Origin of the sequence: Marinomonas pontica (assembly GCF_036322735.1) — a bacterium.
GTDB classification, from domain to species: Bacteria; Pseudomonadota; Gammaproteobacteria; order Pseudomonadales; family Marinomonadaceae; genus Marinomonas; species Marinomonas pontica.
In genome coordinates, this window is sequence record NZ_AP027271.1 from 115344 (window position 1) to 230686 (window position 115343).

The window sequence follows — 115343 nt, forward strand, 5'->3', positions numbered from 1 at the left end:
GCGTTTAAATGGAGCTGAAAAATATTCCGAGACTCCTACTCACTATTGTTTGCCTCTTCTTGTAGAGGTTCAAGCGTAGTGGCACATATTGATGACTTTGATTGACTGCTAAACCTCTTGATGTGGGCCGAAGAGTTCGTAATGAATGCGGTCGGCTTCTACACCAAGGCTGAGTAGTTGCTGTTTCACAAACATCATGAAGCCCACTGGGCCACATAAGTAAAACTCACCATCCGTCAGCGGTAGGCTGTCTTTTACTGCGTCAATTTGCATCTTACCGTTCAATACGCCTTGCGCTTCATTGTCTGCTTGTTCGTACCAAGTGTAAACAGACAGGTTGAGCTGCTCTTTTAGGCTGTTTACGTGGGTGTCAAATGAATGCTGACCTTGATGCGCACAGGCGTGTAAGTAGCTGATGGGTTGGGCGTATTGTTGTTTTGCTAATGTGTCTAACATGGCTTGCATCGGGGTTAAGCCAACACCACCAGAAATCAGCACCACCGGTCTTTGTTTGTCTTGGAAAAAGAAGTCGCCTGCGGGTGGCATGGCTTCTATTTCATCGCCTACGGTGATGTGATCATGCAGGTAATTCGACATGACGCCGGCGATCTCTCCTGTGCCTTCGCGTTTCACGCTGATGCGATAGCTGCTGCCATTTGGCGCTGTAGACAGTGAATATTGACGAATTTCGTCGAACTCGTTGCCTTCTGGGTGCAATTTGATGCCAAGATATTGACCTGGTTGATAGTCGATCACCGCGCCGCCATCAACAGGTTCGAACACAAAGCTGGTAACCAGATCCGACTCAGGTGTTTTTGACGCCACTCGAAAACGACGGAAGTCTTTCCAGCCGCCTTGTTGCGCCGCGCGCTCCGCATATAGGTCGCCTTCTACCTTAATAAAAATACCCGCAAGTTGTGTGTAAGCCGCAACCCACGCCTCTTCTACTTCTTTGGTGAAGGCGTCTGGCGCCAGTTCACGTAGGGTTTCAATCAAGTGATGACCCACAATATCGTATTGGTTTGGTTGGATATTGAAACTGGTGTGCTTATGGGCGATACGCATCACGGCGCTGGTCAGTACTTCCAGGTTATCAATGTGCGTTGCGTAGGCTGCGATCGCATTAAACAGTGCAGCAGGTTGGCCACCCGTTCTTTGGTGTGTCATGTTAAACACATCTTTTAACTCTGGGTTGTGTGAAAACATACGCTTGTAAAAATGCTCAGTAATGGCCGTACCTGCAGACGCAAGAAGTGGGATGGTCGCTTTCACTGTATCTATGTGTTGTTGAGATAACATATTGTGTCCTTTGCTTTAGTAAGTCATAAAACGGGAATGAAATTGTTGAATTGTCTTTACTATTGCGAAGGACGTGCCAAATAAAAAATTACAATAAAATCAACATTTTGGGTTTTCATGTCGTGATTTAGAGTCATAATGACACAAAAATAGTAAGGTCTTTATGATCTGATTGAGTCATAATGACCTAACAATAATGAATTGCGAGCGTCCATGAATCAGGTATCCAATAATGCTCTACTGAGCTTTGCACTGGATTTGGCCAGTGCTGTGAATCAACCCAACCGATTTGAACAATTGGTTTATGCCGTGCGAGCCACCATAAACTGCGATGCCGTTGTCCTATTGGCGCATCATCATGGCGTGCTGATCCCCCTTGCACAGCGCGGTTTGTCGGACGATGTGATGGGACGACGTTTCGTGATTGAAGAACACCCACGACTACGCGAAATCTGCGCGGGGCATTATCCAGTTCGTTTTCCTGCACATTCGACCTTGCCAGATCCCTATGACGGCATGGTACTAGGCCACGACGAACAGTTGCCCGTGCATTCTTGCATGGGGGTTCCGCTTTACTTAGAAGGAAAATTGATTGGCGTGGTGACGCTGGACAGTATTTTGCCTGGTGTATTTGATGACATTGATGCGCGCGCTTTAGAAATTATTGGCGCCATGGCGGCCATGACATTGAACACGGCGATGTTAATGGAACAACTGGAAAATCAATCTCAACATGCTCAAAACGTATTGAAAGTAATGGGCGAACAAAGCCGTGAGATGATAGGTCAAAGCAAGGCGATGCAAGACCTCAAGCAGTCAATTAATTTGGTTGCCTCATCGGATTTTTCTATCTTAATCGAAGGCGAAACGGGCGTCGGCAAAGAGCTTGTTGCACGTGCGCTTCATGAGCGCTCTAACCGATCTGACGCGCCCATGGTGTATGTGAACTGCGCCGCCATTCCGCATCATCTTATTGAAAGTGAGCTGTTTGGCCATGTAAAAGGCGCGTTTACTGGTGCGGATCGAGACCGAGACGGTAAGTTCTTGTTAGCTGACGGTGGCACCTTATTATTGGATGAGATTGGCGAACTGCCGTTAGAAGTACAAGGTACCTTGCTCAGAGCGATTCAAAATCAAGAAATCCAAGCCGTCGGTAAAGATCAGATTCGCAAGGTAAACGTGCGCATCATTGCCGCAACCAACCGACACTTGGAAACCGAAGTGGTCGAGCATCGTTTTCGTGCCGATTTATTCCATCGCCTTAGCGTCTTTCCTATTCAAGTTCCTGCCTTGCGCGATAGACAAGGCGACATTGCTTTATTGGCTGGCTTCTTCGCCGAACGCTTTCGCCGAAAACTGGGATTGCAACAACTGACGCTATCGCCCGCCGCGATTCAGTTATTAGAAGCGTATCACTGGCCAGGTAATGTTCGAGAACTAGAGCACGTCATCTCTCGTGCCGCACTTTTTTCCAAAGCAGATCACCCAACCGGCATCACGGTTATTTCACCTGCGCACTTAACTGGGTTACAAATCGATAATAGTTCCCAAGAAAAGATACAGAAAAATGAACTGGAGCCACCGCGCTTAGAAAAACACAAACCAATCGATTTGCGTTTAGAAACAGAAACTTATCAACGAAATCTAATCCGTAAAGCGCTAGAAGAAAATCAAGGAAATTGGACCAAAGCCGCTCAGCAGCTATCTATGGACCGCGCCAACCTAGCGCGCTTGGCGAAACGCTTAGGGATCGTCGTTGCAAAGGAAGTGCGTATTTAGACCCCCTCCTAGCCTCCCCCTTCAAGACACAAGGGGGAGGAGCAGTACCGCTTTGTTCCCTCCCCTTATCTTCAAGGGGAGGGTTAGGGAGGGGTTGCAAGTTCTTAGTTATGCCTCGCCGCACTCACTTGACGAATGCGTTCCGCAGGAAAAGCGAGCTGAGGCAGCAAATACGCCTTCAAATCTTCTGGATAACCCAATTCATCGAGCGCAGCGGCCATGCAGTTTAACCACATGGCTTTTTCTTTTTCGGTGACAATTAAATGTGCGTGCGCTTGCGGTAAGCTGATCGGACCGTATTTTTTCGAGAATAACTTTTCGCCGCCCATCCAACCGGACAAAAAAGACACCAGCTTGTCGATGGTCAGTTCGATATTGCTAGGATGCATATCAAACAGTGGCCGAAACTCAGGTGTGTTTTCCATAATGCGATAGAAGGTTTCAACCAAGGTTTGTAGCCCCGTCAGCCCTCCAACGGCTTGTAACGTGGCGTCGCCTTCTCCGTAAACGGGTGTACTGGAAGGCGTCATCTTATTCGCTGTCTTTGGGTTGGTTTTGTTCTTTCTTGGCGGTTTTTTCTTTGTCCATCTTGATCGAGTTACGATAGCCGCCTAACGCGGCCAATGCGCCAATAATGAAGCTCATATACAGAGGAATTTGGAATAACATTGTGATGCTGATGAAAACGCACCCGACGGCTAAGCCTTCAATAAAGGGCTTTAATTGTTTTGGCATAAGGTTGCTCCAGCGGCAAAAAATAAACGCGAGTTTAGCAAATTTCTGCGATGATGTGAGCCAGATTGTGGAAAAAAGCACCACTTATCCAACATTAGCCGTGTTGAATATTTCCAACGATTATGGGCGATCGCTTTGTGGGTAAGTTGATCAACAGTGCAAAAAACAGTCAAAAGTTGACTTTTATCGGTGGAAAACCCTGAAATCTTGGAAAAAATGCCGCTCAATGTGAATAACTGCTATGATTTTCCACAAAAATTTTGTGTCGATAATTTGTGTTTGATTGAACTTTACCCACAGAAAATAAAGTATCCACAAAATAGAGCCAATAACTAAAAAGCATAACGACAAGCGAGACATGAATGTCGAAATTATCCTTACAGGCCATTTCCGGCTCATATCGTGCGAATATCGTACTGAATCGTAAAATTTGGCGCATGGCGTGGCCTCCTATGGTGTCGAATATCACAACGCCGCTCTTGGGCTTAGTCGATACGGCGGTGGTTGGTCACTTGGGTACGGCAACGCATCTTGCGGCGGTGGCGATTGGCGCGAGCATTTTTAGTTTCTTGTTTTGGGCGTTTGGCTTTTTGCGCATGGGCTCGACGGGATTGACTGCACAAGCTCTCGGTCAGGGCGATGAACGACGCGTGCGAGAGCTGCTTCTGCAATCGATTTTGATGGGCGTTTTTATCGGGCTCATGCTGATTTTATTCCGAGCGCCCTTGATTGATTTGGCGATTACCTTGATGGAGCCCAGCGAGGAAGTCGAACCTTGGGCACGTTTGTATTGCGAAGCGCGGATTTTCAGTGCGCCGGCTGTGTTAGCGGGTTATGCCTTAATGGGGTGGTTCTTTGGCGTGCAATATTCCAAAGGGCCGCTGTGGATGCTGCTGGTGATCAATGTCGCTAACATGATTCTCGATTACGTCGCCGTTTATGGATTGGGCATGGCGAGTGACGGCGTGGCGTGGGCAACGGTGTTTGCGCATTATATTGGCGTCACGGTCGCCGGTGTTTTGGCTTGGCATAAGTTAAAAGGCTTTTCCGGTCATGTACCGTTAAGCGTCTTGGCGAAATGGCGTGAATACATGGCGTTAGTCAAAGTGAATCGCTATTTGTTTGTACGCACGATTCTCTTGTTATTAGTGATGTTATTTTTTACCGCACAAGGTGCTCGACAAGGGGATTCTATTCTTGCCGCCAACGCGGTTTTACTGACATTCTTGATGATTATTTCTAACGCCTTGGATGGCTTTGCTTTCTCGGTGGAAGCTTTGTGTGGTGAATATTATGGTCGCAAAGACAAAGCCAATTTTAAGAAGGTTATTCAGCTTTCTACCTATTGGGCGCTGTTTGCCGCAGTTATTTTAATGCTGATATTTTGGCTTTTTGGTAATCAAATCATTGCCTTACTAACCAATGTACAAACCGTGCGAGACGATGCGGCTCTGTACCTACCTTGGTTGATCTTCTTTCCTCTGTTGGGTATTTGGTCCTTTATGTTGGATGGCATTTTCATTGGCACAACCAGCGTAAAGCAAATGCAAAACACCATGATCATTTGTGTCTTCGGCGTGTTTTTCCCTGTGTGGTTTATTAGCCAAGATCTTGGTAATCATGGCTTATGGCTCAGCCAAGCCATGTTGTTTATCGCCAGAGCCATCACCTTGTATTGGTGTTATCTGCAGAATATGAAGAAAAACGTTTGGTTCGCGGATGCTTAAAGTTTCTTACTGGCTATAAAAGGCGCTGTTAACAATTGAAATTTTTCTGGCGACTGGGTTTGCTACCATGCGGTGAAGTGTTCTTTTTACAGCCACCAAACATGGAGAAAATTCGGTATGTCGAAGCATTTCTTAAGCAAGTTAACGGGGTCTTTTGCCACGCCAGCCTTAGAAAACCCCACGGGCGTGATGATGGAAGCCGCGTATCGAGATTTGGGTTTGGATTGGCGTTATATTAATTGTGACATTCAGCCTGAGGACCTTAAAAACGCCGTATTAGGTGCGAAAGCCATGAATTGGCGCGGTTTTAATTGTTCAATTCCTCATAAAGTGTCGGTTATTGATCACCTTGATGAGTTAGGCGAGTCAGCTCGTATCATTGGTGCGGTGAATACTGTGGTGAACCGTGATGGCAAGCTAGTTGGTGAAAATACGGACGGTCGTGGTTTTGTTGAATCCGTTAAATCCAGTTTAGAGCTTACTAATAAGCGTGTTGTTTTGTTCGGCGCTGGTGGTGCGGCACGAGCGGTTGCGGTTGAATTAGCTTTGGCTGGAGTGGCGCACATAACCATTGTGAATCGTAATCAAGAGCGTGGCGAAGAGCTTTCCAAACTGGTTGCCGATAACACGTCGGCTGGCGCGGAATACCATGCTTGGACAAAGCAATATCAGATTCCTGCCGAGACGGATTTAGTGATCAATGTGACCTCTATTGGTTTGTTTCCTAACGTAGATGCAGAGCTAGATATAGACACAGAATCAATTAAATCAAGCATGGTAGTTGCAGATGGGATTTTTAATCCACCTGAAACGCGATTGATTCAAACCGCGAAAACTAAAGGCTGCACGACGGTAAATGGCTTGGGCATGCTTGTCCAACAAGGCGCAATTGCCTTCGAATATTGGACGGGAAAAACACCTTCTATCGAGGTGATGAAAGCCGCATTGAGTGATGCTTTGTGCGTCACTGATCTGGAAAGGACAGAAACATAATAGTCACTGGAATCCCCAAAGATTGTTTACAACGGGTTCTGGTGCTCGTTTCTGCGTAACGAGCGCTGGATCCGCGTTTCTTCTTGGCGCATTTTCAGTAAGTTATCTTCCACGAAAACCAAATGCGTATGCGCCGCCGTGCGAGCGGCTTCGGCGTCGCCATCCATGATGGCTTGATAAAGGTTGGTGTGTTGTTCCATTACGCGCTGTCGAGCGGCTTGCTTCTCAAATAGATTCCTTAAGTTACTCGAAATGCTTTTCGCCAACATGGCGTGCAAGCTGCGAAGTGTGTGAAGCAACACCACATTGTGCGCCGCTTCCGCAATGATCATGTGAAATTCCACGTCTAACTTGGCTTCCAAAGCGAAGGCTTTGTTTTGGTTGGCTTCTATCAGCTGATTAAAACAATGTGTCAGCTTGGTTTTATCGGCGTCGGTACTTCGCAAAGCGGCGTAATAAGCGGCGAGACTTTCTAGCGCATCGCGAAACTCCAATTGGTCGTATAAAAACTCATCGTGGGAACTGATCAAATCTTGCAGCGGATCGGCAAAGGAAGTGCCTAGTTGTTCGGAAACGTAGGTTCCGCCGCCATGACGACTGAATAATACACCGCGAGCGATCAGCTTTTGAATGGCCTCCCGCAACGAGGGTCGAGACACTTCAAAGCGTGCGGCTAATTCCCTCTCTGGTGGCAGTTTTTGTCCTGCCGTAAAGCTGCCTTCTAAAATCATGCTTTCGAGTTCTTTAATGATGATGTCGGAAATTTTAGGCTGCTTAACGCGACCAAAGTGATTGGATTCCATGACTTTTCCTAAAAATGTCTTCTTTAACGGTGGTTTTCTTAATTGCTGTGCATAAGTTAAAAAGTGGTAAAACCAATTAATCTTGCTGCTAAAATTCACGAAATATCGACTAAACTATCAGTTGACAAAGTTTATCTGACTTCTTACTGTGCCTTATATTTAAAAGGTAAATTGGTATTACCAATTTGTCTAGCGTTAATTTTTAGTATGAATAATAAAAAACAGGCGACTCGCCGTGGGACTTCTGATGAACACAGCCACCACTGATAAAGACTCAATTGCTCATAAAACGGCTCAATATCGCGATGTGTATTTTGCTTTGAAAGACGCAAAAAGCGGCGCGATTGAGGAATCTCGATTGATTCGTGATCCACTGCGTACCTTGGCGTATGGCACGGATGCGAGTTTTTATCGGTTGATTCCGCAGCTGGTAGTGCGAGTCGATAACGAAGCGGAAGTGCAGTTGGTGCTGAAAGAAGCCAGAAAGCGCAATTTGCCAGTGACATTTCGAGCGGCAGGAACGAGTTTGTCTGGGCAGGCAGTAACCGATTCCATCTTGATGCAATTGTCCGATAACTGGAAAGGTCATCGAGTTCACGAACATGGCCATCATATTTCACTTCAGCCAGGTATTATCGGTGCGCGAGCGAACCAACTGCTCGCGCCTTTCCAACGTAAAATAGGCCCAGATCCTGCGTCTATAAACGCTTGTATGATTGGTGGTATCGCTGCCAACAACGCCAGCGGCATGTGTTGTGGCACGGCGCAAAACAGCTATCACACTATCCAAAGTGCCCGTCTGATTTTTGCCGATGGCTCTTTGTTAGATACCGCTGATGGGGCCAGCCGATTAGCCTTTGGCAATCGCAACGCTGACTTGCTCGATACGCTGAGCCGTTTGTCTAAAAGCGTGCAGGCTAATAGTGAATTAGCTGAAAGAATTAGACACAAATACCGTTTAAAAAACACCACAGGATACAGTTTAAACAGCTTAACCGATTACCAAGATCCGTTTGATATCTTGCTGCATTTGATGATCGGCTCCGAAGGCACCTTGGGTTTTATCAGTGAAGTGACCTATGAAACCGTGGTTGATCATCCGATAAAAGCCGCAGCGATGATCTTTTTTGACGATATGGAAACGACCTGCCGAGCGGTGACTGCGCTAAAAAGTTCGCCTGTGTCTGCGGTGGAATTGATAGATCGAGCTGGCTTGCGTGCGGTGGAAGGCAAACCGGGCATGCCGGAAACCTTGTCGTCCCTTGGTTCGCAAGCAGCGGGTTTATTGGTCGACGTACGCGCCGCCGATGCCGAAGAATTAGACGCCAATTTGGCCTTGGTGAAACAAGCATTAAGCGGCCAAGAAACACTGAATCCCATTGAATTTACTCAAGACAAAGTCACTTACGATTCCTATTGGAAGATCCGCAAAGGCTTGTTCCCTGCCGTTGGTGCGGTGCGTCCAGTTGGCACGACAGTCATTATTGAAGACGTCGCCTTCCCTGTCGAAAAACTTGCCGAAGGCGTTTTGGAGCTACAAGGCGTGTTTCAAAAACACGGTTATCGTGAAGCGATTTTGTTTGGTCATGCGTTAGAAGGCAATTTGCACTTTGTCTTTACCCAAGGTTTTGATGATCCGAAGGAAGTGACGCGCTACGAGCAGTTAATGGACGAAGTCGCGCAATTGGTCGCGGTGAAATACCAAGGTTCGTTGAAAGCGGAACACGGTACTGGCCGTAACATGGCGCCTTATGTGGAATTGGAATGGGGTAAAGAAGCCTACGACATCATGTGGGAAATCAAGCGTGCGTTTGATCCGCAAGGCTTGCTGAACCCAGATGTGATTTTATCCCACAATGCCAATTTGCATGTGCAGAACCTCAAGCCTTTGCCAAAGGCCAACGACAAAGTCGATACCTGCATCGAATGTGGTTTCTGCGAATCCTCTTGTCCGTCAAAATCCATTACCTTAACGCCTCGTCAACGCATCGTGATTTGGCGTGAGATTCAGCGACTAACCGCAATGGGTACAGATCCTAAGCGTTTAGAAGAACTGAAAAAAGACTACGATTATCAAGGCGTTGATACCTGCGCTGGCTGTGGCTTATGCTCGATGCAGTGTCCCGTTGGCATCAATACCGGCGATTTAACCCGCGAATTACGCCATGATCGTCACCCAAACAGCAAAGTCGGTTACTGGATTGCCGATCATTTTGAAGGCGTCACCAAAACAGCAAAAGTTGGCCTCAACCTTGCCAGCGGCGCGCGTCGCATTATTGGCGATTCAGGCATGACAACCATTAGTTCAGCGATGAATAAAATCTCCAATGGTGCTGTGCCGAAGTGGCATAAACAGATGCCCAACGCCGCGTCGTCTTTGAAGTCTATTCCTGTCATTCAATGTAATGAGATGCAAAGCAATGACCTACAAAAAGAAGTCATTTACTTCCCTAGCTGTGCGACTCGTGTCATGGGCGCGGGGCCGAATGCCGACGATAAACGTTCCGTCATGGAGGTGATGTTCTCTGTATTGCAAAAAGCAGGCTATAAAGTCACTGTACCCAAAGACATCGATAGCCAATGCTGCGGTATGGCGTTTCAGTCCAAAGGACAATTCGACGCAGCGAACAAAAAAACCAACGATCTCAATAATTTACTACTCGAAGCCAGCGATAACGGACGAATTCCTATCGTCTGCGATGTCAGCCCTTGCTTGCTACGAATGCAAGAAAGCCTTGATCCTTGTTTAGAACTGCATGAACAAGTTGGCTTTGTCTCGACTCATGTGATGCCAAATCTAACGGTGAAAGATAAGCTCGGCAAAATAGCCCTGCATGTCACTTGCAGCACCACCCGCATGGGTCTCGCCGATAGCTTCGTACAGCTTGCCCACCAACTCGCCGATGACGTGGTGATTCCGCCAGACATTACCTGCTGTGGCTTTGCTGGCGACAAAGGTTTCTCGACACCCGAACTCAACGCCAGCGCCTTGAAAACCCTCGCCAAAGCCGTAGACGGCTGCGAAGCGGGTTATTCAAACAGCCGCACCTGCGAGATTGGCTTATCGGAACACAGCGGCATCGAGTATCAATCTATTGTCTATCTGGTAGATCAACTGACTGAATCCTCACCCGCCTAGTTAGCCGATCAGCCGCACTTATCAAGAGGACGTTTTGCTTGCGTCACTGACGTCGTCAGCGCAAAACGTCCTCTTGAACCGCTCCTAAATTGGGATATTCGCAACATCGAACGAATAAGCTCTGATATCTCGGCATAAGAGTTACGCCAGCAGAGTATTTCTCATCAGTTTTTTTGAACAACTGACTTTGATATCGCTGTTTCCAGATCAACATCTCGCGGATGTTTGCGCTTTAGCGCCGGAGCGAGAGTTGATCTGGAAACAGCGTTACTGCGGACTAAAGCATAAACGTCGAGTACAAGCCAAATCCGCAGACGATGAGCAGCGCCCAGCCGACGAATTGGAAGAAGACGGGCGTTTCGGCTTTTTGGATGCGTTCATGTAGTTTTTGCCCAAAGACGTGACCAAGTAAGGCACAAGGCAGTAACCAAAGTTGATGGATTAGTTGTAAGTCGATATCGGCGATCAGGAAAGAGGCCATCTTGATCATCACCAAAATGAACCAGAGTACAAACAAGGTATCGCGCAGTTGGTGGCGTGGGACTTTGGTGGCGAAGACGGAGACGATGAGCGGTGCGCCGATTAAGGAGGTGCCGCTGACGTAACCGCCAAGCATAAGGAAAATGGTGTCGAGGAATTTGTTGTTGGTATAAAACGGTTTATTCAATATGTAAGACACAGCAAAAACGGCGACGATAACGAAAATCACGCCTGTCACTATGTTGCCGGGTAAGGTTAATAAGCCAAATACGCCGATCAGTTTCGGCACTATCATAATACCGAGGGCTTTCTTTAAATAACCCCAAGCGATGTTGCCTTGCGCTTCTTGCGGTGCTTCGCCCCGCTCTGCGGTGAGTTGAGCTTGTTGTTTGGTGGCTCTCGATCCTTGCCAAGCAATCCAGCTGGAAAACACCAGAAGGTGGATGGAAATAATCGGTAAAAATAACAAAGGATCGTTTTTGACTAACAATAGGAAAGGCAAAGCGAGTACGGCGCCGCCAAATCCTAAGCCACTGCGGACAAAGCCGCTCCATATAAAAATGGCGCCGATTAAGGCGTATTGCCACCAGAGTAAGTGTTCCATGAGCACCCTTTGTCGTTAGAAGAATAAATGATGAGGGTTAGTGTAACCAAAGTTGCTGTTGAAGAAATTGCTGTGTGAGGTTTCGTGCGAAGTTTATTTTGAGAAATTAGTATATTTACGCATATTGTTGTTTTCTAATATTGAGATGACCTTGAGTCGGTTAACTGTTTTTTGTCGGGGCACTTTATTGATCGGTACGAACGATAGAGAGATGAAAAGCGCATTAGGAGAGAAAAATGAAGCACAGAATTATATTTGCGATGTTAATGTCGTTTACGTTATCGCTGGTGATGTCGGCATGGATTACCTATGTGAACATTGGAGTAAGATCCGACTTTGTGTCTATTTGGATGCATGCATGGGTCTTGGCGTGGCCGGCAGCGGGGATAATTTCGTTTATTGCGGGGCCGTTTCTGCACGGTTTGGCGCATAAAATAGCAGCCAAGCTGTAAGCACAAAAAAACGCGACGAGCTTTGGGTTGCCTGTCGCGTTTTTTGCATCAGAAACAAATGAGTATCTAACCGCCTTATTTGCTTGGTTTTTCGTCCCAAACACTTAGGTCAATATCGTCACGAATTTCTGGGTAATCGTCTGAATTAAACACCGGTGTATGAGTCTTTAATTGAGCGAAATAGTCTTTGGTCAGTTTTACGACCAAGCCAGATAGCATCATGATGGCGATTAAGTTGATCGTTGCCATTAGACCCATTGCCGCATCCGCGGCGTTAAATACCATTGCCACGCTTTCATAAGCGCCCCATGGGATCATGGCAAGCGCCAATACACGCAAAACAAAGATACCTGGTTTATTGGCCCATTTTAGGTAAGTCAGTGCATTTTCTGCGTAGCTGTAGTTACCAATGATGGACGTGAAGGCAAAGAAGAAGATCGCGATCGCTACGAAGTAATGACCTGCGCTGCCGATGTGAGTTGTCAATGCCGTTTGCGTTAAGGCAATGCCCGTTTGACCATTACCCAAAGCGCCAGACAGAAGAATCATCAAAGCCGTTGCGGTACAAATCAGCAAGGTATCAATGAACACACCAAGAGACTGAACCATGCCCTGAGAGGCAGGGTGATGCGGGTTCGGAGTTGCCACCGCGGCAATGTTTGGCGCAGAACCCATGCCCGCTTCGTTCGAGAATAAACCGCGTTTAACACCGTTTAGCATGGCGCCTAAAACGCCACCTGCGGCTTGTTCGATACCGAAAGCGCTTTTAAAGATTAACGCGAACGCCGCTGGCACGTCAGAGATATTAGTAAAGATGACATACAGAGCGAGCAGCAAATACAACACCGCCATGAATGGCACAACGATTTCAGCAAAACGCGCGATTTTCTTGATACCACCAAAGATAACAACCGCCGCCAACAGCATGATCACAATGCCAGTGACATTGGTGTCGATGCCAAATGCGCCTTCCATTGCGCCTGCAATAGAGTTGGCTTGTACGGCATTGAAAACCAGACCAAACGCTAAGATAAGCGCAAGTGAAAACACCGCACCCGCCCAAGGGGCTTTTAAACCTTTGCTGATGTAAAACGCTGGACCGCCGCGCAATTGACCATTTTGATCACGCATTTTGTAGAGCTGAGCCAAGGTGCTTTCCGCATAGGCGGTTGCCATACCGATAATGGCTACCACCCACATCCAAAAAATGGCCCCTGGGCCACCTAAATAGAGAGCAACCGCGACCCCGGTCATGTTGCCAGTGCCAACGCGAGACGCGAGGCTAGTGCATAAGGCTTGGAAAGGCGAGATACCGCCACGATCCGATTGTGGGGCTTTCATTACGGTGCGAATGAATTCTGGAAAACGTCGAATCTGAATGAATCCTAAGCGTAAGGTGAAATACACACCGACCGCCAACAGTCCGTAAATTAGGATATAGCCCCAGAAAATAGTGTTCAGAAAGTCTATGATTGCTGCCATGTAGGGCACTCCCGTTACTCGATAATATCGATGGTTTTATTGTTCGTGGGTTGAATTTAGCGTGCCTTTTTGGATAAAAAAGACACACTAAGAAACGCGCAGACGCTTAAAAAGGGTGCAAGAGTAGCGATTTAATGGGAAACCGCAAGAGGAAAAACTTTTTTGCGCACCTAAAAAGTGCATAAAAAGTGAGTTGTGTGTCATGAAAGGGTCTTTTGGCGAACTTTTGCGATGGCGTTTTGTCGCCATCGCAAAAGCTTTCCGTTTAATTTAAGACGCGTTTGGATTAGTGGGTAAATCAAACTGGCTTGTTTGTATTGGATCCTGTTCTGCTTCTCCCCATGATTTTTCTAATGGGATAACGCCCGCCCAAACTGGCCAGTCTTTGTCTTCTGGGTCATCGATCGGTGGCTCTGCTCGGAATTTGACTGAGGCCTCTTCTATTTTTATTCGGACTAAGCCTGTAGCTTTGATTTCGGTGTCATTGACCGGTCTTAATTGCGTCCATCGACCCGGGCTGACTTTTTCTAGGAAAATCTCAAATTGGCGACGTTTCTCTTCATGGTCTTCAATCCATTCTGGTACGCCAAACAAGGTTACTGAACGATAGTTGACGGAGTGATGGAAAGCAGAACGCGCCATGACTAAACCATCGAGTTGTGAAATGTTAATGCAGACCTTTTCTGGTGCATCAATAGGCCCTTTTACATTTCGAGCTTTGGAATGGCCATGCCAATACAAGTAGTCACCATCACGCCAATGGCAAGTGGGTGTCACAAAAACTTGCCCTTCTCTGGTTTGCCCGACATGGCACATAAGCGAAGAGTCGATAATATTCAGCGCCGTTTGTTTGTCGTAGGTTGCGCGGTTGGGTCCGCGCTTTATCTGACTTAAATCGGTTTTGTTTAACCTTGTTCCATCTAATGTGGATTGTGTTGCTTCGCTCATGGTGGCTTTCCTTGTGTCTTTGTCTATGACGGTTTATAAGAAGAATGTAGATCAGTCTGGCTTTTATAAAAAGAGCCAGAATAGAGATAAAATAAAAGGCCAGATATGAACTATGCCGTTGCCAGTTTGCGCTTGTCTTTGGACGAGCAGGGCGCACCGTATTATCAGCAGCTCACAGAGCAAATCCAGCACGGCATTCGGTCGGGCGCGTTGTTGATTGGCGATAAGCTGCCTTCGTCGCGTTTTTTAGCCAGCGCATTAGGGGTTTCTCGTACGACGACATCGCGGGCTTATGATCAGTTAATCGCGGAAGGCATTTTAACCAGCGAAGAAAAGCGTGGTGTGTTTGTGGCCGCTTTGCCTATGCTTGGTGATCGGGCGGCGGCGCTTAAACCAACGATGCCGTCCAGTGATCAGAAAGCAATGTCAACAAGGTGGGCGTTTGATGCGGGCGTGGATGTGTCGGCTTTTCCCACTAAAGAGTGGGCAACGAGTATGCGCCGTAGTTGGTTGTCGCCGGATCTGACGGTGTTAGAAGGCGGTTATCCTACGGGTTACCCTGACTTAAAAAACGCGATTGTCGATTATTTATATCGCGTGCGTGGTTTGGAGTGCTCTGCGGAACAAATCATTGTGACGGCAGGCAGTCGCGATTCGTTGTTACTTTTGCAGCGTGCGTTTGCCATGTTGGCTGGCGAGTCTTTGGCGTGGTGGATTGAGAATCCCACCTACCCTCCTATTCGTGAAGCGCTTCATAAAGGCATCGTGGGGACGCTGAACATAGATGAAGAAGGCCCTTGTCTGGCGGATAGTGAGTTGGCATCGAATGTGGCGGTTGTCACGCCCAACCGACAATACCCACTGGGTGTAAGCATCAGTGCTGCGCGTCGTCAGCAATGGTTGCAAAGGTTACAGAATGCGTCGCCAAGCTGGTGGATTATAGAAGACGATTACGACAATGAGTTTGTGTATCAAGGGCGCAGCAATGTGCCTTTTATGCAGACGGCGAGCGTGCATGATGCCGCGCGGGAACGCGTTTTTTTCGTGGGAAGTTTTTCGAAGGTATTGTTCCGCGGTTTGCGACTTGGTTTTATTGTCGCACCGAACAAGCATGTTGCGGTAGTAGAGAAAAGCCAGCGCGTGTTAGGGGCGTCGGCGTCTTTGCCAATACAACCTGCGGTCGCGGATTTCATGCTTCAAGGACATTTTGATCGTCATGTGAATCGAATGCGTCGTCATTATCGACTGAAACGAGATGCGTTGCTTGTTTTACTCGACCGGCATTTATCTCCTTGGTTTGAATGGAAAAAGCCTCGCGGTGGCATGCATATTTTGTTGATGATAAAAGCCGATGTGTTGTCCGCCATATCGACGGAGCAAGCCATTGATCAATACATCGCGGAGGATTTGGTAAATCGACAAATAGTGCTGTCGCCCTTATCGCTGCATTTTTCGGCCCTGTCGCAAGACGAGCGCGGTTTTGGTTTTTTGTTGGGGTTCAGTGGGCCAACTGAAACGACAATGGCGCAAATTGTTGTCGCATTAGAGCAGTGGTGTAAGGAAAACATGAGTTACAATAAGACGTACAAATTGTAAGGAATTTGTATTGTAAGAGTGCTAGTCTTGTGGTCTCCGGCACAAATTAGTCAAATTTCCATAAGACAAGAATGTGAATTTTTCTAAAAAGACGGTGAAGCAAATAGGAACAAAGGCTAAACTACGCTTTGTATGGCTGTATAAATTTTGCTATATTTCGCACACGTAAATTCGTGTGAAGCGAGTAACAGCGGCAACTTCACTTTGGTTTTTTGTAACTTGGATGGATAAATTGAACGCATTTCAACGTATTCTACTTGTATCATTGCATGATATATCCAACGTTTTGGCGGCTTCTTTACGCCCATTGTCTGTTGTTTTTGCTGTGTTTCTGTTTGCCCTTACGGCGTTCTCTCTTTTAGTTATGGGTGGCTTCGAAGCCATCGTAACCGACCCTATTTTTAATGCGGGGCTTGTTGCTAGCCTTGTATTTATGCCCCTGTTATTGGTTAGTTATTGGTCCGTTATGGCCAATAACAACCCTGCTCGCCAGATATTGGCCTTCTCTTTAATTCGTGTGATTGCGCCTAACGAGCAATCACGTTGTGCTGAGGCACGACGCACGATGAGATGTGGAGCTCCCTTTTTCAGATTTAGGTGATCCAAGAAAATTATTACTGCGTTAATACTCTTAACTCGGTAATGGTTTTTGTGCTGTTTACAGTGTGGTGATCTTTACTGAAATACCCGGCATTGGCCGGATTTTCGTTCTGTTGCTTGATTTTCAGGTGGCAGTTTTGTGAACCTCGGGGTTAGAGGATGATTCTCTTGTTAACTCGTATCCTTAGTAAAGTCGCTTTGGCGCTAATGGTGGGCTTGCTCGCCGGTTGTCAGGGTGGTGTGCTCGATCCTAAAGGGCAAGTTGGTATTGAAGAGAAGCAACTAATTATTGTTGCGACTTTGTTGATGCTTCTTGTGGTAATTCCTGTCATCTTCATGACACTGTATTTCGCTTGGAAATACCGTGAAGGTCGTGACGAGATTTACGAACCAAAATGGTCCCACTCCACAAAAATTGAAACTATTGTTTGGGCAATCCCTGTTGTCATCGTCATCGTTCTTGGCGTGATCACTTGGAAGTCGACTCATGCACTGGATCCATATAAGCCGTTAGAGTCGGATAAAGAACATATCAATGTTCAGGTCATTTCGATGAACTGGAAGTGGTTGTTTGTCTATCCTGATCTAGGTATTGCTACGGTGAACGAGCTGAGATTCCCTGCAAACGTTCCTGTTGCTTTCCAAATTTCATCTGAAGGCACGATGAACTCGTTCTTCATTCCTCAATTGGGTAGCCAGATTTACTCAATGGCAGGCATGGTGACTAAGCTTCATTTGATTGCAAATGAGCCTGGCTCATTTGACGGTATGTCCGCAAACTACAGCGGCGCCGGCTTCTCTGGGATGAAGTTCAAAGCTATCGCAACACCGACAGAAGCAGACTTTGATGCTTGGGTTGAAGGTGTTAAGGCTGGAACTCATAACGTCATCAACAATGGCGTATTGGATCAAGCATCCTATGAGAAACTTGCTGAGCATGATATAGACGCGCATCACGTTGAGCCAACACCAGTTCAATATTACAACTCAATTGCATCAAGTATTTTTATGGACAACGTTATGAAGTTCATGAAAGACCACGGCAAAGTTGAGTTGCTAAAAGGCACAGCATTTGATTCTCAAATGATTCACAATAATTCAGCTCATGGCGAAATGAATCATGGTGAAATGAATCATGGTGAAATGAATCATGGTGAAATGAATCATGGCGAGTCTCAACACTCATCGCATGATATGCATACGGAGGCTGAAAAATAATGTCTGCACTCTTAGGCAAACTATCGTGGGACGCTCTTCCGTACGACCCAATCGTTATCGGCACATTATGTGTCGTTGCGGTTGGTGCGTTGGTGCTTGCTTTCCTACTTATTAAGCACAAATTGCTTGGCGTACTCTGGAATGATTGGTTAACGTCTGTTGACCATAAAAAACTGGGTATTATGTATATCGTTCTAGCATTGGTAATGCTTATCCGTGGTTTCGCGGATGCCATTATGATGCGTTTGCAGCTCGCGCTTGCTACGAACGGTGATCCAGGCTATTTACCTCCAAGTCACTATGACCAAATCTTTACGGCTCACGGTGTGATCATGATCATCTTTATGGCGATGCCATTTATGATTGGTCTAATGAACATTGTTGTGCCGTTACAGATTGGTGCGCGTGACGTTGCGTTCCCATTCTTAAACAACCTAAGTTTCTGGCTGGCGGCTTCTGGTGCCATCCTAGTAAACATCTCACTTGGTCTTGGTGAATTCGCTAAAACGGGGTGGGTTGCATATCCGCCTTTGGCTGGTTTGGAATACAGTCCAGGTGTGGGGGTTGATTACTACATATGGGCATTGCAGATATCCGGTATAGGAACAACCTTAACCGCAGTTAACTTCTTGGTAACCGTCTTCAAGATGCGTACACCTGGAATGAAGTTGATGGATATGCCGATCTTTACTTGGACCTGTACTTGGGCCAACATTTTGATTGCAGCATCCTTCCCAATTTTGACTGCTGTATTGGCTATGTTGACGCTTGACCGTTACCTAGACTTCCACTTCTTCACGAATGATGGCGGTGGTAACTCGATGATGTATATCAACTTGTTCTGGGCATGGGGTCATCCTGAGGTGTATATCCTAGTGCTACCAGCATTTGGTATCTTCTCTGAGATCGTTTCTACCTTTACGGGTAAGCGCTTGTTTGGCTACAAGTCAATGGTTTGGGCGACAGCATCGATTTCCATTCTTGGTTTTATCGTATGGCTTCACCATTTCTTTACCATGGGTTCCAGTGCCAACGTTAATGCCTTCTTCGGTATCATGACGATGATCATCGCGGTACCAACCGGTGTGAAACTGTTTAACTGGTTGTTCACTATGTACCGTGGTCGCCTTCGTGTGACTGTGCCAGTACTATGGACACTTGGTTTCATGGTGACGTTTACTGTTGGTGGTATGACAGGTGTACTACTTGCTGTACCTGGTGCTGATTATGTATTGCATAATAGCTTGTTCTTGATCGCTCACTTCCATAACACCATTATTGGTGGTGCGGTATTTGGTTATCTAGCAGGTTTTGCTTTCTGGTTCCCTAAAGCAATGGGCTTCCACCTAAATGTTAAATTGGGTAAAGCGGCTTTCTGGTGCTGGTTGGTCGGCTTCTTCTTAGCCTTTATGCCATTGTACGTTTTGGGCTTCCTAGGTATGACTCGTCGTCTTAACCACACGGATAATCCAGATTGGAACATTTGGCTGTATATCGCTCTTGTTGGTGCCCTTGTTATCTTTGCAGGTATTATCTGTCAGTTCCTACAATTGTTCGTCAGCTTCCGTGACCGTAACAAAAACTTGGACACAACAGGTGATCCATGGAATGGTCATACGCTTGAATGGTCTACGGCTTCTCCGCCGCAGTTCTACAATTTTGCTGAATTACCAGTTGTTTCTGATATCGATGCTTTCACTGATATGAAAGAAAAAGGCACAGCTTACGTTCGTAAAGAAAGCTATGCACCTATCCACATGCCTAAGAATACCAAGGCTGGGGTTATCATCGGTGCCCTTATTACGGTATTTGGTTTTGCAATGATCTGGCATATTTGGTGGTTGGCAATTGTTGGTTTGGTGGGTTCAATCGTGACTTTTATTGCTCGCGCCTACACCAAAGATGTCGATTACTATGTTCAGCCTGATGAAGTCGCTCGCATAGAGAATGAGCATCTAGATAACGTGGCTAAGGGGTAATCATGAGCACTACACATATGAATACGCACGACGCTCACGAAGCTGGTGCACACCACGACGAGCACCATGATACGGGTGGAAACACCGTATTTGGGTTCTGGTTATATTTAATGACAGACTGTTTGCTATTTGCATCAGTCTTCGCTACCTACGCTGTGCTCTTTATGAACACAGCTGGTGGTGTATCTGGTAAAGAGATTTTTGATCTTGAGTTAATCCTTGCGGGAACGGCGGCGCTACTTGTTTCAAGTATCACATTCGGTTTTGCAATGATTTGTGCTCATAACAAAAACCGTTCAGGCACGTTAATGTGGTTGCTGGCGACTTTTATATTTGGTGGTGTGTTTATAGCCCTAGAAATATATGAGTTTCAGCATCTGATCCATAATGGTAACGGCCCTCAAGCTAGCGCTTTCTTGTCAGCGTTTTTTAGTCTTGTTGGTTTGCATGGATTACACGTTACAGCCGGTTTGATTTGGATGGTTATTTTAGCTGTTGAAATCATAATGACGGGGCTGACAGGCCGATCATTGACTCGTTTGGCTTGCCTAAGCTTGTTCTGGCACTTTTTGGATATAATCTGGATCTGTGTTTTCACCGTTGTTTATCTGATGGGGGCGATCTAATGAGCGATCATTCTTCTGAAGCGCACTCACACGGTAGTGTTAAGTCTTATATCGTTGGGTTTATCTGGTCTGTTATTTTGACCGGTATACCATTCTGGATGGTAATGACTGAGGCGTTCGATAAAGGTCCAACTTACATCACAATCGTTGTATTGGCTGTTATTCAGATCTTTGTTCACTTGAAGTACTTCCTTCATTTGGACTTCTCTGAACAAGGTAAGTTGGACACATATTCATTCATCTTTTCTGCTGTGATTATTGTGATGGTTGTCGCGTTGTCCGTATGGATTATCTACGCTTCCAACGCAATGATGATGTAAGCAGAGTTATTTGATGATTATGCGGACTTCTTTCATTATAAATAATGAGTGTCCGATGGGAGCCTATAGCGATGTTTAAGCGTTATCTTCAGGTAACAAAGCCTGGCATCATTATGGGCAACCTCATCTCTGTTGCGGGGGGCTTCTTTTTAGCCTCCCGTGGCGAGATTGACTGGATTCTTATGCTGGCGACAGTCGTTGGCTTGTCGTTGGTGGTTGCTTCTGGCTGTGCCATTAACAACTATGTTGATAGAGATATTGATGCAAAAATGCAGCGCACACGTAACCGCGTGACGGTTAATGGAGAAATGTCCGGCAAAGCCGCTTTCTTTCATGGTGTTGTATTAGGCGTAATTGGTTTTGCTCTACTGTCGTATTTCACGAACTGGGTTGCTGTGGCTTTTGCCGCCTTCGGTTATGTGGTCTACGTTGGTTTGTATACATTACACTTCAAGCGCAAATCGGTTTACGGCACGTTTGTAGGCAGCTTGTCGGGTGCGGTTCCTCCTGTTGTGGGGTATTGTGCCGCTGCAGGCCAGTTTGATGCTGGTGCTGCAATCTTGCTAACAATGTTTTGTATTTGGCAAATGCCACATTCGTACGCGATTGCCATCTTTCGCTACAAAGATTACGAAGCGGCAGGGATTCCTGTCTTGCCTGTGTCACAAGGTATCGCGAAAGCAAAACGCCATATTATTCTTCACATCGCCGCTTTTGCAGTGGTGGCAGCGCTTTTACCGCTGACCGGATATGTGGGAATTGGTTTTATGGTGGTTGCATTAGCTACCAGCCTTTGGTGGTTAGCAATGGCATTGCGCGGTTACCGTCCGGGTATTGATCTGAATGGATGGGCACGACAAGTGTTCTTCTTTTCTATTATCACTGTTACGGCATTAAGTGTGACCATGGCATTGGATTTTAATGATGTCTCACCCAATTTAGTGGTGTTTAGCGCTCATTAATTCATGCTTTACAAAACGGGCTTTTAGCCCGTTTTTTATTTCCTTCCTCTGTAACTTTCTATTATCCTCATTATTGGTTATTTTGAAGCCTACTCATTGAGACTGATTTTTAAAAATATTCCCTGCATTGTGAGGAATACGTTTTGGGTCTGCTTCTACAATCAAAAAGGACGATGTGAATGAAAGCGCTTTTCACCTACATAGCACCCACGTTGGCACTGTTATTATTAGGCAGCAACTCGGTTTATGCTGTTAATTGCCAAACGTTAGTCACAAAAGCGCCTCAGAACGTAGAAATTAAAACCACCATGATGGGCAGAGACAAGGATGTAAGAAGTCCATATTGTTTGGTGTCGGGCGTTATGTCACAGCGAATGGGGGTGGGGAGCAAGTTCTATTCGATCCAGTTTGAACTGCGTCTGCCCAACTTTTGGCAAGGCCGTTTTGCTTATCAATTTAATGGCGGCAACGATGGCGAAGTCAAACCCGCATTGGGCGCGGTAACTGGGCTAACGGGTCCTCAATATGCCATTAACCAAGGTTTTGCCGTGGTGTCTAGCAATGGCGGTCATGATGCGTTAGCTAACCCAGAAGCAGGGCTTGCGAGTCCTGTGATGTTTGGCCATGATCCAGAAGCCCGCCGTGATTATGGCTACAGTGCTGTGGAAAAGTTAAATCCGGTCGCTCGTACGTTGGTTGAAAGCTACTACGAATCCCCAATCAAACATTCCTACGGTCTTGGTCAGTCGAATGGTGGCCGCATGGCCATGGTTGCCGCGACTCGTTTCCCTACCATGTTTGACGGTTTGCTGGTTGGTTACCCAGGCTTCAATTTACCGAAAGCCGCGTTGCAACATGCGTGGGACGTTCAAGCCTTACATCGCGTCAATGACGACATTAGCCAAGCGTTGAGTCAACGAGACTTAGACTTTTTTTCGAATAAAATGCTTGAGCAATGCGACACCTTAGATGGTATCAGTGATGACATGATCTTTGCGGCCGATGCGTGCCAAAAGGTATTCGAGCCTAAGGCATTGGTGTGCAAAAGTAACTTCGACCGCGACTGTTTACCGCTGAATAAAATTGGGGCGCTCATGCGAATGCACATGGGACCTCATAACTCGAAGAACCAAGCCTTGTACACCAGTTGGCCTTATGACGCTGGCATTCGATCTCAGAACTGGCGCATGTGGAAAATAGAAAGCCCTATTTCAGCATGGAGCAATAAGCCGGTCAGCGTGGTGATGGGCGGCGCTTCGCTGGCGCACATTTTTACCACACCCTATACCAATGTGTCTGGTGATGTTTACGCATTAGAGAATTACTTACTCAAGTTTGACTTCAATAAAGACGCCCCGAAAATTTACGCCACGAATAGCCAATTCAAAGAGTCTGCCATGTCGATAATGACGCCGCCAGACGCCGCTAAGCCGAGGTTAACTCAGTTCAAACAACATGGCGGGAAAATGATCATTTTTCACGGTAACAGCGATCCCGTGTTCTCAGTGCAAGACACCATGCGCTGGTATGATTTTTTAGACTTTATGCTGGAAGGGCGTGCGCCTGAATTTGTGAGATTGTATCGTGTGCCAGGTATGCCGCATGGTCAAGGAGGTCCCTCTGCGGATCAGTTTGACACCTTGCAGCCATTAATAGCATGGGTAGAGCATCGCACTGCTCCTCAGAGTATTGTGGCGGCGACACGCACAGAGAATCCAGACATAACGGCACGAATGGCCGGTTTAACTCGTCCGCTTTGCCCTTATCCGTCCTATGCGAAATATCGTCAGGGGAGTTTGCAAAAGGCGAGTTCATTTCAATGCGTGGTCAGCAAATAATTGGACTAGGTCTCAGCGCCCGCCGTCCACGTCGATAAAGCCACCCGTGGTGTAGCTGGATTTATCGATCAATTCCTTCATTCGCTAGTACTGTCTAGAGCCACACGTTATCATGCGTGACATCCTTATCGATTTCTTTGTTTTCGGTGTTATGGGTTTTCTTTGGAGGCGGCATGAGTGTATTAGATCGACATTTCATATTAGGTTATGGCAGCTTAATCAACGGCGAAAGCCGCGCGAAAACGGGTGAAACAGGCCATGTTTGGCCAGTTAAATTACACGGTTTTGAACGTCATTGGTCAGTGATGTCAGTGGATTATGGAATGAGTTCTGTGGCCGTGGTTCATGCTCCAGATAAAGCCTGCAATGGCGTGTTAGTCGAAGTTCCTTTTGATCAGTTTGCGTTGTTTGATGAGCGAGAAAAAGGTTATCAGCGTGCCAAAATCAACGCTGAACAGCTGACCGCTTACCAAGATGACCCCTTACCGACAGGCACGTATTGGGTGTACCACACGGACGATGTGGTTGAACCGCATCACGATTGCCCGATTGCACTGAGTTACTTGGATGTTATCTTGTCTGGTTGCTTGGAGCATGGCGATGCGTTTGCACAAGACTTTCTGGTCTTGACCAAGGGGTGGTCATCGCCTTTACTCAATGATCGACAAGCACCACGCTACCCAAGGGTTCAACCCGATCTTTCGACAGCGCGTTTGAATACATTACTCGCGCCTGTCACCACACTTTCTATTAAAGAGCTATCTGTAACTTATGAATCTTAACTCGACGAGCCAACTACTGGCACGCAACGAAGAGGAACTGGTTGGCAATATCTTATTTGCGAACCCTGAAGACACCTACCCACTTGACCTCAGCAGAAAAGCGACAGTGTCGGCATGGTGCCAATCTAAAACGAATTATGACGCCTTGTTGCGAGTCGGTTTTGCCGATGACAAACTTTTCTTGTCTGAACAATGGTCGTTGGAGAATGGGCAAGAGTTTGATCATGTGGTGATTTATCAGCCCAAAGCCAAAGAGCTGTTGGATTACCTGCTTGCTGCCGTTTTGCCTGTGCTTAAAGATGGTGGTCAAGTCTGGCTGGTGGGCGACAACAAAAGCGGCGTGAAATCGTCGATGAAACGCCTAGAATCTGGATTAGACGAAGTGGGTAAGGTCGATGGTGCTAAACACTGCTTGCTTTACACTGGCTACAAGCGCCGCCCAGCCAAGCCGTTTGTGTTTGAAGACTGGATCGTCACATGGAAACAAGACGTGGCAGGACAAAGCCTGACATTGTGTAGTCTTCCTGGTGTATTTGGTCACGGTAAACTCGACAAAGGCACTGATATTCTGCTCAATCAATTGAATCAACACCGTTTTATGAGCGATGTTGCCAGCGCCCGACTGCTCGACTTTGGGTGTGGTGACGGCATTATCGCCCTTTGGTTGCACAATAAAACCGGTGCCAAGATCACCGCATTGGACGACAGCGTGTTAGCGCTGAAAGCCACAGAACTGACCTTCGCGGCGAACCAAGTGAGCGACGCCGTTACGGTGTTAGCGTCCAACGGTTTGTCCGAAGTAAAAGGTCGCTTTAACTATGTTGTTACCAACCCGCCGTTTCATACCGGTGTGAACACGGACTACAGCATAGCGGAAAGCTTCTTTATGACCGTGAAGCAGCACCTTACCTTGAACGGTGAATTGTTTGTGGTGGCCAACGATTTTTTGCGTTATCCACCGATACTAGACGCGGCATTGGGCACACACACCCGTTTGTACCGTGACAAAGGCTTTGCGATTTATCACGGCCGTCAACCAAAGAAAAAATAACCGCGTCACTCTCCAATACTAGGAATTTACTTTGAACAACAACGATATTTTACGCCGACTTCGATACACGTTTGATCTAAAGGAGTTAGAGATAGTCGATATCTTTGCTGCGGCGGAGGGCGTTGCGTCACAAGAACAAATCACTGCGTGGCTAAAGAAAGAAGACGATGCTGGTTATGTTGAGATGATTGACGTGGAAATGGCGACATTTTTAAACGGTTTCATCAATACCAAGCGCGGCAAACGCGAAGGCCCGCAGCCTGTGCCGGAAAAGCGTTTAACCAACAACGCTGTTTTTATGAAGTTGCGCATTGCCTTAAATCTGCAAGCGGAAGAAATCCTCGACATCATGTCGCTAGCGGAATTCAATCTTAGCAAGCACGAACTTAGTTCTTTCTTTCGCAAACCAGACAACCGTCATTACTGCGAATGCAAAGACCAAATATTGCGCAACTTCTTGATGGGGTTGCAAAAACAGTTCAGAGTGTAAGCAACGGCTTTTCTCTTTCTCTGTTTTTTCTTAAAACCGCGGCCAATTTTGTCCGCGGTTTTTTTGTTTTTATTGGTTCTTGCCGTCATTGATTTCTGTCATTTTGTCTTGGTATTTCCCTCTCCACTCAGTGTACAAAGATTGCACTATATGGCTATTTCACCCTGCTGCACTTTGCGATATTAGCTGCTCATAATAAATATAAATGACAAACACAGAGTGGTATCCAACATGCTAATGAAAAATAAAGTCGCACAAGCGGTGATTATTGCAGGCCTATCTTCTCAAGGTTTTGCACTGGAATTAGGTGAATTTAATGGCACTCAATTCAGCGTAGGTGGCTATATTAAGGCAGAAGGCGTTTTTAATAATCCCGATGAAAGCGACAACTCGTTTGAAGGCAGCGCTAGCCAGTCTCGTTTGAATGTTACGACCAGCCGCAAAGAAGGCGACCACAGTTTGAAAGGCTTTATTGAAGGAGACTTCCGTGGCTCCTCTTCCGTGTTTCGCTTACGTCATGCGACTTTGACGGTGGATAATTTAACCGTGGGTCAAACTTGGACGGGACAGTTTTTTGCCAATGCGCCTTTTGACACCGAAATGATTAACTTCTACGGAACGGGCATCGGTACCGTATCGGGCAATGGCGCGGTTGTGCGACCAGACCTTGTTGCGCATTATGTAAAAGACGGCATGCGTTTTACCGCACAAGACCCACTTTACAGCAACGCCAGTCTTCCTGATTTGATTGCCGGATACACAGTACGCTCGGCAGAAGGTCATGCGTTTAACGTGACAGTGACAGGTCGTGATGTCGACACAACACCTTCCGTGACGACGGACAGTGAGTCGAAATTTGGTACCGCTTTGTCGTTAGCGGCCAAACTAAAATTTGGTGATACCAGTGTGTCATTGAGTGGTTTCTCGGGAACGGGCGCCGCCATTTATGCGGGCTGGGGATACAACGGTGCAGCGGGAACAGCGGCGTCAGCTGAAATAGACAGTGATGGCGATCTATTGACGGTCAGTGGTTTCTCGGCAGGTATTGGCCACAAAGTAAATGATAAGTTACGTGTGAACCTACGTTACGGGCAAGTCAGCGCAGACGATTCTAGCTTGGACGATGATACGCTGACCATTACGACGGCAAACCTGATTTATGCTTATCTTCCAGGTTTGGAAGTGGGTGTTGAGTTGCGTGATCAAAGCGCAGCGAGCAATGGCGCAGCAAGCGGTAGCATCGCAACCCGCCCTGCTGGACAGCAGGTGGAAGTGATGGCCATGTACAAGTTTTAAGAAAAGAGCACGAGCAAGAACAAACTGGGCTTTACCCTTTTGCCCAGTTTGTTTTTTTTTATGGTGTTAATGCGCAAAGTCTCGCAATGTTTGTGAAGGCAACTCCCCAATTTGTTCACGGTATTGAGCCGAGAATCTTCCTAAGTTTGTAAACCCATATTTCAATGCGACTTGCGTCACGTTTCGAACGCGTTCGTTATTTTTTAGTTCAGCATAAGCGCTTTCTAGTTTGAGTCGGCGAACATACGCTGATGGTGTTAGACCGGCTTCTCTTTCAAAAAGGTTATACAGAGATTTGCGGCTTATTTTGCAAACATCGGCTAATTCATCGATCGTGATATCGGCGGTAATATGATCCAGCACATAATTGCGCACGCGCTCCACATGGCGATGCAAGGATAAGGAGGTGAGCGGAGATTGGTTAAAGTTGCTGTTGAACATAGTCAAAATTGCGCTATTAAATAATCTGCAGTAATAGATCAAGGCGCGATCATACAGAGTGCTTTTGTCTTGTTGTAACATGTCATTAAGCAAATTGAACAATGGTCCCGTCATGGGAAAAACGTTTGCTTTATGCTCGAATTGAATGGGGTCTTTTGTCGACATATAGCCGAATTTTCGTGCCGTCTGGTGCAAAAAATCCGTTGGTATTTTGACGATGAGTTTCCGGCAATCTTTGGTGTTATGGGATTCAAATCGAGTGCCGGGCATGACCAAAATGGAGTCGCCTGTGTTTAAGGTACGCTCTTGGTTATTGGATTTACCGATGCTTTGACCGGCAAGAATGATGTGCAAAAAGTAGGCGCTCGTGTCTTTAGACGCACGAATAGTGGTGATTTCGCCTGCTTCGTATTCCAAAATAGACAGCGGCCCAAACTCTTTGAACCTTAACTTTGCGTACTTCTTCAGAGGCGTACTCTGAATAAAACGATACTCTCCAAATCCTTTGTCCAATAACACTTTCGTGAGCGTTTGCGAAGACGCGTCTGCGACCTCAAGGTCGTAGATAGAAAAATCAAACGTCATACTGACACCAATGCATTCATTATTTTTATAAGTTAGCAATCTGAGTAAGGCTTTGAATGGCTTTCCTCAGTGTCTAAAGTGTAATGCTTGAGGTGTGGACTTGGTCATCCAATTTAGTGCTGTGTATATAAATTATTGGTATAGTAAACAATATGATTTTATGTCTGCTAGACTGTTTCGATAAGGGATACAAAAGATCTGGTCATAAAAAAACGCCCTTCCGGGCGCTTTAGAAACAGACAAATATCGAATGGATTCGTTTACGCTGCGCCCACTGCGATGGCGTCAATGCGGTTTTCTTCCACAGCATGACACGCAATCAAATGGCCTTGCTCTTCGCTTTCTTCGCTGTCTAATCTCAATATTGGCGTTTCGGTTTTACAGCGGTCGTTGGCGTAGCTACAACGTCCGTGAAAAGCACAGCCAGAAGGCGGATTAAGCGGAGATGGCAGTTCACCTTGCAGCTTAATACGAACACGACGTTTATCCGGTGAAAGCTGCGGCGTACTAGACAGCAATGCTAATGTGTAAGGGTGTTTTGGGTTCTCGAACAGTTGTTCGCGAGAGCCTTGTTCCACCACTTTGCCTAAATACATCACCATCACGTCATCGGCGATGTGTTCGACCACAGACAAATCGTGGGAGATAAACACATAGCTCAAGCCAAACTCTTTCTGCAAATCCATCATCAAGTTCAATACTTGTGCCTGAACGGACACATCCAGTGCCGACACGGGTTCGTCCGCGACAATGACATTTGGGTCGAGCATCAAACCACGAGCGATGGCGATACGCTGACGTTGACCGCCAGAAAACATGTGCGGGTAACGGTCGTAATGTTCGGTTTTGAGGCCGACTTTTGCCATGATGGAAAGCGCTTTTGCTTTGCGTTCGGCTTTGGACAGTTTAGTGTTAATCACCAAAGGTTCTTCCAAAATAGCGCCGATTTTCTTACGAGGATTCAGTGAGCCATACGGGTTTTGAAAGATAATTTGAATCTTCTGGCGTAGCTTGGCTTGAGCGTCCGCGCTTAACGCCAGCAAGTCTTCGCCAAGATGCGCCAACTTACCGTTTGTTGGTGTTTCGATCATCGTCAGCATGCGGCCAAGAGTGGATTTACCACAACCAGATTCGCCGACTACTGCAAGGGTTTTGCCTTTTTCAAGATTGAAACTAATACCATCGACGGCTTTCACTACGGCATCAGGTTTAAACAAACCTTGTTTGACGTGATAATGCTGCTTTAAATCTTCGGCTTTCAAAATTAAGCGGCTATCGTATGAGTGGTCAGACTGATTCATGCGGCTGGTCTCCCTTCGCGGTCCAATGGCGTATGGCATTTTACTTGGCGATCAAGGTCGCCTTGGTTCGCAGGTTCAACCTTGCGACAATGATCGGTCGCATAAGGACAGCGTGGGCTGAGCAAACAACCCAAAGGACGATCGTATTGGCCTGGAACCACGCCAGGCAAGGCTTCTAGACGAGCTTTACCCGCAGCGGACTCAGGCAAAGAAGCCAACAGAGCTTGCGTGTAAGGATGTCTTGGTGTGCTGAAGACTTCTGACGCTGGGCCGGATTCAACAATTTGACCCGCGTACATAACGATCACGCGATGCGCGACTTCGGCCACCAAAGCCAAATCGTGCGTGATCAACACCAAGCCCATTTGCTTCTTGCGTTGTAGCTCGATCAATAGATCAATGATCTGTGCTTGAATGGTCACATCAAGAGCGGTAGTTGGCTCGTCGGCGATCAATAAGCGTGGATCGCAGGCAATCGACATGGCGATCATCACTCGCTGGCTCATACCGCCAGAAAGCTGATGCGGATAATTGTCCAAACGCGATTCCGGTGCTGGTATGCCCACTTGCGTTAACAACTCAATAGCGCGCGCTTTCAGCTCTTTCTTGCTACCGCCTTGGTGCGTTTTTAACGCTTCGATGATCTGATAGCCCACGGTGAAACATGGGTTTAAGCTGGTCATTGGATCTTGGAAGATCATCGCAATGTCAGACCCCGTAAGCTTACGGCGTTGCTTTTCTGGCATCGCCAACAGATCTTGGTTATCAAATGTCAGCTGATCTGCGCTGACTTTTCCTGGGAAATCGATCAAGCCCATGATGGACAATGAACTGACACTCTTGCCTGAGCCAGACTCCCCAACGATGCCGAGAACTTCCCCTTCTTCGACCTTGTAACTGATGTTATCCACGGCGCGAAAATTGCCGAAGGTAACGCTTAAATTTTCCAACTGTAACAGTGACATAACAACCTCTCTTACTGTTTCAACTTGGGATCAAGGGCATCACGCAAGCCATCACCCATGAGGTTAAACGCCAGTACTGTGATCAAAATCATCAAACCGGGGAAGGTCACTACCCACCACGCGCGCTGAACAAACTGCAACGCATCGGCCAACATAGAGCCCCACTCAGGAGTGGGTGGCTGCGCGCCTAGGCCTAAAAAGCCCAACGCCGCCATATCCAAAATCGCGCTGGAGAAACCTAACGTTGCTTGCACGATCAATGGCGCTAAGCAGTTTGGCAAGATACAAATAAACATCAAACGCAGCGGGCTCGCGCCAATGACGCGAGAAGATGTCACATAATCTCGTGACATTTCGGCCATGGTCGCCGCACGAGTCAAACGGACATAATGCGGTAATGAGACAATGGAAATCGCCAAGGCCGCATTGACAATGCTTGGCCCTAAGATCGCCACGATCGCAATCGCCAACAACAAGCTTGGCATCGCCAGCATGATGTCGACAATACGCATGATGGCAGTGTCGATCACGCCGCGGAAATAACCTGCGACAAGACCCAATAAAATCCCCATGATCAAAGAAGCCGTAACCGCGACGATGCCCACGGCAATCGAAAGGCGTGAACCGTAAATCAAACGAGATAAAATATCGCGACCAACGTCGTCTGTACCTAAAACGTAAGACCAATTACCGCCTTCTAACCATGCTGGTGGCAGCAGTAAAGCATCACGGTATTGGTCAGAAGGTGAGTGTGGTGCAACAATATTGGCAAAAACCGCCATGAAGCAAATCAGCACAATAAAGGCCAAGCCCGCCACCGCGCCTTTGTTGCTGCTGAAGTAGTGCCAGAACTCTTGTAATGGCGTCATTGGTACTGGCGCAGTCAATGGAATGTCTGTCGTGGACGTTTTTGTAGAAGTTGTCATAACGTCTCCTTATCGGCTGTGTCGAATGCGTGGGTTAACAATGCCGTATGTGATATCCACCAAAAGATTCACGACAATGATGATACATGCGACGATCAAGATGCCGCCTTGTACAACAGGGTAGTCACGGCGTCCAATGGACTCGATCAGCCATTTACCAATGCCCGGCCAAGCGAACACGGTTTCGGTAAGAATCGCACCGGATAACAAAATACCCACTTGCAAACCAATTACGGTAATCACTGGGATCAAGGCGTTACGTAACGCATGAATCACGATCACTCGCCAAGGGGCAATGCCTTTCGCGCGGGCGGTGCGAATATAATCTTCGCTTAATACTTCCAACATAGAAGAGCGCGTCATACGGGCGATAACTGCCATCGGAATGGTGCCGAGCACGATACTTGGTAAAATCAGATGAGACACCGCGGACGAAAACGCGCCTTCTTCACCAGACAATAAAGAGTCAATTAACATGAAGCCGGTAACATCGTCTATCCAATAGACCACGTCGATCCGCCCCGAAACGGGCGTCCAGCCTAAAGTGACGGAAAACACCAACATCAACAGCAATGCCCACCAAAAAATAGGCATCGAATAACCGGTAAGAGAAAACGTCATCACCGAGTGATCAATCACGGTTCCGCGTTTTACTGCGGCAAAAATACCCGCGGGCAAACCAATCAAAATCGCGAAAATCGCGGCACAGAAGGCTAATTCTATGGTCGCAGGAAATAGGGTGAGGAATTCTTTCATCACGGGTTCACGAGTGATCAAAGAGTTGCCCAAGTCGCCTTGCAATACGCCAGACACATAGCGGAAGTACTGGACGTACAACGGCTGGTCAAAACCAAGTTGTGCACTTAGCTCGGCATGGCGTTCATCGCTCACACCACGTTCGCCGGCCATCACCTCGATAGGATCTCCGGGAATTAAGCGAATTAGGGTAAAGGTCAGCAAGGTAATCCCGATAAAGGTCGGAATGACGAGGCTTAGACGACGGAAAATAAATTGGAACATAAAGGACTGGCTCTCTTGAGATTATGTGATCGAGCAAACCGCTCGGTCAGCAAAACACTTACTCGCGTCCCAGCGAGTAAGTGTTTTGGTTCGTCCGAAGACTTTTTATCAAAAGTACGACTTCAACATCGATTATTTGCTGACGTTGTAGAAGTAGTGACCACCAAGTGGGTCGATTTTGTAACCTTTCACTTCTTTACGAATTGGCTCGTACACAACAGAGTGAGCAACAGTGATCCAAGGGGCTTCACGTTTGAAGACAACTTGAGACTCTTCGTACAACTTAGTACGCTCCGCTTTGTCAGACGTTTGCTTCGCTTTTAGCAACAGGTCGTTGAACTCTTCGTTACACCACTGGGCACGGTTAGAGCCGCCAACGCCGTCACAACCTAGCAAAACGTAGAGGAAGTTATCTGGGTCACCATTATCACCAGTCCAACCTAGCAACACGGTATCGTGCTCGCCTTTCTTAGAACGGTTTAGGTATTCACCCCATTCGTAAGACACGATCTCTGCTTTTACACCGATTTTAGACCAGTCTTCTTGCATGATTTCAGCCATACGACGCGCATTTGGGTTGTATGGACGTTGTACTGGCATCGCCCAGATGTTGGTTGAGAAGCCATCTGGATAACCCGCTTCAGCAAGCAATTTCTTCGCTTTTACTGGATCGTATGGGTAATCCACAACATTTTTGTTGTAAGACCACATAGTCGGTGGAATTGGGTTTTTCGCGACTTTACCTGCACCTTGGAACACCGCATCGATGATCGCGCTCTTGTCTGTTGCTAAGCTCAGGGCTTGGCGAACACGAGGATCAGTGAAGGGTTTTTTCTGAGTGTTAAAGGCCAAGTAACCCACGTTCAAGCCTTCTTGGCTCATTAGGTTGATGTTTGGATCTTTTTCCATCTGCTTAAGGTCAGCAGGATTTGGGTAAGGCATCACATCACATTCGCCGGCTTTCAATTTTGCGTAACGAACAGACGCGTCTGGTGTGATAGAGAAGACAAGACGGTCGATTTTTGCTTTGCCTTTCCAGTAGTCTTTAAACGCGGTGTAACGGATTAAAGAGTCCTTTTGGTACTGAACTTTTTGGAAAGGACCTGTGCCCACTGGATCGATGTCCAATTTCTCAGGTGTGCCTTTCTTCATGTAAAAATCCGCTTGCTCTTTAGAGAAGATAGACGCGAAGTCCATAGCAAGGTTGGCAATAAAAGGCGCTTCTGGTTGGTTTAGAACAAATTTGACGGTGTAATCGTCAACTTTGACCATTTCTTTGATCAAAGAATCCATACCCATGCCCGTGAAGTACTCGTAAGAGCCGCCAGACACAGTGTGGTATGGGTTGTTTTTGTTGCCTTGACGGTCGAATGTGAAAATCACATCGTCGGCGTTAAAGTCACGTGTTGGTTTGAAGTCTTTAGAAGAATGGAACTTCACGCCTTTACGCAAATGGAAAGTGTATTCAAGGCCATCGCTAGACACATCGTAGCTGGTTGCTAAGCCTGGTTCTGTTTCAGTCGTACCCAATTTGAATTCGACTAAACGGTTGAACATATTTTTAGACGTGGCATCAAACGTGGTACCCGCAGTATAGAACGCTGGGTTGAAGCCTTCAGGGCTTCCTTCTGAACAATAAACCAAAGTGGAGGCAGCGTGAGCGGATGTGCCGATTGCTCCAGCAGCCATAAGTGCAAGCGTCAGTTTTGCTAACCCTTTTTTCATTGTAACTCTCCATTAGCATAATTATATTCGTGTCGAACACGTGGGAAGTCGAATCAAGGTATTCGTTACTTTTGTGATTGTCTCGGGTAGGTAAAGAGTCTTCTTTGCAGTGCGTTTCTTTACAGTTTAAAAAAACAAACCCCATTCAAACTCCTAGTTCGAATGGGGTTGTCCTGCCTCGTCCTTGAGCCCCCTTTAGCTATAAACGATGGAACTGAATGAACAGAACCATCAAAAACAGCGTCTCTGAAGAGTACTGAAGCCAATTTAAATAACCAATCGAAATAACGATATGGCCTATGCGTGTAACGAATACAGAATTTGCATAACAGCGGGGAAGCCTTGAAAACAATGGTTTTGCAGGAAAATTGACGCGTAAGGAATAGGGAAGAAAAAGGATTATTTATTTTAGAAAACAGAAAAAAGTGGAAAAACGAGAGATTGAAAGAAGGTTTTTAGCGAGTTTTTGTATGGCTAAAAAGAGAACAACCCCTCCTTAATCCTCACCTTGAAGATAAGGTGAGGAAACAAGCAACACCAGCTCCATCTCTTGAAAATAAGAGGTCGTGTGGAGGGGACAACACCAACTTCTCCCCCAGCTAAGGGGGAGTGTTGGGAGGAGGTTACTTTTTATCGAGTGCCTTTATTAGGACAGACGTGTCTTGGCGACCTCGGCCTTCTGCGATCAATGCCTGATAATCTTGATCAACGGCTTGTGTTAATGGAATCTTGAGTCCCATTTTCTCTGCTTGCGCAAGACACAGACCTAAATCCTTATGCATCCATTCGATGGCGAAGCCAAAATCAAACTCTTCTTTTGCCATGGTTTCGCCACGGTTTTCTAATTGCCAAGAGCCTGCGGCCCCGTATTTTAGCGTATCGACTAAGGTCGCAATGTCCAAGCCTGCTTTCTGAGCAAAGCGAATCCCTTCGGACAAACCGGATAAGACGCCGCCAATTAAAATCTGATTGACCATTTTGGCGATCTGACCGTTTCCTACCGGCCCCATTAATCGAGTGGCTTTGGCGTAACAATCAAGCACGGGCTGTGCTCGTTCAAGGTCGCTGTCTGTGCCACCAATCATCACCGTTAACACGCCGTTGACGGCGCCCGCTTGGCCGCCTGAAACCGGCGCGTCCATGAAGAAGAAACCGCGCTCTTGAGCGGCTTGATGCAACTCTTTTGCTACTTCAGCAGACGCGGTGGTGTGGTCTATAAACAGCGTGCCTGCTTTTGCTTGCTGGAAGGCGCCATCAGCGCCCAAATAGACGGCACGCAGATCATCGTCGTTACCTACGCAGGTTAATACAATGTCGGCGTCTTTTGCCGCCAGAGCGGGCGTAGTGGCAAAGGTTCCTGTGTATTCCTCACGCCAGTTTTGTGCCTTTTGAGTCGAGCGGTTAAACACCACAACATCATGGCCTGCATTGCTGACGTGTCCAGCCATTGGGTAACCCATGGTGCCAAGTCCGATGAAGCTCACTTTCATTGCTTTTCTCCTTACTGCATTGATTCAAGTTGTAGTAAATCATACGGATTTATAGGTTGATTACGAGGTACAAAAAATGCTGAAACACAGCATACAGACGCAAAAAAGAGCGTTTTTTGGGCAAATGAAGCGAGGGACAGAAAAGTAGAGCTTGCGCACTCACCCTGTGGATAACTTTGTGCAAGAAAAAAATGGCGAGCGATTATTTCGTAAAAATGCCGGAGTTTGTAAATAATCGTGCATATTTTGTACGATTTGTGTGCGTTCCTTCTGCTCAGTTTGACATTGAGCAGATTGTCAATAGGGAATCTCAACAAAAAATCAGATTTTGATCCCGTCAATTTTTTGTGTTGAGATCGGTTCTCTTTTAAAACGCCGGCATTTCATTTTTAAAATTCAAATAAAAACGATAAAAAACAGTGAGTTGAGATCAAACTTTAGTCTTTATTAAATCGTGCAACGCGTGTGCTAAGGCCTCATTGGCCTGAGCGTCCAAGTGCACACCATCTACCTCGCTGGGCTGTAAAATGCCCGCTGCATTGAGGAAAATACATTTGTTGTGAACCGCCATATCTTGATAGTGCTGGTGAAAATGTTGTGATTTTTCAATGGCGCCCGCGAAACTTTCGGCCATAGCCCCTGTTGGGGATAAAATATTTGGCGGCGCGATGACCACTAAGGTCGGGTTAGGGAAATCGTGCGAATTCGGCATTCTTGACTTTTCAATCAGCTTTTCTACGCCTTTTGCCGCTTCATAGGCGCCCACATTGAAATGTCGCTTAAGATCGTTGGTGCCCAACATCAAGATTACAATATCGACTGGTCCAAAGGTTTCCAAAGCGGCTTGTAAATACGACAGACCGTTTCGGCCTTCTAAAAAGGGGTCATTCCAGATGGTGGTTCGACCCGGCAAACCAAAGTTAATAACCTGATGATGTTTGCCCAACAGCTCATTTAAAATAGTGGGCCAACGTAGATGTTTGGGATACCGTCCGCCATTCGGAATGCTGCCCCAAGTAAGGGAATCGCCGTAACACAGAATCGTTGCCATGATCCTCTCCTTGCTTTTTTTATTTGTCATTCGTTAGTGTAGTTAAAACAGAGCGTCTTCGAGCGAATATCACGCGCATTTTTCGTTCGTGTTTATGGACAATAACAATGAGAGCCAACGAGGCCCCAATGACAACGACTGATCCCCAATATTCGTCGCATGACGCGATCCATTCTGTGTTTGCGCGATTAAAACGCACGGCGCAGCAAACACCCTATCCTTTAGCGGAGAATCGTCTGCATTGTCTGCAGCAGCTGCAAGAGGCAATACAAGACCATGAAATAGCCTTGTTGGATGCGTTGCGAGCAGATTTTGGTCATCGTGCTCACGAAGAATCTCGATTGTTGGAGTTGGTGCCGTTATTGGGAGAAATCAAACACGCCAAACGGCATCTCAAAGCGTGGATGAAACCGTCAAAGCGTCGTGTCCATATAAGCGCCCGGCCTGCCAACGCTCAGGTGTTTTACCAGCCGAAAGGCGTGGTGGGTGTGATCTCGCCTTGGAATTATCCAGTATTGCTGTCTCTGGGGCCTTTGGTGGGCGCATTAGCCGCGGGCAATCGAGTGATGCTGAAACTGTCGGAGTTTTGCCCTGCGACCAATCGAGTAATACGCGATATCGTGATGTGTGCCTTAGGGGAAGACTGGGTTGACGTAATAGAAGGCGAAGCTGACATCGCAAATGCGTTTAGCTTGTTGCCGTTTGATCATCTTTTGTTTACGGGTTCGACATCGGTTGGCCACATTATTATGCGCAATGCAGCGGAGCGTTTAACGCCGGTGACATTGGAACTGGGTGGCAAGTCGCCTGTGCTGGTAGCGCCATCGGCGGATTTGAGAGACACCGCTAAAAAATTGGTGTTTGGAAAGCTTCTTAACGCAGGACAAACCTGTGTCGCTCCAGACTATGTGTTGTGCCATCGCGATCAAAAGTCGTCATTGATTGACTATATAGAAGAGGAACTCGCGGCGTATTACCCAAAAGGTGTGCTGAGCCCTGATTACACCAGCGTGATCAATGAACGTCAGTTAGGGCGTTTACAGGGCTATTTAAACGAAGCCAGAGCCGCTGGCGTGAAGTGCGATAATCTTATGCCAAAAGGGCCAGAGACCCGTGACGGTAAGTTGGCGTTTCATGTTCTGCACGAACCAGATGACGCGTTAAAAATAATGCAAAACGAGATCTTCGGGCCGCTGTTGCCAGTGCTTATCTACGACGACATGGCCGATGCACTGGCGTACATTCAGCAACGGCCTAGGCCGTTGGCTTTGTATCTTTTTACTCAGCAAGCGGCAGATCGCACTCAGTGTGAAGCGCACACAATCAGCGGCAGCTTGGTCATCAATCATACCCTAATCCAAGTGGCGCAAGCCGACCTGCCTTTTGGCGGCATTGGTGCGTCTGGCATGGGGGCGTATCACGCAGAAGAGGGTTTTCGCACCTTTTCCCACAACAAGTCGGTATTGCGCAAGCGTGGTATTAACCTGCTGGCGTTGTTTCGCCCACCTTATGGGCGTGTTATTCATCGCTTGGTGGCGAGGTTTTGGCCGCTTCTTTGAGTGTACAAAGTGAGCGGTCTGCCGTGTTCCACCCATAAAAAATCCCACAATGAAGCCTCATCGTGGGATTTTTTGTTCTGTTGCTGGATTATTTCAACGCATTGAGTCGGTTAGCAATGGCGTCGATCTCTTGGCTCATGCGACTAAGATGGCTGGAGTCGCTGGCGTTGCTGCCAGTCAATTCCTGCAATCGGGACACAAACATGCTCAAATCTTGCGACACTTTTTGCTGTTCGCCAGCGGCCACAGAAATTTGCGTTGCTTGGTCGGTTATCTGAGAGAACGCGTTCACGACTTGCTGTAAATGCGCAGCGGTCGATTCGGCCGTGGCCACGGCACGCTCGGTTTCACTTTGCCCCAGTTCCATTGAGCTGACCGATTCTTTCGATGCGATCTGTAAGCGCCCAAGGACTTGCTCAATTTCCACCGCGGAGCTTTCACTCTTCGCCGCAAGGTTACGGACTTCGTCAGCAACTACGGCAAAGCCGCGACCTGTTTCACCCGCACGAGCGGCTTCTATCGCGGCGTTCAGTGCCAATAAGTTGGTTTGCTCTGCGATGTCACGAATCACGCTCAACATACCATTGGCGCGGCGGCTGTCTTCGTCGAGCTTCAGTATGTTGGTTTGTGCTTGTGTCATGGCACTGGTGAGCGAGCGCATGGTTTCGATCACGGAGCTCATTTCTTTGCCGCTGTTGCGCACATCGGTATGAATGCGTTCCACAGTGTCTTTGGTTTCGTTGGCGTACATGGCCACATCGTGCGATGTGGCACCCAGTTCTTCGGTCGCCGCTGCCAATGTGGTGTTTTCATCGCTCAAGCTGTTAGCTTTGCTTAAGAAGTCATTGCTGAATGTGCTCAAGCGTCCTGCGTCTTTCACCAAATTGGCGGATTCGATGTGGATTTGCTCCAGCAATTTTTTCAATTTATCGCCGTAGGCGTTGACGGCTTGGCGCAAATCGCCCAATTCGTTCAAAGTGCCTACTTCCAGCTCTTGTGTGCTGCCACCGTCGGCCAGCTCTTGTATTTGCTGAGTGGTTTGGTTGATTTTACTCAGCAAACTGCGGAAGTAAGAAATCGCAATGATGCTCACAATAATCAACAAAGCACCAATCACCAGCATGAGGAATAATCCCATGCTTTGGGCAATTTCTGTCATGCGGGCCTTTGGAACCACCAAACCAACTGTCCAGCCGGTTTCGGGGTGGCGAACTAGGTCGACATAGGCCGCTCCGCCGAGTATGTCGTCGTGACTTAAGGAGATGACGGTTTCTTTGTCTGTTGCGTTAATTAATGCGGGTTTGAGCCAAGGGGATTGGTTGCCAAGCTCTGTGGCAGTAAGCATGCTGCCATCGCTTTTAACTAGATTGGCTTTGCCTTTTGGAAAGCTAAGGACTTGGCCAGTTTGGTCAATGGCAAACACATAGCCTTGGTTTTCAGCGCCGTATTGTTCTAGTGTGTCGGTAATGCCATCCAGCATCATGTCGACAGTGGCGACACCGGTGAACTTATTGCCTTCTTTCATTGGAATGGTACAAGTCACCATAGGGATGTTAGTAACCGGATCAATGTAGGCTTCTGACCAAGCGCAGCGATTGACTGGGGAGGTTCTCCCAACGCTGTACCAGCCTTCATTATGGTAGCCCGATCCGGCAGGGTCGTTGTAATCATCTAGGTAGCTCATTTTGCTGCCATCGCGCCCCCAGAAAAAACTGCGGCGCTCAGTACCTTGAGTAAAGGCCGAAGGCTCTGGCCAGATGCCGCCACCCGCGATGCTTTTGTCATCGTGATTATTGATGATGTTAGGGAAAACTTTTTTGAACAAGGCTTCGTCTTTTGGGAGCTGAGTGCTGGCCAAAGCGAGTGTGCTGGTTAAAAGTTGGATTTTTTCGAGTTTGGCGCTGAGAAGTTCGCTCAGGCCTTTTTGGTTGACGGAGATTTGCTGTTGGCGTTCGGCCGTTAGGTCGGGTTTTACTTTCGTTTCAATAACAAGATAAATACTGGCAAGCGCGAGCAAAAGAATGATCACTAAGCCAATGTTTATTTGTTGTCGGATTCTGATCGGTGATTTCATAGCAACCTCAATCTTCGCAACATGGGGGATAACTAAAACAATAGTCTGATACAAATACCAAGGGCAAGCGCATTTTTTACACAAATTGTAATAATAATAAAAAAGAAGACGTCCGAATGGTCGGGGTCTCATCGTTTACATCGGCGTATTCGCATTAATATAGGAGTATTGGATGAAGTCATTTTTTCTGTTCTTTACGTTCACACTAATCCTCGGCTGCAGCAATAAAGATGTGTACAGCAATTTGCAGCGCAGTCATGCGTTTTCGTGCCAGTCGTTAAAGGCGACACAACACGAGGAATGCATGAGTCAATACAGCGATTCATACGAAGATTACACCGCAAAACGCAATGGGACGTTGCGCCCATAAATTATTCTTTATTGCGGCTGGTTTTGTGCGGGTGCTCGCGCTAGCATGAGGGAATTTTCTGCGGAGCCTTGTCCATGTTTCAACTTGTTCTTCTTAGTAATCAACAACATATTGATGTGGGCAATGTATCGCTGTCTGCTGAATTAATGGGTTTGCCGAAAGACATCCCGATCAGCGTACAGCAGACGTGTTTAATGGGCGGTAAACAAGCGGGCTCCTGCTTGATCACATTAACCGTCGGCGATTCTGTGGTGCGCGTGGTGCCGACTCGCGGCATGGCGGTGTTGGATGTGCTCAGAAAGGATAAAACCGGAAAAGACGTGCGCTTTGGTTGGGATTCACCAGTCAAAGAAGTCGTTCACCCAAGCTTTATTAATCAAGAAGCGTCTGGCGGCATTGGCTGGTTGGATGGTTTTAATGAGATGGTCGTGCGTTGTGGGTATCAATGGGCAGGTCACCCAGGTCAAGATGGCGATGAGTTTTTGACCTTGCATGGTCGTATTCAAAACACGCCTGCCGACGAGGTGGTTCTAGAGGTAGAACAAGTGCCGCCGTATCGAGTGAGTTTGCGTGGGCGCGTCGATGAAAAGCGTTTTAAGTTTACGAATTTCGAGCTACACACTGTCTTGTCACTGGCGCCGGACGAGCCATATTTGCTGGTTGAAGACACCTTGGTCAACAAAGGCAGCTATCCCCGAGAGTACCAAGCCATTTACCACAATAATTTTGCTCAGCCTATTCTGGAAAAAGGGGCGCAACTGCATGTTCCCGTGGCGGAATTATCGCCGTTTAATGACTACGCTGCGGGTGGTTTGAATGATTGGAATCAGATGCCTGCGCCAACCCAAGACTTTGATGAAATGGTGTTTAATATTCGTCCGTTGAGTGACGAGAAAGGCTTTTCTCATGCCTTGTTACACAACGCTAACGCGAGCCATGGTATTGAGGTGAGTTATCAGACCGACACCTTGCCAGTGCTGACCGTGTGGAAAAATACGGACACACTGGAGCAAGGTTATGTGGTGGGCATCGAACCGGGCACCAGCTTCGCGTATAACCGTTCTTATCAGCGCGGATTGGGCTTGGTGCCAACGATTGCGGCTGGTGAGTCAAAACACTTTGTGGTGCGTTTTGGTTTGTTAACCAATGAAGATCAAGTCCAAGCAAGTATGGCGAATATCGCGCAATTACAAGGTACGCAAACGGCTCAAATATTGCCTACGCCGATTGTGCGCGTTGGTGAGTCATAGCGGTTCGAAAATAGCGCTCCCAATCGCCTGCTTCCATGTACGGTGCGTGGTCTAGGGATTGGTTGTAAACATAAATCCAGCCTCGACCGTAAGGGGAGAAAACGCGCTTTCTAATGTACAAAGAGCTATCAGGCGTGTTTGGGTCATAGCCTTCAAGCTGGTCCAAAGACGCCAGTATTTCGTCTGATACGTCGTACCATTCCACACGGATGCGTCCGCTTTCATCGTGAGTCGATACGATACCGGGAAAGTCGCCAAGGTTGTGCATACGAAACCCAGTCAACCAGCCTAATCCGATGCGTTTGCATTCTGACAATACGGTGTGATTATTCAGCCCCTCGCGAAGCGTTCCATATACGGCAACAATGTTTGTAGGCATGTTGAATTCCATCTAATACGAGTCAAAGTGTACACCATGAACGTGCCGAGGCGTCATTTCAAGAGCGACTGACCGAAATTACATTGTGATGACATAACCTTGATGTATTCATGAAGTTCGCCGCATTTTCCTGTCTTTTCTTATACGTTTTACGCCTTAGGTGCATGGCTTTTTTCATGATCGAGCAACCAACGTTTGCGCTCTAGACCGCCAGCGTAACCCGTCAAACTGCCGTCTTTACCGATGACACGATGACAGGGGATGACAATGGCGACGCGGTTCATGCCGTTGGCGCGGGCGACCGCTCGCACGGCTTTGGGGTTATTTAATCGAGTGGCTTGCTCTTGGTAACTGGCGGTCTCGCCATAGGGAATGGTGCCGAGCATTTGCCAAACGCCATTTTGGAAGTCGGTTCCTGGTGTGTGCAGCGGCACGCTGAACTCGGTTCTGCTGCCCAAAAAATACTCTTCTAACTCTTGCTTTAGTTGCGTGATGTGCGCATTTTCGCCTGCCATGATGGGGGCTTTCAAGCGACGTTGTAGGTCTTCAAATTCGGTTTCTAGCATGCGTCGGTCGACGAATTCTAGTAAGCAAATGCCTTCGTCTGTGGCGCAAACGAACATGGGACCAATTGGGGTGGTTAATCTGTCGATTAATATCACAGCGTTCTCCAAATGCAGAGTCGGCGAATGGCCGAGTAATTTTTTAAAAGTGTAACCGAAACCGCTTAATGAATCGTAACCCGAATCCAGTGCCGTATGCGTGGCGGTTTTGCCCGTTTTTAACTCCTGAAACGCGTGGTTTATTCGAAACATACGTTGGAAAGTTTGAAACGTCATACCGTAATGTTGGTTGAACCAGCGGCGTACGAAAATAGGGCGAATGCCCGCTTCTCTTAATTGTTGATCGGTGATTTTAGTCTTGGTGCTGTCTCGCACTAGGTGCATGGCGGCTTGCACTTCAGGGGGAGCTTCGAACGCATTTTCAGTGGGGCGACAAACTTTGCAAGGCCGAAATCCTGCGTCCATGGCGTCTTTGAACTGGGTGTAAAACTCGACGTTTTCGCGTTTCGGTTTGCGTGCTCGACAGGTCGCAATACAAAAAATAGAGGTGGTTTTGACCCCCACAAAAAACGTCCCGACAAAGCTGGGTTCTCGGTTTAATAGGGCTTCATAGTATCGGTCGGCTTGTTTTTGGTCGGTAATGCGCATGGGGTGATCCGCTTGGCTGAATATCGTGAGAGAGCGTGCCTGATAGACCTAGGTTAGCGTGCTTTAATCTGCAGCAACAACCGAAAACTGGACGAGTATTTTATTACGTCGACGACTAAGTGTACGAATGTGTCATGAATATTGAATTTACTGCACCAATCAAGCGTAAATGTGTATTTGTTTGATGATATGGCCTATTTTGGTTTTATTTAATGATGCTTTATAAGGACGTTATATGCTTGGTACGATAGTGCTTCAATCCCCAAAGAAGTCGACGCATTTATTTTTATTGTTTCATGGTGTGAATGCCACCCCTGAAAGTTTACACCCGATCGCCACGATGTTGGCTCGATCCTATTTACACGCCGCGATTGTCTTGGTTCAGGCACCTTATGCGTCTGATTTTGGTCAAGGTTATCAATGGTTTTCTGTCCAAGGTGTGACCGAGCAGAATCGCACACAGCGAGTTGAAATGGCGATGCCTGCTTTTGTTGAAACGGTACGTAATTGGCAGAAGAAAACGGGAGTGAATGCCGAGCAAACGACCTTAATTGGCTTCTCGCAAGGGGCGATTATGTCCTTGTCTTCGACACAAATGGTCGAGGACGTGTTAGCGGCAAGAATTGTGGCTTTGTCAGGGAGGTTTGCTACATTGCCCAAAAAAGGGGTCGATCAAACCCAAATTCATTTTATTCATGGCGATCAAGATAACGTGATCGATCATCGAATATCCCGAATCGCTCACGAAGCACTGTTGGCGCGCGGCGTGATGACCACGTATGACCTTATTCCCCATCTTGCACACAGTGTGGACCAAACCGCTATTATGAGCTTATTCCAACGTTTGTCTGACGGTAAGTAACAGAAAGAATCTTTTGTCAGTCTGCGCAATTCTCCTTATTATTCGTCCCTCTTTTTTCTCCAGCTTCTAAATAAGAACAATGTAAGGACAATGTTATGGATTACAGCGTATTCACGGTTTCGCTTTTAATTGGTACTGGCTTTCTTGCTGGCATCATTAACACCTTGGCTGGTGGTGGCTCCAATCTGACGTTACCCGCTTTGATGGTAATGGGAATGCCCGCTGACATTGCTAACGCGACGAATCGTGTTGGGGTGTTTTTGCAGAATGTGGCAGCAACGTTTGGCTTTCGTAAAGCCAAAAAACTGGATAATGCGGATATCTTGCCAGTGATGATTCCCTCTTTACTTGGCGGCGTTGTCGGTGCCTTTGCGGCCAGTTATGCGCCAGAAGCGTGGCTGAAACCCTTGTTATTAAGCGCCATGATTGGCATGACGGTCATCATGATTGTGCGACCTACCATGATTGCGCCGCCAGAGGGCACAGTGCCGTTCAAAGTGTCAGAAAAGCCAAGTGCTTGGATCGCTTTGTTTATCGCCGGTGTCTACGGTGGTTTTGTGCAGGCGGGGGTGGGTTTTATTTTGATTGCTGCGTTGGCTGGTACATTGCGTTATGACCTTGTTCGTACCAATGCGTTGAAAATGGTCTGTACGCTTGGCTTTACCGCCTTGGCGCTAGGCGTGTTTATTTGGAATGACCAGATCCTTTGGATTCCGGGGCTGATCCTAGCTTCCGGCACTATGCTGGGGTCTTATCTTGCGGTAAAAATGGCGATCAAGGCCAACCCTAAGCACTTAAAATGGTTTCTGTTTGTGATGACGGTTTGCGGCAGTGCGGCGGCATTGTTGAGCGATTAGTTTGGCATAAAGACTGATTTCTTCTTCTATTAATTGTATAAAGTAAAAACATACCCCATTTAGGGGGGATGTTCAAAAATTGTATAAATAACGATTTTTTCGATGGAAAAGAAAGTGCCAAACATTATTTGGTCTGCTTGGAGTAAGCGTGGTTATTCGATATTTAGAGCAAGCGTTTGGGGTGGCGTCTTCGCATCCTGATTTTCGCTTCAGAGGCTTTTTGTTTTCAGCCCTTATATTAATTTCGTCGGGTTTTGGCTTCTTTAGTTTCTATAACGCCGTGATTGATTTTTATCCTCCGATGCTGATCGCCGATTTAATCGGTTTTTTCTCTTGTTTCATCGGCGGCTACTATTTGCTGGTGAAAAAACAGCCCAAAGTGGCCGCAGCCATTTTGCAGTTGATCGTTACGCTCATTACCTTTTTGTTTATCTTGGTGGATGGAAACGAAGAGTTTGCCCTTGCGTTTGCTTTTTTCACTCCAGTAATGGGAATCTTCCTTTTAGGGTATAAGTTTGGATCCATTCTGAGCGTCATTAACTTTGCTGGGATTTTTTATTTTTGCTTCACGCAAATGGGCACTTGGCAGCCCGCGCCTTTTCTGAGTATTAACCTGATACATTTTTCTTTTGTTTATACCATTCTTTTGATTGTGTCTTTTTACTATGACTCTAGCCGGCGAAAAGCCTACCAAATGTTGGCTGAAGCCAATGTAAAACTTCAAGAGCTTGCGACAACCGATGCGTTAACGGCATTGCGAAATCGTCGTTATATTGATGATGTATTATTAAATGCCACCAGTGATCACTACATGGCGATGATTGATGTGGATGACTTTAAGCAGGTAAACGACCAGTTTGGTCACGATAAAGGTGACAAGATCCTTGTTAAGCTCGCGCGCGTGTTAGTCAGCAGTGTTGGCGCAAAAGACATTGTTGGTCGATGGGGGGGCGAAGAGTTTGTTGTTATTTTCGCGGAGCCATCCTTGGCGCATGTCGAAGAGTGTTTAAAGTGCCTTAACCAACACATCGCGGCCACGGACTTTGGTATTCAGCGGCCGGTGACGATCAGCATTGGTTTGGCCAACCATAATGCAAAAAGTCATAAAGAAAGCCTACGCTCTGTTGACCAAGCGCTTTACGAGGCTAAATCAAAAGGGAAAAATACCTACAGCATTGCGTGTTAAGGTTTCATTTTGTCGACCATTTCTACAAATCGAGAGACGCCAGAGGTGATCTCTGTCAGACCTCGTGATACTTCGTTGATGCTTTCTTGGCCGTGCAGAGCGATGCCTGTTACTGAGCGTAGCATGTCGTCCATCTCGGTGATCAAGTTGTGGTTTTTTTCCACCACGTCGCCGATTTCTGCGGTGGCGGTATTGCTGGCCAGTTTACGCGCATCGATCGGATGTGCTTTCACGGCCTAACAAACCCTTTCCTCGCCAGATCGATTTTCTCTCGCATAAAACAGTCTTTCGCGTGGTCGTTGATGAGTCCCATGGATTGCATGAAGGCGTAGATGGTTGTCGGTCCGACGAACTGCCAGCCGCGTTTTTTGAGTTCTTTGGAAAGGGCAATGGATTCGGCGCAGGTGGTTTGGGTTTCGGGCGGCGGTAGGGTGTTTTCGTCGGGTTCGTAGCGCCAAATAAAGGCCGCTAACGAGCCTTCTTTTCCGATCATTTCAATAGCACGTTTGGCGTTGTTAATAACCGCGAGAATTTTACGTTTATTACGAATGATGCCTTGGTTGTTAAGTAATTCTGTTATTTCTTTCTCATCAAATAACGCCACTTTATGAAAGTCGAAACCTTTGAAGGCGGCACGAAAATTCTCTCGTTTGCTTAAAATGGTTCGCCAGCTCAAGCCTGACTGAAAGGTTTCTAGACAGAGTTTTTCAAATAAACGTTGGTCGTTATCGACAGGAAAACCCCATTCGTTGTCGTGGTAATGAGGAAAGTCTGGTGCTGTGCTGGCCCACTCGCAGCGGTGACGGCTATGATTATCCGATGAGATCGTTTTGTTCATGCGTTACTCAATTGGCTGTGTGATCAATGCTATCTGTATTTTTTTGACTAGAATCATAAGTAGATAAGCTGTTAAGGCAATCTAAGTTTACGGAATTTAATTCACTCATATCGATATTTTGTTCAGATGATGAATAGTAGTCTTGTCACATAACTGTCATCTAGATGCTTTCTACTGTCTGTATAGTTGATCATAAACTTTTAGGGAAAATGTTATGTCTTCACCCCCAGTGGTGTCTTCGCTTCAAGAGCATGTGTCGTTTCTCTTGAATGAAGTGGAAACACACTGTCATCTTGTTGAGCGATTTTTTACGTCTGGTTCTACTTCTATTTTATCGAGTATTCGCAGCCGCCGAGGTTATGTACAGGCGTTGCGTGAGAAGGCCGATATTGAAACGGCGCGGTTACTAGAGCGTCGTAAAGCGCATACGACGTTCCATGCGCAGGTGTCGGGAATGCACGCTTTGGTGATCGCGCTAGAGCGGTTAACTCAGCATTGTTTTGATTGTGTTCGAGAAGGCACGTTAGCGTCGTCTTATGAGCACCCAACCGGCCCAGAATGCAGTAAGTTGGTAAAGCGCATTCGGCGTGCGTTGCGTTTGGTGCGCGTTGGTGTGAGCGATAATCGTCGCCGTACTGGCATCAAGTTAGGTCGTCGGACTCATAAATTGCTCGCCAGTTATAACGAGCTGCAAGCGCTCACCGTGCAAGCTAAGGCAGATTTAAGCGATGACCAGCTGCGCGCTGCGATTGTCAGTAACGTCAGTGTAAAACGCTTGGTCGAGCAGTTGGGTGTGGTCGCAGAAGCCTTGATTAAAGCGGATCTTGGCCAGATCGCCACTTTGCAGAATTATCCACATTTGCTAGACAGTGCAACCAATTTGAATTATGACCTGCGAGACTTGAAAGTTCGACGTTTGGCGTTGACTCGTTCTGGTAGCGCGATTGCGGCGATCACCCATAAAGACGAATCGGGCAAAGAGGTGTTGGCGGTGTACAAGGAAGGGGATCGCTCCAAGATCGAAGAAGAAGTCGCGGGTGTGAATCAGTGGCGCAATATCGATCCAAGATTAGCCCCTAGCGTGCTTTCTCAAACTGGAACGTCTCGAACCGACGGCGGAAAACACAAAGACAACAGCGAATCGTCGTCGTTACTCATTGAACACATTCCCGGAAACACATTAGAAGCCTTGTTGTTGGCGGGGGATCAAGACGGTACCCAAGCCGCGCTAAAAACCTTATTCAAAACGCTGAACCAAACGTGGAAAACCACATTAACAGCGGAATCCTGCGCTGCGAATTTTATGGTGCAGTTGCAAAAACGCATTGGTGACAGCCGCAAAGTGCACCCCGATTTTTTTAAAGACGAAGAGCGCATCGGTTGTTACGTCAGCCAAGGTTTTGATGAGCTGGTGGAGTGTGTGGCGGAAAAAGAAGCACAATGGCGTGCGCCTTTTTCCGTGCTGACACACGGCGATTTTAACGTCGACAACCTCATTTACGACGACACGGAAAAACGTGTCTACTTTATCGATTTACACCGCTCGGCGTATTTTGATTACGTTCAAGATGTTTCGGTGTTGATGGTTTCTATCTATCGCTTGCAGGTGCTAAGCGGCGAAACGCGAACCCAGATGATGGACAGCGTGAAAGCCGTTTATCGCTTTGCTAGGCGCTTTGCGGCACGCCAGCAGGATACGACCTTTGAAGTCAGGCTGGCGGCGGGGCTGGCGCGATCTTTCGCGACCTCTACGCGTTTTATCTTCGATAAAAAACTGGCTTCTCGCATGCATTTACGCGCTCGCTATTTGCTTGAGCGCTTGGCGAAGTTATCGCCCGAACAAGCCCAAAAATTTACCTTACCATTGAAGGATCTCTATGTTGAATAAGCCGAAAATCGGGGTCATTGGCATCCCCGGTAAATGGTCGACTGAAGTGTTGGCTGATCGCCTTGAAGAGCAAACTGGATTTCGCGCCGTGATCGATATGAATCAAGTGGAATTGCGTTTAGACACCAATGAGCTGATGTATCAAGGGCTGGATTTGATGACGCTGGATGGCTTGATCATCAAAAAAATCAGTGAGGTGTATTCTCCAGCGACAGAAGATCGGATTCATTTGTTGTCTCACGCCGAACGTGCGGGGGTAAAAGTCTTCAGCCCGACTGACAGCGTGGGTAACTTGGTGAACCGCTTGAGCGGCACGCTGGCGCTGCAGCAGGGTAATATTCCTATGCCGAAAACCCGTATCACCGAAAGTCCTGCTCACGCGTTTGAAACAGTGCGAGAGTTCGGCTCAGCGATTTTAAAACCGCTGTATTCCACTAAAGCGCGCGGCATGATCATGTTGACGGACGACGACAGCGATGAATTTGTGCGCAACGCCTTAGAAGAATATCGTCAGAATCAGTCCATTTACTACATCCAGCAAACGGTGAAACTGGATGGTCGTGATTTGGGCATGGTCTTTGTGGGTGGCGAGTATCTTTGCACTTATGCTCGTGTGGGCAATAAGGACTCTTGGAATACCACCATTAACAGTGGCGGGAAATACGAATTATTCGAGCCTGATGCTAGGCTGATTGAGCTGGGTCGCAAAGCGCAAGCGTGCTACGACCTTAGCTTCACCACGGTGGACATTGCCCTAACGGATCAAGGTCCGGTGGTGTTCGAAGTGTCGGCGTTTGGTGGCTTTAAAGGCGCACTTGAAGGGTGCAACATAGACGCGGCACGGGTCTACGCAGAACATGTTTTACAGGAGGTAACGAAATCATGATTAAAACATTATTGAACTTGGCCCACGTGGATGAAGGGACAAAACATTGCACCGACACAATACGTTTGGTGTTTGCGGATTTGGCCGTCACGGTACACGCCAATGAGCCGATGTTGCTGGCCGCACTGGCGGATTATTATCGCAGCTACACAAGCATTGAAGCGCAAGCGACAGTGGCGCTGGATTTGTATGTCATCGAGCAAGAGGCCGCAGGCGAAGAGCTGGACTGGCTCGCCGTGCCAAGAGAAGAAGGCAAGCAAGGTCGAAAAGAAGGCTACATCGATGTGGCTGGCGGTCGTTGGATTAAGAAGTTCAAAACCGGTATGGCGTTTTTACAGCGTCCACAAAAGTTATTGGCGATTGGTCCCTGTGCGGCGAATTTGGCGCAAATTATTAATTTTATTAACAACCAGTTTTTAAATTTGTATTTGCGTCATGACTTTACCTTAGGGCATGCGTCTGCGTTCAGTGTTAATGGTGCGGTGACGGCCATTGCGGCGGGCTCTGGTGGGGGGAAATCGACGCTGATGCTGCGTTGTCTTGAAAACCCAGCGCGCCACTTTCTGACCAACGACCGAATCCTGCTGAAGAAAACGGAGCAAGGCACAAAGGCCATGGGGTTAGCAAAACTGCCAAGAGTAAACCCAGGTACTTTGTTGCATTCGGATCGTTTGCGTCACATTTTGCCTGAATCTCGCCAGCAAGCGTTGGCGCAAATGACACAAGCTGAATTGTGGTCAATAGAAGAAAAGTACGATGTGCAAATCGAAGACGATTACGGTGCTGGTCGCGTGGATTTGGCGGGTAATTTAGAGCGGCTGATTATGCTGGATTGGTCATTGAGCAGTGACGAACCCACTCAGATTGAAGCGGTTGACTTGTCCTCCGAACCCGATGCCATTGAAGGCTTGCGTAAGCGTCCTGGGCCTTTTTTTCAAGGCAAAGACGGTGCGTTTATTGATTTGAATGCGATTAGGTCGGTGTCGCACTATGCCTCTGAGCTTAGCCAAGTGGCGGTGTATCGATTGAAAGGCAAAATCGATTTTGATTACGCTTATGAATTAATCGCTGCGCTGGACTGAATGTCACGTGCCTGATTAATGGCTCTTTTAATAAAAAAGGTAAACACAATGCAAAGCCCTATCCCAACCGTCACAGATCGACCTCATCATGCTGACATTATTGCTCGCTTACCGAGCGAGTGGACCGCTTGGCCGCGGGATGATGGTTCGGTAAATAGTCATGTATTAGAACCGAACAAAACACCTTCTTTATTTAAGAAAAATAAGCTGCGCTGGCCAAAGCGTTCGGTGGTGTTTATTTCCGATCCGCACGCGGACGCTCATGCATTTGAAGCGTCATTGATCGCGGCGGGTGTGGCAGAGCGCAAGAAAAAAGCGGGCTTGGGTCAATTGACGTTGACGAAAAAAGGCAAACAGTCGGAGATCATCGTCGGTGGGGATTGTTTGGACAAAGGGCCAAGCAACCTCGAATTACTGCGCAGTGTAAAACAGCTTTATAAGCTGAAAGCGCGAGTGACGCTGCTGGCGGGCAATCACGATTTGCGTTTGCTCATGGGCTTGTTAGCGTTGGCGCGTAAAAAAGACGTCGGCAATCAGCACTTCTTTGTGCGCATGGGCAAAAAAGTCGTGCCATTGTTTCGCGAAGTATTCGACGAATATTTGGCGGACACGCATTGGGACAAAAAAATCCCTGATGAAGATACCTGTCGAGAATTGCTTTTTCCTGGCGACGAATGGTTTAAAGAGTTTCCTTTTCATGCGGCTGGCTTTTTGACGGCGGAAGGCATCGATCGCGAAGTGCGCAAAATGGAATCGAAGAACCACAGCTTTGAAAAGCATTGCTTGGCTGCGGGATTGAGCCTGCGCAAGGTGTACGCTACCTCGTTGAAATGCCAAGCTTTGTTCCTACATAAAAAAGGCGAGTTCAATTGGTTTTTCCGCAAAATGGAGCTGGTCGCGAAACGTGGCTCGTTCTTGTTTTTGCACGCGGGATTGGATGACAGCATGGGGCAAATGCTACTAAAAAGCGGCACCAAATACGCGAACAAGGCCTTTCACCGTAACCTCAAGCGTCGTGACTTATTCAGCTTTTACTACAGTTCGATTGCCAACACTTTTCGAACCAAATACCGCGATGCCGACCTGCCACTGACCAAACGTGGCGTCGAAGCGATTCATAAAGCGGGCATTCATGTGGTGGTTCAAGGCCATATCAACCGTCAGCAAGGTCAGCGAATCACCATCAAAAAAGGCTTGGTGCACGTGGAAGCGGACATCACGCTAGACGCGCATTCTCGCAAAGCCGAAGGTTTAAGCGGCTTTGGCATAGGTGCGACTTTAATAGGGAAAGACGCCGGTATTGTTGGGTTAAGTTGTGACTACCCAACCGCAAAAGTCATTACGGCTCAGGATCTACAAGGAATTTACGGATAACATTTATGAAATCAAAAACCGAGTTCAAATACGAAGCGTTACTGGATGCTGATGATATTCAAGGCGTATTAAAAGCGCTTTCCAAAGGCTTATCCAAAGGCAAATTGGAGTTCAGCGAAGACAAAGACGGTGCGTTGACGCTCGACCCAAAGGGCCTGATGCGCTTGAAAGTCAGCGCGTCAGAAGACGAAGACAGCCAGCAATTTGAAGTCAAAGTACGCTGGGAAAAACGCCCTAAGCGCCTCAATAAAACCGCTCCCACTATTTCGTCGTGATTGTTTTAGACTGTTCTACCTCATAATATTAGATAAAACTGTTTCGACGGGGCGTTTTATCCAGCCCATTACTATAATTATAAAAAAGAAAAGGGGATGTCCGTGCTTAAACACCTGTTCTTCCTTGTCAGTTTGTTGTGCTCGCCTTCGTGGTTGTTGGCGGCCAATCCGTCTATTAATGAGCTTAATTCTTGTTTTGCTTTGGTGGATTTTGTCGATTCAAAATTGGACGAATTCGCGGGCAATTATGCAAAGGAAGACGTGCTCGCGGTGCATGCTGGTTTATCGGCGTATGGCGGCTTTTTGCAAAATGACATGATTAAGCCCAAGTTGCTGAACATGTATGGTGGCAATGAAGCCCAAGCGAAACTCATGCAAGCGCTGTTTGATCGTCAAAAAGCCAGCTTTTATAAGACGCTAAATGGGCGTTACACCGAGAAAAAACTCTTCACTGAATACGCTGCAGGCATCAATGATTGTCGTGCGAATGTCAGCATTCCCCCTGCCATCGCCAAAACCCTTAATACAGCCATCAACACCATGATTAAAATGGCGAGACAGAGACCGTAAGCCATCAGGCTTGGCTTATTGACAGGGTCGGCGCGCTAAAAACCGCTAGGTTGATCGATCAAGTTAGCCACTGACAGCAAATGTTGCTCATTGAGGTAGTTCAACAGTTCCGTGTTGACGTCATTTTGTATGGTAGGCAATCCTTGGTTGCCAAAGATACGATTGATTTCAATCACATACGGCACTGAACCGACCATGGCAATGTCGAAACCTGCGTGGTTGATGTCTAACGATTCGGCCAAATAGGTGACAAGATCTTGCGCTTCTTTTGGAATCAAGGCCGCTTCCACCTGCCCACCTTGGCTGATGTTGTTGTGAAAGCCGTTGTCTGACTGCAAACGCCAGTAACCGTTAACGATTTTATTACCAACCCAGATGACGCGCATGTCTCGGTCAATGGGCAGGTATTCTTGCGCATACAGCACGTCTGTTTGCGCCACGTAGTCGCGCCATTGACCGATGGTTTCGATTAAAAAAACGCCGTTGCCCATGCTGCTGCGTGGAATCTTTGCCACGAAAGGAGAAGGCATGTCGTCCCAGATTTTCTCGGCTTCGTAGGGCGTGTTGGCTGCGATAATCGTGTAGGGATGTTGTGCGGGTGCGACGGTACGAAACGTCCGCGTCATTTCCACTTTATCGTGCCCAATCATGTAGGTGGCCAGACTAGGAAAAATTCGCTTTTTCAGCCCATGAACCAAGGCGTTGAGTTGCCAATATTGAGGAAAAAGCAGCCAATCGGCGTCTTTTATTTCATCCAAATGGTCGTACATCGATTCGGGTTTGATGTAGCGAACTTGCGGCAAATGCAAGGTTCTAAGGGCGTCAAAAGAGATGATTTTCATAGCGTATAATCAGTAGACAAACATGCCGCGATTTTGGGACTTAGCGCCTAAAAAAGAAACAAAAAACGACGGAGTTTATATATCCAATCATGCTAAAAAACTGTTTTATTAGACCGTTTTGTTTTTCATGTGTTCGCTTTCTCGTGGCGCGTATTTCAGAAAAATGCCAAGTGAAATCAATAGAAAACCAGCACCTAACGTAAGGCGTTTTTATCAAGTGCCTGTTTGGCTCGGTTTTTACGAATTTTACGAACCGAGTCGAGAATCAATATGACAAGCGCCGACCAGATCAGCACAAAGGTGGTCAGCTTTTCTGGGCTAAGCGGTTCGTCGTACAAAAACACCGCGAGAAAAAACATGCCCGTTGGGCCGATGTATTGAAAGAACCCAAGCGTCACCATGCTGACTCGGTTTGCCGCTGCCGCAAAGCACATCAACGGCACCATAGTGACTGGCCCTGCCGCGAACAACAACCAATTTACATGCGCGCTGTTGTCAAAAATATTCGCCGTAGCAGATGGGCTCCAGATCAAATACAAAAGCGCAAATGGCAACATAATCCCCGTTTCTATCGCCATGCCGGTGAAGCTGTCGACGGCCACTTTTTTGCGAACCAAGCCATAAAAGCCAAAAGTCACTGCGAGAATAAGCGCGATCCAAGGCAAAGAGCCGAATTGAATCACCTCAAACACCACCGCACAAAAGCACAGAACAACGGCAGCTTTACGTACTTTATCGAGTTTATCCTGAAAGAAAATCATACCTAACAAGATACTGATGAGAGGGTTAATGTAGTAACCCAAGCTGGCGCTGAGCATCTTGTTATTTTGTACCGCCCAAATAAACGTCCCCCAGTTGAAGCCAATAAGCAAAGTTGAAACCAGCATGGCCAACAGTGTTTTACGAGAGCGAAGCACGGTTTTCAACGCGTCGGTATAGCGAAGAAGTAAGATCAATATCAGAACAAGGATGAAGGACCAGACGACTCGATGAGCGAGAATTTCTTGTGCCGGAACAAATGACATTTCTTTAAAGTAAATCGGCGCGATGGCCCATAAAGTGAATGCCGTCAGCGCATAAAAAATGCCGCTTTTGGAAGAGGTTTGCATTGAAATCATCCTATTCAATGAAGGTTATTCTTGGATATGAACGTGTGCATGAGAGTGTATAGCAATACTGCATAAATGGTCAGAATTTTGTTGATAAAGAAACAAACAATGTCATTTTGCGGCGGTCAATTTATCGCCGGTTTATTGCCTAAACAAAGGGATAGCGGTAAAGTGGCGGTTGAAATTTTTACATTAATCGAACTTCGGGGCGGGGCGAAATTCCCCACCGGCGGTGATTTTTTTGAATCGAAGGATTCAGCAAACAGCCCGCGAGCGCTTTGTGTCTTATTTAACTAAACCTAGGTTAAGACGCAAGGGACAGCAGATCTGGTGAGACTCCAGAGCCGACGGTTACAGTCCGGATGATAGAAGTCGACCAAGTCTTTGTGGCGCCTGATGCTTTTCAGGTGCTTCTGAGCTGTGCTTTTCTGCGTACAGATCTTGGTACTATTCGTTCTCATCACCCCTGTGCATCTTACTGATTGGAGAAACCAAAGATGGCAGGCACATTTTTCATCATGATCGCGTGTTTCACGTGGGCATTGGATACCTTAATTCGTTACCCTTTACTGGGCGCGGGTTATTCCACACTGCAAATTGTTCTCATCGAACACCTTACCTTGGTGCTGTTCGTCAGTCCTATGCTGTGGCGCTATCGTCACGTTTATCGTCATATGTCGATCAGCGGTTTTTCGTGCCTGTTTTTTATTGGCGGCATAGGCTCGGCCATGGGCACCTTGGCATTTACGGAAGCCTTTCATTATTTGAATCCAACTGTGGTGATCTTGCTGCAAAAGCTGCAACCCATTGTGGCGATTCTATTGGCCTACTGGTTGTTGAAAGAGCGCATTGAAGGGCAGTTTGTTCGCTGGGCGGCGGTGATTTTGCTGGGCAGCTTCGTGATGATGTGGCCAGACCTTCGCCAATTGGGTGATGCGCAATGGCACTATTCAAGCGACACTGCCAGCATCATGAAAGGTTACGGTTACACGCTCATCGCCGTGATCGCATGGGGCGCAGCAACGGTGTGCGGTAAATATTTATCGCATCAACACATGCCCGCCAATGCGATCATGTCAGGGCGTTTTGTCGCGGGATTATTGGTGTTGCTACCGATGGCGTTGGCACAGTCTGAGAGCCTAGTACCAATGACGTCTATTGATTTGAGTTTGGCGGTTGTGATGGCTCTACTAAGTGGTTTTATCGGCATGTGGTTCTATTACCAAGGGCTCAAAACCGTCCCCGCACAACTTGCTACCCTGGCCGAACTGTCCTTTCCCGTCTTCGCCGCCGCCATCAACTGGCTATTCCTAGACATGGGCTTAACCGGCTATCAAATCATCGGCGGCTTGATGCTGATTTTAGGCAATATTGGCTTGCGCATGAAAGAGCTGAGAAAAACAGAGCTAGCGCCAGCGGCTCAGTAACAGAATGGTAAGGGCCTGATTGATAAATATCGGGCTTTGTTTCTGCTTTTCCTTTTTTAATTCCGCAAATACCTGCCCCTATTTGGGGCTTTTTGCATTAGAATGGCGCTCTTAATTTGTCCGCGAGGTCAGCTTTTAGCGGGTCTTTTCGTATGGATGCCGTCATTTTTACTCTAATAAGGAAGCGAGATGCCAAACACGTCTGTTCATTCTCCAATGGTTGAGCCGAAAACCCAGTGGCTAAACGTTATTTTATTGTGGATCGCGGGGATTTCCGCGGCGATGCAGTTTGCTAAGGTGTCGGTGTCGTTTGACGCGTTGCTGGCGCATTATCAAATGGGCGCGCCGTCTACAGGAGCTGCGTTGTCTGCAGTGGGCATTGTGGGTTTGGTGTTCGGTGTGTCAGCGGGGATGATTGCCAGTCGCGTTGGGTATTTGAAAGTGTTGGTGGGGGCTTTGTTATTGGGCGGCACTTTGTCGTTTGTTCAGTCCAGCTTACCTTCTTTTCAGGTGCTGTTTATCACTCGAATGTTAGAAGGCTTTTCTCAGTTGGGTGTGGTGGTTGCGGCACCCACTTTGATTGCGAAATTGAGTGCGCCACAACATAGATCGTTGACCATGGGCATTTGGGGGACGTTTTTTGGTGTGGCGTTTGCTGTGTGCGGCTGGTTGGGCAAGAGCATTCTAGGTCATTACGGTTTACAGGCTTTGTTTCTTAGTCATGGTGTGTTTATTACGGCCATTGGCGTGGTGTTGTTTTTTAAGTTGCGAAAAAATCCGGTGTTGGATTTGGTGCCTGTGACAGAAATGCAAGAGGGCTTTTTGAAGCAAATGATGCAGGTTTATCGTAACCCGAGAGCCTTGCTGCCTAGCTGTGTGTTCTTGTTTTATACCTGCACTTTAGTGTCGATTTTGACCTATGTGCCGGGGCTGATTGATGATGCGTCGTTAAAGACGTTGATGTTGGTGGTGTTGCCGTTAATCAGTACCAGCGGTACGTTTTTAGCGGGGGCGATTGCGCAGTATTTGATGAAGCCGCAGCGCGTTGCGCTGATGGCGTATTGCGGTGTGGCGAGCTGTGCCGTGGTGCTGTCTTTCATTAATGGTTCCGCGGGGTGGTTTTGTTTTGTCGTTGGGATATTGGTGCTGTTTTTGGGTATGGTGCCGGGCTCTGCGTTGGCGATGATCCCGACTCTGGCGCGCAATCCGAGTGAGCAGGCGCAAGGTTATGGTTTGCTTGCGCAATTTGGTAACCTTGGTGCGACCGTTGGGCCGCCGTCGTTTGCAACGGCCATTTCGCTTTATGGTTTGACGGGGCTGGTGGCGTTGGTATTGACGGTGTGTTGTTTTGGCGTTTTGTTTAGTCTTCTTGCTGGGCGCATTAAAGGCACTAGGTAATCTTTTCTGGTTAGTCTTTTTCTGGTTAGTCTTTTTCTGGTTAGTCTTTTTCTGGTTAGTCTTTTTCTGGTTAGTCTTTTTCTGGTTAGTCTTTTTCTGGTTAGTCCTTTCTGTGTTTTGGCCGTGTTTGATTCACAAGCATGGCCTCTCTTCATGTTTTGTTGCAAAAAGAATCCAAAGTCCTGTAATAATTTAGGCTTGGGCTCAGTCTAATGTCTACACATCGAATCAATTGGTTTTTATCCAGAGTCGAAAAGGCTCTTTCGGGGTTTTACGAATGAAAAAAATGGGATTGCTGGTATTCATCGCAGCATTAGCGGCGGGCTTCTTTTATTTTGACCTGCATACGTTATTGACGCTGGATGGTTTGAAGTCTGGGCTTGCGCAATTTGGTGCGTGGCGCGATGACAGCCCGTTATTGGTCGGCGGCGCATTTTTGCTGCTGTACGTTATTGTGACGGCGCTGTCTTTGCCCGGCGCGGTGATCATGACCTTGGCGGCAGGTGCCTTGTTTGGCTTGTTGTGGGGGACGGTGATTGTGTCGTTCGCCAGCAGCATTGGGGCAACCTTGGCGTTTTTGGTGTCGCGTTATTTGTTGCAAGACACGGTGCAATCGCGTTTTGGCGGGCGTCTAAAAGCGTTTAACGAAGGTATTGCCAAAGACGGCGCGTTTTATCTGTTTACTCTTCGTCTGGTGCCGATTTTCCCTTTTTTCTTAATTAATTTGCTGATGGGGTTAACGACGATTCGTGCTTTGACTTTCTATTGGGTGAGCCAAGTGGGCATGTTCGTCGGAACCTTGGTGTACGTCAATGCGGGAACTCAGCTGGGTCAATTGGAGAGTTTGTCGGGCATTTTGTCTCCGTCTTTGTTGTTGTCTTTTGTCTTGTTAGGTGTGTTTCCGCTTATTGCGAAAAAAATCGTTGATGTGGTGAAGGCGCGTCGTGTGTATGCTGGATTTAGCAAACCAAAATCCTTTGATCGTAATTTGATTGTCATTGGCGCTGGTGCTGGTGGCTTAGTGAGTGCTTACATCGCGGCGACAGTAAAGGCTAAAGTCACCTTGATTGAAGCTCACAAGATGGGCGGTGATTGTTTAAATTACGGCTGTATTCCGAGTAAGGCGTTAATCAAGAGTGCGAAAGTGGCTCATCAAATGCGCCATGCTGAAAATTATGGATTGAACAGCAGCGAGCCGACCTTTTCGTTCAAAAAAGTCATGCAACGTGTTCACGATGTGATCTCGAAGGTTGAGCCTCATGATAGCGTTGAGCGTTACAGCAACATGGGTGTCGATGTGGTGCAAGGTTACGCTAAATTGATTGACCCTTGGACGGTGGAAATTCAACGAAACGACGGCGATACGCAACGTTTGACGGCGCGCAGTATTGTGTTGGCAACCGGCGCACGTCCTTTTGTGCCGAATTTACCGGGCTTGGACGAGGTAGGCTATTACACCAGCGACACTCTATGGGAAGCTTTTGCCAAATTCGATGAGCCGCCGAAGCGCCTTGTGGTGTTGGGTGGTGGGCCGATTGGTTGTGAATTGGCACAGAGTTTTGCCCGTTTGGGATCGACGGTCACGCAAGTGGAGCGCTCGGCTCGTATTATGGGGCGAGAAGACGAAGACGTTTCTGCTCTAGCACAAGAAAGCTTAATTCAAGATGGCGTAATCCTGCTGACTTCTCACAGTGCGGTGCGTTGTGAAAAAGACGGTGATGTGAAGCGTTTGATTGTTGAACACAATGGACAAGAGTCTGTGGTGGAATTTGATGCGCTCATTTGTGCCGTTGGCCGCGAAGCGCGTCTGGACGGTTACGGTTTGGAGAATCTGGGGATTGAAACCAAAGGCACCATTGTCACCAATGATTACCTTGAAACCCTTTACCCTAACATTTTTGCCGCGGGCGATGTGGCGGGACCTTATCAATTTACTCACGTTGCCGCTCACCAAGCGTGGTATGCCGCGGTGAATGCGTTGTTTGGCTCGTTTAAAAAGTTCCGTGTCGATTATCGAGTGATTCCTTGGACGACGTTTGTTGACCCTGAAGTGGCGCGAGTGGGCTTGAGTGAAAAAGACGCCAAAGACCAAGGCATTGCTTATGAAATGGTGCGTTACGAATTGGATGACTTGGACCGCGCCATTGCCGACAGCGCGGCAAAAGGCTTTGTCAAAGTGCTGACGGTGCCGGGCAAAGATACGATCTTGGGCGTGACCATTGTTGGCGAACACGCTGGGGATTTGTTGGCAGAATTTGTACTGGCGATGAAACATGGTCTTGGCCTGAATAAAGTCCTCGGCACGATTCACACTTATCCAACGTGGGCGGAAGCCAATAAATACGCTGCAGGTGAGTGGAAACGTGCCCACGCGCCACAGCGTATTTTGAATTGGCTGGAAAAATACCATGCTTGGCGTCGAGGTTAATGTGATGAATAAACTTCGCTTATTGGTATTCACGCTATTGAGCTTTACCTTCGCTGGTTTGTTCAGTGTTCAGGTAAGCGCGGCAAACGCATTTGATCATAGCCAGTGGGATGCATTGCTAAAACAGCATGTGTTGCCGCTCAATGGCGGTCAGACAAGCCAAGTGGATTATCAAGGCTTTGCCGATGATAAGACGCAACTGGATCGCTACTTAGCGGATGTGTCTCAAGTAACGATCTCTGAGTTTGATGATTGGCCGAAAGACGAACAATTGGCCTTTTTGATCAACGCGTACAATGCGTGGACAGTGGATTTGATTGTTAGTCAGTGGCCGGATTTGGAGTCGATTAAAGATCTCGGTAGCTTTTTTCGTTCACCGTGGAGTAAGTCGTTTATTCCGCTATTGGGTGAAACGCGCTCTTTGGATGATATCGAACATAATTTGATTCGTGGTTCAGATCGTTATCAAGACCCACGCATTCATTTCGCGGTGAATTGCGCGAGTATCGGGTGTCCTGCGCTTCGCAATGACGCTTATACGGGCAAGCATTTAGATGCTCAACTAGACGAACAAACGCGACTTTTCTTGCAAAATCGCAGTCGAAACCGAATAGATGATGGCAAGTTAGCGCTGTCTTCTATCTTTAAATGGTATCGAGAAGACTTCGAAAAAGGCTGGAAGGGTTATTCATCATTGGAGCTGTTTTTAGTCGATTACGCGGTGGATTTGTCTTTAAACCCTGAAGAGATTCAGAAGCTGAAAGACAAGGATATGACCATCCGTTTTCTAGATTACGATTGGGAATTAAATAAAACCTCATAGCTCGTTTTGTGTACTGTTAGAAAGGCTTTTCATCATTTCCCAGAAAACATTCGCTTGCGAACTCTGTGTTTGATGGCGTAAGCGAATCATGAAAATGGGCAGCTGATTCTGTGAGGTGAAATTTTCTACTTCAATCGGCACCAGCTGGCCATTGTCTAACTCGGCTTGAATGCAATGTTTTGGCATGCGTGCCCAACCCAGTCCGTGTATCAACAAGGTTTTCTTTGCTTGGAAATCGTTCACATACCAGCGTTTGCCTGTGGGTAAAACGTATCGGTGGCCATTTTCTGAGGCGTTGGCGGTGGTGTCGTTAACCAAAACTTGGGGAATCGAATACAGGGATTGTTGCTTTATTTTGGTGTCGCTGGCGTTAAGCGTGGCGAGTAATTCTGGGCTGATCACCGCAATCATGGTGATTTTGTTCAGTTCGATAAAGGCGTGTCGGTCATCAAGCCCGTATCGTGGGCCAATGGCGATTTCGCATTTGTTCTTGGCGAGCTTTTCTTGCACGCCATAAAGGTGATCTGTGGTGATGTCTAAGGCAATATCCGCGTGCTGATGCTGAAAGGCTTTGATGCGTGACATGCAGTCATCGTCGAGCGCCATTTGGCTGAGGCAGAGCTGTAACGGTGCTTCTATGCCTTTCGCCAAATCATGGCCAAGATTTTCCAACTGCTGCGCTTGTGAAATCAGTTTTTTGCTTTGCTGGAAAAAGGCATGACCTTCGGCGGTCAGTGTGGGCCGGTAGCTGTTTCGGTCAAATAGCAAAATGCCATATTGCTCTTCTAAGGCTTTTACGGCCGCGCTGATCCCCGGTTGGGTTTTATGAATCGAATCCGCTGCAGAACGAAAACTGCCCGTTTCGACAACCGCAATAAAGGCTCTGAGTTGGTCGAGTTTCATGTTGTCCTCAATATGATCATTAATTCGAATCGTTTTGATAATAAAACGAAATTATTTATTGTTCATTATTTGCTTTACCATAACACACATTAAACGAGCTATCTCGTGACGGATTAAGAGGAGAAAAATGTGGATACGACGGTTATTGTGTTGTTTTTAGCGGGTTTGATTACCGGCTTTTCGAAATTTTCGGTGGGTGGCATGGGGTTGCTGGTGCTGCCGATTGTGATGATTGCTTTTCCTGGCCCTGAGGCGTTGGCGATATTATTACCGCTTTATATTATTACCGATATTATGGCGGTGTTTAGTTATAAGTCTAAGATTGCTTGGTCGGTGTTAGCGCGCTTTTTGCCTTTGGCATTTTTAGGTGTGTTTGTGGCGAGTCACTTTTTGGCCAACATTAATGCGGATCAATTTGTCGGCTTTCTCGGGGTGATGATCATTGCCATGATTGCACTTGGGTTATATCTGGATTACCGCCCTACGTCTTTTATGCAGAAGCCGCTTGCGGCATATTCCATGGGGTTTATTGGCGGGATTGTGACCATGATGGCCAACGCCGCAGGGCCGATATTTAGTCTGTTCTTGTTAGAGCAAAAACTGGATAAAACAACCTATGTGAGCACGCGTGCGTGGGCGTTCTTTATTATTAACGTAGTGAAACTGCCTTTCTATATTGGTCTTGGTTTGCTGTCTGTCGAGAGTACCGAAGCCAGTTTATACGCTATTCCTGGGTTGATTATCGGGTCTTTTATTGGCTTTCATGTCCTGAAAAAGGTCAATCCTATTCAGTTCAAATGGCTCATTCGTATTATGTCGACGGCGGCGGCGTTGAAGTTGTTTCTGTTTTCTTAGCTAGAAAGGGTTAAAATGGCAGGAAAAGAGAAATTTTATAAGGTTTAACGACTGAATGAGTGACGTTAAAAACTATCTTGGTGCTTACAGTGCTCAAGTTCAAGAACAAGCGCAAACCTTGTTGGATTCGGAACAATCTGGGGCTTGGTTACTCAAAAAATACCCGACGGCGCACACGTTAAATGGCCCACGTGCTTTGTACGAATACGCGATGGATTTAAAGAACGACTTTATGCGCAGTTCGCCGCCGATCAGTAAAGTCATTTATGACGACAAAATTCACATCATTAACAACGCGCTGGGACTGCATACTTATGTGTCTAGGATGCAGGGCAATAAATTAAAAGCAAAGAACGAAGTGCGAATCTCGTCTTTGTTTCGACGCATTCCTGAGCCGTTGCTCAAGATGATTTTGGTGCATGAATTGGCGCATTTAAAAGAGAAAGACCACAACAAGGCGTTTTATAAACTGTGCTGTTACATGGAGCCGGATTACCATCAATTGGAATTTGATCTGCGTTTGTACTTAAGCCATCGAGATCGTTTTGGGGATTTGTGGTAACGCGAAGTAGGCCGCAAAGGGAGGAGAAAAAGGCCTATTTTTATCCAATAGGCCTTTTTTGGGTCTGTGATTTGTTCTGAACTAGGTTACGCGTTTGCTAATGTGAAATCCGGCTTAATCGCGGTGATTTTCTTAGTCAGATAATTCAATAACACACCATACATAGGGATAAACAATCCAAGGCTGATAATCAGCTTGAAGCCAAAATCTGCCAATGCGATTTCTTGCCAATGTTGTGCCATGAATGGATCTGGGCTTTGGTAAAAAGCGATACCGAAGAACGCTAATGTGTCTAAACCATTACCAAATAAGGTAGATGCCGCAGGCGCGACCCACCATGCTTTTAGTTGGCGAAGACGATTAAATACCTGAATATCAAGCACTTGACCTAGAAGGTATGCCATTAAACTGGCGATCGCAATTCGGCCAACAAAGCTATTTAATGAAGCCAACGCCCCAAAACCCTGAAACTCACCCTGCGCGAACACAACGGATAAGACATACGAAACGATTAATGATGGGATCATCACTAAAAAAATGATTCGACGAGCCAGAGCCGCGCCAAAAATACGCACGGTTAAATCGGTAGCCAAAAAGATAAAGGGAAAGGTAAAAGCTCCCCATGTCGTGTGAAACCCAGCAATCGTAAAGGGAATTTGTACTAAATAATTGCTAGACGCAATGATTAGCAGGTGGAACATGGCAAGGTAGCGCAGTGCTTTAACCTGCTGCGCGGGCGTGAATGTACTCATAGTGTGACCTTTTTCGTTGAATTGGGGTTAGGGAACCCAAGTGGTTGACGGATCTGTCGATTATACATTTGACCTAGTGGTCAAATGCGGAGCGGAATTATACATTAAACAGCTGGTTAAAAAAGAGCCAAAAGCTAAAAAAGTGGTTTACTCTGTCATGGTGACGGTTTGATGGCATAACTAATTCGTGAAATCTATAAGTAGACCAATCGGTCTCTCTTGTTGGTAGACAGCATTGTCTCCTTGTGTCAGTGTTCGTCTTGATGAAGAGGAAATATATGACTAAGCCAGATTTATTGATTCATACGGCGTTTAAACTTTTCTATGAACAGGGCATTCATGCGGTTGGGATCAATACGATTTTAAACGAGACGGGAGTGGCGAAAAAAACGCTGTACCATCATTTTTCCAGCAAAGAAGCCTTGGTTGAGGCGGTATTAAAATACCGAGACCACATTTTTATGGACTGGTTAACGTCTCGAATGTTGGCTGCTGGAGAGGGTAAAGCGGCTGTTTTGGCTATATTTGATGCTTTGGACGATTGGTTTCATAACCAAGTACCAGAGCTGTTGCCGTTTAAAGGCTGCTTTTTTGTCAAAGCGAACGGTGAATTTTCTGATCACATGGTGAACGACATGTGTCAGCGCCATAAGCAAAATATAACGTCTTTTATCCAGGCAAATCTTGTTGGTCATTCATCGGAATTATCTGCAGGTGATTTAGCACAGAGCATCAGTGTGCTGAAGGAAGGAGCGATCGCACAAGCGTACGTTGCTGGTGACTTAGAGGCGGCCAAGAGGGCAAAAGCCATGGCTGTTGCTCTCTTAGGGTGATTTTAAAATCTGTACCTAATGTCAATCGTCGTCGTTTGAGTCCTTAATACGAGCAAGGCGCTCTTGTTCTTCTTCAAAGGCGTCTTTGATTTCTTGTAGAACAGAGTCCACATCGGCTTCTTCGGTGGGCTCGTCAAATTCGCCCGTTAGCTCTGTCTCTGGTGTGAGCTTACCGGCTTCAAATAACGCCCAAATTTCTTTGGCGTACTTGGTCTCAAGAAGATCAGGTGCAAACATACCGTAGTAATTCCGCATGTTATTCACATCACGTTCTAACATCCATTCAGCGTTGTTGTTTGCCGCAGCGTCAACGGCTTGTGGAAGGTCGATGATGACCGGTCCATGAGAATCCACCAATACGTTAAACTCTGACAAATCCCCGTGCACCAGTCCTGCACATAACATGCGTACTATGTCTTTAATAATGGTGTCGTGGTCTCTTCGCGCTTGTTCTTCCGTTAACACCACATCATTGAGTCGAGGCGCTACTTCGCCGCTGTCGTCTGTTACCAATTCCATGAGCAAGACACCATCAAAGCAACCGTATGGCGTAGGCGCACGAACGCCGGCGGCGGCCAAACGATAAAGCGCATCCACTTCGGCGTTTTGCCATAAGTTTTCTTGTTCGTCGCGGCCAAATTTAGAGCCTTTTTCCATGGCCCTAGAGCGTCGACTGTTGCGTACTTTGCGGCCTTCACGGTATTGAACGGCTTGCTTAAAGCTGCGTTTGCCGGCTTCTTTATATACTTTGGCGCAACGGATTTCTGATCCGCAGCGAACGACGTAGACAGTCGCTTCTTTTCCGCTCATTAATTGTCGAAGTACTTCGTCTACTAGGCCATCTTCAATGAGTGGTTCTATTCTTTTAGGGATTTTCATGCGGCTCGTTATACAGTGATTAGGTGACAGATGAAACAACCAGGAATAGACATTTTCACTGGTGTTACGAAATCGGATTTATCTGCCTTAGGCAGCTATTCGTTCATTTCACGCTTTTTATATTCACTCCTCACCAAATACTCAATCATTTCATTGATTTTCATGTTTCGTTCTTCTGCCAGCGCATTGAGCTTTTGTTTCGTATTCAGCGTCATGCTAATGCTGTACGGTTTTTTGCCGCTGGATTTCTCTCGAAATTTCTTCTGGCTCCACGCTTTTTTCATTTTATCAATGATTAACGCTTTACGGTCTACGTTATCAGATAAATCCAGAGTAGCAATAACCACCGCCTTTTTTTCTGTGTCTGAGGTTGGCATCCAAGCTTGTTCTAACGGTCGCTGACTTATGTTCTGTAAATACGCCCACGCCCATGCCCATTGGGAAGGGTTGTTGGGTTCCAACCAGTTCACAACCGATTCATTGAAACGAATGTCTTGCCATTTGGCTTTTAGGAGGTCGAGCAACGCCTGTTGTTGTTCTGTATCGGCTTCTCCGTCATAAAACGCGCTCAATATGTCCATATAACGGTCTGATGTACTGTCCTTATCATCACTAAAGGCTTTTTCTGATAACTGAGAAAGTTCAGTACTGTGTACTGCGTTTGTTGTGGTTGCTGTGTCTGTTTGTTTCGTATGGGTTTTCAGGTAGCACCACAGCCAATTACACAGTCGTTCGTCTTTTTTGTCGATCCAACGGAAATAATGGGATGGCAATTGCGTTGCTTTAAATGCAGTGCGCATTTGAGAGGTAAAGTTTTTTGGCGCGCGATTTTTATTGATGAGCGAGTCCAATTCTTCATTGAGTTTTTTCAAACGCTCAGCAAGAGAGTCCCCCCGTAAATTTTTGGCAGAACTTCCGCGAATCGTTTTAAGCAAATAATCGGTGTAAAAAGCACATTCTCTTTCTGAGACGGCGACTAAGACTTCCGAGGGATTTTTTATCATTTTTATTCCTTTTGGCTATTTGCTTATTCTTCTTTCCATTAAATTACTGTGTAGAGTGTTCCGTAAACCTTACGTGTATTTTAGTAAACTTACAATAATTTGACAGTGAATTTGATGATTTTTTGATCTACTTTTTAGGTTAAAAAGTGCACATTAATGGAATGGATTGACTGTTTTAATCGGAAATTCTTGCATCGGTGAAAGAAGGGTGCAGAGGAAGGCCAAATAAACGATTTATAGTGAATAAGTGCATTGTTTGTTGGGGGGCTGGCAATAAGGTCAGGCGCATTCCGGATATAGGTTCGCCATTACTGGAGTAAAATAATGCGCTCCAGTAGGCGAGTCATGCAGATCTGATAAAGGGGCTGAAAGGGTTAGCGTCTTCTACGCTTCGGTTTTTTGTCTTTGGATGGGGAAAGCCCCAGCGCTTTTGCACGCAGTTCTTTTTTCGATGGTTCACGTTTTTTTGGCGTGTTGTCGAGCTGATTTAGGTCGGGCTCAAACCCTGGAAACCACTGCGGAATGAATTGCTCATTCAGTAATTTTTCGATGTCGGTTAATAGGTAACGTTCTTTTTCAGCCACTAAACTAATGGCAAGGCCGTTTGCGCCAGCACGCCCAGTACGTCCGATTCGATGGATGTAATCTTCCGCATTGTATGGCAGTTCGTGATTTACCACGTATTGCAGTTGTTCTATGTCTATTCCCCTTGCTGCGACATCCGTCGCAACAAGTGCGCGCACTTTGCCGCTTTTAAAGTCGGCCAATACACGTTCACGCGCCCCTTGGGATTTGTCACCGTGGATGGATTGGGTCGTAATACCGTCTTTTTGCATTTCTTTGGCGAGGTCGTCTGCGCCTTGTTTGGTACGCGTAAAAATCAGCACCTGTTGCCAATTTTTTGAGCCAATCAAATAAGAAAGTAGAGCGCTTTTGCGGTTTTGATCAACGGCATACACCACCTGTTCGACTTTATTTGCGGTTGTGTTGCGATTGTCGACTTCAATCAGTTGCGGGTCTTTTAGTAGGGTTTTGCTCAGCGCAAAAATGTCGTCGTTAAACGTTGCGGAAAAGAACAGGGTTTGACGTGATTCGGGCAGAGTTTTTAAGATTCGTTGGATATCAATGATGAATCCCATGTCGAGCATGCGATCTGCTTCATCCAGCACAAGGGTTTGCAGTTGGCTTAAATCGATCAATTTTTTCATGATCAGTTCAAGCAAGCGACCTGGAGTAGCCACCAAGACATCGCAACCTTGTTTTAAGGCGTCGAGCTGAACATTGATGCTGGCTCCACCATAGGCAACGACAGATTGAATTGGTAGGTTCTCACTGTATTTCACAAAACTGGCGTGGACTTGTTGTGCTAGTTCACGTGTTGGTGTCAAAACAAGCACTGTGATGGCGGTTGTTTCAGCCGGTTTGTTTTGGAGAATATGGTGCAACAGCGGAAGCGCAAACGCGGCGGTTTTACCCGTCCCTGTTTGTGCGCCAGCCATCAGATCTTTGTGCTGAAGGACAACAGGAATAGCGGCTTGCTGGATAGGTGTCGGTGTTGTGTAGTTGAGTGTTTGTACTTGCTGAAGAATGTCTTGGTGAAGTCCTAATGACGCAAAGCTCATGGGTGTCCCGCTGATAATAAAAATGCACGTTGAAGGCGCTAGTGTAGCACTTTGACGTATTTTTTGATGTTTTTGGGGACGATAATTTGTATACGAAGACGAAGCAAAACTAAAGAGAAAGGCCAGTGTGTCTTTCTTAAAATAAAAGGCAGATTCCTTTCAGAATCTGCCTTTTGTTGTAGCCGGCTAAATAACGTAGGGACGGTTATTTAGCTTCGGCACCATAATTCATAACCAACTCATTGTTTTTCTCCCATCGTGCTTGTTCTTCAGCAGAAGCTTTTGGAGAGAAGAGTCCAAGCTGTGCGTACATGAGACCTAATACGGGTGAGATCCAGCACGCAAACGCCAATGGAATGTAGAGTAAGTTTTCGAAGTTACCGTCGCCAATACTTAATCCCAATGCTCCGATAACAAAAGCACCACCTGCATTCCAAGGAACAAGAGGAGATACCAAGGTGCCGCCTTCTTCAATGGCGCGAGAAAGGTTCAACGTAGAGTATTTCATACCGCGGTAAACGGGTGCATACATACGACCTGGTAACGCGATCGATAGGTATGGGTCACCTGCGACAAGGTTGGTTGCAACCGACGTTAACGTGGCAGACGTTTGAATACCTTTGAACGTAGACACTTTGGTCATAATCGCGCTGATGATCGCTTCAAGACAACCTGTACGTTCAAGCGCACCACCAAAGCCAAGTGCGATCAAGATCAAAGAGATGGTCCACATCATGGACTGAATGCCGCCACGGTTTAGTAGGCTATTGATCGCATCAGAGCTGGTGGTGATGGAATAACCACTGTTGGCATAAGTGATGATGTCGTGAATGCCAGCGCCTTGAGTAAACACCGCCACAATGGCGCCTGCTACGACACCGGCAAACAAAGACGGAATCGGAGGCATACGGCGAACCGCCAACACGATAACCACTAATGCAGGAGCAAGAAGCCACGCAGAGATTTCAAAGTTACGTTGTAAAGAAGAGGTGATGGCCGTGATGCGTTCAAAAGAACCGTGATCGCTGTCGATCAGAGTGAAGCCTGCAACCAAATAAATCACAAAAGCGATCAGCATGGCTGGAATGGTGGTTGGCATCATATTTTTGATGTGAGAGAACACATCGGTGCCGGTAACCGCAGGTGCTAAATTGGTGGTATCGGAAAGAGGAGAGACTTTATCCCCAAAGAACGCGCCAGAAACAACCGCGCCAGCTGTCCAGTACATTGGAATCTCGAACCCAGCACCAATGCCCATCAACGCCAAACCAACGGTACCAACAGTACCCCAAGATGTGCCCAACGATAGCGAAACCACGGCACAAAGAAGCATGGCCGCTGCTAGGAAAATCTGTGGCGATAACAATGTCAGACCGTAATAAATCAGTGTTGGAACCGTACCACTGGCAATCCACACACCGACCAACATACCGACCAGAATCAATACTGACACCGATGGCATGGAGACGTGAATAACATTGAAAATACCTTTTTCGATTTGTTTCCACTTCAGGCCTTGTTTGATTCCGACTAATGACGTGAGCGCCAAACCAATAGCCAACGGAATATGTGGGGTGAAATCGCCAAAGTAAAAAATTTGAATACCAAGTAACGCAAGCGTCAATACAACGGGGACAAGAGCAAGCATTAAGCTTGGCTTTTGCATCTCCGCAGATCCAGTGTTTACAGACATAGGAAGTTCCTTTGTTTCTTTTTTGTAAGAGGTTAGAAAAAGGAGTGAGCAAGATCGCAAGGCGCTCTTTTTTCTTAATGGATGTTTTAGCAGGAAGATTTAATTAATTCACAAACAAGTCGTAATACTTTGTATGAACAATGTGAAAGGCGAAAACAGTAAAAACACCGAGTTTTGTGGCAGATTTTTGACAGAAACACCCACCCATAAGAGTAATTTTACTGAATTGATGATAAAAAGTGCGTCGAGACAGACGCTTAAAAGCAACACAGCGTTCAGTGTTTATTTCAAACTGCGTTACATAATTGTGCAAAGCAGAAAGTGAAGTCGAAGGCAATAAACAACATTGGCTTAGTTCGCTTTGCTTGCTAAGTGAATCACTGTATAAAACGCACCAATATTGCTCTGTGACGATATTGTGACTCCATTTAAAGCATGAGCTTGGCAGATTGAGTAAACGATAAAACCAACCAAAAGAGAAGAAAGCACCAATCTGTCATGAAATGGTTTTATTTAAATATATTTAAACAAAAATTATAAACGTACATTTACAAAGTCTACCTTCATTTACATCTTGTTAATATTCCAATATTAAATCTACTCTCTTATCTTTTACAGACGTAATTGTTATAGTTCTTGGAACAACTCATGCAATGATTTGTTCAATATTAAAAATAACGATAAAAAACGATCTCGAAATATTGGATTTAACTTTTACCTTGTGTAGTGCCTAGCTATGTTAATGTCAGACAGTAAAATTCTCGTTGTTGACGATTCCAGCGTCATCCGAGAAACCCTCGAAAGTTACTTTGCAGAAGAAGGTTATACCGTGGCAGGCGCAGAAACCGCCGAAGCGGCAGAGCTGTTGTTAAACGAACAAGAGTTCGACCTCATTCTGTTGGATATTCGTCTGCCAGGGAAAGATGGCTTAACCCTCACGCGAGAATTACGAAGCCGATCAGAAGTTGGCATCATCTTAGTGACGGGGAAGCAAGACGACATTGACCGGATTATCGGCCTAGAATGTGGCGCCGATGAATACGTGTGCAAACCGTTTAATGCAAGGGAAGTGTTAGCGCGAGGCAAGAATCTCATTCGTCGCGTGCGCAAACAAAGAGAGCTAGCGAAGCCCATGGTTGAAGAACCTGTTTTGCGCACCGTGGGGACATGGCAATTAGACACGTCGCGCCGTGTTCTAGTGAAATCGGATCGCACTATCAGCCAGCTTACCGAAGGGGAGTTTCAATTATTACTCGCCCTAAAAGCCAATGAAGGCGTTGCCTTAACCCGTGATCAGTTGATGGATCGAATCAAGAACCGAACGTGGAATGCCACTGACCGAACCATTGATGTGCTGATTGGCCGCATTCGTCGTAAATTAAGCGAAGACCCTTTGTGTCCGCAGGTGATTATCACCGTGCACGGTGTTGGGTATCTTCTTAGTCACACTGCACAAGACGACTGTTGATGTTGGCGCGTGCCTATCGTTGGGTCGCCACGCTGGCAATCATGGCGAGTGTGAGTGCGCCGATCTTGGCAGACATGCCGCCTGTGACGGATGAATTGTCTGGGTTGACCATCAGGGTGTGCGGTAACAGTGCTTACCCTCCCGTGTCTTGGGTGAATTCTCATGAAGAAATAGATGGTGTGAACGTAGCGGTGATGCGGATGCTGTTGGAGCCGCTCGGGGTAACCATTGATGCGCAACAAGACAGTAATTGGCGTCGTTGCCTAAAAGAAGTGGAATTGGGCAACGTGGACATGCTGTCCGGTTTTAAAACCGACCAACGCCAGACGTTTATGGTGTATTTGGATGCGCCTGTGATTCGGGAGGTCATTTATCTTTATTATCCCATCAAGCACCCTTTGGTGTTCAGCGGTTGGGAGGACATGGCTGGGTTGCGTGTTGGTGTCTTAATGGGAGACAGCTTTGGCAATGAGGTGGATGCCGCCTTGCATGAATACCCAAGCCTTGAGTTCGTTTCAACGCAAGATCAAAACCTACTAAAGCTGGCCGACAACCGATTGGACGTAGTGCCGATGGGCAAACTGTCGGGGCAATTGGATGTGCATCGGTTGGGGCTAGAAGGAAAGATCGGCTACACCGAAACCGATGTGAGTGACTTTTGGTATCTGGCTATTTCCAAAAAATCGCCGCTGTTGAAGTGGTTGCCCTTTTTAAATCAACGCTTAAATACGCTCTTACAAGACCCGGACACAGTGGCCAAGCTGGTGTCTCAATATCGCCAAAAATACCATTCAGACCTTGGATTGAACACGGGGAGCCGTAACCAATGACACCTCAATCGACCTCGTCAAAATCTCACATTGCAGAACCCGCTAAATTCGCCTTAATTCCTAATCTGCTGCGTTATAAGCAAATGCATCCGCTGGCGTATCGGATTTTCATTAAACTGTTGTCACTGAGCCTTTTGTTGGCGCTGATCTCGACCAGTATTCAGGTATTTAATGAATACCGCCGCGAGCGCGCTTCCATGCAGCAGCAAACCGACTACATCACGTCTTCGCACATCGAAGGTGTTCGCAAAGGCTTATGGGATCTGGACAGCGAGCAACTTGAGCTGCAGCTCAAAGGCATCATGAACTTCTCGAACGTGAACGCGGTGACGCTGCATTCTGCCGATTGGCAAGACGATATTATCGTGGGAGACAAGTCTGCGATTTCCAACAATAACAACGGTACCACCTTGCCGATTTATTACATCGATCGTGAAGGAAAGCCCACACAGCGCCTGCTCGGTGAACTAACGGTGTATCACGACATGGCTGCCATTCAGTCCAAATTGCTTCGATCCGCCATCGAAATCGCGCTTTTTCAAAGTTTATTGGTGTTGATAAATGGCGTGTTGCTGCTGCTGATTGTGCATTTTATGGTGACACGACACCTTGAATACATGGCGCGTTATACACGTTCTATTGGCGCAGGGAATTTAAAAACCAAGCTGATTTTGCCACACAAAACGCCTCGTACAGACAGCGACGAAATCGACTCTGTGGTGAACGCGATGAACGACATGCGTGAAGCGATTTTGGCGGACATCAAGCAAAAAGACCTGATTGAAGCCGAGTTGCGTTATCACCGCGATCAGCTTAAAGAGCAAGTGAGCCGCCGCACACGACGTTTGCAAGACGCCAAAGAAGCCGCAGAAAAAGCCAACTTAGCCAAGAGCCAATTTTTGGCCACCATGAGCCATGAAATCAAAACGCCTTTGAACGGTATTTTGGGTATGGTGGAGCTATTACAAAGCCAGCCCCAGCCTGCGCAAAGTGCGGAAAAATTGGCGGCAATTTACCAATCTGGTGAAGCCTTGCTGGAAATTTTGAACGGTTTGCTGGATTACGCTCGTCTTGAAGAAGGCATGTACAGCCCAGAGATTCTCCCCTTTTCCCTTAGCGAATTGGTGAACTCCACCAGCTTGCTGTTTTTGGCACAGGCACAGCAACAACATACCCAATTAAATGTCATCATCAGTGATCAACTGCCAGACCGTTACCAAGGCGCGGCGGGCGCGCTGCGGCAGATCTTGTCCAATTTGGTATCAAACGCGATTAAATTCACTCGGAACGGATCCGTAACGATCTCTGTGATGCCCGGAAACGAACAGCCGGATCATTCCAACGGCGTATTGATCGAAGTTGAAGATACAGGGATGGGCATTCCCGATCATTACCTTGCGCATATTTTCGAGCGTTTTAGCCAAGCCGATGAAAGTGTGACTCGTCGTTTTGGTGGGACGGGTCTTGGGCTGGCGATCACTGCGCAATTAGTGCGAGTACTGGACGGAGAAATGGGCGTCGAAAGTGAGGAAGGGCGCGGCAGTGTGTTTTGGTTCTACGTGCCATTGTTGGCCGCAGACAATCAGCAACACGAACCGGCGAAGGCAATAGAACCGCTGCGTCAACGGCCACCCATGTCCATCTTGTTGGTTGAAGACACGCCAATCAACCAAGCGGTCACCACCGAACTATTAGAGCAAGATGGCCACCGCGTCACGCTCGCGACCGATGGCCAAGAAGCCTTGAAAAAAGCCGCAGAGTGCCACTTTGACTTGATTTTAATGGACATTCACTTACCTCTGATGAGCGGTTTAGAGGTGGCCAGCCGACTTCGTCAAGAAGGCCAAACCAATGCGCAAACCCCCATTGTGGCGCTCACGGCCAATGTCTTGCCAAGCAACGTGAAACAGTGCCATGACATCGGCATTCGAGCCGTGATTCCTAAGCCTTTTAAACGTGAATTGTTGTATCAAGTGATGGACGAACAGCTAGACCGTCACTATCAATTTGCCATTGATCAGCAAGCCAACAATGGACTGCTAAACATCAGCCTAGTGCACTCTCATCTGGCCGCCTTGGGCAAACAGCGCCTGCAAAAACTGGTGACGTTGTTTTCTTCCGCGATGGAACGAGGCTTGGATGAGATGGCGGAAATGAACGCTCAGCAAGATATGTACGAACTGGCTGACATCGCACACCGCTTGGCCGGTGATGCGGATGCGGTGGGCGCACAAACTCTCGCGGACGCGTTCCGAGCCATGGAAACTCATTGCAATGTCGGCACAGACGAAGACTTTGGTGCAGACATTGCTGCGCTGCGACCGCTCTATGAAGCCACTTTGACATTGCTTGAGGACAAGCTGAAAACCGTTTAGAAACGGTCTACGCGCAGTGCGTCCAGCGGAATTAGGCTGGGCCGCTGTTCGATCTTGTCCAGCAGTAATTCTGCACTGATCGCCGCTTGAGTGATGCCCAAATGCTGGTGGCCAAAAGCAAAGGACAAGCGCGAATACATCGGATGCAAATCGATCACCGGCAACGAATCTGGGAACGACGGTCGATACCCCATCCACTCTGTCGACTCAAGTTGCGGATTGTCAAAGAGCTTAGGCAGCAGCCCTTTTGTGTGTTCGCGCAACACGCGATAGCGTTTTTTGATCGCTGGTAATGTCGTGCCACCGATTTCACTCATTCCCACCGCGCGCAGTCCTGCGTTGAGTGGCGATAACACCAACTTTCTGTCTGCGGATAAAACAGTGTGATGGATGCGAGCGGCATCATGGGGAAAGGTGACGTGATAACCCCGCTCCGCTTCCAGTGGGACGGTTATGCCGACGCGCTCCAGTAACTGTTTACTCCAAACCCCTGCACACAGGGCAACTTTGTCAAAGCGCTGTGTTTGAGCCGCTATGCGTAGATCGATGTGAGTATTACTACTGGGATGAACGTCGTCCACTTTAGCGTTAATGAACACGCCACCACGGGCTGAAAATGCATCAAAAAGCGCTCGACACACCTCGTAAGGATCGGTTAATCGGTGGCTTTCAGGAAAAAACACCGCGTGGCTGAGCGACAGCGACAGCTCTGGTTCGAGCTGAGCCAAGCGTTCTGCGTCCACGAATTCGCATGGAATATCGTAGCGGTGCATTTTCTCTATCAGTTGATGGGCTTCGTCGCGTTTTTGCGTATTTTCCCACACCACAAGGTGACCGCCTTTTATCAGCAGCGCCGAAGCGTTGATGTCGGCTAAGGTGCGTTGCCACGCACCCACGGCCGCTTGATTAAGCTGGTGGATCATGTCTGTTCCGCGCTGTGCTGGCTCGGCTTGCGCGGCGTTTAAAAAACGCCAATACCACGGGATTGCTTTGGCAATATAGCGCCACGGAGTGCAAATTGGACCCTTGGGGTTTAGCCACAACTTGGGCGCAGCCCGTAAGACGTCTGGCGTGCCTAATGGGTCAATAATTTCGGTCGCCAAATACCCCGCATTGCCATACGAAGTGGCTTTTCCCGGTTCGGTATGGTCGATCAAGGTGACGTGATGACCACGTCGTTGTGCTTCTAAGGCGACACACAAACCGACAACCCCCGCGCCCACGACGGCAAACTGAATGCCCGCAGAACCTTGGTGGGGTAACGAAGTATTCGTAAACGCAGAAAGGGGGTTATCGTACATGTTGGCTCTCCTAAAAAAGCGGTGTTAATGAACGTGACGCAAAATTGGGTTAGGCGTTATTTGTCGACTCGGACGGCTGATAAGCCAAAATGGCCGCGGCCAAATCTTCCCTAGAGTCGCCAACCGATTTAAACAAGGTGATAGCGTTGTTTGGTTGCGCTAGGGCGGAACGACCTAGATGGGTATTTCCACATAATTCGGTCAATTCGGCTTGAATGTCTGTTGTCGCCATTGCCCCTTCTTTAATGGGGATAATAAGATCACCTGTCTCCGCTAAAGCGCCCGCTCGGGTATCCACAAAGATCTTCGCTTTTTGCATGGCAAGATTGTCCACTTCGCGCATGGTGGGTGTGAAGCTGCCGACCAAATCTACGTGAACGCCAGGCGATAGCCATTCGCCTAAGACCACGGGGTCGTTGGCAAGAGTGGCGCAACTAATAATATCGACTTGACCCGCAACGTCTGGCAATTGTTCGGTGCGGCACGAACGGACATCGATGCCCTGTGACTGTAACTCAGCAACGAAATCGGATACGGCGGCGTTGTTACGATCCCAAATCCATACAGTCTCGATCGGGCGAACACTGCAGTGAGCCGGCACAAGGTGGCGTCCCATTCGGCCTGCGCCAACCATCAACATGGAGCGAGAATCTTCGCGTGATAAATACGTCGAAGCCAACGCCGAAGCCGCCGCTGTTCGAATAGCCGTAATTACATTGCCGTCCATTTGCGCTAAGGTTTGGCCCGTTTTACCGCAGCTCAAGGTATACAGGCTGGTCAATCCGGGAAGACCTTTGGCGTTGTTGCCAGGAAAAACACTGACTTGTTTTATGCCCAAATACTGACCTTCGATCCACGCTGGCATAAGTAATAAAGTGGCTTGGGGGGCGTTTGGTACGTCGATAAAATGATGATGACGCACAGGAGAATGTACGTCTGCCACAAAAATGTCGCGTAATGCGGCGATCATTTTTGGCCATGTTAAACGCTCTCGTAATGTGTCTGCTGAGATCTGCATCGTCTTCGTCCTGTTGGTTGAGTGATTGAGGTGCCATCCTAGCAAGCCAATCCACAGACGAGTTGACCAAAACTACGGTGATTGATACCAAGGCTATGCACTGTTTAAGGGAGCTGTTATAAAGAGAGGCATTGGTAAAATAGAGTGGGTGAACACGGCGCAAATGAAAGGCACGCACAGCGAAATTCGTCGCAATTTGATCTCGACACAGCACGGCGAGCATCTGCATGATTTTTCTCAGATCCTGATAGGGTGGCAGGGAAAAATGACGTGCGAGTTGCCTTCGTCTGCGCGTGCGTTAAGTCGCGGCCAGTTTGCGTTCGCGCCAAATGATATTCCCCATTTGTTTTCGGGTCAGACCCAAGACTGTGAGTTGTTGGTGGTCGACATTCATCAACAAGATCCGTTAATGACCTATATAAAAGACAGTGCAGGCGTGTCTTTGGACACCTTGATGCGCTCGTCTGCAATGTTTTCCCAGCTGCCGGTTGAAATGATGGGTTGCCTTGAATTTGCGGCTAAGCAATTGCATCAAGCGCCGAATGCGTTACGACGCCGTATTAGTACTCAAATGCTGCCGATGTTATTGCTGCAAATTACCGACATTGTCGCAGAACAAGACCGTGCATGGCGTTCCGTGACGCATCAGCGGTTGGATTTGGCGGTGTTCAATGCCTTGATCGATAAACAGTTAGATCAGACGTTTAGCAATGAATGGCTCGCTCACTATTTCAACATGAGCACGAGCCATTTTTATGTGGTGTGTCAGGCTCAGTTGGGCATGAGCCCACAAAAATACATCTTGGCGCGCAAACTTCAGCACGCCGATTCTTTGATCAAGAGCACGTCCATTCCTATTTCTATATTGGCGGATCGCTATGGTTTTTCGAGTGTTTCTTCCTTTTCTCGTGCTTACCGCAAAGTGATTGGACGATCCCCGCTCCAAGCGAGGCGTTGACCCGCCAGTTGTTTGGTTACAAAACGTGTCTTTTTTTTCATCAAAAAAAGTGTTTCATTACACCTTTACGTATAATGGCTTAATTGTTGCTTTACTCGAATGGCCGCGTCTTGCTTTCACAAAATGGAACCGTTTTGAACATGACTATTAAGTCACGCTTTTTACTATCAACGACGTTGATTTTATTGCTTACCTGCTTTTTTTCTTGGCTTTCTATGCGAGTGTTGGCAGAAGACATCATTGTCAGCTGGGTGGAGCGGTATGCCGAGAAACAGATTCGGTATGATAAAGTCAGAACCTTATTGCCGCTGATTCAAGAAGTAAAACTTTCCAAAGAACTGGCTGAGCTGGAATCGTTAAAAGCGTGGGCGAAGCAACCAGATAATGAGGCGTTAAAGCAGCAAGCCTTAAACGACATAGAAGCATTCCGACACCGTTTTTCTGATAAATCCTACTTCATCGCGTTAAAAGCCAACGACCGTTATTACTACAGTGATGGTTCGACATCGGAGGATCCTTATCGATACACGCTTCAGGAAGAAAAGCCCTCCGATGCCTGGTTTTATCAACTCATGGCGATCAAACTGAATCTGCATTTGAACGTGAATCCCGATGTGGAACTAGGGGTGATCAAACTGTGGAGCGATGTATTGATTCGTGATGGTGATGCGGTGTTAGGAGTGGTCGGAACGGGTCTGGATTTGTCTACATTTTTGCAACAAATGGTCGAAAAACAGGACATTTATTCTGGCATTGTATTTACCAATTACGAAGGGGCGATTCAGCTTCATCAAAAAGAAGAGCTGATCGATTTTGCGTCGATCACGAAAAACGCCCACAATAAAAAATTCATCTTTCAATTGCTGAGCGATGCAGACTCTCAAAAGCGTCTACAACACAGCTTCGCCAACGCGAAAAGCAATCCCAACAAGGTCGAAATGACCTCCGTGAATAAAGACGGGGTTCGTCAGTTAGCCAGTGTTATTTACATTCCTGAAATTGATTGGTTCCAAGTAAACTTTATAGACATCAATAGCTTCCTTCCTCTGACTGAGTTTTCCGGCTTGTTGTGGGTGTTCTTTGTTAGCTTGGTTTGCGCCTTAGTTATTGTCTATGTCTTGATGACATTAATGGTCACAAAGCCATTAGAAGAGCTGGATTTATCGATAGCTGAATTAGGCAAAAACCACAATCGTAAGCCTAAACTGAGCCGCTTTGCGGGTTTGGAAATCAAACGCTTGATTTTGCATTATCAAAAAATGTCGACGTCTCTTTTAGAATACCAACAAGAGCTGGAAAGCAAAGTGGCGGAACGCACAGAAGAGCTGAACCGGATTGCTAAGCTAGACCCCTTGACCGAACTGTATAACCGTCGTGGTTTTGAAACGCACATGAGCGAATACATGGCGCACTGGCAAGCTACTCAGCAACCATTCGGCCTTATTAATGTCGATATTAACCGCTTTAAAGACATCAATGATCAATACGGTCACGCCATTGGAGACCACGTTTTGCAAAACGTCGCTGCGTATTTACACGCCATAGTGAAAGGCAAAGGCGAAGTGGCACGATGGGGCGGCGACGAGTTTCTTATCTTGGTAAAACAATCCAATGACAAAGTGGTTCAACAGATTACAGAGCGTCTGTTAGGCGACCTAGAATCCTTGGTGATCAACATACAAGACCACGACGTCACGATTGAATTTAGTGTCGGCAGCGCTCTTGTCCAAAAAGGCGACACACTGGAAAAACTACTGCACCGCGCAGATAAAGCCATGTACGCCGTTAAATTTGCTGAGCGTTGAATACCTTAGTCTCAAGAAGAGCCAAACAGACGCCCATTTTAGTCGTAGTGGACGTTTGTTCGGCTTCTGGTTGTATTTGCCCGCTATTCAATCACTCGTAAGGTCATTAAGTCGCTGTCTTTGGTGATGACCAAGCTGGGGTCGACACGCAAACAACTGCCAGCGTAATGTCCTGCGACTGAAAACGTACACACTTGTGAGCGATAGCCTTCGATGTCGGGCAGTTTCCACAGTGCTTGGAATATTTGATCTTGATGAGAGAAGCGGCCAACGGTTTCCTCCATTAAAGCGTCTTCGCCATCGTACATACTGATGTTAAAACCACAGCGTCCGGCGATGGGTTTGCTTACGTAGCCGTGACTTTTTAGTGAATCGCTTAATTCAAAAGACGATTCCAATAAATACGGATGATCGGGGAAAAGCAGCCATAACACCGGTAAAATCGCTTTATTGCTTGGAATGAGCGTCCAAAGTGGTTCGTACACCATGACGTCTTTGCGCAATAATACGTCCACCAATCGTGGCGCTTCGCTGCGAGCTACGTCGGTTTTGTAGTCACGAAGACGTTGTTCGTCGTCATCGCATTCCGCACGAATTTGGTCTAGCGCGGTTTCCCATGCCCAGGTTTTCCATACCCAGCGTATTTTCACGCCATCAGCATCGACGACATCACCGTCTTCATCCCAACGCAGGCTGCTGACGCCCTTGATGACTTTGCATTGCAGACCGGCTTTTTCCATGGTGCGCTTCATGAAAAGGGCGTGATAATTTTCTTCAAGATCGGTGTCTTGCATGATGTGAATCACGCCTTTTACCGCACTGTTTTTCCACGCTTCGATCAGCTCGTCGACCAACTCTGTCGCGGAACCTTCGCCTTCCGTTGCGCCATAATGTTTGGCCCATTTGTCTTGGATAATACCGGCTTCCATGTAACAAGAGGCCGAATCGCAGTTGTATTCGTAGACTTTAATTCCTTGTGCTGACAGGCTGAAGTCAAAGCGTCCGGTGATCATTTGGTTGCGACGATTGTCCCAAGATTGGTGAATCTTCGGCCATAAAGCTGGAGGAATATTAAAACTCGACAGCAATTCGTCGTTTTGCAAAACGTAATCGGTGGCGTGCATAAACAAGGCGTGCAGTTCGTTTGTCGCACGTTTTAATTCTCGTTCGGCGGTCTGTGTCATCACCATGTATTTGCCGTCGTCTTCTGGTCGGCTGGCGAGTTTGTGTCCGCCCATCATGTCGACAAAGGCTTCTTCCGCCGGATTGGCGATATTTAACCAAGCACGAGAGGCTTGGTTTTTATTCGGGACATGCCGAATCTGTAAATCAAACAGCGCCGGATCGTCGGGTTCGATGTTTTCAGCGTGCTGTTCTTCGTCGGTTTGAATTACCCAACCTAGAATGGACGCGTCACCGTAGGAGCAACGCAGCCAATAACCGCCATCGGCGCTGATGCGGGCTTCTAGTTCGCGAGAATAATTTTGTCCCTCTGGCCAAATTTGGTGTCCGACGTTTTGTTCGACTAAATACAAGCGGTCTGGCAATACCTTGGTGACGATAGCCACATGGCCGGTGACTTCAAATTCGCCGCCTTCGCTCCAAATCAAAAGAGCGCCAACTTCGGGATGACGTAAAGAGCCATTGCGAAAGGATTTCAGTGGCAAACGACTTTCATCGGCAATCAGCCGAGCTGACGTCAGGCGGAAAATATCATAGGCCATGGCGACATCATCAAAGATGTAGCCCTTGTTTATGTACAACCAGCGTCGAGCAAATTCCACGCATTGCCATTTGTATCCCATGAAAATACCGTCGACATAACTGCGATACGCATGACGATTGGGCAACGCTGCTTCATCGGCGGTATCGTAGTCAGAAGAGTAGACGGGCACATTGCCTGGGGCCATGCCCAATAAAGTACCAAAAGGTGAAACGGGTCTATTGGAGTCGGATGTCATTGCGTTGGATTCCCTCACACAGAACGTGCTTCAAAGGGTCAAAGGAAGGCGACTAAGGGGTCGTCAGATGCTCGCAATATAGTCCTTGCTAGGGCGGGCTGCAAGGTCTGAAAAAGAGTATTTTTTGATCGGCTATTGAGTGAAATTATGACTATCATTCAGTAAAGAAAGTGCAAGCGATTGTTTTTTAATAAGCCAACCCAATTGACTAAACCATCTGAAAGATCAAGATTAAAAATTATTGGAGTAAGTGATGTCTAGTACAGAGAAAACCTTGTTCAGCCCTGTCAAAGTGGGCGATGTCGAATTGCCAAATCGCTTTGTGATGGCGCCATTAACGCGTACTCGTGCGCCAGGGCATTTGCCAAATGCCTTGATGGCCGAATACTACTCACAGCGTGCCAGCACGGGATTGTTGATCACCGAGTGCACCATGGTGACAGAAGGCACGTCGTCTTTTGGTGACGACCCAGGCGTTTACTCGAAAGAGCAAGTTGAAGGCTGGAAGTTGACCACGGAGGCGGTTCACAAAGCAGATGGTCGTATTTTTATGCAAATATGGCACGGTGGCCGTGCGGCTCACCCTTTGTTGAACGACGGCAAAGAAGCTGTGTCTGCCAGCGCGATTGCCATTGATGGTGAAACGCATACGCCAGAAGGCAAAAAACCTTACACTGTGCCGCGCGCCTTGACCGTTGCTGAAATCAAAGACATCGTGAACGATTTCCGTTTGGCCGCAATTAACGCTAAAGAAGCAGGCTTTGATGGTGTTGAAATTCACGGTGCCAACGGCTATTTAATTGACCAATTCCTGCGAGACAGCGCTAACCAACGTACGGATGAATACGGCGGCTCGTTGGAAAATCGCTCCCGCTTTCTATTCGAAGTGATTGAAGCGGTAACGGGTGTCTTTGGCAGCGGTCGAGTGGGGTTGCGTCTTTCTCCTTTGAACAGTTTCCAAAGCATGAAAGACAGCGACCCGATCGCGTGGACTCGCTTCTTGGCTGAGCAACTGAACCGCTTTGATCTTGCTTATTTGCATTTGATGCGTGCGGATTTCTTTGGCATTCAACAAGCCGATGTGGTGAGTGTGGCGCGTGAATCTTATAAGGGGCACTTGATGGTGAACATGGGTTACACCCCAGAAGAGGCCAACCAAGTGATTGCCGATGGCCAAGCCGACAGTGTGGCGTTTGGTACGGGCATCTTGGCAAACCCAGACTTCGTTGAGCGAGTCAAGCAAGGTGCTGAATTGAATCAACCTAACTCAGACACTTTCTACACGTCAGGCGCAGAAGGTTACACGGATTACCCGTTTATGAGCGCGTAAGTTCAACGTCACGGTGCAATACGAAAAACGCTAAGGCTTGAGCCTTGGCGTTTTTTTATGGGTGGATTATTGACGGCCGATATCCAAGTCTTTTAACGTAGCGATCATGACTTTTTAAAGGCGCTTCCATCGTGACCATGGCTTCCCCTCTTGTTTCCAAGTTGCCGTCTGTCGGCACTACTATTTTTACTAAAATGTCGGCGTTGGCGGCGGAAAAAGACGCGATCAATTTGTCGCAAGGCTTTCCGGATTTTCCTCCCGACGCGAGATTACTAGCGCGCGCCTCAACGGCGATTTTAACGGGCAATAACCAATATTCGCCCATGACTGGATTGCCAATGTTAAGAGACGCCATTGCGCAATTAGTTGAGCGGCATTATGGCCGAATCGTCAGTTCGCAGGATGAAATCACTGTCACCAGTGGTGCGTCCGAAGCGATTTTTGATGCGATTGCCGCCTTGATCCGCGATGGCGATGAGGTGGTACTTTTTGATCCCGCATACGACTTGTATGAACCCGCTGTCACATTGGCCGGTGGCATTTGTAAACGCGTAACGTTAACCGCGCGAGACTTCCGTCCAGATTGGCAGGCGTTCGCATCCTTGCTCACTGACCAGACGCGATTGGTTATTATCAATACGCCACACAATCCAACGGGAAGCTGTTGGCAGGCGGCAGATTTAGAATCTCTATGGCAAGCCATTGCGAGTCACGATATTTATGTTTTGTCCGACGAGGTGTATGAGTTTATTCACTTTGGTGAGTCTGCAGTCAGTGTGCACAAACACGCAGGGTTATCAACACGCAGTTTGGTGGTGTCTTCCTTTGGCAAAAGCTTTCACCTGACAGGATGGAAAGTCGGCTACATTATCGCGCCCGCGGAGCTGACGGTGGAGTTGCGCAAAGTTCACCAGTTTGTCAGCTTCTGTACGGCCACACCGTTACAGCAAGCCTTGGCTGAGCACCTTCTTGCTTTGCCCGACGCCAGTGATGAATTAGGGGCGTTTTACCAACAAAAGCGCGATGTATTGAGACGTGCTTTGGCCGACAGTCGTTTTACACTGTTGCCGTGCGATGGCACCTATTTTCAACTGTTGGATTACAGCGCGATCAGTGACCTTGACGACGTGGCGTTTTGTGAGTGGATGGTGGATGAAATCGGTGTTGCTGCGATTCCCGTGAGTGTGTTTTATCAGCAAGCGCCTGAAGGCCAGCGCGTTATCCGCCTGTGCTTTGCCAAAGAAGAAAGCACTTTACTCGAAGCGGCAAGCCGTTTAAGCGGGCTTTAATCTCGGTTTATAGTGTGATTTGTTAAAGGCAAACAAGCGAATCTACGTAGGCTTGTTTGCCTTCGTCAATTTAGGTTGGCATGCCATCGAAGGCGGCTACGTCGCCTAAATGATCGTCCCAGTTGCCTTTGCTGCCCATGAAAATATGCGCGTTTGGCATAATGTCTACATCGCTGTCTAAGCAACCAGCTGGGACAGCAACGAGGCCTCGCTCTTTAGAGTCGGTTGGCATATTTGAACCGCACAGCGAGCAAAATGTACGCGCGAAGTGTGTGCCTTCCACGCGGTAATAGCTCAGTTTGTCTTCGCCACTCAACCACGTCAATGTCGCGCCAGGTGCGAACAGATTAGCGCAATGGGCTGTGCCTGACGTTTTTCGGCAGCGGCTACAATGACACAAGAAAAACCGTTTGAACTCGCCTTCTAACTCAAATTTGGTGGCGCCACATAGGCAAGATCCAGTGTGAAGATGGCTCATAATTGAATGCTCCGACAAAACAGTAAGGGTTAAACACCAACGGAAAACATGCCTTCTAAGTCATGTTTTGAATACGCGCGAAACGCCAGCATGGTTTCGGTTTTTAAAATGTGATCAATCTGCGCTAGGTGGTGAGTCACTAACTCAGACAGTTGATCATTCGTTTGAACACGCGCAATGGCGGTAATGTCGTATGTGCCACTGACAGAATACACTTCGGATAAACCGTCGATGGACGCCAGTTTTTCAGCGACTTGGTTGATGTGCTTTTTCTCAACAGAAAGCATGATAATAGCGGTAACCATGGGTGTTTCCTCTTTGAATGTGTCGTCTGCGTTGTCATTTTTACATAAAGAAATGCCAACGAATAATGGAGAATTAAAGCACCTTAAGCGGTGATTTACAAAGGAACAAAGTAGTAACCAATTAGGGATGATGTGGGATGCGCGAGACGTTTAGAGGAGCACTCTGATGCATTGAAAAACGGCATGGATAGCCATGCCGTTTGAAAATCCAATGCAGCGCTTAATTAATTGAAGCGGCTTGTAATGTTGGCAACGCGTTCTCCGTAAATGCGTGCTGTTTCTAAATCGCCTTCCGGAATAGCGTCGTCGCCAGCATCGGATGGAGACTGGACTAAAACACCTACAGAACCACCTAAGTTATTTACGTCGCTACGGGTAGAAGCCAGTGCATTGGCTGGTGGAAGTCCTAAACTTACCCAGATACCGCCATGTTGAGACGCTAATGTTTGTAAGTAAATAAGAGTGACTTGCTTATCGCCGTTTAGACTTGCGCTGTTGGTAAAACCACCAAACACTTTGTCTTTCCATGCTTGCGTGAACCACGCTTTGGACGTTGCATCAGCGAATTTTTTGAATTGCCAAGGCGCGCCGCCCATATACGTTGGAGCGCCAAAAATGACAGCATCGGCGGCGTTTAAGGTATCCCAATCCGCATCGGTAATATCACCATTCTCATCAATTTGGATGCTTTCTGCATTCGCCCCTTTTGCAACAAACTCTGCGACGCGTTTGGTATGTCCGTATCCAGAGAAGAAAACCACGACTGTCTTTTTCATTATTCACTCCAGTGTTATTTCGGGATTGATTCGTTCGAGGTGAGACCTCGTCTTGTTTCAACACGATTGATAGTATATTTTAGAAACTAACCCTACAAGAAGTCACCAATTCGAGACTAGGTTACCTAAGAGAAACCACCATGAATCAAGACAAAGCCCCTTTAGCCTATAGTATTTACTCGAAAGATTGTCCAGCACGGGCTTTTTTTGATCGACTGGCAGATCATTGGACATTGCTCATTCTTGGGTTACTCAGAAACAAAGCTTTTCGTTTTAATCAAATCAAACGCGAGATAGAAGGCATTTCACAGAAAGTCTTATCCCAGAAGCTTAAACAACTGGAGCGAGACGGTTTGGTCATTCGTACGGCCTTTGCGACGGTTCCCGTGACAGTGGAATATCGTTTAACGGACTTGGGGCATGACTTCGCCCAAACGATTGAGCAGTTTGCTGTGTGGGCAGAGAAAAATGTAGGGCAGGTTGAACGAGCACAAAAAACGTACGATGAAGCTGCTTCCTAGCCTGACTTTACGCTTATTTCATCTCTCTTATTCTGTATCAGTTTCCTATTGCTCTATCTAAAAGACGGCGCATGATTTCACTCTCTACCGGAACAAAATCCCCCTGCTTTTGTGTTTTTATCTATGCTTTAACGTAGCGTCGGCTTGTCCATCTAAGCAAAAAAGTGGTTGTGATGCGCAGTCGTAGCGTGCAATATGCGTGATTTTGATTTTCGAGCGGTGATGATTTGCCTGCTTAAACGATGATAATAAATGGAATGAGAGAGTATTATGAATACAACGTTTAAAGTATTACTTGGGATGGGGCTGGGTATTATTGCCGGGCTGATCCTCAATCTTACTGGGCTGAACGCTGAAGGTTCGTGGGCAAACAGTTACTTAACGGATGGCTTGTTTAAAGTCGTTGGCAGCATGTTTGTGAATGCACTGAAGATGTTGGTCGTGCCTCTGGTCTTTTTCTCGCTGGTGTGCGGTGTGTGTGGGATTGGTGACATTAAGTTACTGGGCAGAATAGGTTCTAAGTCCTTTGTCTTGTATCTCGTTACGACGGCGTTGGCGATTGCTACGGCGCTGGTGATTGCGACTGGTTTTGGCATCGGCGAAGGAATGAATGCTGAATCCTCTGCGAATTTTGCAGGGAAAGATTCTCCACCACTGTCGACCGTTCTGATCAATATTATTCCTTCCAACCCGATCAGTGCCATGGCGCAAGGTGACATGTTGCCGGTGATCTTTTTCTCGATCATGTTTGGTGTGAGCATCTTAATGGTGGGTAAAAAAGCCACTGTGGTGAGCGATTTCATTGAAACCTTAAACGACATCATGATGAAGATGGTCACCATCATTATGGAAGTAGCGCCATACGCTGTGTTTTGTCTTATTGCCCGAGCCATTGCGGATTTGGGAATGGATTTACTGGCTCAGCTGTTGGGTTATGTATTGGTGTTGATTGGCGTCTTGCTCTTCCATTTATTTGTCACCTTGCAGGTGATTTTGAAGGTTTTGTCCGGCTTGAGCCCTGTCACCTTCATGAAGAAAATGCGCAACACACAAGTGTTTGCTTTTAGTACATCCAGCTCCAATGCGACGATTCCTGTGACCTTGCGCGCGGTAACAAAACGTCTGGGCGTGAAAAACTCAGTGGCGTCTTTTACTGTGCCGTTTGGTGCGACCATCAACATGGATGGCACCGCCATCATGCAAGGTGTGGCGACGGTCTTTATTGCCAATATCTACAACGTAGAACTTGGCATGATGGGCTACCTAACCGTGATATTGATGTCTGTATTGGCATCGATTGGTACGGCAGGCGTGCCCGGTGTTGGTTTGATCATGCTGTCGATGGTGTTCTCACAAGTGGGTTTGCCAATCGAAGGTATTGGTTTGATTCTGGGTGTGGATCGCTTGTTAGACATGATCCGAACGGCGGTTAACGTGTCTGGCGATGCAATGGTGTCTACCGTGGTTGCTAAGAGCGAAGGCCAGTTAGACGAACGTGTCTACAATGACCCTGATGCGGGTAATCAGTCTGAAATGCATTTAGAGCAAAATCAGGCGTAGACAGCCTTCACGTTTACTCTAAGTTCATAATAGTAAAAAGCGCTTACCTTGGTGGTAAGCGCTTTTTTTTTGGGGTGCTTTGAAGTTGGTCAACTCACATTTACTGCGCGGTATACCCCCCATCAATCACGATGGCTTGGCCGGTGACACCTTTTGCCGATGGGCTGGTGAGAAACAAGCAATAGTCTGAAATCTCTTCAACGCTAAGCAGGCGCTTTTGCGGAACCAGTGGCCAAATGACTTCGTCTAAGACTTTGTCGAGAGAGACGTTTCGCGTTCTGGCGAGGTCTTCTAATTGATTGCGCACCAGCGGCGTGTCCACATAACCCGGGCAAAGCGCATTCACTGTCACGCCAAATGGCGCGGCTTCCAGCGCGGCGACCTTGGTTAGGCCAATCACACCATGTTTGGCCGAGTTATAGCCCGCTTTGCCTGCAAAGCCGATTAAACCATTGATCGATGCCATGTTGATAATGCGGCCTTCACCGGCTTCCTTCATCAGCGGCAGCACTTTTTTTATCGCCAAAAAAGGCGCAATCAACATAATGTCGAGCAAACGCCGATACGTGTCCGAAGGGAACTCCTCTATCGGCGCAATGTACTGCACTCCGGCATTGTTGATCAAAATATCGATGCCGCCAAACTGCGCAACGGCGTCATCGATGGCCCCCATAAACTGCGTTTCGTTGGTCACATCACACGCAAAAAACGCACAATGCTGATGGAATGCCGCGAGTTGAACGGTTGCCGCGTCTATGGCGCTTTGGCTGAAGTCCAAAATGGCGACGTTCATCTCGGCTTTAAGAAACGCGTGGGCAATTTCCAAGCCGATACCGCTGGCCGCGCCTGTAATCAATACCGTTTTATGTGTCATGGTTATTCTCCAAACGGGTAATCAAAAGGGTTAGCCGTAAATGACTTTTGGCAACCAAAGTACGAGATCTGGAAAAATGAACACCAGAAATACCGCCAGTAACTGCAACAAAACGAAAGGAATGATGCCCTTATAAATGTGCAGTGTGGTGACGCTTGGCGGCGCGACACCTTTTAAATAAAACAGAGAAAAACCGACAGGAGGCGTTAAAAAAGAGGTTTGCAGTGCCAAAGCAAAAAGCACCACAAACCACACCAAATTGAAATCCAACGCGACCACAACCGGCCCAACCAAAGGCAGCAAAATCAAACTGATTTCCAACCAATCCAAAAAGAAACCCGCGACAAAGGCGATCAACAAAATCACCACAATGATGCCCGTTGGCGACAGTGGGATGCTTTGCAATAGGTCACTGATGAACTCATCACCGCCTAGGGTTCTTAGCACCACCGCAAAGGCCGTAGCACCCAAAAAAATGCCAAACACAAACGATGTCGTAATGGTGGTTTTGCGGCACACTTCAGCGAGCATTTTCATGTTGAAGCGTTTATTGATGATGGCCAACAAGGTGGCGCCAAACGCACCCACTCCTGCGGCTTCGGTTGGTGACACTATGCCCATGAAAATGGAGCCCAACACCGATAAAATCAGCGCCAGCGGCGGAAAAATCGCTTTCAGCGTGTCCCAAATTAACCCCATGGTAACGGGTGGCAAATTCTGCGGTGGTTGACAGACTTTCGGGTTAAAAATGGCCGACAGAATGACGTAGACAATATAAAGGCCGCCAAGCAACAAACCGGGAATCAGCGCCCCCATGAATAAGTTACCAACCGACAAAGACAGCTGATCCGCCATGATAATCAGCATGATGCTAGGCGGAATCAAAATTCCCAAGGTGCCAGACGAGGCCACAATGCCGCTGGCAAACGATGGTGAGTACTTTTGCTCCAGCATTACGGGCATAGACAACATCGCCAATAACACGACAGACGCACCAACAATGCCTGTTGAAGCGGCAAATAAAATACCGATCAAGATCACCGCAACACCGAGCCCGCCACGGAAACGGCCGAATAAGTTCACAAAATTGACCATCAGGCGTTCGGCCACGCCAGAACGCTCCAGCATTAATCCCATGAAAATAAACATCGGCAGCGCCACAAGCACCCAGTTGCTCATTTGAGCAAAAATACGCTGGATAATGGTGCCGTAAATCCGCCAGTCATTCATGTAATAGGTGTCCCAGTCCAAATACTGCGACGTTGTTACACCAATGACACTGAAAATAATCGCCAATCCGGCCAAGATCCATGCGACAGGAAAGCCAGAAAAAATCAATAAAATGAAACTGCCAAGCATGGCAATGACCAAGAATTCGTATGTTTCGAACACAAACTTCCCCTAATGACTAGTCGTGTGAAGGGCGACTGGTTGACGCGCCGTTTAAAAAGGCGACACAGCGCAGCCAGCGAGAAACGGCGGCCATGATCAATAACGCCAGTGCAATTAAAATGAATGACTTCAGGACCCAACGCATAGGCAAACCATCAAAAGACAGTGAAACCTCATTAAGACGGTAGGAGCGTTCAACGAAGGGAAGGGCATAGTTAAACATCACAAAACAAAAAGGTAACAGTAATAGGCTAATGCCAAAGACTTCGATCCACACACGTCGTTTCATGGACCAATGTTCGGCCAACGCATCCACTCGGACGTGACCATCGTGAATAAAACAATAAGACAACCCCAGCATGAAACCCACGGCGTAGAGATGCCATTGTAATTCTTCTAATGCCACAAACGTGGTGTTGAAGAAATAGCGCATCAACGCATTGCCAACGATCAAGAGCATGAGAAACAGCCAAATCCAAGACACGAATTGCCCCATTTTCTCAATGCAAGATTCCAAAAAGTGCGACACTTTAGTGTGTGGTAATGCGGCGATATTGGAATGCGATAATCTCGCCTCGATTTCAGCCAAATTCAATTCTGTTGATTGATCGGACATTTGCCTCTCCTTTGATTCCGGATGGTGTGCATCCAGTGAAAAACGTCGGCATCGTATGATGCCGACTCACTCTAATGGGGTTCAAATAGAGTTATTTTGTGCCCCAATCACGTGGCAAGTATCCGAATTTCTTCCAAGTGCTGTGTTCTTTTTGGAAGGCTTTCATGGAAGCGTAAATCTTCGCGAACTCTGGATTTTCAGCCGAATGACGCGCCATAACTTTGTCAGTGGCTTTTTCAAACGCGCTTAAAATCTCGGGAGAATACTGGTGAAGCTGAACGCCTTTTTCCTTGAACTTCTCTAATACTCCGCCTTGCAACGCTTCGGATTTCGCCAAGGACATGGTATTGGCCGCCACACAGGTATTTTCGATCAAGGACTGAGTTTGCTTGTTTAGCTTGTTCCAATCTTTTAGGTTGATGTAAAGGAATTGGTTCGTGGACGGTTGGTGCCAGCCCGGTAAGTAATAATGTTTAGCGACTTGATAGAAGCCAAGCTGCTCATCCACGGTTGGGATCGAAAACTCGGTGCCATCAAGCACGCCCGTTTCCAGAGCTTGGTACAGTTCGCCGCCTGGGAAGACGTTAATTGACATACCGAATTCAGACATGATTTCACCGCCAAGACCCGCTGCGCGGAATTTAAGGCCGTTTAGGTCGTCAACGGTATTGATCTCTTTGCGGAACCAACCAGCCGCTTCTGGGCTGATTGTGCCACACAAAATTGGGTAGACATCGTAAGGTTTGAACAGCTCCTTGAGCATTTTATCGCCGTCGTGATAGTACATCCACGCGGTAAATTCGTTGGATTCTAGACCGAATGGTGTCGCGCCAAACAGTGCCGCCGCAGGAATTTGTCCCCATTCGTAGCCCATCCATGAATATCCTGCAGACACGTTGCCAGCGCTGACATTATCAAAAATACTAAGTGGCGGAATCAGTGTGCCGGGTTCAAATACTTGCAGATTTACTTTTTTACCACTGGATTCACTCAACATTTTGGAGACTTCAGGCATGGCATCGCCCAACGCCGTTAAGGACGATGAGAAAGCCATTGGGACTTGCCAACGGACTTTATCGAAGTCGGCGTAAGACGGCATCGCGAAGCTTAATGTTGTTAAACAAGTTGCTGTTATCAAAGCATTTTTCATTGTTTTTAATCCTATTATTTTTATTGTGTGTGCGGTTACACGCCATAGCGCTGTGTGTTCCTGACAAAGCATGGTGTGCTGTGGTGCTGGAATTGGCTAAATCAAGAAAGATGCCACAAATAAAAAAGCCTTAATTTTCAGTGGCTTATATTTATTTTTACACAGACTCTCAACGTTATGACAACCATACTCCGGAAAACCGGACGATTGATTCGCCAAAATACGCTTTTACGCGCAAGAAACCGTCCGATAAACAAGACTGAGTCCGAATGATCGGACGGTTAGGGCGGTTTTTTATGAAGTTTAGATGGCGGTGATCAGCTGATGCCATGTTTATCGAGCTTTTCGTACAGCGTGGATTTGCTGATGCCGAGTTGTTTGGCGGCTTTGGTTCGATTGTCTCCACACTCGATGAGCACGGCTTTAATGATGTTGCGTTCTGCTTGGTTGAGCTGTTCTTTTAAGCTGCTGGCGTTTGGCTGAACCAAGTTTGGCAGCATGGCATTGTCTTGAAGGTCGGCGCCATTCTGAGCGAGCTGAGGGGGCAAAAGAGACAGCGGAATCTTCCGATCGTGGCTGGTATAAAATGCCGCTTCCATGACGTTTTCCAATTCACGGATATTGCCCGGCCAGTTGTACGCCAGCATAGCGGTTAAGGCTTGTACGGTCAGCTTAGGTGCGCGTCGTCCTGTTCTTCGAGAGAGCTTCTGCAGGAAAAAATCCGCCAGTTTGGCAATGTCGTCACGACGTTCTCTTAACGGTGGTAAATCGATGGCGACCACGTTGATGCGATAATACAAGTCTTCTCGGAAATCGCCGCTTTCAATTAGGCTTTCTAATGGCCGATGCGTGGCGGTAATGAGACGGATATTGAGCGGTGTAGAACGCGTGCCGCCAACCGATTCGACCTCTCGGTCTTGCAGTACGCGCAATAACTTGGCCTGCATTAACAACGGCAAATCACCAATTTCATCAAGAAATAAGGTGCCGCCATTGGCGAGTTGGAATTTACCGGCTTTGCCGCCTTTTTTCGCACCGGTAAATGCGCCTTCTTCGTAGCCAAACAATTCACTTTCGAGCAAGTTTTCGGGAATGGCCGCGCAATTGACTTTAATAAAGGGGAATTCGGCGCGATCCGAAAGTTGATGGATGGCGTGGGCGTACAATTCCTTGCCAGTGCCGGATTCACCACGAATCAACACTGTCACATCGCCTGACGCCACTTGGGTGACTTTGGCACTGAGGGACTTCATTACCTGACTGTCGCCAATGATGTCGTTAAGGTGAAAATTGGCACCGGTTTCTGTCTTGTCGGCAGTGAGACTTTTCTGACGGTGGAAATCGTGTTCGGCTAAGAGGGCTTTGATGTGGCTGTTGATCTGTTTCCATTCGTGGGTGTCGTGGAAGATAACGGTGCCAACCGCGCCAATAACATCGCCTTGCTCAATGATGGGAAAGCGATTGGCGATCATGTTGCTGCCTAAAATCTTTTGGAACGACAAACGTTCTGCTTGGCCAGTTTGTACCGTGATGTGCATGCGTGTGTTTTCGATCACATCGGTGACTTTTTTACCGATGACGTCTTCGGCTTTGACACCAAGAAAACGCGCGTAAGGTCGGTTAATAAAAAAGATTTTGGCCTGGTGGTCGACAATCACTACCCACTCTTCCATCGCATTTAAAATGGTTTTGTAGGTGTTGGCCGCCTGTGTCAGTTTTTCTAATTTTTTTAATGGCATTCCGATTCCGACTCCGCTTGGTTGAAGTTCAACCTGCTTTTTTTGTTATAGAGTTGTGCGTCTGAATGGCTATTCTAATCTAATTGGCAGGGTTTACACCTTTAGCTTCGACAGAATGGCGGTTAATTGATTAACGGCTTCCACGTTGTCTTTGTGGTTGGACGACAAACCCGACACCACGTCTCGTAAGGCTTGCGCGGCATCACTGATGATGACAAGGTTGCGGTTGATCTCTTCGGCCACATTGGACTGTTCTGTGGCAGCGGAGGCGACTTGCGAGGAGTTTTCTGAAATGGTCACCACTCGGTCGTTCACAAAGCCGAGTTTTTCTGCGCTGTTGTTGGCGGCGGTGACGGTGTCGCTGACGTTGGATTGGCTGTTATTGATTAAACTCACAGCGGAACTGACATCCTCTTGCAGGGCTTTAATCAGTGTGTCGACTTCTTCGGTGGAGTCTTGTGTGCGCGCGGCCAAATTACGAACTTCGTCGGCGACAACGGCAAAGCCTCGACCTTGCTCGCCTGCTCGGGCGGCCTCGATGGCGGCGTTCAGTGCCAAGAGATTGGTTTGTTCGGCAATCGCGCGGATAGTGTCTAAAATACCGTAAATGGCATCGCTGCGCTCTGACACTTTGGCCACTTGCGCGCTGGCTTGATTCAGCTCAGACGCTAGGCTTTCCACTTGACCTCGGTTGTGTTGCACCAAGTCGAACGACTCTTTCAAGTAGCCGCTCATTTCATTGGTGGCGTTGCCGTTTTCTTGCGCCAAGTTCGCCACGTCAAAGGCAGAGCTTGACATTTCCGTTACGGCCGTTACGACAGACTGAATTTGATCGGTTTGCGAGGAAATGGAGGAGTCGACCTGCGCCGTAGTCTCCACAAAACGTTCATTAGAGTGTGCGACAACATGGCGCTGTTCATTGAGTTGCAGGATCATTTTTTGCAGTTTTTCCGCAAACAAATTAAATCCATCGGCCAGTTGCACCAATTCGAAATGTTTTTGCTGTCCTAAGCGTTGGGTTAAATCTCCCTCTTCTGATGCCAGTTCTTTCATGCGTAATGCAATGTCGCTCAACGGTGCCGTTACCGAGCGGACAATGACATAAATAATACCCAGCCCGATGACCACCAAGGCCAACGCTAAGCTAAGTAGAACGGTAACCGATTGATCGGTTTTGGTACTTAGCCCAGCGTTCAACGCAATGGAAGGCGCCAATAAAACACGGGTAGGAACCGATAAGTAGACTGTCCAATTTTGTGTGGCGTTGCCGATGGCAAAGTCACTGGTGAATGACCATTCTTGCTGACCTTCAATTAAGCCTTTCTTTGTCAGATCCACACCGGACAGTTGGGTGTCTTTTATATTGCTGCCCACGGCTTTGGGGAAGGCGCTAGAACCCACTACAATGCCTCGCTGACTCACTATGGTGATTTGCCCTTGGCCATCAAACAGGGTTTGCGCTAGCGATGTGACTTCGGTTTGGATTTTAGGTAAGTTGACATCCGCACCGACCAAGCCGACGGAGGTTTGGTTGACTAAGACCGGCTCAGTGTAACTGGTCATCAGTACGCTGTTGCCTTCCGATATTTCGTACAGGTAGGGGTCAAGCAAGCACGCTTTGGCGGTTTCGAGAGAGCATAAGTACCACTCAGATTCACGAATGCCGTTGTCGTCTTTTTCAGTGCCGTATTTTTCCGCTGATTCGGTTTCGTAGGAGGCAAACTCACCGTCTTCTTTCACCCAATACACATCCAGAGTGCCCACGTCCGATGTCGTCAGAGTGTTTTTAGGTGCGCTGTTGTCTAGCTGGTCGTAGCCGTTTTTTTCAAATTGCGCATAAAGCGCGCTCATGGTCGGCGTGCTTTTTAAAAAGCCCTTTGTCATCGCATGAACGCGTTCACGGCTGAAGCTCTCGCCATCGTTGCCCTTGGCCGTTTGCGTGAGCAGCGACGCAAAATTGGTTACTGTCGAAGCGGTAGCGCCTAAAAACACCCGCACCTTGGTTTGTGCTTCGCTGGCGGTGGATTTGAGCAGCGTTTCAGCTTGATCTTTTTGGACTTGATTCAATTCATCCGAGGCGAATTCGTTAATTGAGCGAATGGATTGGGTGGATGCCCAGATCATGATGCCAACTAAACACACGGCAAAAAAGCCAACGAGACAAACAAGCTTTACTCTGATACTAAGATTCGACATTTGGTGCCTTCTATCGGTGAGTCAATCGGTATGGATTCAGCAAGTGAATACGGTGCGTTGATTTTCAGTATAGACAACGCAACGCTAAAAGATAAAAAGATGGGCGCTTAAACGCTATATGCCCTTGGGGGTAGATGGACTGATTGCTCATAAAATTGATGTGGAGTTAAGTGAAATTATGCTCAAAGATACATAATGTGTACCATTTTATGGTTGTTTCTTTCTTGAGGTTTCTTACTATGGAAGGGTGGCATTGACGCTGTGTCGTTGTTTTAACGCGTGAATATAAAGCGTCGGGCCCCTTTTTCATCGGCTACGAAGAGACATTATGGCGTTATTGGCAGTGGTTTTTCGGTGGTGTTTCATTGCCTTCCTTAGCGCAGGCGCATGGGGTGTGCACGCACAAATGCCACTTCAACTATCGAACCAGTCGGTGAAATTGACGGACGCTGGCTTATGGTATCGCTTGTCGAATGTTTCGTCTGACTTCGCGTCTGACTGGACACCTTCCCTAGATCAGGCCGAGCTTATGACGGGCTCCATTCTGGGTCGCTCAGGGCGTTTTGTTGCGTCAATACCGCTGACCAACCAAGAAGCCAGAACGTGGTTTGTCATTCCAAACACCAATTTCATGGATCAAGGGGTCGCTTACTGGCAGCCGGATCAAGGCGTCGCCAAAAAAATAGCGGACTTTTCTCAGCAAAGAGGTCAGAGCATCCCCAGCCTTTTACATGCTCAAACATTTCCTCTGAATTTGCCTGCCAATGCCTCGGGTCGATTGTGGATTGTGATCTCAGCTCAGCATTACCCAACCCCTGTGCCATTGTCTTTTGACACACAGTCCGAGTTTTATCATTACAAATCGGTGATTAATGCGGTCACCATTAGCGCGGTTGTGGTCATGCTGACATTGGCTATTATTGCGTTAGTGATTTCTTTGAGGGTTCGGCTAGGGCTGCCTTTTTGGTGCGCGGGCTATGTGGGTCTTCATGGTGTGGGTTGGGCGGTGGCGTCTGGCTTGGTAAATGATTTGGTTCCTTCGATTCCGGTCAACCTGACGTACGGTGGCATGTATATATTTCCCTTCGCCATTGCGTGCGCGGCCATGTTTTCAAAAGGGTTATTTTCGCCATTATTGAGTGAGCGAAAATTAGGCAAGGCGCTCCAATACTTTGCCACGGCCTCTTTTGTATTGGGTGTGATTCTCGCTTTTGTGCCTTTTCAAACGACTTTTTATGTCTCTCATATTATCGCCATGGTGTGGGTGCCGCTGAGCCTTTATATCGGCATTACCATGCTGTCTAAGCAAGACTTTCGCGCCAAGTATTATCTTGTTGGTAACCTTCTCTACAGTATGTCACTGATGTATTACGTGGCTTCCCATGGGAATGTCTTTGCGCACTTGCTTTACCCTGAATTGGTTGTACTTGCGGCATTAGCGCTGGATTGTATTTGTATCATGCTGTCGTTGTCTGAGTGGTTGCAGCTCAAACAAAGAGAATATCTCAAGGTGATGTTTGAGGCGCGCATTGATCCGCTGACGCAAGTCGGTAATCGCTTCGCTTTGAATGAAGCGCTAGAGAGTGTGGGCAAGGATTATTGTATGGTGTTCATTGATTTTGATGGCGTAAAACAGATTAATGATGGACAAGGTCACAAAGCTGGCGACCAATTTTTAATGGATGCCGCCGATCTAATGCGGCGACACGCTCCGGCGGCAGATCAGGTTTTCCGCTCTGGCGGAGACGAATTTGTGTGGTTGATCGGAGGGGATGACGTGTCAAACGACACGTTGGCCTCTGAGCTTGAGCAACGAATTTTAGACACGGAAGTGGCGTTGAGAAAGCATTGGCCAACGGCAGGTATCAGCTATGGCATTGCTCATAAACACACGGGCAAGAGTCCGATTGACTGTCTTGCCACGGCCGACAAACGGATGTACCAACACAAAGCCAGCAAACGCAAACCCTCATTGAATGATTCGTTATGACGTCATGGCTTGCTTAGCTTAGCGTTGATTCAGGAACAATGACACTCAATGACTTAGGTCTCACGACCACTTCGAGTGTCTTCGCTTCACGCACTTCACCGTCTACCACATAATGGCCGACTTGGCTGATATCCACCGTCACACGCTGTGCCGAACGATGAAAAATACCGTTGTTGCTTTCTGGGCTATTGTTGTCTTTTGATAAGTCGCTGTTTTCATTTTGGTCGCCCAACCCAAGCATAGCCAATTCTGCCAAGTTCAATATTTGCATGCGCTCTGGGTCTAACCACGTCAAATCCAACTCACCATCCATAATATCGGGTACGCCTTTGCCTTGAGCCAATAAGGTCGTGATGGGGGCCGCATTGGCAATGGTTAGGCTTGGTGTGGTGATGGTAAAAGGCTCATCGTCGTTTAATTGAATCGTAAATTCATACACTTCGTTTTGTCCGATGGCTTCCCATAAGCCTTTCAAATAAGCGAGCTGGCCACTGGTGTTCTTTTTGCTGCGATCGGCTTTTTCTATCATTTGTTGTTCGAAGCCGACGCCGGCGAGCAACAGCATTAACTCGTCGTTGCAGGTCGCGGTGTCGATGCGTTGTTCGCAACCGTCAATCAGGTTTAAACAAATGCTTTCTATTGGTGCCACTTTTGACATGGTGCCGCACAGCACATGACTTAACGCATTGGCGGTGCCAAATGGAATAATGCCTAGCTTAATATGAGTGCCCACCATAGCCGCGGCCACCTCGGTTACTGTGCCGTCACCGCCACAGGCAATGATCATATCGGGTGAGGCTTTGACGGCTTCTTTGGCAAGATCCGTACCGCTAATATCAGGAGTGGTGGTTTTGACGGTGACATCAAAATAGGCCGATAAATAACGCAGAATTACGTCTTTTTGTTCTTCCCATTGGCGGGTGCCAGACACTGGATTAGCGATCAACCAAGCCGAGTTGTGTACCACCAACAGCTTGTTTTCTAACGCTCGTTTTAAATACCTAAATTGGCGCTCATTTAAACGTACGGTTTGGCGAATTTCTCGTATTTTTTCCATCACCTCGCGCGGTGTGGATTTTGGGTTTTGGCTCAATAAATACGCCGCCATCATAAAGGCGGATCGGCCACGACCTAAAGCACAATGAATAACCACGGAGCGTCCGGTTTTGCGGTGAGTGTGGATCCAGTTTAGAGCGCGCTGAATTTGCGTATCCGAAGGCACCGAATGATCCAGAATCGGAATGTTCAAGTAGTCCACATCGGCTTGGTATGACACCCAATTTAAAGAGCTAAATTCAGCGGTCACGTCTAAAACGGCGCTGATGTTCTCGCTTTTTATTTCATGTATATCAGAAGGAAATAAGCGTCGTGCCAAGAACAGACCATCGTCTATTTTTTGCAATGCCGGTACCGAATCCGTGCTTCTTGCCCAGCTGTTATAAAGCTGGGTGCTCCACAAAAACGGCATAAATACCCAACGAATATAAACGGGCACGGTACCGTCGGAACGTTTGCGAAAAATAGTCGGTTTATTAAGAAGGTAGGCAAGACTGACGGTGAAAAAAGACAGGGCGAACCATGCCCACGCGAACTGAAAATACACATTGCTGGTCTTAATCACCAACAAAACAAAAACCGCTGCGACCAATAAAAAATAGCTTGGTTTAAACAATTCAACTCTCCTAGCATCCAGCTATCGAGTAATCAGAGTAACACACCGCCTTATAAAATAAAGACAGGGAAAAGTGAGAAGCCTGTAAGGTTAGGAGTAACGACTGCCCTAGATGACCTTTTCAACTCCGTTTACACGAATATAGAGATCCACGTCGGATTGGTTCGTAACACTTACTCTTGGAAAATGATTTTCCGAGGCAAATGCAGAACCATTTAAAGTGATAAAGATCGTGATTATGATCAGGTAAATGGCGTGCGTGTTTCGGAATAGCAAACCGCACCTCAAGGCCGTCATGTTTCTTTAACTGTATTAGTATTGCACAAAAAATAGACGGTTTTATCTGGATTAATCTGTTTGAGTTTTGTTAGTCGCTTGTAATCAGGTCGTTTATCGCTCTGGAAATCAGGTCTTTTTTCACTAAGGTGCGCGTCACGGGTTTATCGAACCAAAAGTGCATAGGTTGATCAAAACCAATGCCGTGCATGTAGTTGTAGAGTGCTTTGCGCAGACCTTCGCCGATCATGTCGTGGTCGGTTCCGGTTGGGTCGGTGAAATCCACATCGTTTTCTGCGAACAATATCTCTGGGCGCTCGGCCAGCGTAATGCCGTATTCTTCAGGGTGAATGCCAATCGGACTGTGAGCCGTGGCGGCAAAGCGGTGCCAATAAGCCGATTGGAAACAGCCATGCTCCATCATTTGACGCACCATGTCTAAAGCGTCGATGGATTCTTGTTCCGTTTGCGTTGGAAAACCGTACATCAAATAAGCGTGTACTAAAATGCCGGCGTCGCTAAAGCCTTTGGTTACGCGAGCGACTTGCTCGACGCTGACACCTTTTTTCATCAGTTTTAGCAATCGATCGGACGCGACTTCCAGACCACCGCTCACCGCGATACACCCTGAATCCGCCAATAATTGACAGCGCTCGGGCGTGAAGGTTTTTTCGAAACGGATATTGCCCCACCAACTGATGACCACGCCCCGCTCGATCAAACGTCTTGCTAAGGCGAACAGGGCTTTGGGCGGTGCGGCTTCATCGACAAAATGGAAGCCGGTTTGTCCGGTTTCTTCGATCAACTCTTCAATCCGATCCACCAAAATGTCGGCACCCGCAGCGTCGTAACGGTCGATGTAATCCAATGTGACATCGCAAAAACTGCACTTGCGCCAGTAACAACCGTGGGCAATGGTCAGCTTGTTCCAGCGGCCATCGCTCCAAATACGGTGCATGGGGTTAAGCATTTCGCACAAGGACAAATATTCCGTTAATGGCAAACCATCGTAAATTGGCGTGCCCACATCGGTTTGCGGAATATCGTGCAAGTCGGCGTTTTCATTGTAGTGAACGTAGGGCTCACCCTTGTCGTCTTCTGCAAGGAAGTAAGTACGCACTAACTCGTCGATTTCACGCTTGCCGTCAAAAAATTCCAGCAAGGTCATAAACGGGCGTTCGCCATCATCGAGACAGATAAAGTCGACAAATTCAAACACGCGAGGATCTTTCAGCGCACGCAGTTCGGTATTTACAAAACCGCCGCCCATCACCACAGGAAGATCGGGGTTAATGGCTTTGCAGGTTTGCGCGATACGCAACGCGCCGAGCATGTTGCCTGGGAAGGGCACGGTTAAAGCGACCACACTGGGTTGGGCTTCTTCCAGATATTGTTCGACCAATTGTTCGAGAATTTCAGAACTAAAACTGGGCTCGCCCATTAGGGTGTCGTACAAGTTGTCGAAGCTAGGGTTTGCCGCTGCCAGACGTTCACCGTAACGGCTGACTTCAAAATACGGATCGACGCCTTGGGTAATGACCGCGGACAAATCGTTGATAAACAAGGTCGCCAAATACTTGGCTTTGTCTTGAACACCTAAATTGCCGAACGCGCTTTTTAGCACATCGCCAGACACGGCTTCCATTTGTGCAATGGCGTCAAACGCAGGGCCTTCTGGTAAAAAGCGGCGAGAAATAATACGCAATGCAAGACTGAGGTCTTTGCCTTGCAAAAAGCGAATGGCAGGTTCTACCGCGAGGCGATATCGGTCGAACTCCGCCAAAAATGTGTATATCACATCGGGTAATTCATCGTCTTCGAAAGACTCGAAATTGTCTTCCACATGCTGGCGAATAATGTTCAACGCGGGCGCGGTCATCATTTCAAGAAACAATTCAATGGCCGGATCGCGCTGCACCGCCTCATAGCCCCGAGAGCGCAAAAAGCCTGTCAGATACGCCGTCGCAGGATAGGGCGTATTCAGTTGCGTCATGGGAGGGGTCATCAGAAGAACGGTCATAGCGTGCCTTTAAAGTAATACCTAATCGGAATAGGGCGGATTCTAGCATTTAAAAGAGGCCACCACCCTCAAAAAATGATCTGGCTATGTTCTCGTTTTAATCCAAAATCGCAGTGAGATAACCGCTTCCGAGTTGCTGCATTTGAACTTCAACCCAGTCGACTCGTTGGCGAAGATAATAGGTCAAATCATTGGGGTTCCGAGTGCGTGGGCTGGGTAATAATACCGCCAAATGAGCCGCCATATTTTTTTGTAAATACCGTGTCTACGTTTTGCCATCTAGGATCTCGTAATAGGATGAGTCAGGCGCTCTGGCCTGTGATTTACCACAGTATAAACCATCCTGCTAAATGGCCTGCTTTTTACCTTGGCGTTTGCAACGCTCGGAGCAGTATTTTACTTGTGCCCAATCGCGCTCCCACTTTTTGCGCCACACAAATGGCCGCTGGCAAACGGGGCATATTTTTTCGGGTAAATGGTTTTTCTTGTGAGCCATAAGCGCCTCTTTTAGGCCGACATGGTTACATTCAATCGTGCTAATCGTATTCCTGAAACCATTGAGTGATCAGATCAAACACTTTGCGAATTCGTGGGTTGGTGTGTAACTCGCGGTGCGTGACAAGCCACAAAGGTACCGTAATAGGAGCGCCAAAATGCTCAAACGCACGCACGAAGCTGGGTTCTTTGTCTCCAATGGTTTGGGGAAACAGCCCCAAGCCCAAGCCCTTTTTGACCAATTCCCATTGCAGTCCTTGAAACGGCGTGACGATGGGAAAGTGCTGCTCCGTTAATGGCCAGCCCAAGGCATGTAAGCGACGGAGGAGATCGCCTTCTCGCTCAAAACCAATGATTTCCACCGCCCCAAGGTCTTTTGGCTGTGCGGGTGAGCCATAACGAGCCACCGTGTCAGGTAAACCATAAAACCAAATGGGCTCGTCGACCAAACGACGAGCAATCAAATCCAGCTCGGTTGGCTGAAAGCTTCGTATGGCGATATCAGCATCACGGCGTTTGAGGTCACTGATGCTGTTATTGACATGAATGGTCAGCCGGATCGTGGGCGCGTGTTCTCTTAGAAAAGCCGTGATCGCGGGCAGCCGAAACAGCGCGTCTATTTCGCTGACAGACAGGCTGACTTCGCCCTCCAAGTCGGACGACAACCCCGACACTGCCAAGCTCACTTGTTGCGCGGCCATGCCCATTGGCGCGGTGAATTCTAGCAAATGCTGCCCAGCGTCGGTCAAGACTAAGCCTGTGCTAAGGCGTTCAAACAGCGTGACGTTAAGCGCGCTTTCAAGGTTGTAAATCTGACGGCTCAGGGTGGGTTGAGTCACGCCTATGTGCTTGGCCGCTTTTGAAAAAGAACCTTCTCGTGCGGCGGTAAGAAACGCTTTTAACGCATTCCAATCTAATTGCTCGTATTGATTCGCCATACAAATACGCATATCCGCTCTTTGATTTTGGGTGATTTTAATAGCATATCGACCCCGTTAGACTTTATCCATACAAAAACGAACAGGTAGATAAAATGACGGTAACCAAACACATTGCCATTATAGGCGGCTCGGGCAAGCTGGGAAGATACATGATCGAAGAAGCTCTCTTGCTGGGTTACCAAGTAACCGCAGTGTGTCGACCTCAGAGTGTGGGAAAATTGGAACAATGGAAAGACCGAATCCAAATCGTGCCCGCTTATACCGACGACCGTGAGGCATTGGGACTTTTGTTGCCCAAGGTCGATGCGGTGTTAACCGTATTAGCGCCTTGGGGTGTCAATGGCTATGCCACGAATACCGCCAAGGCCGTGCTGGATTTCGCCCCAGTCAATGCACGTTTGATCTTCTCATGCGGTTGGCACATCAGCCGTGATGGCAAAGACCAGTACTCCTTCAAACTAAAATGTTTCGTCGCCGTCTTTGAAAAATTAGCACGCTGGTTACGCATCGCCGACATTGCTGATCAAGTTCGCGCGACTAATGCCATATTTGCCTCAAAACAACCTTGGACCGTCGTACGCGGCTGTGATCTAGAAGAAGGTGAAAGCCAAGGAATGCCTATTTGGGCGGAACACGTAGGGGATGAACGCATTGCACACAACCTAGTGCGTCGCATCGACTTCGCCAAATTCATGGTCGCTGCTATTGAGAAAGACGAACTGATACAAACCGCGCCCGCTATTGCGAGTTGCTAAATTGGGGCAGATGAAAATAGAAAACTTTGGCAACCACATGAACTTTAGCTCAAGCTTAGCCGCCAGCAAAAAACGCGAGCGAAGCGTTACCAAGCTTTATTCAAATGCCACATCCCAGAAGAAGAACTCGGACGGATTCGATCCGCGACGCATTCAGATATGGCACTGGGAAACGAACGTTTCAAAGAGCAGATCGAGAAGCTAACGGGTAGGCGAGTGACGCCAAGAAAGCGCGTAAGATAACAGGATTAGAAGGCGTGATTTTCATCTATCCCTAACTGTCTGAAGAAGCAGGTTTTGTTGCGACCGCTGTTTTTTGCTTCGTATAAGGCGATATCGGCTTGATGAATGAGCCGTTCTAAGGTGATTTCTAAATGCTGCCCTGTATATTCTGCGACACCGATGCTGACCTTGAGATGATAGTCATTTAGCGTCACGCGATGCAGGTCTTGGTGGAATGTTTTGTCAAACATGATGACGGTTTGCATATCGGTATTTGCTAAAGCGATGAGAAACTCTTCACCACCCCATCGACAAATAACGTGATTCTCCGGAAAGTTTGCCTCAAGACGTTGAGCAACCTGCTTTAATATTAGATCGCCTGTTTGATGTCCATAGGTGTCGTTGACTTTCTTAAAGTGATCAATGTCGATCAACAATATGGTCAGTGGGTGCAGATAACTCGCTTCGCCCATTAAATCGTGTATTCGACGCGTAGCTTCACGCCGATTCAGCAGACCGGTGAGATCGTCTACGCTAGAGAGTTTGGTTAGATTTTTGGTTTGTTGTTCTAATTCGTCCCGCGTGGTGATCAGCTCTTGATACAACTTATCCCGTTTCTCTGATATGAACAGAGACCAATAGACTTTATCGTCATGAGAGAGGCGAGTGTTAAGCGTGACTGGCGTTCGTGTTTTGTTTGCCGTCAGGATAACTGCCTGCGTTTCATCAAGAAACCCCTCTTTGATTAAAGAGGGGTAAAGGTAGCTTTCAAATAGGATTTCACTAGCTTTAGTGAATAAATTTGCCACGTCGTTCCCCGATAATTCTAAAGGGGCGAAACCAAAGCGTTCCGCAAAGAAGTCATTAGCGTACTCGATTTTTCTCGTTCTCAAATCACTGATTAACAATCCACAGGGAAAAGACGGTGGCTTCACTTCTTGGCCTGCTGAGTAATAAAGCGTTCGATATAGACTGAGACAGTTTCTGGATGCGTCATGTGTAAGCAGTGTCCGGTTGCGTGGATTACTTCCAGCGACGAGTGAGGTAAATGTTGGTGAACATACTGCCCGATGTCTAAGGATGCTAGGGAGTCGTTTTCACTCTGCAAAATTAAACAAGGGTGCTTTGATTCGCTAAGCAAGTGGCGGTAGTCGGAAAAGAAGGTTGCCTTAGCGAATGGCTTAGAATATGTGGGATCCGTTGAGCAAAAGCTGTTAGTAAGATGTGTTGTTAATTCTTCGCTGTGACCTGTGCCCATGACAAATGGAGCCAGATAATTAGCCCACCCAATGTAATTTTTATCCATTAGGTTGATCAGCTCTTCTAAATCCTCGCGTTCGAATCCCCCTTGGTATTCTTCGCCAATATTCAAAAAGCAGGGTGAAGGGCAAACCATAATTAACGATGCGAACAATTCTGGGCGTTTTAACGATGCCAATAAGCCGATCATACTGCTAACCGAATGGCCCACGAAGATGACAGAGGACATCGACAAACCCTCAAGCAATTCGATTACGTCAAGGGCATAGCCTTCGAGCTTAGTGTAGCGTTCAGGGTCGTAAAGACTTAATTGAGATTGGCCGCTGCCCACATAGTCGAAGCAGACCACCGTATAGTTGGATTCTAGGTGAGGGAGTAGATAACTCCACATGGATTGATCGCACCCGAAACCGTGGGCCAGAACAATCGCTTGGTTTCCTTGTCCAGAAATTTTGACGTTGTTACGCTGGATAACGTCAATGTTATTGGTGGAAGAGTTTGATGTTATCAACATAATTTGCCCTATTTTTTCATTATTAGCACAGCTTATGTTATCTAAAGCACATTATCAGAAAAGGGCAAGTCTTTTTATAAAATTGGTGAAATTGGGCAGATGAAAATAGAAGATTTATAGTTTTGCCAGTGAAGCTTAGCCGTCAGCAAGAAACGCGAGCGAAGCGTTACCAAGCCTTATTTAAATACCACATCCCAGAAGAAGAGCTCGTATGGATTCGATCCGCGACGCATTCAGATATGGCACTGGGAAACGAACGTTTCAAAGAGCAGATCGAGAGGCTAACAGGTAGGCGAGTGATGCCACGAAAGCGCGGTAGCAAACCGAGCCAGATGGGTTGAATTTTCATCTGACCCCAATTGTTTAATCCGCTACGCATTCAGATATGGCACTGGGAAACGGTAAGCGTGCGGTAAACCACACATAGGCAGCGTCAATTTTTTATTGCCATAAAACTTGTATCTGACACGTGATTGTAATAATTTAAGATTTGACAGAGGGTAAATGGATTTACCTATGCCTCCAGGACGGAGGCTCTGTCTCTTTTCAGGAAGATTCAAGGCTGCATGGATGCAGCGGGAAGATTTTTATCTTTATTCTCAATCTTAAGTCAGCTTGATATTCCACGGCAATAATTCTTCCATGTCATCGTTTTCTTTTCTTCTCGGCAGCTCTTCAAACAATCTTACTAAGTAATCATAAGGGATAAGCCCATTGGCTTTGGCTGTTTCTATTATGCTGTAAAGCGTTGCACTGGATTTTGCACCATTCCCCGTATTGGAGAACAACCAGTTTTTGCGTCCAATCACGAAGGGCTTGATGGCGCGCTCCGCTCGGTTGTTATCGATGTTGATACGATAATCGGTCAAGTAAACGCTCAGTTTGTCCCATTGATTGAGATTGTATTGGATCGCTTTGCTCAATAAGGATTTCGGTGGCACTTGTTGAGCCGATTTTTCAAGCCAGGCTTTGTAGTTCGCTAAGACTTCGGGCGCTTGCTCCTGACGGATTTTAAAGGCGGCTTCTGCATTGTCAGCCTGTTGGGCCAACGTCTCGATAGCGTACAGCTTTTTGATGTGATTGATCGCCATCGTTGCTTTTCCTGACTTGCCTTTCGGCATGCCTTTTTCCGCTTCAATAAACTTACGACGTGCATGTGCCCAGCAACCAGCCAGCTTGGCTTGGGTCGATTCGTACGCTTGGTAGCCATCGACATTAAGATAGCCATCGAAGCCTTGTAAAAAGTCGACGGCGCATTGCCCACTTCGTGTCGGTTGGTAATCGTATAGGACGATATTCGGGATCGGATTGCGTTTGTCTGGGGCATCTTTGCCTGTGCAATACACCCACATGTAACATTTCGAACGAGCTTCTTTGATCACATTGAGGGTGGTTTCATCCGCTTGGATAACGGACTGTTTCAGTAATTCTTGATGCAGCCGTTCATAAAGCTTCTCTAAGGCATCGGCACATTTTTTCATCCAATCTGACATGGTTCGTCGGCTCAACTCGATACCGTATTGCTTAAATAAGGTTTCTTGTCGATAGAGTGGTAAGCTGTATTGGAATTTGCCCGTGATAATCTGACTCAGCAGACTAGGGGTCGCGATGCCTTTGGGGATAATGCTCGGTGGCACAACCGCTTGCTTAATCGCATTCTGGGTGCCTGTTTTCTCACACTCACGGCACGCGTATTTAGGGCGAACCGTTTCGATGACCTTGAGTTGAGCCGGGATAAAATCAAGCTTTTCAGAACGGTCTTCACCTATGCGATGAAGTGCACCTTGGCAACATGAGCAGACTTTGTCTGACTCAGCGATATCCAGTACAACCGTTTCGCGAGGTAAATCCTTTGGCAGGGGCTGACGCTTAGGTTTCGAGCGAGTGTAAGAGACGGTCTGCGTTTCAGTCTCCGTGTCGATGACATCAGATTCGGCCGCCATTTCATCAAACAACTCACCTTGCCCAGGTGAGGTTTCCGAGCTTTTGCCAAACTGCTTTTGCTGCGCCAAACGCCACTGCTCTAAAATGAACGTGTATTTCGATTGCCACTGTGCAAGCTGCGAGTCTTTTTCACCCAACAGCCGAGCTTGCTCAAGCAAGATAGCCTTGAGTGACTCAACGTCATTGGGTAAGTTTTCTGGAAGCATTTTCATGGGTTGGATTATACCAACCTAATGGGTTATTCGTCATGATATCGATAGGTTAAATGCGGATGAGCCTCTTGAGAGTGAAGAGGCAAACCATCCAACAACCAATTAAGTTGTCGATGGGATATGTGCCGCGATAAATGTTCATCCTCAATGCCAGGCCATTGGAAAGAGCCTTTTTCCAATCGTTTGTAATGCAACCAAAAACCATTATTAGACCACTGCAATATTTTGATCTTGTCACGGCTCGACCACAGAAGACAAAAATGTTCTCACTACAAGGTTCTTTTTCAAGATCGTAGGCGACGATATTGCAAAGCCCATCAATGGCTTTACGCATGTCGGTAGGCCCACAAATCAGTGTAACGTTAAGCTGGGAAGATGCAGTAAACATGAGTCTGTTGCTCCTATTTAAAAGACAACAGACTTTAAGGGGTTTGGGAAAGATTAAAATGTGTGGTTTGCCGCACGCTTACGATCAAACTATCTTGGTTATCTTACAGTCTACCCCAAGGCTCTTTATCACAGACTGTTTATTGTCGGTTGCAATACGTTGGTGTCAGTACTAAAATTGATCATTTAGAAGGGCTTAACATATGACTCATTACTGGATTGTCCATATGTTCTCACGCTACCAATGATTCGCCGGTGACATCATTGTTGATGGTTAGACTAAACATTGTTTAGTCACCCTGACCCCAAAGAGCTAAAGGGCTGCCACGAACTATCATTTTTCATTTTAAAAAAGAGCATTTGTCTTGCTCTTTTTTTATGTTTGTTAAAAAGTCGCAATGATTGTTCAGAGGGGGGCTGTCATAGGCGCTTACAATGCCGTAAAAGGTTCTGAGAACATGTTTCAATGTGTTTATAACATTGCGCAAAGCTAGCGAGTGTTTTAGTATTGCATTTAACACGGCCCCTGCCTCTTGGCTCTTCGGAGTTTACGCGGGGGTTTTTTGTGTCCACCATTCTTGCCAGTTTTCTGGTGCACCCATGTCTTTAATCGAGCAGGTTTTATCTGATTTTAGTTCAGGAAAGCTCTCTAGCATCTGCTCTATCCTGATATGCCAATGAGTATTTGGACAAATCCCTAAAATAAGGTGTCTTACAATCGCGATAAGTAGAAATGGCTTAGCGATCAAGTCTTGCTTTCCGATAAAGTTATCGCACCATTCGATCTGACCAAGGTTTGGTAGTTTAGGCTGATCAATGATGTTGCGGTTCCAAAGTCTGCTGTGATGAGCAACAATATTCCTTAAGTAGTTTAGTGACCTTAGCCAACTGGCGAATACAGAGAAATCTTGTACTCCATATTTCTGAGCAATTTGTGCCTGATCTTTGGTTTGCATCATCGAAAAAAGCTGAGACATGGAGCCAAAATCCCAAATTTCGATCGCTATCCATATTGGTAGGTCTTCGCCTGGGTATCGCGTATGGAAGTGTTTTACGAAGTCTTCTTTAGAGCGCTTTAGTAATCCCGAGTACTTTTCTTGCCATGCCTCGAAGGCAGGTTTACCACGAAACTTTTTATTGGCAAATGTGGGGTGGAAGAGAGTTTTGTCTCGGTATGCAAAAGCATCTTTAGTACCAAGTAAGTAGGCCATATCGACTCTAAGCGCGATTTCGATTCTTTCTAGTGCATCGGTGAGACTCAGGCGCAAAGATTTATCAAATAGATATAGGTTAACGGCATCTAAAAAGTGGGTGTTTTTATAAAAATCATCTTGCGCTTTCAGAACGAGTTTATTGTTCTGTTTATTCATCTCTAATTGGAAGGTACGAAATGGGTACCAATATGCGCTTAACCGATAATAGCCAATTCGCTCTAGGTATGAGCGAGCCTGATTAGGTTCACCAATGTTCATTCCACGAACTTTGAGCAATCTCAGTTGCTCTTCAAAGGATTTCCAAGGTTTTTGGTATTTCATAAAGCATCCTTGCTTTTAAATGTTATTTTTAATGCGCCTCGTCCCAGTTACCCCCAACCCCAGCCTCTACAAGCAAAGGCACGTCAATTTGGCTGCTATTCTGCATGATGTCGACGATTTTCTTCTGTGCCGCATCAAGGTCTTTTTCGGCGACTTCGAAGATGAGTTCATCGTGTACTTGCATGATCATTTTCACGTCTAGGTCGGTTTCTGCTAGCCAGTCGTGCATTTTGATCATGGCGCGTTTGATGATGTCGGCGGCGGAGCCTTGCATTGGGGCGTTGATCGCGGTGCGTTCGGCGGCTTGGCGCATCATGGCGTTTTTCGCTTTGATGTCTGGCAAGTACAAACGACGGCCGTAGATGGTTTCTACGTAGCCTTTTTCTTTCGCGCTTTCGCGGGTGTTTTCCATGTACTGCTGTACGCCTGGGTAACGTTCGAAGTAGCGTTTGATGTATTTGCCCGCTTCTGGGCGACCAATGCCAAGCTGTTTCGCGAGACCAAAGGCAGACATGCCGTAGATCAAGCCGAAGTTGATGGCTTTGGCGCGGCGGCGTTGCTCTGTGGTGACGTCTTCTAGGCTGACGTCGAAGACTTCCGCGGCGGTGGCTTTGTGCACGTCAGCGTCTTTGGTGAAGGCGTCTAATAAGCCCGGATCTTGCGATAAGTGAGCCATGATGCGCAATTCGACTTGCGAGTAGTCGGCTGCAACCAGTTTGTAGCCTTTAGGCGCAACAAAAGCTTGGCGAATACGACGACCTTCGGCAGAACGAATCGGGATGTTCTGTAAGTTCGGATCGGTCGATGACAAGCGACCTGTGGCGGTAATAGCTTGATGGTAAGAGGTATGGATACGGCCGGTTTTCTGGATCATTTCTGGCAGTTTGTCTGTGTAAGTGGATTTCAACTTAGACAGTGTGCGGTGTTCCATGATCAAGCGCGGCAGTTCGTGTTCTTGCGCCAGTTCTTGCAAGATCGGCTCGGCAGTAGAAGGCTGGCCTTTTGGTGTTTTCTTGATCACTGGCAAGCCCTGCTTTTCAAACAAGATGACTTGCAGCTGTTTTGGCGAACTTAGGTTGAAGCTTTCGCCCGCTTCTTCGTGGGCTTTGATCTCCAGCTCTTGTAGCTTGCCTGCGATTTCAGCGCTTTGGGCATGAAGCAGCTCTGGATCGATCAAGGCGCCGGTTTGTTCCATTTTCGCCAAGACCGGAATCAGTGGGCATTCGATGTCTTTAAAGATGCTGACCAATTCTGGTGTGGTTTCTATTTTTGGCCAAATCGCTTGATGCAAACGCAAGGTAATGTCGGCGTCTTCCGCGGCGTAGAAAGCGGCGACTTCTAAATCGATTTGGTTAAAGGTTTTTTGTTTCGCGCCTTTGCCAGCGATGTCTTCAAAGCTCACATTGGAGTGACCAAGGAACTTGCTCGCCAAGGTGTCCATGTCGTGACGTGAACTCACGGAATTGTAGACGTACGATTCCAACATGGTGTCGTAAGCGATGCCGCGTAAGGTGATGCCGTAGTTGTTCAATACGTTGGCGTCGTATTTAAGGTGTTGGCCGACTTTGGCTTGGCTGTCGTCTTCTAGCCAAGGTTTAAGTTGCTCTAGCACCCAATCCCGATCCAGTTGTTCTGGTGCGCCTTCGTAGTCGTGGGCAACGGGAACGTAAGCCGCTTCGCCTGCTTTGATGGAGAAGGACAGGCCAACCAGTTCGGCGGCCATGTAGTTCAGCGAGGTGGTTTCTGTGTCGAAGGCAACCAGCTCTGCGGCTTGGATTTTTTCCAGCCATTTGTTGAAGCTGTCTTTGTCTAAGACGGTGTCGTAATTGGCTTCAATATTGGATTTAACCGGTGTTTCCACTTGGCCATTTTGCTCTGAGGAAGCATTACCAACTGTATCGTTGGCGGTTTCGACGCTTGGTGCTTTGTCTAGGTCAGATAGCCATGTTTTGAACTCCAGCTTGGTGAACCATTCACGTAGGGTTTCTTTGTCGGCTTCACCGTTTTTCAATTCTTGAGGGTCGAAGGGCAGTTCTACGTCGCATTTGATGGTCGCCAAGGTATAAGACAGCTCGGCCATCTCTTTGTTGTCTTCCATTTTTTGCTTCATGGTTTTCGAACCACGGAAGCCCAAATCGGCGATCTCGTCTAAGCGGGTGTAAATCTCTTTGATGCTGCCTAAACCTTGCAGCAAGGCAAGGGCGGTTTTTTCGCCCACGCCTGGTACGCCAGGAATGTTATCGACTTTGTCGCCCATGAGCGCAAGGTAATCGATGATGAGTTCAGGCGGAATGCCGAACTTGTCTTTCACGCCTTGGATGTCCATGACGGTGTTGTTCATGGTGTTCACAAGAGTGACTTTGTCGGTCACCAGCTGCGCCATGTCTTTATCGCCCGTGGAGACGATAACCTCGCGGCCAGCCTCGCCCACTTGTTTGGCGATGGTGCCGATCACGTCGTCGGCTTCTACGTTGTCTATGATCACCAGCGGCAAGCCCATGGCTTCCACCATGCGGTGAATGGGTTCGATTTGCGGGCGTAGATCGTCTGGCATCGGCGGACGGTGCGCTTTGTATTCGCTGTAAATGTCGTCGCGGAAGGTTTTGCCTTTGGCATCGAAGATGATGACCATGGGGGAATCTGGGTAGGTTTTGATTAGGCTGCGGATCATGCTGATCACACCGCGCGTGGCGTTGGTCGGGTGGCCGCTGCTGGTGCTCATCGGTGGAATCGCGTGGAATGCTCGGTAAAGGTAAGACGAACCGTCTACCAAGATCATCGGTGTTTGTGTTGTAGAATCCGTAGCCAAAATAGAACCTCTTTGTGAATCGGCAAATATGAGGTCTATTCTAAGCACTTATAAGGATTTTTACAGCCAAAACTCGGCATAAACGGAATCTAGCGCGTTGGTTTAATCCAACATCATAAGACGTTTCATCTTTTCGGACAGCTGCGGTTGCATCTCACTGAACATGACCACTTGATCGCGGCCATTTTCTTTTGCGTGGTATAAGGCTTGGTCGGCTTCTTCAATCAGCCGATCGAAATCTTGGGCGCCGGCAATGCGAGACACGCCGATGCTGGTGGTGACTTTTCCCACAGTACGAAAGGGAATATGACGAAACACCGTGTGGCAATCTGCGGCCAATTTATTCAGCGCGGCGGGTGCTGGGTTGGCGACCACCAAAATAAATTCTTCACCGCCCCAGCGCGCCAAACAATGATTGTCGTGATACACGGTGCGCAGACGCGAGGCGATTTCAACCAAAACATGGTCGCCAGTAGAATGGCCGAAACGGTCGTTGATATTTTTGAAGTAATCCACATCGATCAGCAACAGCCCCATCGATTCCAGTTGATGGTTTCGGGTCAACCAACTGTCTAATCCACGTCGATTTAACGTGTCAGTTAAAAAGTCTCGATCGGCGTGAAGCTTATAACGTGTTAGATCATAAGAAATTTTTTCCATTTGCTCACGCATGCTTTGCTGATACGGAATGATGACAAAAATCAATAAGCTGGCTGGGCCGAAAATAAACAACAAGTCATAGCCGCGCGTGGTATGTAATTCCTCCGGATGCGTAAACAGATAATGCAGAACAGGCAGGGCGTTTAGTGCCCAAATTAACGCCGCTAATTTGGCGTATTTTTTGGGCAGCATTAACATCACCAATGTCGATGTTAAAACAATCATGCCTGAAATTGGTGGATAGCTTTCGATAAAGCGAATATCACCTTGCCATGCCCCGTGCGTGAAATAAAAGGTGGCTGGAGTGAAGGTCAACAGCGTGATGGCCGTATATATATTGGTGGTTTTGCGAATTCTGGTCAGCGGTTTCTGATGGAAATATAACAACAGCAGCAAACACAACAGGCTGGTGATCGCAGGCTGTAGAGAGTCGATAGCAAATTGGGTTGGGTAAATATTAAAAAACACAGCACAAAACCCGTAGCTGAAAATAGATACGATAAGCAGCCGATAGACGGCGGATTTGACGATGTTTTTTTGGTGGCTGGTTGTGTTCATTGCGCAGTTCAAGGTTATGTGTCTGGTTAAATAATAGTCAGTTTTGCGGTATTACTCTGTTTTATCTCAGTGAGTTTATGTTTCGTAAGTTATCTTGAGTGTTAATCGTGGGTGTTTGGGTCGATAAAATGTGCACAGAATAGGGCGATTTACGTGACTTCGAATTGACCTTTTGCGGCTTATTGTGGAGCATAGGCGTTTTCTTAATCGCATCATTTTTTTGATCACAAATTAGGTAGCACAACTTGGCTGTTTACACATCCCTTTCTGACTCAGACATGCGGGCCTTAGTGGCGGATTATTACTTAGGCGAGCTGGTTTCATTCCAAGGTATTTCTGGTGGCGTTGAGAACACCAATTACTTTTTGACCACCACCACAGGCAAGTACGTGGTGACCTTGTTTGAAGAATTTGATTTAGAAGAAGTGCCGTACTTTTTGGATGTTGTTGCGCATTTGAAACACAAAGGGTTTAACGTGCCTGCGGCTTTGATTGATATTCACGGTGAGCGTCTGCGTGAAGTGAATGGGCGTCCGACCATTATTGTGGATTGCTTTCCCGGCGGTGAACTAAAAGGCACGGACGAAGTGTCTTGTCGATTGATGGGGGAAGCCTTGGCGAAGCTGCACATTGCCGGTGAAGATTTCCCAGAGCATC

The 115343-nt window shown here is 47.3% G+C and carries 101 protein-coding genes and 1 riboswitch (1 of these 102 only partly in view); of the genes, 49 read left to right on the top strand and 52 right to left on the bottom strand.

The window, feature by feature from the left end:
* Positions 1-108 precede the first annotated feature (108 nt).
* Positions 109-1299 carry an NO-inducible flavohemoprotein gene (hmpA, locus tag AABA11_RS00525; RefSeq protein ID WP_338264553.1) on the bottom strand — a complete coding sequence of 397 codons (1191 nt, stop codon included), beginning with the start codon at positions 1297-1299 and terminating at the stop codon, positions 109-111.
* Positions 1300-1512: 213 nt separating this feature from the next.
* Between hmpA and norR the strand changes: the two genes are divergently transcribed.
* Entirely contained in the window at positions 1513-3078 is a 1566-nt protein-coding gene (norR, locus tag AABA11_RS00530; protein ID WP_338264555.1) for a nitric oxide reductase transcriptional regulator NorR, read from the top strand.
* Between the two features lie 104 nt (positions 3079-3182).
* On the opposite strand, the gene AABA11_RS00535 is transcribed toward norR, so the two are convergent.
* Complete coding sequence (locus AABA11_RS00535; RefSeq protein WP_338264557.1) at positions 3183-3608, bottom strand: group II truncated hemoglobin; 426 nt, start codon at positions 3606-3608, stop codon at positions 3183-3185.
* A 1-nt stretch (position 3609) separates the two neighbouring features.
* A complete protein-coding gene (locus AABA11_RS00540; RefSeq protein WP_265729623.1) occupies positions 3610-3813 on the bottom strand; it encodes a hypothetical protein in 204 nt (67 codons plus the stop codon).
* A 437-nt stretch (positions 3814-4250) separates the two neighbouring features.
* Between AABA11_RS00540 and AABA11_RS00545 the strand changes: the two genes are divergently transcribed.
* Positions 4251-5540, top strand: a complete 1290-nt coding sequence (locus AABA11_RS00545) for an MATE family efflux transporter (RefSeq protein ID WP_338269614.1) — start codon at positions 4251-4253, stop codon at positions 5538-5540.
* A gap of 117 nt (positions 5541-5657) precedes the next feature.
* On the top strand, positions 5658-6533 hold the full coding sequence (aroE, locus tag AABA11_RS00550) for a shikimate dehydrogenase (protein ID WP_338264560.1): 876 nt from the start codon (positions 5658-5660) through the stop codon (positions 6531-6533).
* Between the two features lie 26 nt (positions 6534-6559).
* On the opposite strand, the gene AABA11_RS00555 is transcribed toward aroE, so the two are convergent.
* Entirely contained in the window at positions 6560-7336 is a 777-nt protein-coding gene (locus tag AABA11_RS00555; RefSeq protein ID WP_338264562.1) for an FCD domain-containing protein, read from the bottom strand.
* 247 nt (positions 7337-7583) lie between these two features.
* Here AABA11_RS00555 and AABA11_RS00560 point away from each other — a divergent pair, with 247 nt between their 5' ends.
* Positions 7584-10475 carry an FAD-binding and (Fe-S)-binding domain-containing protein gene (locus tag AABA11_RS00560; RefSeq protein ID WP_338264564.1) on the top strand — a complete coding sequence of 964 codons (2892 nt, stop codon included), beginning with the start codon at positions 7584-7586 and terminating at the stop codon, positions 10473-10475.
* Between the two features lie 277 nt (positions 10476-10752).
* On the opposite strand, the gene AABA11_RS00565 is transcribed toward AABA11_RS00560, so the two are convergent.
* Positions 10753-11559, bottom strand: coding sequence for a TSUP family transporter (locus AABA11_RS00565; RefSeq protein ID WP_338264566.1), 807 nt, complete (start codon positions 11557-11559; stop codon positions 10753-10755).
* Between the two features lie 236 nt (positions 11560-11795).
* Between AABA11_RS00565 and AABA11_RS00570 the strand changes: the two genes are divergently transcribed.
* The gene (locus AABA11_RS00570; RefSeq protein WP_265729628.1) at positions 11796-12011 is read left to right on the top strand and encodes a DUF2798 domain-containing protein; all 216 of its coding nucleotides are present in this window, start codon (positions 11796-11798) and stop codon (positions 12009-12011) included.
* A 75-nt stretch (positions 12012-12086) separates the two neighbouring features.
* Here the strand turns inward: AABA11_RS00570 and AABA11_RS00575 are convergent, their stop codons facing one another.
* Together AABA11_RS00575 and AABA11_RS00580 are read right to left on the bottom strand one after the other, a co-directional pair.
* Entirely contained in the window at positions 12087-13493 is a 1407-nt protein-coding gene (locus AABA11_RS00575) for an alanine/glycine:cation symporter family protein (protein ID WP_265729629.1), read from the bottom strand.
* Between the two features lie 270 nt (positions 13494-13763).
* On the bottom strand, positions 13764-14441 hold the full coding sequence (locus tag AABA11_RS00580) for a pyridoxamine 5'-phosphate oxidase family protein (protein WP_338264569.1): 678 nt from the start codon (positions 14439-14441) through the stop codon (positions 13764-13766).
* Between the two features lie 105 nt (positions 14442-14546).
* Here AABA11_RS00580 and pdxR point away from each other — a divergent pair, with 105 nt between their 5' ends.
* The 12 genes from pdxR (at position 14547) to AABA11_RS00640 (ending at position 27199) form a co-directional block, all read left to right on the top strand.
* Complete coding sequence (gene pdxR / locus AABA11_RS00585; protein ID WP_338264571.1) at positions 14547-16037, top strand: MocR-like pyridoxine biosynthesis transcription factor PdxR; 1491 nt, start codon at positions 14547-14549, stop codon at positions 16035-16037.
* Positions 16038-16269: 232 nt separating this feature from the next.
* Positions 16270-16638, top strand: coding sequence for a hypothetical protein (locus AABA11_RS00590; protein WP_338264574.1), 369 nt, complete (start codon positions 16270-16272; stop codon positions 16636-16638).
* A gap of 158 nt (positions 16639-16796) precedes the next feature.
* Positions 16797-17855: a ubiquinol oxidase subunit II gene (gene cyoA / locus AABA11_RS00595; protein WP_338264576.1), complete on the top strand. Its 1059-nt coding sequence runs from the start codon at positions 16797-16799 to the stop codon at positions 17853-17855.
* A complete protein-coding gene (gene cyoB, locus AABA11_RS00600) occupies positions 17855-19834 on the top strand; it encodes a cytochrome o ubiquinol oxidase subunit I (protein WP_338264578.1) in 1980 nt (659 codons plus the stop codon). Before cyoA ends, cyoB begins: the two co-directional genes overlap by 1 nt.
* 2 nt (positions 19835-19836) lie before the next feature.
* The gene (gene cyoC, locus AABA11_RS00605; protein ID WP_338264580.1) at positions 19837-20460 is read left to right on the top strand and encodes a cytochrome o ubiquinol oxidase subunit III; all 624 of its coding nucleotides are present in this window, start codon (positions 19837-19839) and stop codon (positions 20458-20460) included.
* On the top strand, positions 20460-20780 hold the full coding sequence (gene cyoD / locus AABA11_RS00610) for a cytochrome o ubiquinol oxidase subunit IV (RefSeq protein WP_338264582.1): 321 nt from the start codon (positions 20460-20462) through the stop codon (positions 20778-20780). The genes cyoC and cyoD overlap by 1 nt, the downstream gene beginning before the upstream one ends.
* 71 nt (positions 20781-20851) lie before the next feature.
* Complete coding sequence (gene cyoE, locus AABA11_RS00615) at positions 20852-21742, top strand: heme o synthase (RefSeq protein ID WP_265729634.1); 891 nt, start codon at positions 20852-20854, stop codon at positions 21740-21742.
* A 179-nt stretch (positions 21743-21921) separates the two neighbouring features.
* A complete protein-coding gene (locus AABA11_RS00620) occupies positions 21922-23580 on the top strand; it encodes a tannase/feruloyl esterase family alpha/beta hydrolase (protein ID WP_338264584.1) in 1659 nt (552 codons plus the stop codon).
* Positions 23581-23753: 173 nt separating this feature from the next.
* A complete protein-coding gene (locus tag AABA11_RS00625) occupies positions 23754-24362 on the top strand; it encodes a gamma-glutamylcyclotransferase family protein (RefSeq protein ID WP_265729640.1) in 609 nt (202 codons plus the stop codon).
* Positions 24352-25413 (top strand): class I SAM-dependent methyltransferase, encoded by a 1062-nt coding sequence (locus AABA11_RS00630; protein ID WP_265729641.1) that lies wholly within the window; start codon positions 24352-24354, stop codon positions 25411-25413. Before AABA11_RS00625 ends, AABA11_RS00630 begins: the two co-directional genes overlap by 11 nt.
* A 31-nt stretch (positions 25414-25444) precedes the next feature.
* Positions 25445-25903, top strand: a complete 459-nt coding sequence (locus AABA11_RS00635) for a YehS family protein (RefSeq protein ID WP_338264588.1) — start codon at positions 25445-25447, stop codon at positions 25901-25903.
* Between the two features lie 231 nt (positions 25904-26134).
* The gene (locus AABA11_RS00640) at positions 26135-27199 is read left to right on the top strand and encodes a hypothetical protein (protein WP_265729643.1); all 1065 of its coding nucleotides are present in this window, start codon (positions 26135-26137) and stop codon (positions 27197-27199) included.
* Positions 27200-27265: 66 nt separating this feature from the next.
* Here the strand turns inward: AABA11_RS00640 and AABA11_RS00645 are convergent, their stop codons facing one another.
* The 8 genes from AABA11_RS00645 to AABA11_RS00680 all read right to left on the bottom strand — a co-directional run bounded on the left by AABA11_RS00645 (position 27266) and on the right by AABA11_RS00680 (position 36703).
* A complete protein-coding gene (locus AABA11_RS00645; RefSeq protein WP_338264590.1) occupies positions 27266-28225 on the bottom strand; it encodes an AraC family transcriptional regulator in 960 nt (319 codons plus the stop codon).
* A gap of 260 nt (positions 28226-28485) precedes the next feature.
* Entirely contained in the window at positions 28486-29526 is a 1041-nt protein-coding gene (locus AABA11_RS00650) for a peptide ABC transporter ATP-binding protein (protein WP_338264592.1), read from the bottom strand.
* Positions 29523-30491, bottom strand: coding sequence for a dipeptide ABC transporter ATP-binding protein (gene dppD, locus AABA11_RS00655; RefSeq protein WP_338264595.1), 969 nt, complete (start codon positions 30489-30491; stop codon positions 29523-29525). Before dppD ends, AABA11_RS00650 begins: the two co-directional genes overlap by 4 nt.
* 11 nt (positions 30492-30502) lie before the next feature.
* Positions 30503-31417 (bottom strand): dipeptide ABC transporter permease DppC, encoded by a 915-nt coding sequence (dppC, locus tag AABA11_RS00660; RefSeq protein WP_338264597.1) that lies wholly within the window; start codon positions 31415-31417, stop codon positions 30503-30505.
* 9 nt (positions 31418-31426) lie between these two features.
* The gene (locus AABA11_RS00665) at positions 31427-32437 is read right to left on the bottom strand and encodes an ABC transporter permease subunit (RefSeq protein ID WP_338264598.1); all 1011 of its coding nucleotides are present in this window, start codon (positions 32435-32437) and stop codon (positions 31427-31429) included.
* A gap of 132 nt (positions 32438-32569) precedes the next feature.
* Entirely contained in the window at positions 32570-34162 is a 1593-nt protein-coding gene (locus tag AABA11_RS00670; protein WP_338264599.1) for an ABC transporter substrate-binding protein, read from the bottom strand.
* A 623-nt stretch (positions 34163-34785) separates the two neighbouring features.
* Positions 34786-35652 carry an NAD(P)-dependent oxidoreductase gene (locus AABA11_RS00675; protein ID WP_265729651.1) on the bottom strand — a complete coding sequence of 289 codons (867 nt, stop codon included), beginning with the start codon at positions 35650-35652 and terminating at the stop codon, positions 34786-34788.
* A 430-nt stretch (positions 35653-36082) separates the two neighbouring features.
* Positions 36083-36703 carry an SGNH/GDSL hydrolase family protein gene (locus AABA11_RS00680; RefSeq protein WP_265729652.1) on the bottom strand — a complete coding sequence of 207 codons (621 nt, stop codon included), beginning with the start codon at positions 36701-36703 and terminating at the stop codon, positions 36083-36085.
* Between the two features lie 128 nt (positions 36704-36831).
* Between AABA11_RS00680 and AABA11_RS00685 the strand changes: the two genes are divergently transcribed.
* Positions 36832-38262 carry a coniferyl aldehyde dehydrogenase gene (locus tag AABA11_RS00685; protein ID WP_338264602.1) on the top strand — a complete coding sequence of 477 codons (1431 nt, stop codon included), beginning with the start codon at positions 36832-36834 and terminating at the stop codon, positions 38260-38262.
* 88 nt (positions 38263-38350) lie between these two features.
* Here the strand turns inward: AABA11_RS00685 and AABA11_RS00690 are convergent, their stop codons facing one another.
* Positions 38351-40336, bottom strand: coding sequence for a methyl-accepting chemotaxis protein (locus AABA11_RS00690; RefSeq protein ID WP_338264604.1), 1986 nt, complete (start codon positions 40334-40336; stop codon positions 38351-38353).
* 172 nt (positions 40337-40508) lie between these two features.
* Here AABA11_RS00690 and AABA11_RS00695 point away from each other — a divergent pair, with 172 nt between their 5' ends.
* Both AABA11_RS00695 and AABA11_RS00700 read left to right on the top strand, forming a co-directional pair.
* A complete protein-coding gene (locus AABA11_RS00695; RefSeq protein ID WP_265729655.1) occupies positions 40509-40706 on the top strand; it encodes a hypothetical protein in 198 nt (65 codons plus the stop codon).
* A gap of 74 nt (positions 40707-40780) precedes the next feature.
* Positions 40781-41956 (top strand): aldose 1-epimerase family protein, encoded by a 1176-nt coding sequence (locus AABA11_RS00700; protein ID WP_338264606.1) that lies wholly within the window; start codon positions 40781-40783, stop codon positions 41954-41956.
* Here AABA11_RS00700 and AABA11_RS00705 read toward each other — a convergent pair.
* Together AABA11_RS00705 and AABA11_RS00710 are read right to left on the bottom strand one after the other, a co-directional pair.
* On the bottom strand, positions 41925-42335 hold the full coding sequence (locus AABA11_RS00705) for a gamma-glutamylcyclotransferase family protein (RefSeq protein ID WP_265729657.1): 411 nt from the start codon (positions 42333-42335) through the stop codon (positions 41925-41927). The two genes, AABA11_RS00700 and AABA11_RS00705, sit on opposite strands and share 32 nt — an antisense overlap.
* Before the next feature lie 149 nt (positions 42336-42484).
* Complete coding sequence (locus tag AABA11_RS00710) at positions 42485-43546, bottom strand: bifunctional transcriptional activator/DNA repair enzyme AdaA (protein WP_338264609.1); 1062 nt, start codon at positions 43544-43546, stop codon at positions 42485-42487.
* A 235-nt stretch (positions 43547-43781) separates the two neighbouring features.
* On the opposite strand from AABA11_RS00710, the gene ypfH reads away from it, so the two are divergent.
* The 3 genes from ypfH to AABA11_RS00725 all read left to right on the top strand — a co-directional run bounded on the left by ypfH (position 43782) and on the right by AABA11_RS00725 (position 46451).
* Positions 43782-44408 carry an esterase gene (gene ypfH, locus AABA11_RS00715; RefSeq protein WP_338264611.1) on the top strand — a complete coding sequence of 209 codons (627 nt, stop codon included), beginning with the start codon at positions 43782-43784 and terminating at the stop codon, positions 44406-44408.
* A gap of 95 nt (positions 44409-44503) precedes the next feature.
* The gene (locus AABA11_RS00720; RefSeq protein ID WP_338264613.1) at positions 44504-45265 is read left to right on the top strand and encodes a sulfite exporter TauE/SafE family protein; all 762 of its coding nucleotides are present in this window, start codon (positions 44504-44506) and stop codon (positions 45263-45265) included.
* Between the two features lie 148 nt (positions 45266-45413).
* On the top strand, positions 45414-46451 hold the full coding sequence (locus AABA11_RS00725) for a GGDEF domain-containing protein (protein ID WP_338264615.1): 1038 nt from the start codon (positions 45414-45416) through the stop codon (positions 46449-46451).
* Here AABA11_RS00725 and AABA11_RS00730 read toward each other — a convergent pair.
* Both AABA11_RS00730 and AABA11_RS00735 read right to left on the bottom strand, forming a co-directional pair.
* Positions 46448-46684 (bottom strand): hypothetical protein, encoded by a 237-nt coding sequence (locus AABA11_RS00730; RefSeq protein WP_338264617.1) that lies wholly within the window; start codon positions 46682-46684, stop codon positions 46448-46450. The two genes, AABA11_RS00725 and AABA11_RS00730, sit on opposite strands and share 4 nt — an antisense overlap.
* Positions 46681-47289 (bottom strand): DNA-3-methyladenine glycosylase I, encoded by a 609-nt coding sequence (locus AABA11_RS00735; protein WP_338264618.1) that lies wholly within the window; start codon positions 47287-47289, stop codon positions 46681-46683. Before AABA11_RS00735 ends, AABA11_RS00730 begins: the two co-directional genes overlap by 4 nt.
* A gap of 214 nt (positions 47290-47503) precedes the next feature.
* On the opposite strand from AABA11_RS00735, the gene AABA11_RS00740 reads away from it, so the two are divergent.
* The 6 genes from AABA11_RS00740 (at position 47504) to AABA11_RS00765 (ending at position 53364) form a co-directional block, all read left to right on the top strand.
* Entirely contained in the window at positions 47504-49177 is a 1674-nt protein-coding gene (locus tag AABA11_RS00740; RefSeq protein WP_338264619.1) for a phosphotransferase, read from the top strand.
* Positions 49170-50063: a GAK system ATP-grasp enzyme gene (locus AABA11_RS00745; RefSeq protein WP_420915707.1), complete on the top strand. Its 894-nt coding sequence runs from the start codon at positions 49170-49172 to the stop codon at positions 50061-50063. Before AABA11_RS00740 ends, AABA11_RS00745 begins: the two co-directional genes overlap by 8 nt.
* A complete protein-coding gene (locus AABA11_RS00750) occupies positions 50060-51145 on the top strand; it encodes an HprK-related kinase B (protein WP_338264621.1) in 1086 nt (361 codons plus the stop codon). Before AABA11_RS00745 ends, AABA11_RS00750 begins: the two co-directional genes overlap by 4 nt.
* A 48-nt stretch (positions 51146-51193) precedes the next feature.
* The gene (locus AABA11_RS00755; RefSeq protein ID WP_338264623.1) at positions 51194-52519 is read left to right on the top strand and encodes a metallophosphoesterase family protein; all 1326 of its coding nucleotides are present in this window, start codon (positions 51194-51196) and stop codon (positions 52517-52519) included.
* A gap of 5 nt (positions 52520-52524) precedes the next feature.
* Positions 52525-52794 carry an amphi-Trp domain-containing protein gene (locus AABA11_RS00760; protein WP_265728278.1) on the top strand — a complete coding sequence of 90 codons (270 nt, stop codon included), beginning with the start codon at positions 52525-52527 and terminating at the stop codon, positions 52792-52794.
* A 102-nt stretch (positions 52795-52896) separates the two neighbouring features.
* Complete coding sequence (locus tag AABA11_RS00765) at positions 52897-53364, top strand: hypothetical protein (RefSeq protein WP_338264625.1); 468 nt, start codon at positions 52897-52899, stop codon at positions 53362-53364.
* A 35-nt stretch (positions 53365-53399) separates the two neighbouring features.
* On the opposite strand, the gene AABA11_RS00770 is transcribed toward AABA11_RS00765, so the two are convergent.
* A complete protein-coding gene (locus AABA11_RS00770; protein ID WP_265728275.1) occupies positions 53400-54206 on the bottom strand; it encodes an ATP-grasp domain-containing protein in 807 nt (268 codons plus the stop codon).
* Positions 54207-54400: 194 nt separating this feature from the next.
* Positions 54401-55315, bottom strand: coding sequence for an EamA family transporter RarD (gene rarD, locus AABA11_RS00775; RefSeq protein ID WP_338264626.1), 915 nt, complete (start codon positions 55313-55315; stop codon positions 54401-54403).
* 194 nt (positions 55316-55509) lie between these two features.
* Positions 55510-55693, top strand: a riboswitch (FMN riboswitch).
* Positions 55694-55812: 119 nt separating this feature from the next.
* Between rarD and AABA11_RS00780 the strand changes: the two genes are divergently transcribed.
* From AABA11_RS00780 to AABA11_RS00795, 4 genes are all read left to right on the top strand, one after another.
* The gene (locus AABA11_RS00780; RefSeq protein ID WP_265728272.1) at positions 55813-56742 is read left to right on the top strand and encodes a DMT family transporter; all 930 of its coding nucleotides are present in this window, start codon (positions 55813-55815) and stop codon (positions 56740-56742) included.
* 189 nt (positions 56743-56931) lie between these two features.
* Entirely contained in the window at positions 56932-58140 is a 1209-nt protein-coding gene (locus AABA11_RS00785; protein WP_338264627.1) for an MFS transporter, read from the top strand.
* Between the two features lie 277 nt (positions 58141-58417).
* On the top strand, positions 58418-60568 hold the full coding sequence (locus AABA11_RS00790; RefSeq protein WP_338264628.1) for an FAD-dependent oxidoreductase: 2151 nt from the start codon (positions 58418-58420) through the stop codon (positions 60566-60568).
* A gap of 4 nt (positions 60569-60572) precedes the next feature.
* Positions 60573-61391, top strand: a complete 819-nt coding sequence (locus tag AABA11_RS00795; protein ID WP_338264629.1) for a DUF547 domain-containing protein — start codon at positions 60573-60575, stop codon at positions 61389-61391.
* Here the strand turns inward: AABA11_RS00795 and AABA11_RS00800 are convergent.
* Positions 61386-62294, bottom strand: a complete 909-nt coding sequence (locus AABA11_RS00800) for a LysR family transcriptional regulator (RefSeq protein WP_338264631.1) — start codon at positions 62292-62294, stop codon at positions 61386-61388. The two genes, AABA11_RS00795 and AABA11_RS00800, sit on opposite strands and share 6 nt — an antisense overlap.
* 129 nt (positions 62295-62423) lie before the next feature.
* Between AABA11_RS00800 and AABA11_RS00805 the strand changes: the two genes are divergently transcribed.
* Positions 62424-63149 carry a sulfite exporter TauE/SafE family protein gene (locus AABA11_RS00805; protein WP_338264633.1) on the top strand — a complete coding sequence of 242 codons (726 nt, stop codon included), beginning with the start codon at positions 62424-62426 and terminating at the stop codon, positions 63147-63149.
* Positions 63150-63204: 55 nt separating this feature from the next.
* A complete protein-coding gene (locus AABA11_RS00810) occupies positions 63205-63711 on the top strand; it encodes a M48 metallopeptidase family protein (protein WP_338264635.1) in 507 nt (168 codons plus the stop codon).
* 86 nt (positions 63712-63797) lie between these two features.
* Here AABA11_RS00810 and AABA11_RS00815 read toward each other — a convergent pair whose 3' ends face one another.
* Entirely contained in the window at positions 63798-64463 is a 666-nt protein-coding gene (locus AABA11_RS00815) for a 7-cyano-7-deazaguanine/7-aminomethyl-7-deazaguanine transporter (RefSeq protein WP_265728264.1), read from the bottom strand.
* Between the two features lie 278 nt (positions 64464-64741).
* Here AABA11_RS00815 and AABA11_RS00820 point away from each other — a divergent pair, with 278 nt between their 5' ends.
* On the top strand, positions 64742-65296 hold the full coding sequence (locus AABA11_RS00820) for a TetR/AcrR family transcriptional regulator (RefSeq protein WP_338264638.1): 555 nt from the start codon (positions 64742-64744) through the stop codon (positions 65294-65296).
* Positions 65297-65317: 21 nt separating this feature from the next.
* Here the strand turns inward: AABA11_RS00820 and AABA11_RS00825 are convergent, their stop codons facing one another.
* The 4 genes from AABA11_RS00825 to nhaC form a co-directional block, all read right to left on the bottom strand.
* Positions 65318-66175 (bottom strand): PA4780 family RIO1-like protein kinase, encoded by an 858-nt coding sequence (locus tag AABA11_RS00825; RefSeq protein ID WP_338264640.1) that lies wholly within the window; start codon positions 66173-66175, stop codon positions 65318-65320.
* A gap of 95 nt (positions 66176-66270) precedes the next feature.
* Positions 66271-67179 (bottom strand): hypothetical protein, encoded by a 909-nt coding sequence (locus AABA11_RS00830; RefSeq protein WP_338264642.1) that lies wholly within the window; start codon positions 67177-67179, stop codon positions 66271-66273.
* A gap of 374 nt (positions 67180-67553) precedes the next feature.
* The gene (locus tag AABA11_RS00835; protein WP_265728260.1) at positions 67554-68801 is read right to left on the bottom strand and encodes a DEAD/DEAH box helicase; all 1248 of its coding nucleotides are present in this window, start codon (positions 68799-68801) and stop codon (positions 67554-67556) included.
* Positions 68802-69006: 205 nt separating this feature from the next.
* Entirely contained in the window at positions 69007-70494 is a 1488-nt protein-coding gene (gene nhaC, locus AABA11_RS00840; RefSeq protein ID WP_338264645.1) for a Na+/H+ antiporter NhaC, read from the bottom strand.
* A 736-nt stretch (positions 70495-71230) separates the two neighbouring features.
* Between nhaC and AABA11_RS00845 the strand changes: the two genes are divergently transcribed.
* Genes AABA11_RS00845 through AABA11_RS00855 form a run of 3 tightly spaced genes read left to right on the top strand, consistent with a single transcriptional unit; the run spans position 71231 to position 75167 of the window.
* Positions 71231-71962, top strand: a complete 732-nt coding sequence (locus AABA11_RS00845) for a response regulator (protein ID WP_265728258.1) — start codon at positions 71231-71233, stop codon at positions 71960-71962.
* The gene (locus AABA11_RS00850; RefSeq protein WP_338264646.1) at positions 71962-72792 is read left to right on the top strand and encodes a substrate-binding periplasmic protein; all 831 of its coding nucleotides are present in this window, start codon (positions 71962-71964) and stop codon (positions 72790-72792) included. The genes AABA11_RS00845 and AABA11_RS00850 overlap by 1 nt, the downstream gene beginning before the upstream one ends.
* Positions 72789-75167 (top strand): ATP-binding protein, encoded by a 2379-nt coding sequence (locus tag AABA11_RS00855; RefSeq protein WP_265728256.1) that lies wholly within the window; start codon positions 72789-72791, stop codon positions 75165-75167. The genes AABA11_RS00850 and AABA11_RS00855 overlap by 4 nt, the downstream gene beginning before the upstream one ends.
* Here the strand turns inward: AABA11_RS00855 and AABA11_RS00860 are convergent.
* Positions 75164-76468 carry an NAD(P)/FAD-dependent oxidoreductase gene (locus AABA11_RS00860; protein ID WP_338264648.1) on the bottom strand — a complete coding sequence of 435 codons (1305 nt, stop codon included), beginning with the start codon at positions 76466-76468 and terminating at the stop codon, positions 75164-75166. The genes AABA11_RS00855 and AABA11_RS00860 overlap by 4 nt on opposite strands.
* A 49-nt stretch (positions 76469-76517) precedes the next feature.
* On the bottom strand, positions 76518-77486 hold the full coding sequence (gene lhpI, locus AABA11_RS00865) for a bifunctional Delta(1)-pyrroline-2-carboxylate/Delta(1)-piperideine-2-carboxylate reductase (protein ID WP_338264649.1): 969 nt from the start codon (positions 77484-77486) through the stop codon (positions 76518-76520).
* A gap of 148 nt (positions 77487-77634) precedes the next feature.
* Between lhpI and AABA11_RS00870 the strand changes: the two genes are divergently transcribed.
* A complete protein-coding gene (locus AABA11_RS00870) occupies positions 77635-78444 on the top strand; it encodes a helix-turn-helix transcriptional regulator (RefSeq protein ID WP_338264651.1) in 810 nt (269 codons plus the stop codon).
* A gap of 140 nt (positions 78445-78584) precedes the next feature.
* Positions 78585-80249, top strand: coding sequence for a GGDEF domain-containing protein (locus tag AABA11_RS00875; RefSeq protein WP_338264652.1), 1665 nt, complete (start codon positions 78585-78587; stop codon positions 80247-80249).
* Positions 80250-80332: 83 nt separating this feature from the next.
* Here the strand turns inward: AABA11_RS00875 and gss are convergent, their stop codons facing one another.
* Positions 80333-82210: a bifunctional glutathionylspermidine amidase/synthase gene (gss, locus tag AABA11_RS00880; RefSeq protein WP_338264653.1), complete on the bottom strand. Its 1878-nt coding sequence runs from the start codon at positions 82208-82210 to the stop codon at positions 80333-80335.
* A gap of 253 nt (positions 82211-82463) precedes the next feature.
* On the opposite strand from gss, the gene AABA11_RS00885 reads away from it, so the two are divergent.
* Together AABA11_RS00885 and AABA11_RS00890 are read left to right on the top strand one after the other, a co-directional pair.
* On the top strand, positions 82464-83540 hold the full coding sequence (locus AABA11_RS00885) for an alkene reductase (RefSeq protein ID WP_265728248.1): 1077 nt from the start codon (positions 82464-82466) through the stop codon (positions 83538-83540).
* A gap of 137 nt (positions 83541-83677) precedes the next feature.
* On the top strand, positions 83678-84829 hold the full coding sequence (locus AABA11_RS00890; RefSeq protein ID WP_338269617.1) for a methionine aminotransferase: 1152 nt from the start codon (positions 83678-83680) through the stop codon (positions 84827-84829).
* Between the two features lie 70 nt (positions 84830-84899).
* Here the strand turns inward: AABA11_RS00890 and AABA11_RS00895 are convergent, their stop codons facing one another.
* From AABA11_RS00895 to AABA11_RS00905, 3 genes are all read right to left on the bottom strand, one after another.
* Positions 84900-85307: a GFA family protein gene (locus AABA11_RS00895; protein WP_338264657.1), complete on the bottom strand. Its 408-nt coding sequence runs from the start codon at positions 85305-85307 to the stop codon at positions 84900-84902.
* 29 nt (positions 85308-85336) lie between these two features.
* Complete coding sequence (locus tag AABA11_RS00900) at positions 85337-85612, bottom strand: Lrp/AsnC family transcriptional regulator (protein ID WP_265728246.1); 276 nt, start codon at positions 85610-85612, stop codon at positions 85337-85339.
* Positions 85613-85836: 224 nt separating this feature from the next.
* Positions 85837-86388, bottom strand: coding sequence for a flavodoxin family protein (locus AABA11_RS00905; RefSeq protein WP_265728245.1), 552 nt, complete (start codon positions 86386-86388; stop codon positions 85837-85839).
* Positions 86389-86528: 140 nt separating this feature from the next.
* On the opposite strand from AABA11_RS00905, the gene AABA11_RS00910 reads away from it, so the two are divergent.
* Positions 86529-86909, top strand: a complete 381-nt coding sequence (locus AABA11_RS00910; protein WP_338264660.1) for a winged helix-turn-helix transcriptional regulator — start codon at positions 86529-86531, stop codon at positions 86907-86909.
* Between the two features lie 270 nt (positions 86910-87179).
* Positions 87180-88469, top strand: coding sequence for a dicarboxylate/amino acid:cation symporter (locus AABA11_RS00915; RefSeq protein ID WP_265728243.1), 1290 nt, complete (start codon positions 87180-87182; stop codon positions 88467-88469).
* Positions 88470-88569: 100 nt separating this feature from the next.
* Here AABA11_RS00915 and AABA11_RS00920 read toward each other — a convergent pair whose 3' ends face one another.
* The 6 genes from AABA11_RS00920 to AABA11_RS00945 all read right to left on the bottom strand — a co-directional run bounded on the left by AABA11_RS00920 (position 88570) and on the right by AABA11_RS00945 (position 96436).
* On the bottom strand, positions 88570-89343 hold the full coding sequence (locus tag AABA11_RS00920; protein ID WP_265728242.1) for a 3-hydroxybutyrate dehydrogenase: 774 nt from the start codon (positions 89341-89343) through the stop codon (positions 88570-88572).
* Positions 89344-89373: 30 nt separating this feature from the next.
* A complete protein-coding gene (locus AABA11_RS00925; RefSeq protein ID WP_265728241.1) occupies positions 89374-90735 on the bottom strand; it encodes a TRAP transporter large permease in 1362 nt (453 codons plus the stop codon).
* A 16-nt stretch (positions 90736-90751) separates the two neighbouring features.
* Positions 90752-91351, bottom strand: coding sequence for a TRAP transporter small permease subunit (locus AABA11_RS00930; RefSeq protein WP_338264664.1), 600 nt, complete (start codon positions 91349-91351; stop codon positions 90752-90754).
* A 91-nt stretch (positions 91352-91442) separates the two neighbouring features.
* The gene (locus AABA11_RS00935; RefSeq protein WP_265728239.1) at positions 91443-92501 is read right to left on the bottom strand and encodes a TRAP transporter substrate-binding protein; all 1059 of its coding nucleotides are present in this window, start codon (positions 92499-92501) and stop codon (positions 91443-91445) included.
* 317 nt (positions 92502-92818) lie between these two features.
* On the bottom strand, positions 92819-94240 hold the full coding sequence (locus AABA11_RS00940) for a sigma-54 interaction domain-containing protein (protein ID WP_338264667.1): 1422 nt from the start codon (positions 94238-94240) through the stop codon (positions 92819-92821).
* A gap of 93 nt (positions 94241-94333) precedes the next feature.
* The gene (locus tag AABA11_RS00945; RefSeq protein WP_265728236.1) at positions 94334-96436 is read right to left on the bottom strand and encodes a methyl-accepting chemotaxis protein; all 2103 of its coding nucleotides are present in this window, start codon (positions 96434-96436) and stop codon (positions 94334-94336) included.
* Between the two features lie 328 nt (positions 96437-96764).
* Here AABA11_RS00945 and AABA11_RS00950 point away from each other — a divergent pair, with 328 nt between their 5' ends.
* Entirely contained in the window at positions 96765-98426 is a 1662-nt protein-coding gene (locus AABA11_RS00950; protein WP_265728235.1) for a GGDEF domain-containing protein, read from the top strand.
* A 13-nt stretch (positions 98427-98439) separates the two neighbouring features.
* On the opposite strand, the gene AABA11_RS00955 is transcribed toward AABA11_RS00950, so the two are convergent.
* From AABA11_RS00955 to AABA11_RS00975, 5 genes are all read right to left on the bottom strand, one after another.
* Positions 98440-100098, bottom strand: coding sequence for a diacylglycerol kinase family protein (locus AABA11_RS00955; RefSeq protein ID WP_338264670.1), 1659 nt, complete (start codon positions 100096-100098; stop codon positions 98440-98442).
* Positions 100099-100465: 367 nt separating this feature from the next.
* Positions 100466-102394, bottom strand: coding sequence for a B12-binding domain-containing radical SAM protein (locus AABA11_RS00960; protein WP_338264672.1), 1929 nt, complete (start codon positions 102392-102394; stop codon positions 100466-100468).
* A gap of 97 nt (positions 102395-102491) precedes the next feature.
* Positions 102492-102626 (bottom strand): hypothetical protein, encoded by a 135-nt coding sequence (locus AABA11_RS00965; RefSeq protein WP_265730210.1) that lies wholly within the window; start codon positions 102624-102626, stop codon positions 102492-102494.
* Positions 102627-102740: 114 nt separating this feature from the next.
* Positions 102741-102890, bottom strand: coding sequence for a DUF2256 domain-containing protein (locus tag AABA11_RS00970; RefSeq protein ID WP_265730211.1), 150 nt, complete (start codon positions 102888-102890; stop codon positions 102741-102743).
* A gap of 40 nt (positions 102891-102930) precedes the next feature.
* A complete protein-coding gene (locus tag AABA11_RS00975; protein WP_265730212.1) occupies positions 102931-103839 on the bottom strand; it encodes a LysR family transcriptional regulator in 909 nt (302 codons plus the stop codon).
* Between the two features lie 83 nt (positions 103840-103922).
* Between AABA11_RS00975 and AABA11_RS00980 the strand changes: the two genes are divergently transcribed.
* The gene (locus tag AABA11_RS00980) at positions 103923-104585 is read left to right on the top strand and encodes an NAD(P)-dependent oxidoreductase (protein WP_265730213.1); all 663 of its coding nucleotides are present in this window, start codon (positions 103923-103925) and stop codon (positions 104583-104585) included.
* Positions 104586-104833: 248 nt separating this feature from the next.
* On the opposite strand, the gene AABA11_RS00985 is transcribed toward AABA11_RS00980, so the two are convergent.
* Positions 104834-105742, bottom strand: coding sequence for a GGDEF domain-containing protein (locus AABA11_RS00985; protein ID WP_265730214.1), 909 nt, complete (start codon positions 105740-105742; stop codon positions 104834-104836).
* Entirely contained in the window at positions 105739-106581 is an 843-nt protein-coding gene (locus tag AABA11_RS00990; RefSeq protein ID WP_265730215.1) for an alpha/beta fold hydrolase, read from the bottom strand. The genes AABA11_RS00985 and AABA11_RS00990 overlap by 4 nt, the downstream gene beginning before the upstream one ends.
* 122 nt (positions 106582-106703) lie before the next feature.
* On the opposite strand from AABA11_RS00990, the gene AABA11_RS00995 reads away from it, so the two are divergent.
* Positions 106704-106922: a hypothetical protein gene (locus tag AABA11_RS00995; RefSeq protein WP_265730216.1), complete on the top strand. Its 219-nt coding sequence runs from the start codon at positions 106704-106706 to the stop codon at positions 106920-106922.
* A 264-nt stretch (positions 106923-107186) separates the two neighbouring features.
* On the opposite strand, the gene tnpC is transcribed toward AABA11_RS00995, so the two are convergent.
* The 5 genes from tnpC to AABA11_RS01020 form a co-directional block, all read right to left on the bottom strand.
* Entirely contained in the window at positions 107187-108737 is a 1551-nt protein-coding gene (gene tnpC / locus AABA11_RS01000; RefSeq protein WP_338264682.1) for an IS66 family transposase, read from the bottom strand.
* Between the two features lie 26 nt (positions 108738-108763).
* Positions 108764-108988, bottom strand: a complete 225-nt coding sequence (tnpB, locus tag AABA11_RS01005; RefSeq protein WP_338269619.1) for an IS66 family insertion sequence element accessory protein TnpB — start codon at positions 108986-108988, stop codon at positions 108764-108766.
* A gap of 684 nt (positions 108989-109672) precedes the next feature.
* Positions 109673-110659 (bottom strand): Abi family protein, encoded by a 987-nt coding sequence (locus AABA11_RS01010; RefSeq protein WP_265730218.1) that lies wholly within the window; start codon positions 110657-110659, stop codon positions 109673-109675.
* A 28-nt stretch (positions 110660-110687) separates the two neighbouring features.
* The gene (polA, locus tag AABA11_RS01015; RefSeq protein ID WP_338269621.1) at positions 110688-113438 is read right to left on the bottom strand and encodes a DNA polymerase I; all 2751 of its coding nucleotides are present in this window, start codon (positions 113436-113438) and stop codon (positions 110688-110690) included.
* A gap of 132 nt (positions 113439-113570) precedes the next feature.
* Positions 113571-114686, bottom strand: coding sequence for a GGDEF domain-containing protein (locus AABA11_RS01020; RefSeq protein ID WP_338264684.1), 1116 nt, complete (start codon positions 114684-114686; stop codon positions 113571-113573).
* Positions 114687-114931: 245 nt separating this feature from the next.
* Between AABA11_RS01020 and AABA11_RS01025 the strand changes: the two genes are divergently transcribed.
* Positions 114932-115343, top strand: partial view of a homoserine kinase gene (locus tag AABA11_RS01025; RefSeq protein ID WP_338264686.1) — the 5' portion only. The gene runs 551 nt beyond the window's last position; 412 of the gene's 963 nt are visible here — the first part of the coding sequence; its start codon is at positions 114932-114934; its stop codon lies beyond the right edge, outside the window.

Coding starts and splice junctions, on each gene's coding strand:
- AABA11_RS00640 (WP_265729643.1), top strand. CDS start 26,135: ATGCTAATGAAAAATAAAGTCGCACAAGCGGTGATTATTGCAGGCCTA.
- AABA11_RS00945 (WP_265728236.1), bottom strand. CDS start 96,436: ATGTCGAATCTTAGTATCAGAGTAAAGCTTGTTTGTCTCGTTGGCTTT.
- AABA11_RS00905 (WP_265728245.1), bottom strand. CDS start 86,388: ATGAAAAAGACAGTCGTGGTTTTCTTCTCTGGATACGGACATACCAAA.
- AABA11_RS00735 (WP_338264618.1), bottom strand. CDS start 47,289: ATGAACAAAACGATCTCATCGGATAATCATAGCCGTCACCGCTGCGAG.
- AABA11_RS00540 (WP_265729623.1), bottom strand. CDS start 3,813: ATGCCAAAACAATTAAAGCCCTTTATTGAAGGCTTAGCCGTCGGGTGC.
- AABA11_RS00720 (WP_338264613.1), top strand. CDS start 44,504: ATGGATTACAGCGTATTCACGGTTTCGCTTTTAATTGGTACTGGCTTT.
- gss (WP_338264653.1), bottom strand. CDS start 82,210: ATGACATCCGACTCCAATAGACCCGTTTCACCTTTTGGTACTTTATTG.
- AABA11_RS00800 (WP_338264631.1), bottom strand. CDS start 62,294: ATGAAACTCGACCAACTCAGAGCCTTTATTGCGGTTGTCGAAACGGGC.
- AABA11_RS00675 (WP_265729651.1), bottom strand. CDS start 35,652: ATGAAAGTGAGCTTCATCGGACTTGGCACCATGGGTTACCCAATGGCT.
- AABA11_RS00535 (WP_338264557.1), bottom strand. CDS start 3,608: ATGACGCCTTCCAGTACACCCGTTTACGGAGAAGGCGACGCCACGTTA.
- AABA11_RS00770 (WP_265728275.1), bottom strand. CDS start 54,206: ATGAAAATCATCTCTTTTGACGCCCTTAGAACCTTGCATTTGCCGCAA.
- AABA11_RS00620 (WP_338264584.1), top strand. CDS start 21,922: ATGAAAGCGCTTTTCACCTACATAGCACCCACGTTGGCACTGTTATTA.
- ypfH (WP_338264611.1), top strand. CDS start 43,782: ATGCTTGGTACGATAGTGCTTCAATCCCCAAAGAAGTCGACGCATTTA.
- AABA11_RS00960 (WP_338264672.1), bottom strand. CDS start 102,394: ATGACCGTTCTTCTGATGACCCCTCCCATGACGCAACTGAATACGCCC.
- pdxR (WP_338264571.1), top strand. CDS start 14,547: ATGAACTATGCCGTTGCCAGTTTGCGCTTGTCTTTGGACGAGCAGGGC.
- AABA11_RS00815 (WP_265728264.1), bottom strand. CDS start 64,463: ATGAGTACATTCACGCCCGCGCAGCAGGTTAAAGCACTGCGCTACCTT.
- AABA11_RS00755 (WP_338264623.1), top strand. CDS start 51,194: ATGCAAAGCCCTATCCCAACCGTCACAGATCGACCTCATCATGCTGAC.
- AABA11_RS00980 (WP_265730213.1), top strand. CDS start 103,923: ATGACGGTAACCAAACACATTGCCATTATAGGCGGCTCGGGCAAGCTG.
- AABA11_RS00580 (WP_338264569.1), bottom strand. CDS start 14,441: ATGAGCGAAGCAACACAATCCACATTAGATGGAACAAGGTTAAACAAA.
- AABA11_RS00970 (WP_265730211.1), bottom strand. CDS start 102,890: ATGGCTCACAAGAAAAACCATTTACCCGAAAAAATATGCCCCGTTTGC.
- AABA11_RS00785 (WP_338264627.1), top strand. CDS start 56,932: ATGCCAAACACGTCTGTTCATTCTCCAATGGTTGAGCCGAAAACCCAG.
- dppD (WP_338264595.1), bottom strand. CDS start 30,491: ATGTCACTGTTACAGTTGGAAAATTTAAGCGTTACCTTCGGCAATTTT.
- cyoB (WP_338264578.1), top strand. CDS start 17,855: ATGTCTGCACTCTTAGGCAAACTATCGTGGGACGCTCTTCCGTACGAC.
- AABA11_RS00930 (WP_338264664.1), bottom strand. CDS start 91,351: ATGTCCGATCAATCAACAGAATTGAATTTGGCTGAAATCGAGGCGAGA.
- AABA11_RS00940 (WP_338264667.1), bottom strand. CDS start 94,240: ATGCCATTAAAAAAATTAGAAAAACTGACACAGGCGGCCAACACCTAC.
- AABA11_RS00860 (WP_338264648.1), bottom strand. CDS start 76,468: ATGTACGATAACCCCCTTTCTGCGTTTACGAATACTTCGTTACCCCAC.
- AABA11_RS00545 (WP_338269614.1), top strand. CDS start 4,251: ATGGCGTGGCCTCCTATGGTGTCGAATATCACAACGCCGCTCTTGGGC.
- AABA11_RS00695 (WP_265729655.1), top strand. CDS start 40,509: ATGAAGTCATTTTTTCTGTTCTTTACGTTCACACTAATCCTCGGCTGC.
- AABA11_RS00850 (WP_338264646.1), top strand. CDS start 71,962: ATGTTGGCGCGTGCCTATCGTTGGGTCGCCACGCTGGCAATCATGGCG.
- AABA11_RS00645 (WP_338264590.1), bottom strand. CDS start 28,225: ATGACGTTTGATTTTTCTATCTACGACCTTGAGGTCGCAGACGCGTCT.
- AABA11_RS00910 (WP_338264660.1), top strand. CDS start 86,529: ATGAATCAAGACAAAGCCCCTTTAGCCTATAGTATTTACTCGAAAGAT.
- AABA11_RS00560 (WP_338264564.1), top strand. CDS start 7,584: ATGAACACAGCCACCACTGATAAAGACTCAATTGCTCATAAAACGGCT.
- AABA11_RS00935 (WP_265728239.1), bottom strand. CDS start 92,501: ATGAAAAATGCTTTGATAACAGCAACTTGTTTAACAACATTAAGCTTC.
- rarD (WP_338264626.1), bottom strand. CDS start 55,315: ATGCAAACCTCTTCCAAAAGCGGCATTTTTTATGCGCTGACGGCATTC.
- AABA11_RS01020 (WP_338264684.1), bottom strand. CDS start 114,686: ATGAACACAACCAGCCACCAAAAAAACATCGTCAAATCCGCCGTCTAT.
- AABA11_RS00920 (WP_265728242.1), bottom strand. CDS start 89,343: ATGACACATAAAACGGTATTGATTACAGGCGCGGCCAGCGGTATCGGC.
- tnpC (WP_338264682.1), bottom strand. CDS start 108,737: ATGAAAATGCTTCCAGAAAACTTACCCAATGACGTTGAGTCACTCAAG.
- AABA11_RS00825 (WP_338264640.1), bottom strand. CDS start 66,175: ATGAAAATCCCTAAAAGAATAGAACCACTCATTGAAGATGGCCTAGTA.
- AABA11_RS00885 (WP_265728248.1), top strand. CDS start 82,464: ATGTCTAGTACAGAGAAAACCTTGTTCAGCCCTGTCAAAGTGGGCGAT.
- AABA11_RS00975 (WP_265730212.1), bottom strand. CDS start 103,839: ATGCGTATTTGTATGGCGAATCAATACGAGCAATTAGATTGGAATGCG.
- polA (WP_338269621.1), bottom strand. CDS start 113,438: ATGATCTTGGTAGACGGTTCGTCTTACCTTTACCGAGCATTCCACGCG.
- AABA11_RS00845 (WP_265728258.1), top strand. CDS start 71,231: ATGTTAATGTCAGACAGTAAAATTCTCGTTGTTGACGATTCCAGCGTC.
- AABA11_RS00795 (WP_338264629.1), top strand. CDS start 60,573: ATGAATAAACTTCGCTTATTGGTATTCACGCTATTGAGCTTTACCTTC.
- AABA11_RS00990 (WP_265730215.1), bottom strand. CDS start 106,581: ATGTTGATAACATCAAACTCTTCCACCAATAACATTGACGTTATCCAG.
- AABA11_RS00575 (WP_265729629.1), bottom strand. CDS start 13,493: ATGGCAGCAATCATAGACTTTCTGAACACTATTTTCTGGGGCTATATC.
- AABA11_RS00565 (WP_338264566.1), bottom strand. CDS start 11,559: ATGGAACACTTACTCTGGTGGCAATACGCCTTAATCGGCGCCATTTTT.
- cyoE (WP_265729634.1), top strand. CDS start 20,852: ATGTTTAAGCGTTATCTTCAGGTAACAAAGCCTGGCATCATTATGGGC.
- AABA11_RS00710 (WP_338264609.1), bottom strand. CDS start 43,546: ATGCGCATTACCGACCAAAAACAAGCCGACCGATACTATGAAGCCCTA.
- AABA11_RS00950 (WP_265728235.1), top strand. CDS start 96,765: ATGGCGTTATTGGCAGTGGTTTTTCGGTGGTGTTTCATTGCCTTCCTT.
- AABA11_RS00875 (WP_338264652.1), top strand. CDS start 78,585: ATGACTATTAAGTCACGCTTTTTACTATCAACGACGTTGATTTTATTG.
- cyoD (WP_338264582.1), top strand. CDS start 20,460: ATGAGCGATCATTCTTCTGAAGCGCACTCACACGGTAGTGTTAAGTCT.
- AABA11_RS01010 (WP_265730218.1), bottom strand. CDS start 110,659: ATGAAATACCAAAAACCTTGGAAATCCTTTGAAGAGCAACTGAGATTG.
- AABA11_RS00835 (WP_265728260.1), bottom strand. CDS start 68,801: ATGAGCTTTGCGTCATTAGGACTTCACCAAGACATTCTTCAGCAAGTA.
- AABA11_RS00855 (WP_265728256.1), top strand. CDS start 72,789: ATGACACCTCAATCGACCTCGTCAAAATCTCACATTGCAGAACCCGCT.
- lhpI (WP_338264649.1), bottom strand. CDS start 77,486: ATGCAGATCTCAGCAGACACATTACGAGAGCGTTTAACATGGCCAAAA.
- AABA11_RS00790 (WP_338264628.1), top strand. CDS start 58,418: ATGAAAAAAATGGGATTGCTGGTATTCATCGCAGCATTAGCGGCGGGC.
- AABA11_RS00690 (WP_338264604.1), bottom strand. CDS start 40,336: ATGAAATCACCGATCAGAATCCGACAACAAATAAACATTGGCTTAGTG.
- AABA11_RS00750 (WP_338264621.1), top strand. CDS start 50,060: ATGATTAAAACATTATTGAACTTGGCCCACGTGGATGAAGGGACAAAA.
- dppC (WP_338264597.1), bottom strand. CDS start 31,417: ATGACAACTTCTACAAAAACGTCCACGACAGACATTCCATTGACTGCG.
- AABA11_RS00780 (WP_265728272.1), top strand. CDS start 55,813: ATGGCAGGCACATTTTTCATCATGATCGCGTGTTTCACGTGGGCATTG.
- AABA11_RS00760 (WP_265728278.1), top strand. CDS start 52,525: ATGAAATCAAAAACCGAGTTCAAATACGAAGCGTTACTGGATGCTGAT.
- AABA11_RS00895 (WP_338264657.1), bottom strand. CDS start 85,307: ATGAGCCATCTTCACACTGGATCTTGCCTATGTGGCGCCACCAAATTT.
- AABA11_RS00810 (WP_338264635.1), top strand. CDS start 63,205: ATGAGTGACGTTAAAAACTATCTTGGTGCTTACAGTGCTCAAGTTCAA.
- AABA11_RS00830 (WP_338264642.1), bottom strand. CDS start 67,179: ATGATAAAAAATCCCTCGGAAGTCTTAGTCGCCGTCTCAGAAAGAGAA.
- AABA11_RS00685 (WP_338264602.1), top strand. CDS start 36,832: ATGACAACGACTGATCCCCAATATTCGTCGCATGACGCGATCCATTCT.
- cyoC (WP_338264580.1), top strand. CDS start 19,837: ATGAGCACTACACATATGAATACGCACGACGCTCACGAAGCTGGTGCA.
- AABA11_RS00890 (WP_338269617.1), top strand. CDS start 83,678: ATGGCTTCCCCTCTTGTTTCCAAGTTGCCGTCTGTCGGCACTACTATT.
- aroE (WP_338264560.1), top strand. CDS start 5,658: ATGTCGAAGCATTTCTTAAGCAAGTTAACGGGGTCTTTTGCCACGCCA.
- AABA11_RS00915 (WP_265728243.1), top strand. CDS start 87,180: ATGAATACAACGTTTAAAGTATTACTTGGGATGGGGCTGGGTATTATT.
- nhaC (WP_338264645.1), bottom strand. CDS start 70,494: ATGTCTGTAAACACTGGATCTGCGGAGATGCAAAAGCCAAGCTTAATG.
- AABA11_RS00820 (WP_338264638.1), top strand. CDS start 64,742: ATGACTAAGCCAGATTTATTGATTCATACGGCGTTTAAACTTTTCTAT.
- AABA11_RS00900 (WP_265728246.1), bottom strand. CDS start 85,612: ATGGTTACCGCTATTATCATGCTTTCTGTTGAGAAAAAGCACATCAAC.
- AABA11_RS00630 (WP_265729641.1), top strand. CDS start 24,352: ATGAATCTTAACTCGACGAGCCAACTACTGGCACGCAACGAAGAGGAA.
- AABA11_RS00700 (WP_338264606.1), top strand. CDS start 40,781: ATGTTTCAACTTGTTCTTCTTAGTAATCAACAACATATTGATGTGGGC.
- AABA11_RS00670 (WP_338264599.1), bottom strand. CDS start 34,162: ATGAAAAAAGGGTTAGCAAAACTGACGCTTGCACTTATGGCTGCTGGA.
- AABA11_RS00570 (WP_265729628.1), top strand. CDS start 11,796: ATGAAGCACAGAATTATATTTGCGATGTTAATGTCGTTTACGTTATCG.
- AABA11_RS00650 (WP_338264592.1), bottom strand. CDS start 29,526: ATGAATCAGTCTGACCACTCATACGATAGCCGCTTAATTTTGAAAGCC.
- AABA11_RS00665 (WP_338264598.1), bottom strand. CDS start 32,437: ATGTTCCAATTTATTTTCCGTCGTCTAAGCCTCGTCATTCCGACCTTT.
- cyoA (WP_338264576.1), top strand. CDS start 16,797: ATGATTCTCTTGTTAACTCGTATCCTTAGTAAAGTCGCTTTGGCGCTA.
- AABA11_RS00680 (WP_265729652.1), bottom strand. CDS start 36,703: ATGGCAACGATTCTGTGTTACGGCGATTCCCTTACTTGGGGCAGCATT.
- norR (WP_338264555.1), top strand. CDS start 1,513: ATGAATCAGGTATCCAATAATGCTCTACTGAGCTTTGCACTGGATTTG.
- AABA11_RS00555 (WP_338264562.1), bottom strand. CDS start 7,336: ATGGAATCCAATCACTTTGGTCGCGTTAAGCAGCCTAAAATTTCCGAC.
- AABA11_RS00625 (WP_265729640.1), top strand. CDS start 23,754: ATGAGTGTATTAGATCGACATTTCATATTAGGTTATGGCAGCTTAATC.
- hmpA (WP_338264553.1), bottom strand. CDS start 1,299: ATGTTATCTCAACAACACATAGATACAGTGAAAGCGACCATCCCACTT.
- AABA11_RS00705 (WP_265729657.1), bottom strand. CDS start 42,335: ATGCCTACAAACATTGTTGCCGTATATGGAACGCTTCGCGAGGGGCTG.
- AABA11_RS00740 (WP_338264619.1), top strand. CDS start 47,504: ATGTCTTCACCCCCAGTGGTGTCTTCGCTTCAAGAGCATGTGTCGTTT.